This window comes from Stenotrophomonas sp. YJH_SMC_14-1 (assembly GCF_059372275.1).
Map to the genome: position 1 here is coordinate 55,638 of NZ_JCAFVK010000005.1, position 114,539 is coordinate 170,176.

Annotated in this window: 98 protein-coding genes and 1 pseudogene (1 of these 99 only partly in view); 39 read left to right on the forward strand and 60 right to left on the reverse strand. The window is 66.7% G+C overall.

The window, feature by feature from the left end:
- Positions 1–192 precede the first annotated feature (192 nt).
- Complete coding sequence (locus AC5P9P_RS13425) at positions 193–1,164, forward strand: MBL fold metallo-hydrolase (protein WP_049402420.1); 972 nt, start codon at positions 193–195, stop codon at positions 1,162–1,164.
- A gap of 72 nt (positions 1,165–1,236) precedes the next feature.
- Here AC5P9P_RS13425 and yihA read toward each other — a convergent pair whose 3' ends face one another.
- Positions 1,237–1,839 (reverse strand): ribosome biogenesis GTP-binding protein YihA/YsxC, encoded by a 603-nt coding sequence (yihA, locus tag AC5P9P_RS13430; protein WP_005411022.1) that lies wholly within the window; start codon positions 1,837–1,839, stop codon positions 1,237–1,239.
- Positions 1,840–1,995: 156 nt separating this feature from the next.
- On the opposite strand from yihA, the gene AC5P9P_RS13435 reads away from it, so the two are divergent.
- The 4 genes from AC5P9P_RS13435 (at position 1,996) to AC5P9P_RS13450 (ending at position 5,287) form a co-directional block, all read left to right on the forward strand.
- Positions 1,996–2,796 carry a c-type cytochrome gene (locus tag AC5P9P_RS13435; protein ID WP_033835228.1) on the forward strand — a complete coding sequence of 267 codons (801 nt, stop codon included), beginning with the start codon at positions 1,996–1,998 and terminating at the stop codon, positions 2,794–2,796.
- Between the two features lie 106 nt (positions 2,797–2,902).
- Positions 2,903–3,553 (forward strand): thiol:disulfide interchange protein DsbA/DsbL, encoded by a 651-nt coding sequence (locus AC5P9P_RS13440; RefSeq protein WP_005411024.1) that lies wholly within the window; start codon positions 2,903–2,905, stop codon positions 3,551–3,553.
- Between the two features lie 106 nt (positions 3,554–3,659).
- Entirely contained in the window at positions 3,660–4,496 is an 837-nt protein-coding gene (locus tag AC5P9P_RS13445) for a thiol:disulfide interchange protein DsbA/DsbL (RefSeq protein ID WP_005414471.1), read from the forward strand.
- Positions 4,497–4,549: 53 nt separating this feature from the next.
- A complete protein-coding gene (locus tag AC5P9P_RS13450; RefSeq protein WP_005411026.1) occupies positions 4,550–5,287 on the forward strand; it encodes an endonuclease/exonuclease/phosphatase family protein in 738 nt (245 codons plus the stop codon).
- Between the two features lie 111 nt (positions 5,288–5,398).
- On the opposite strand, the gene AC5P9P_RS13455 is transcribed toward AC5P9P_RS13450, so the two are convergent.
- Positions 5,399–6,268, reverse strand: coding sequence for an EamA family transporter (locus tag AC5P9P_RS13455; RefSeq protein ID WP_033835229.1), 870 nt, complete (start codon positions 6,266–6,268; stop codon positions 5,399–5,401).
- 72 nt (positions 6,269–6,340) lie between these two features.
- Between AC5P9P_RS13455 and AC5P9P_RS13460 the strand changes: the two genes are divergently transcribed.
- The 3 genes from AC5P9P_RS13460 to fhuE all read left to right on the forward strand — a co-directional run bounded on the left by AC5P9P_RS13460 (position 6,341) and on the right by fhuE (position 9,715).
- The gene (locus tag AC5P9P_RS13460) at positions 6,341–6,823 is read left to right on the forward strand and encodes an Lrp/AsnC family transcriptional regulator (RefSeq protein WP_033835230.1); all 483 of its coding nucleotides are present in this window, start codon (positions 6,341–6,343) and stop codon (positions 6,821–6,823) included.
- A gap of 9 nt (positions 6,824–6,832) precedes the next feature.
- Positions 6,833–7,384, forward strand: coding sequence for a M23 family metallopeptidase (locus AC5P9P_RS13465; RefSeq protein WP_033835231.1), 552 nt, complete (start codon positions 6,833–6,835; stop codon positions 7,382–7,384).
- A gap of 171 nt (positions 7,385–7,555) precedes the next feature.
- Positions 7,556–9,715 (forward strand): ferric-rhodotorulic acid/ferric-coprogen receptor FhuE, encoded by a 2,160-nt coding sequence (gene fhuE / locus AC5P9P_RS13470; RefSeq protein WP_033835232.1) that lies wholly within the window; start codon positions 7,556–7,558, stop codon positions 9,713–9,715.
- A gap of 108 nt (positions 9,716–9,823) precedes the next feature.
- Here fhuE and AC5P9P_RS13475 read toward each other — a convergent pair whose 3' ends face one another.
- Entirely contained in the window at positions 9,824–12,685 is a 2,862-nt protein-coding gene (locus AC5P9P_RS13475; RefSeq protein WP_111108677.1) for a TonB-dependent receptor plug domain-containing protein, read from the reverse strand.
- A 627-nt stretch (positions 12,686–13,312) separates the two neighbouring features.
- Here AC5P9P_RS13475 and AC5P9P_RS13480 point away from each other — a divergent pair.
- Positions 13,313–14,200, forward strand: coding sequence for a hypothetical protein (locus tag AC5P9P_RS13480; protein ID WP_141097836.1), 888 nt, complete (start codon positions 13,313–13,315; stop codon positions 14,198–14,200).
- Positions 14,201–14,256: 56 nt separating this feature from the next.
- Here AC5P9P_RS13480 and AC5P9P_RS13485 read toward each other — a convergent pair whose 3' ends face one another.
- Positions 14,257–14,664, reverse strand: a complete 408-nt coding sequence (locus tag AC5P9P_RS13485) for an ExbD/TolR family protein (protein WP_049402432.1) — start codon at positions 14,662–14,664, stop codon at positions 14,257–14,259.
- Positions 14,665–14,815: 151 nt separating this feature from the next.
- Here AC5P9P_RS13485 and AC5P9P_RS13490 point away from each other — a divergent pair, with 151 nt between their 5' ends.
- Both AC5P9P_RS13490 and AC5P9P_RS13495 read left to right on the forward strand, forming a co-directional pair.
- On the forward strand, positions 14,816–16,801 hold the full coding sequence (locus AC5P9P_RS13490) for a transglycosylase SLT domain-containing protein (protein WP_049432109.1): 1,986 nt from the start codon (positions 14,816–14,818) through the stop codon (positions 16,799–16,801).
- 204 nt (positions 16,802–17,005) lie between these two features.
- Positions 17,006–18,226 carry a multifunctional CCA addition/repair protein gene (locus AC5P9P_RS13495; protein ID WP_033835235.1) on the forward strand — a complete coding sequence of 407 codons (1,221 nt, stop codon included), beginning with the start codon at positions 17,006–17,008 and terminating at the stop codon, positions 18,224–18,226.
- Between the two features lie 79 nt (positions 18,227–18,305).
- Here the strand turns inward: AC5P9P_RS13495 and AC5P9P_RS13500 are convergent, their stop codons facing one another.
- The 9 genes and pseudogenes from AC5P9P_RS13500 to AC5P9P_RS13540 all read right to left on the reverse strand — a co-directional run bounded on the left by AC5P9P_RS13500 (position 18,306) and on the right by AC5P9P_RS13540 (position 30,120).
- Positions 18,306–18,740 carry an SseB family protein gene (locus AC5P9P_RS13500; RefSeq protein WP_005411035.1) on the reverse strand — a complete coding sequence of 145 codons (435 nt, stop codon included), beginning with the start codon at positions 18,738–18,740 and terminating at the stop codon, positions 18,306–18,308.
- A 49-nt stretch (positions 18,741–18,789) separates the two neighbouring features.
- On the reverse strand, positions 18,790–19,125 hold the full coding sequence (locus tag AC5P9P_RS13505) for a hypothetical protein (protein ID WP_033835236.1): 336 nt from the start codon (positions 19,123–19,125) through the stop codon (positions 18,790–18,792).
- Positions 19,122–20,165: a S41 family peptidase gene (locus AC5P9P_RS13510; protein ID WP_033835237.1), complete on the reverse strand. Its 1,044-nt coding sequence runs from the start codon at positions 20,163–20,165 to the stop codon at positions 19,122–19,124. Before AC5P9P_RS13510 ends, AC5P9P_RS13505 begins: the two co-directional genes overlap by 4 nt.
- A 979-nt stretch (positions 20,166–21,144) precedes the next feature.
- Positions 21,145–24,173 (reverse strand): annotated as a pseudogene (locus tag AC5P9P_RS13515) (autotransporter family protein).
- 299 nt (positions 24,174–24,472) lie between these two features.
- Complete coding sequence (locus tag AC5P9P_RS13520; RefSeq protein WP_049402424.1) at positions 24,473–25,540, reverse strand: acyltransferase family protein; 1,068 nt, start codon at positions 25,538–25,540, stop codon at positions 24,473–24,475.
- Entirely contained in the window at positions 25,540–26,688 is a 1,149-nt protein-coding gene (nagA, locus tag AC5P9P_RS13525) for an N-acetylglucosamine-6-phosphate deacetylase (RefSeq protein WP_495232860.1), read from the reverse strand. The genes AC5P9P_RS13520 and nagA overlap by 1 nt, the downstream gene beginning before the upstream one ends.
- The gene (locus AC5P9P_RS13530) at positions 26,688–27,716 is read right to left on the reverse strand and encodes an SIS domain-containing protein (protein WP_005411044.1); all 1,029 of its coding nucleotides are present in this window, start codon (positions 27,714–27,716) and stop codon (positions 26,688–26,690) included. The genes nagA and AC5P9P_RS13530 overlap by 1 nt, the downstream gene beginning before the upstream one ends.
- Positions 27,717–27,723: 7 nt before the next feature.
- Positions 27,724–28,791 carry a LacI family DNA-binding transcriptional regulator gene (locus AC5P9P_RS13535; RefSeq protein ID WP_005411045.1) on the reverse strand — a complete coding sequence of 356 codons (1,068 nt, stop codon included), beginning with the start codon at positions 28,789–28,791 and terminating at the stop codon, positions 27,724–27,726.
- A gap of 39 nt (positions 28,792–28,830) precedes the next feature.
- Positions 28,831–30,120, reverse strand: coding sequence for a sugar MFS transporter (locus AC5P9P_RS13540; RefSeq protein WP_005411046.1), 1,290 nt, complete (start codon positions 30,118–30,120; stop codon positions 28,831–28,833).
- Between the two features lie 377 nt (positions 30,121–30,497).
- On the opposite strand from AC5P9P_RS13540, the gene AC5P9P_RS13545 reads away from it, so the two are divergent.
- From AC5P9P_RS13545 to AC5P9P_RS13555, 3 genes are all read left to right on the forward strand, one after another.
- Entirely contained in the window at positions 30,498–31,517 is a 1,020-nt protein-coding gene (locus AC5P9P_RS13545; protein ID WP_495232861.1) for a glucokinase family protein, read from the forward strand.
- 143 nt (positions 31,518–31,660) lie between these two features.
- Positions 31,661–34,369: a TonB-dependent receptor gene (locus AC5P9P_RS13550; protein ID WP_049402427.1), complete on the forward strand. Its 2,709-nt coding sequence runs from the start codon at positions 31,661–31,663 to the stop codon at positions 34,367–34,369.
- 111 nt (positions 34,370–34,480) lie between these two features.
- Positions 34,481–36,838: a beta-N-acetylhexosaminidase gene (locus AC5P9P_RS13555; RefSeq protein WP_495232862.1), complete on the forward strand. Its 2,358-nt coding sequence runs from the start codon at positions 34,481–34,483 to the stop codon at positions 36,836–36,838.
- A gap of 105 nt (positions 36,839–36,943) precedes the next feature.
- Here the strand turns inward: AC5P9P_RS13555 and AC5P9P_RS13560 are convergent, their stop codons facing one another.
- Together AC5P9P_RS13560 and AC5P9P_RS13565 are read right to left on the reverse strand one after the other, a co-directional pair.
- Entirely contained in the window at positions 36,944–37,336 is a 393-nt protein-coding gene (locus AC5P9P_RS13560) for a VanZ family protein (protein WP_049402429.1), read from the reverse strand.
- Positions 37,333–38,517: a class I SAM-dependent methyltransferase gene (locus AC5P9P_RS13565; RefSeq protein ID WP_049402430.1), complete on the reverse strand. Its 1,185-nt coding sequence runs from the start codon at positions 38,515–38,517 to the stop codon at positions 37,333–37,335. Before AC5P9P_RS13565 ends, AC5P9P_RS13560 begins: the two co-directional genes overlap by 4 nt.
- A gap of 59 nt (positions 38,518–38,576) precedes the next feature.
- On the opposite strand from AC5P9P_RS13565, the gene AC5P9P_RS13570 reads away from it, so the two are divergent.
- Positions 38,577–39,314 (forward strand): pteridine reductase, encoded by a 738-nt coding sequence (locus tag AC5P9P_RS13570; protein ID WP_024957037.1) that lies wholly within the window; start codon positions 38,577–38,579, stop codon positions 39,312–39,314.
- 31 nt (positions 39,315–39,345) lie between these two features.
- Here the strand turns inward: AC5P9P_RS13570 and folK are convergent, their stop codons facing one another.
- Positions 39,346–39,831, reverse strand: a complete 486-nt coding sequence (folK, locus tag AC5P9P_RS13575) for a 2-amino-4-hydroxy-6-hydroxymethyldihydropteridine diphosphokinase (protein ID WP_012481279.1) — start codon at positions 39,829–39,831, stop codon at positions 39,346–39,348.
- Positions 39,832–39,922: 91 nt separating this feature from the next.
- On the opposite strand from folK, the gene AC5P9P_RS13580 reads away from it, so the two are divergent.
- A complete protein-coding gene (locus AC5P9P_RS13580) occupies positions 39,923–40,666 on the forward strand; it encodes a proteasome-type protease (protein WP_049450617.1) in 744 nt (247 codons plus the stop codon).
- A gap of 75 nt (positions 40,667–40,741) precedes the next feature.
- Here the strand turns inward: AC5P9P_RS13580 and AC5P9P_RS13585 are convergent, their stop codons facing one another.
- The 4 genes from AC5P9P_RS13585 to AC5P9P_RS13600 form a co-directional block, all read right to left on the reverse strand.
- The gene (locus AC5P9P_RS13585) at positions 40,742–42,253 is read right to left on the reverse strand and encodes an ATP-binding protein (RefSeq protein ID WP_329772930.1); all 1,512 of its coding nucleotides are present in this window, start codon (positions 42,251–42,253) and stop codon (positions 40,742–40,744) included.
- A 4-nt stretch (positions 42,254–42,257) separates the two neighbouring features.
- Entirely contained in the window at positions 42,258–42,698 is a 441-nt protein-coding gene (locus AC5P9P_RS13590) for a response regulator (protein WP_005411057.1), read from the reverse strand.
- A complete protein-coding gene (locus AC5P9P_RS13595; protein ID WP_033834544.1) occupies positions 42,695–44,512 on the reverse strand; it encodes a sensor histidine kinase in 1,818 nt (605 codons plus the stop codon). The genes AC5P9P_RS13590 and AC5P9P_RS13595 overlap by 4 nt, the downstream gene beginning before the upstream one ends.
- Before the next feature lie 234 nt (positions 44,513–44,746).
- Complete coding sequence (locus AC5P9P_RS13600) at positions 44,747–45,130, reverse strand: BON domain-containing protein (RefSeq protein WP_005411059.1); 384 nt, start codon at positions 45,128–45,130, stop codon at positions 44,747–44,749.
- A 170-nt stretch (positions 45,131–45,300) separates the two neighbouring features.
- Between AC5P9P_RS13600 and AC5P9P_RS13605 the strand changes: the two genes are divergently transcribed.
- On the forward strand, positions 45,301–46,344 hold the full coding sequence (locus tag AC5P9P_RS13605; protein ID WP_111108676.1) for an oxidoreductase: 1,044 nt from the start codon (positions 45,301–45,303) through the stop codon (positions 46,342–46,344).
- Positions 46,345–46,633: 289 nt separating this feature from the next.
- Here the strand turns inward: AC5P9P_RS13605 and gnd are convergent, their stop codons facing one another.
- The 7 genes from gnd to AC5P9P_RS13640 all read right to left on the reverse strand — a co-directional run bounded on the left by gnd (position 46,634) and on the right by AC5P9P_RS13640 (position 54,058).
- A complete protein-coding gene (gene gnd / locus AC5P9P_RS13610) occupies positions 46,634–47,539 on the reverse strand; it encodes a phosphogluconate dehydrogenase (NAD(+)-dependent, decarboxylating) (protein WP_033834559.1) in 906 nt (301 codons plus the stop codon).
- A gap of 10 nt (positions 47,540–47,549) precedes the next feature.
- Entirely contained in the window at positions 47,550–48,785 is a 1,236-nt protein-coding gene (locus tag AC5P9P_RS13615) for a hypothetical protein (RefSeq protein ID WP_049433208.1), read from the reverse strand.
- 17 nt (positions 48,786–48,802) lie between these two features.
- Entirely contained in the window at positions 48,803–49,393 is a 591-nt protein-coding gene (locus AC5P9P_RS13620) for a DUF2242 domain-containing protein (RefSeq protein WP_049403145.1), read from the reverse strand.
- Between the two features lie 245 nt (positions 49,394–49,638).
- Positions 49,639–51,816 carry a carboxy terminal-processing peptidase gene (locus AC5P9P_RS13625; RefSeq protein ID WP_033834547.1) on the reverse strand — a complete coding sequence of 726 codons (2,178 nt, stop codon included), beginning with the start codon at positions 51,814–51,816 and terminating at the stop codon, positions 49,639–49,641.
- Positions 51,817–52,053: 237 nt separating this feature from the next.
- Positions 52,054–53,064, reverse strand: a complete 1,011-nt coding sequence (lipA, locus tag AC5P9P_RS13630) for a lipoyl synthase (RefSeq protein WP_288469418.1) — start codon at positions 53,062–53,064, stop codon at positions 52,054–52,056.
- Positions 53,065–53,081: 17 nt separating this feature from the next.
- Positions 53,082–53,792 (reverse strand): lipoyl(octanoyl) transferase LipB, encoded by a 711-nt coding sequence (gene lipB / locus AC5P9P_RS13635; protein ID WP_005411066.1) that lies wholly within the window; start codon positions 53,790–53,792, stop codon positions 53,082–53,084.
- The gene (locus tag AC5P9P_RS13640; RefSeq protein WP_005411067.1) at positions 53,780–54,058 is read right to left on the reverse strand and encodes a YbeD family protein; all 279 of its coding nucleotides are present in this window, start codon (positions 54,056–54,058) and stop codon (positions 53,780–53,782) included. The genes lipB and AC5P9P_RS13640 overlap by 13 nt, the downstream gene beginning before the upstream one ends.
- A 351-nt stretch (positions 54,059–54,409) precedes the next feature.
- Between AC5P9P_RS13640 and AC5P9P_RS13645 the strand changes: the two genes are divergently transcribed.
- Positions 54,410–55,468: a lipid A deacylase LpxR family protein gene (locus AC5P9P_RS13645; protein WP_005411068.1), complete on the forward strand. Its 1,059-nt coding sequence runs from the start codon at positions 54,410–54,412 to the stop codon at positions 55,466–55,468.
- 180 nt (positions 55,469–55,648) lie between these two features.
- Here AC5P9P_RS13645 and AC5P9P_RS13650 read toward each other — a convergent pair whose 3' ends face one another.
- From AC5P9P_RS13650 to AC5P9P_RS13690, 9 genes are all read right to left on the reverse strand, one after another.
- The gene (locus tag AC5P9P_RS13650; protein WP_495232863.1) at positions 55,649–56,872 is read right to left on the reverse strand and encodes a D-alanyl-D-alanine carboxypeptidase family protein; all 1,224 of its coding nucleotides are present in this window, start codon (positions 56,870–56,872) and stop codon (positions 55,649–55,651) included.
- A 100-nt stretch (positions 56,873–56,972) separates the two neighbouring features.
- Positions 56,973–58,238, reverse strand: coding sequence for a septal ring lytic transglycosylase RlpA family protein (locus tag AC5P9P_RS13655; protein ID WP_495232864.1), 1,266 nt, complete (start codon positions 58,236–58,238; stop codon positions 56,973–56,975).
- Positions 58,235–59,380, reverse strand: coding sequence for a lytic murein transglycosylase B (mltB, locus tag AC5P9P_RS13660; RefSeq protein WP_495232865.1), 1,146 nt, complete (start codon positions 59,378–59,380; stop codon positions 58,235–58,237). The genes AC5P9P_RS13655 and mltB overlap by 4 nt, the downstream gene beginning before the upstream one ends.
- A gap of 991 nt (positions 59,381–60,371) precedes the next feature.
- A complete protein-coding gene (gene rodA, locus AC5P9P_RS13665; RefSeq protein ID WP_033834551.1) occupies positions 60,372–61,466 on the reverse strand; it encodes a rod shape-determining protein RodA in 1,095 nt (364 codons plus the stop codon).
- A gap of 136 nt (positions 61,467–61,602) precedes the next feature.
- Positions 61,603–62,715, reverse strand: coding sequence for a rod shape-determining protein RodA (gene rodA / locus AC5P9P_RS13670; RefSeq protein ID WP_005411073.1), 1,113 nt, complete (start codon positions 62,713–62,715; stop codon positions 61,603–61,605).
- Complete coding sequence (gene mrdA, locus AC5P9P_RS13675; RefSeq protein ID WP_005414510.1) at positions 62,712–64,787, reverse strand: penicillin-binding protein 2; 2,076 nt, start codon at positions 64,785–64,787, stop codon at positions 62,712–62,714. The genes rodA (AC5P9P_RS13670) and mrdA overlap by 4 nt, the downstream gene beginning before the upstream one ends.
- A gap of 3 nt (positions 64,788–64,790) precedes the next feature.
- Complete coding sequence (gene mreD, locus AC5P9P_RS13680) at positions 64,791–65,276, reverse strand: rod shape-determining protein MreD (RefSeq protein ID WP_005411075.1); 486 nt, start codon at positions 65,274–65,276, stop codon at positions 64,791–64,793.
- Positions 65,273–66,454: a rod shape-determining protein MreC gene (gene mreC / locus AC5P9P_RS13685; RefSeq protein ID WP_495227190.1), complete on the reverse strand. Its 1,182-nt coding sequence runs from the start codon at positions 66,452–66,454 to the stop codon at positions 65,273–65,275. The genes mreD and mreC overlap by 4 nt, the downstream gene beginning before the upstream one ends.
- A gap of 121 nt (positions 66,455–66,575) precedes the next feature.
- The gene (locus tag AC5P9P_RS13690) at positions 66,576–67,622 is read right to left on the reverse strand and encodes a rod shape-determining protein (protein WP_005411077.1); all 1,047 of its coding nucleotides are present in this window, start codon (positions 67,620–67,622) and stop codon (positions 66,576–66,578) included.
- A 283-nt stretch (positions 67,623–67,905) separates the two neighbouring features.
- Here AC5P9P_RS13690 and AC5P9P_RS13695 point away from each other — a divergent pair, with 283 nt between their 5' ends.
- Positions 67,906–68,844: a carbohydrate kinase family protein gene (locus AC5P9P_RS13695; RefSeq protein WP_005411078.1), complete on the forward strand. Its 939-nt coding sequence runs from the start codon at positions 67,906–67,908 to the stop codon at positions 68,842–68,844.
- A 230-nt stretch (positions 68,845–69,074) separates the two neighbouring features.
- Here AC5P9P_RS13695 and AC5P9P_RS13700 read toward each other — a convergent pair whose 3' ends face one another.
- The 4 genes from AC5P9P_RS13700 to ubiE all read right to left on the reverse strand — a co-directional run bounded on the left by AC5P9P_RS13700 (position 69,075) and on the right by ubiE (position 73,515).
- Complete coding sequence (locus AC5P9P_RS13700) at positions 69,075–69,710, reverse strand: HAD family hydrolase (RefSeq protein ID WP_099484352.1); 636 nt, start codon at positions 69,708–69,710, stop codon at positions 69,075–69,077.
- On the reverse strand, positions 69,698–70,429 hold the full coding sequence (locus AC5P9P_RS13705; RefSeq protein ID WP_005411080.1) for a hypothetical protein: 732 nt from the start codon (positions 70,427–70,429) through the stop codon (positions 69,698–69,700). Before AC5P9P_RS13705 ends, AC5P9P_RS13700 begins: the two co-directional genes overlap by 13 nt.
- Before the next feature lie 127 nt (positions 70,430–70,556).
- The gene (locus AC5P9P_RS13710) at positions 70,557–72,485 is read right to left on the reverse strand and encodes a M1 family metallopeptidase (RefSeq protein ID WP_184014102.1); all 1,929 of its coding nucleotides are present in this window, start codon (positions 72,483–72,485) and stop codon (positions 70,557–70,559) included.
- A gap of 268 nt (positions 72,486–72,753) precedes the next feature.
- A complete protein-coding gene (gene ubiE / locus AC5P9P_RS13715) occupies positions 72,754–73,515 on the reverse strand; it encodes a bifunctional demethylmenaquinone methyltransferase/2-methoxy-6-polyprenyl-1,4-benzoquinol methylase UbiE (RefSeq protein WP_005411082.1) in 762 nt (253 codons plus the stop codon).
- Between the two features lie 80 nt (positions 73,516–73,595).
- Here ubiE and AC5P9P_RS13720 point away from each other — a divergent pair, with 80 nt between their 5' ends.
- The 4 genes from AC5P9P_RS13720 (at position 73,596) to AC5P9P_RS13735 (ending at position 75,408) form a co-directional block, all read left to right on the forward strand.
- Complete coding sequence (locus tag AC5P9P_RS13720; protein WP_033834555.1) at positions 73,596–74,048, forward strand: nucleoside deaminase; 453 nt, start codon at positions 73,596–73,598, stop codon at positions 74,046–74,048.
- A gap of 198 nt (positions 74,049–74,246) precedes the next feature.
- Positions 74,247–74,507 carry a hypothetical protein gene (locus tag AC5P9P_RS13725; RefSeq protein ID WP_033834556.1) on the forward strand — a complete coding sequence of 87 codons (261 nt, stop codon included), beginning with the start codon at positions 74,247–74,249 and terminating at the stop codon, positions 74,505–74,507.
- 75 nt (positions 74,508–74,582) lie between these two features.
- Positions 74,583–74,918, forward strand: coding sequence for a hypothetical protein (locus tag AC5P9P_RS13730; protein WP_005411085.1), 336 nt, complete (start codon positions 74,583–74,585; stop codon positions 74,916–74,918).
- 67 nt (positions 74,919–74,985) lie between these two features.
- Entirely contained in the window at positions 74,986–75,408 is a 423-nt protein-coding gene (locus AC5P9P_RS13735; protein ID WP_005411086.1) for a low affinity iron permease family protein, read from the forward strand.
- Positions 75,409–75,491: 83 nt separating this feature from the next.
- On the opposite strand, the gene smeF is transcribed toward AC5P9P_RS13735, so the two are convergent.
- The 3 genes from smeF to smeD form a co-directional block, all read right to left on the reverse strand.
- Complete coding sequence (gene smeF / locus AC5P9P_RS13740; protein WP_138970161.1) at positions 75,492–76,892, reverse strand: multidrug efflux RND transporter outer membrane subunit SmeF; 1,401 nt, start codon at positions 76,890–76,892, stop codon at positions 75,492–75,494.
- Between the two features lie 92 nt (positions 76,893–76,984).
- Positions 76,985–80,107 carry a multidrug efflux RND transporter permease subunit SmeE gene (gene smeE, locus AC5P9P_RS13745; protein WP_005411088.1) on the reverse strand — a complete coding sequence of 1,041 codons (3,123 nt, stop codon included), beginning with the start codon at positions 80,105–80,107 and terminating at the stop codon, positions 76,985–76,987.
- 12 nt (positions 80,108–80,119) lie between these two features.
- Positions 80,120–81,304 (reverse strand): multidrug efflux RND transporter periplasmic adaptor subunit SmeD, encoded by a 1,185-nt coding sequence (smeD, locus tag AC5P9P_RS13750; protein ID WP_049455000.1) that lies wholly within the window; start codon positions 81,302–81,304, stop codon positions 80,120–80,122.
- Between the two features lie 226 nt (positions 81,305–81,530).
- Between smeD and smeT the strand changes: the two genes are divergently transcribed.
- Together smeT and AC5P9P_RS13760 are read left to right on the forward strand one after the other, a co-directional pair.
- Positions 81,531–82,190: an efflux transporter SmeDEF transcriptional repressor SmeT gene (smeT, locus tag AC5P9P_RS13755; protein WP_005411090.1), complete on the forward strand. Its 660-nt coding sequence runs from the start codon at positions 81,531–81,533 to the stop codon at positions 82,188–82,190.
- Positions 82,191–82,235: 45 nt separating this feature from the next.
- Positions 82,236–83,228, forward strand: a complete 993-nt coding sequence (locus AC5P9P_RS13760) for a Gfo/Idh/MocA family protein (RefSeq protein ID WP_033834532.1) — start codon at positions 82,236–82,238, stop codon at positions 83,226–83,228.
- Positions 83,229–83,324: 96 nt separating this feature from the next.
- Here AC5P9P_RS13760 and hslU read toward each other — a convergent pair whose 3' ends face one another.
- From hslU to AC5P9P_RS13800, 8 genes are all read right to left on the reverse strand, one after another.
- A complete protein-coding gene (hslU, locus tag AC5P9P_RS13765) occupies positions 83,325–84,698 on the reverse strand; it encodes an ATP-dependent protease ATPase subunit HslU (protein ID WP_049433499.1) in 1,374 nt (457 codons plus the stop codon).
- Between the two features lie 102 nt (positions 84,699–84,800).
- Entirely contained in the window at positions 84,801–85,352 is a 552-nt protein-coding gene (gene hslV, locus AC5P9P_RS13770) for an ATP-dependent protease subunit HslV (protein ID WP_005411093.1), read from the reverse strand.
- An 85-nt stretch (positions 85,353–85,437) separates the two neighbouring features.
- Positions 85,438–86,334 carry a tyrosine recombinase XerC gene (gene xerC, locus AC5P9P_RS13775; protein WP_005411094.1) on the reverse strand — a complete coding sequence of 299 codons (897 nt, stop codon included), beginning with the start codon at positions 86,332–86,334 and terminating at the stop codon, positions 85,438–85,440.
- A gap of 13 nt (positions 86,335–86,347) precedes the next feature.
- Positions 86,348–87,022, reverse strand: coding sequence for a DUF484 family protein (locus AC5P9P_RS13780; protein WP_495232866.1), 675 nt, complete (start codon positions 87,020–87,022; stop codon positions 86,348–86,350).
- The gene (dapF, locus tag AC5P9P_RS13785; RefSeq protein ID WP_111193863.1) at positions 87,019–87,870 is read right to left on the reverse strand and encodes a diaminopimelate epimerase; all 852 of its coding nucleotides are present in this window, start codon (positions 87,868–87,870) and stop codon (positions 87,019–87,021) included. The genes AC5P9P_RS13780 and dapF overlap by 4 nt, the downstream gene beginning before the upstream one ends.
- Positions 87,863–88,135, reverse strand: coding sequence for an LPS translocon maturation chaperone LptM (lptM, locus tag AC5P9P_RS13790; RefSeq protein ID WP_005411097.1), 273 nt, complete (start codon positions 88,133–88,135; stop codon positions 87,863–87,865). Before lptM ends, dapF begins: the two co-directional genes overlap by 8 nt.
- 82 nt (positions 88,136–88,217) lie before the next feature.
- On the reverse strand, positions 88,218–88,643 hold the full coding sequence (locus AC5P9P_RS13795) for a YbaN family protein (RefSeq protein WP_033834523.1): 426 nt from the start codon (positions 88,641–88,643) through the stop codon (positions 88,218–88,220).
- Positions 88,644–88,697: 54 nt separating this feature from the next.
- Positions 88,698–90,809 (reverse strand): S9 family peptidase, encoded by a 2,112-nt coding sequence (locus AC5P9P_RS13800; protein WP_076739049.1) that lies wholly within the window; start codon positions 90,807–90,809, stop codon positions 88,698–88,700.
- A gap of 220 nt (positions 90,810–91,029) precedes the next feature.
- Here AC5P9P_RS13800 and AC5P9P_RS13805 point away from each other — a divergent pair, with 220 nt between their 5' ends.
- Positions 91,030–92,223 carry a pyridoxal phosphate-dependent aminotransferase gene (locus AC5P9P_RS13805; RefSeq protein WP_495232867.1) on the forward strand — a complete coding sequence of 398 codons (1,194 nt, stop codon included), beginning with the start codon at positions 91,030–91,032 and terminating at the stop codon, positions 92,221–92,223.
- Between the two features lie 129 nt (positions 92,224–92,352).
- On the opposite strand, the gene AC5P9P_RS13810 is transcribed toward AC5P9P_RS13805, so the two are convergent.
- Together AC5P9P_RS13810 and AC5P9P_RS13815 are read right to left on the reverse strand one after the other, a co-directional pair.
- On the reverse strand, positions 92,353–94,449 hold the full coding sequence (locus tag AC5P9P_RS13810) for a prolyl oligopeptidase family serine peptidase (protein WP_049404079.1): 2,097 nt from the start codon (positions 94,447–94,449) through the stop codon (positions 92,353–92,355).
- A gap of 69 nt (positions 94,450–94,518) precedes the next feature.
- Positions 94,519–94,842, reverse strand: a complete 324-nt coding sequence (locus AC5P9P_RS13815; RefSeq protein ID WP_049404081.1) for a hypothetical protein — start codon at positions 94,840–94,842, stop codon at positions 94,519–94,521.
- Between the two features lie 128 nt (positions 94,843–94,970).
- On the opposite strand from AC5P9P_RS13815, the gene AC5P9P_RS13820 reads away from it, so the two are divergent.
- Positions 94,971–95,591, forward strand: a complete 621-nt coding sequence (locus AC5P9P_RS13820) for a lipocalin family protein (protein WP_049404082.1) — start codon at positions 94,971–94,973, stop codon at positions 95,589–95,591.
- A gap of 70 nt (positions 95,592–95,661) precedes the next feature.
- On the opposite strand, the gene AC5P9P_RS13825 is transcribed toward AC5P9P_RS13820, so the two are convergent.
- From AC5P9P_RS13825 to AC5P9P_RS13835, 3 genes are all read right to left on the reverse strand, one after another.
- Entirely contained in the window at positions 95,662–96,351 is a 690-nt protein-coding gene (locus AC5P9P_RS13825) for a methionine ABC transporter permease (RefSeq protein WP_005411104.1), read from the reverse strand.
- Complete coding sequence (locus tag AC5P9P_RS13830; protein ID WP_005411105.1) at positions 96,348–97,355, reverse strand: methionine ABC transporter ATP-binding protein; 1,008 nt, start codon at positions 97,353–97,355, stop codon at positions 96,348–96,350. The genes AC5P9P_RS13825 and AC5P9P_RS13830 overlap by 4 nt, the downstream gene beginning before the upstream one ends.
- Before the next feature lie 201 nt (positions 97,356–97,556).
- A complete protein-coding gene (locus AC5P9P_RS13835; protein ID WP_005411106.1) occupies positions 97,557–98,453 on the reverse strand; it encodes a DMT family transporter in 897 nt (298 codons plus the stop codon).
- 126 nt (positions 98,454–98,579) lie between these two features.
- Here AC5P9P_RS13835 and AC5P9P_RS13840 point away from each other — a divergent pair, with 126 nt between their 5' ends.
- The 3 genes from AC5P9P_RS13840 (at position 98,580) to AC5P9P_RS13850 (ending at position 100,530) form a co-directional block, all read left to right on the forward strand.
- Positions 98,580–99,062 carry a YajQ family cyclic di-GMP-binding protein gene (locus AC5P9P_RS13840; RefSeq protein WP_005411107.1) on the forward strand — a complete coding sequence of 161 codons (483 nt, stop codon included), beginning with the start codon at positions 98,580–98,582 and terminating at the stop codon, positions 99,060–99,062.
- Positions 99,063–99,163: 101 nt separating this feature from the next.
- Positions 99,164–99,730 carry a DUF1415 domain-containing protein gene (locus tag AC5P9P_RS13845; protein WP_495232868.1) on the forward strand — a complete coding sequence of 189 codons (567 nt, stop codon included), beginning with the start codon at positions 99,164–99,166 and terminating at the stop codon, positions 99,728–99,730.
- The gene (locus AC5P9P_RS13850) at positions 99,727–100,530 is read left to right on the forward strand and encodes an SDR family oxidoreductase (protein ID WP_012481308.1); all 804 of its coding nucleotides are present in this window, start codon (positions 99,727–99,729) and stop codon (positions 100,528–100,530) included. Before AC5P9P_RS13845 ends, AC5P9P_RS13850 begins: the two co-directional genes overlap by 4 nt.
- Positions 100,531–100,632: 102 nt before the next feature.
- On the opposite strand, the gene AC5P9P_RS13855 is transcribed toward AC5P9P_RS13850, so the two are convergent.
- The gene (locus AC5P9P_RS13855) at positions 100,633–102,663 is read right to left on the reverse strand and encodes a M3 family metallopeptidase (protein WP_049433167.1); all 2,031 of its coding nucleotides are present in this window, start codon (positions 102,661–102,663) and stop codon (positions 100,633–100,635) included.
- Between the two features lie 170 nt (positions 102,664–102,833).
- Between AC5P9P_RS13855 and AC5P9P_RS13860 the strand changes: the two genes are divergently transcribed.
- Positions 102,834–103,238: a hypothetical protein gene (locus tag AC5P9P_RS13860; protein ID WP_049433166.1), complete on the forward strand. Its 405-nt coding sequence runs from the start codon at positions 102,834–102,836 to the stop codon at positions 103,236–103,238.
- Positions 103,239–103,291: 53 nt separating this feature from the next.
- Here the strand turns inward: AC5P9P_RS13860 and AC5P9P_RS13865 are convergent, their stop codons facing one another.
- A complete protein-coding gene (locus tag AC5P9P_RS13865) occupies positions 103,292–104,404 on the reverse strand; it encodes a PLP-dependent cysteine synthase family protein (protein ID WP_005411112.1) in 1,113 nt (370 codons plus the stop codon).
- Between the two features lie 125 nt (positions 104,405–104,529).
- Between AC5P9P_RS13865 and gloA the strand changes: the two genes are divergently transcribed.
- A complete protein-coding gene (gene gloA / locus AC5P9P_RS13870; RefSeq protein WP_049404088.1) occupies positions 104,530–105,048 on the forward strand; it encodes a lactoylglutathione lyase in 519 nt (172 codons plus the stop codon).
- A gap of 94 nt (positions 105,049–105,142) precedes the next feature.
- Positions 105,143–105,571 (forward strand): VOC family protein, encoded by a 429-nt coding sequence (locus AC5P9P_RS13875; protein ID WP_049454983.1) that lies wholly within the window; start codon positions 105,143–105,145, stop codon positions 105,569–105,571.
- Between the two features lie 67 nt (positions 105,572–105,638).
- On the opposite strand, the gene AC5P9P_RS13880 is transcribed toward AC5P9P_RS13875, so the two are convergent.
- Entirely contained in the window at positions 105,639–106,070 is a 432-nt protein-coding gene (locus AC5P9P_RS13880; protein ID WP_005411115.1) for a CBS domain-containing protein, read from the reverse strand.
- Between the two features lie 446 nt (positions 106,071–106,516).
- Positions 106,517–108,355, reverse strand: coding sequence for a glutamine--fructose-6-phosphate transaminase (isomerizing) (glmS, locus tag AC5P9P_RS13885; protein WP_184014107.1), 1,839 nt, complete (start codon positions 108,353–108,355; stop codon positions 106,517–106,519).
- 203 nt (positions 108,356–108,558) lie between these two features.
- Here glmS and AC5P9P_RS13890 point away from each other — a divergent pair, with 203 nt between their 5' ends.
- The 6 genes from AC5P9P_RS13890 to AC5P9P_RS13915 form a co-directional block, all read left to right on the forward strand.
- Positions 108,559–109,836, forward strand: coding sequence for an efflux RND transporter periplasmic adaptor subunit (locus tag AC5P9P_RS13890; RefSeq protein WP_288469135.1), 1,278 nt, complete (start codon positions 108,559–108,561; stop codon positions 109,834–109,836).
- A gap of 35 nt (positions 109,837–109,871) precedes the next feature.
- Positions 109,872–110,597: an ABC transporter ATP-binding protein gene (locus AC5P9P_RS13895; RefSeq protein ID WP_005411118.1), complete on the forward strand. Its 726-nt coding sequence runs from the start codon at positions 109,872–109,874 to the stop codon at positions 110,595–110,597.
- A 10-nt stretch (positions 110,598–110,607) separates the two neighbouring features.
- Positions 110,608–111,909 carry an ABC transporter permease gene (locus AC5P9P_RS13900; RefSeq protein WP_049454975.1) on the forward strand — a complete coding sequence of 434 codons (1,302 nt, stop codon included), beginning with the start codon at positions 110,608–110,610 and terminating at the stop codon, positions 111,907–111,909.
- A 21-nt stretch (positions 111,910–111,930) separates the two neighbouring features.
- Entirely contained in the window at positions 111,931–113,145 is a 1,215-nt protein-coding gene (locus AC5P9P_RS13905; protein ID WP_495232869.1) for an ABC transporter permease, read from the forward strand.
- A gap of 16 nt (positions 113,146–113,161) precedes the next feature.
- Positions 113,162–113,539 (forward strand): PDZ domain-containing protein, encoded by a 378-nt coding sequence (locus AC5P9P_RS13910; protein WP_049433161.1) that lies wholly within the window; start codon positions 113,162–113,164, stop codon positions 113,537–113,539.
- A gap of 123 nt (positions 113,540–113,662) precedes the next feature.
- A protein-coding gene (locus tag AC5P9P_RS13915; RefSeq protein WP_033834983.1) for a sigma-54-dependent transcriptional regulator crosses the window boundary here: on the forward strand, positions 113,663–114,539 show its 5' portion. It continues 470 nt past the right edge of the window; only the first 877 of its 1,347 coding nucleotides appear in the window; its start codon is at positions 113,663–113,665; its stop codon lies off the right edge, out of view.

Below are 114,539 nucleotides of genomic sequence, written 5' to 3' on the forward strand. Positions count from 1 at the left end.
ATCCCACGGATAGCCCGCTGTCGCTGTTGCTGTTGCTTCGGCCGTTGCCCTGGCTCGTAGCGGGTGCAGGGCGCAGCCCTGCAGACAACACCCCTTCCCTGAGCATTCCGCGCAGTGGTTTGAGCGCCGTGCACACACCGGCCACGGCACTCTGGGCACAACGGAACCGCCCGTCATCCACCGAGAACCGCCATGACCCTGCGTCCCCTGCCGCTGCGCGGCGCCCTGCTGCTGGCCCTGTCGTCCCTGCCGCTGGTCGCGCTGGCCGAGGCCACTTCGCCCGCCCCCACCCAGCAGGTCCCTGGTGTCTATCACCAGCGCATCGGTGCGCTGCAGGTCACCGCCCTGTTCGACGGCGTGGTCGCGCTCGGCCGGCAGGAAGTGGTGGACGTGCCGCCGACGCTGGTCAGCCGCCTGCTGGAAGGCCGTTACGTGCCGGAAGACAAGAAGGGCCTGCAGACCGCGATCAATGCGTTCCTGATCCGCCAGGGCAACCACCTGACCCTGGTCGACACCGGCACCGCGCAGTGCTTCGGCCCCGGCCTGGGCCAGGTGCTGGGCAATCTGCGCGCCTCCGGCGTGGACCCGGCCGAGGTGGATGAGGTGCTGCTGACCCACGCCCATCCGGACCACCTGTGCGGCGTACTCGACGCGCAGGGCAAGCCGGCCTATCCCAATGCCACGGTGTGGCTGTCCAAGGCGGATGCCGATTACTGGCTCAACCCAGCCAGCGAGGCCACCGCGCCGAAGGGCGTGCGCTTCGCCTTCCCGCTGGCACGCAATGCGGTCGCGCCATACCAGGCCAGCGGCCACCTGCGCACCTTCAGCCCCGGCGACGCCCTGCCCGGCGGCGCGGTGGCGATGGACACCCATGGCCATACGCCCGGCCATGTCTCTTACCGGTTCGACAGCCAGGGCCAGTCACTGCTGGTATGGGGTGATGTGCTGCACTTCCATGCGGTGCAGTTCGCGCACCCGGAGGCGGCATTCGAGGCCGATTCGGACCGCACAGCGGCCATCGCCAGCCGTCGCGGGCTGCTGCAGCAGGCCACCGCCAACGGCTGGTGGGTAGCCGGTGCGCACCTGCCCTTCCCAGGCCTGGGCCATGTGCGTGGCGAGGGCAAGGCCTATGCGTGGGTGCCGGCGGAGTATTCGCCGTTGTGAGGGTGTGCCGACCAAGGTCGGCACCCACCGATCGGGTAGCGCCCGGCTGCCAGCCGGGCGACCGGAAATGCCTTACTCCAGCCCCAGCCAGCCGCCGATCACGCCGCGGGCTTCGTCCACGCCGGTACGGTCTTCGCCGGAGAACACCTGCACGCTGACGCTGTCGCCGTAGGCCGATTGCAGTTCCTTGCGCACCTTCTGCAGGGACTGCATCTGCTGGCTGCGGCTGAGCTTGTCGGCCTTGGTCAGCAGGGCGTGCGCCGGCAGGCCGCGCTGCACGGCGTAGGACAGCATCTGCCGGTCGTAGTCCTTCAGCGGATGGCGGATGTCCATCACCACCACCAGCCCCTTCAGGGCTTCGCGGGTGCGGAAATACTTGTCGATGAAGGCCTGCCAGTGCGCCTGCAGGTCCAGCGGCACCTTTGCATAGCCATAACCTGGCAGGTCGACCAGATGCGCTTCCGGGGTGACCTGGAAGAACACCAGCTGCTGGGTACGGCCAGGGGTCTTGGAGACACGGGCCAGGGCGTTCTGGCGGGTCAGCGCGTTGAGCGCACTGGACTTGCCGGCGTTGGAGCGGCCGGCGAAGGCCACTTCGGCCCCTTCGTCGGGCGGCAGCTGCCGCACGTTGTGGGCCGAAAGGTGGTAACGAGCGCGTTCGATGAGCAATGACATGTGCCTAGGATCGCATGTTGCGGCGCCGCGCGCCCGTGCCGGCGGCCTCTGCGGGCATTTTGCTGCACTGCTGCGTTGACCGTGCGCGGAAACGGCGTTGATAATCCGGGCGATGCCGGCGGCCACCGCCCGGCCCGGTCCATACGGAGCTTCAGCATGCGCCACGCTCGCGTTCTTGCCGTATCCGCCCTTGCCACTGCTGTAGTCGTTGCCGCTGCTGCGTTCGCGCAGACCACGTTGACCCCGCTGCCCGACAACGGGCCGATCAACACCGCCTCGCTGGAGGTGGATTTCAGCAAGACCCACTGGGGCGATGCCAAGGCCGGCCAGACCAAGGCCTCGGCCTGCGCGGCCTGCCATGGCGCCGACGGCAATTCCACGGTGGAGATGTACCCGTCCATCGCCGGCCAGAGCGAACGCTACGTCGCCCAGCAGATGGCCCTGATCGCCAATGGGCAGCGCAGTTCCGGCGCGGCGGTGGCGATGGTGCCGTTCGTGCAGAACCTCACCCCGCAGGACATGCGCGATATCGGCGCGTTCTTCGCCACGCAGAAGGCCACCGCCGGCATCGCCGATGACACGGCAGTCGCTGACGGCCCTTACAAGGGCATGAAGTTCTACGAGATCGGCCAGCAGCTGTACCGTGGCGGCGACGCCAAGCGCGGCCTGCCGGCCTGCATGGCGTGCCACGGCCCCAGCGGTGCCGGTAATCCGGGTCCGGCCTATCCGCACATCGGTGGTCAGCACGCCAGCTATGTCGCGCGCCGCCTGCAGGAATACCAGGCCGGCCAGACCAACGAGACCGACAAGGCCCACTTCCAGATCATGGCGACCGTCGCGCAGAAGCTGAGCGAGCAGGAGGTGCAGGCGCTGTCGAGCTACCTGCAGGGCCTGCACAACAAGGCCGACGATGTGGCCACTGCCCCCCCGTCGGCGCAACCGGCTGCCGCCCCCTGACCACCACTGGTCGGCCCGGGCCGCCACCACGGCCCGCGCCTGCGGTATGTTTCCTTCACGCCGGCGACCGCGCCGGCGTTGCTTTTTTCAACGGAGATGCGTGTCGATGAGGTTGATTTCCCGCCTGCTGTTGTCCGTGCTGGTGCTGCTGCCGCTGGCAGCCTGCGCCGCTACCCCCGCCAATGCCCCGCTGGTCGAGGGCAAAGACTACGAGCGCATCGCCCAGCCGGGCCCGTTCCAGCCGCTGGCCGGCAAGATCGAGGTGGTCGAGGTCTTCGGCTACACCTGCCCGCATTGCGCCCACTTCGAACCGCAGCTGGAAGCCTGGGCGGCCAAGCTGCCGGCCGACGTGCGCTTCACCCCGGTCCCGGCTGCCTTCGGTGGCGCCTGGGATGCCTGGGCACTGGCCTACTACGCCGCCGACGAGGTCGGCGTGGCCAAGCGCAGCCACGCTGCCGTGTTCAAGGCCCTGCACGAGCAGGGATCGCTGCCGATGCAGAACGTCTCGGCCGATGAGCTCGCCACCTTCTACAAGGCGTATGGCGTGACCCCGGACCGTTACCTCCAGGCCCTGCGCGGCGACGCCGTACAGAAGAAGGTCGATGCCGCGCGCGCGTTCGCCCAGCGCACCAGGATCCCGGGGACCCCGGCGCTGATCATCAACGGCCAGTACCTGGTGCGTGGTAACAGCTTCGACGACCAGCTGCGCATCGCCTCGGCGCTGATCGCCCAGGCCCGCGCTGCCCGCGGCCGCTGAACCAACACCCACCACCGACACGGCGCTGTCGCCGCCGCATGTCATCATTTCCCTCTGGCCGGCGCCTGGCGCCGGCCCCACCATTCCAGATGCTGGAGACGTTTCCATGAAGATCCGTTACGCCCTCGCCCTCGCAGCGCTGCTGCCGATCCTGGCTGCCTGCAAGGCTGATGACGGCAGCACCAACACCACCGCGGCCCCGGCCGAACCGGCTGCAGCCCCGGCAGCCACCACCGAACCGGCTGCTGCGCCGGCGGCGGGCAGCGAAGGCGCCGCGCCGGCTGCCGCTGAAGGCGAGAAAGCCCCGGCCGAAGCGGCTCCGGCCACCGCACCGGCCCCGACCACCGCCGCACTGACCGGCCCGGCCCCGGTGGAAGGTGCCGACTACCAGGTGATCCCGAACGGCCAGCCGTTCCAGCCGGCCACCGGCAAGATCGAAGTGACCGAGATCTTCGGCTACGTCTGCCCGGCCTGCGCCGCATTCCAGCCGCTGGTCGGCCCGTGGAAGGCCGGCCTGCCGAGCGACGTGAACTTCGTCTACGTGCCGGCCATGTTCGGCGGCACCTGGGATGACTACGCCCGTGCCTTCTACGCCGCGCAGACCCTGGGCGTGCAGGAGAAGACCCACGAAGCGTTGTACGCCGCCATCCACTCGCAGAAGACCCTGAAGGGCGAGCGCGGCCGTGATTCGGTGGAAGACATCGCCAAGTTCTACGGTGCCTACGGCGTGGATCCGAAGCAGTTCGCCGCCACCATGGGCAGCTTCGCGGTGAATGCCAAGACCAACTCGGCCAAGCAGTTCGCGCAGCGCAGCCAGATCAGCGGCACCCCGTCGATCATCGTCAACGGCAAGTACCTGGTGAAGGGCAAGAGCTTCCCGGACATGCTGCGCATCGCCGACCACCTGATCGCCCGCGAACGCGGTGCGGCCCAGGCTCACTGATCCAAGAGAAGCGTTTCCCGGCCGTGAATTCCCCCCGTACACGGACCCTGCGCTTGCTGACGGCCAACATCCAGGCCGGCTCAAGTACCCGCCGCTACAGCGACTATGTGACCCGCAGCTGGTCACATGCGCTGCCGGCGGGTCGCAAGCGCAGCAGCCTTGACGCGATCGCCACCTTGGCGCGCGACCATGACATCGTCGGCCTGCAGGAGGCCGACCCGGGCAGCCTGCGCTCGGGCTTCACCAACCAGACCCACTATTTGGCCCAGCGCGCCGGCTTCAATTACTGGAGCCACCAGCCGAACCGGCGCATGGGTGGGGTCGCCTCCAGCGCCAACGGCCTGTTGAGCAAGCTGGAACCGGTTGAAGTGCAGGATCACGCCCTGCCCGGCCGCATCGGTGGGCGCGGCGTGCTGCTGGCCAAGTTCGGCGACGGCGCCGATGGCCTGGCGGTGGCGGTGGCCCATCTGTCGCTGGGCGCGGGATCGCGGATGTCGCAGCTGGGCTTCATCGCCGAGCTGTTGTCCGACCACCCCAACGCAGTACTGATGGGCGACTTCAACTGCCTGGCCGAGCGCCCGGAAATGCAGGTGCTGTACCAGAAGACCCGGCTGCAGCCCCCGGGCTGCATCGTGCCGACCTTCCCCAGCTGGCGCCCGGACCGCGCCATCGACCACATCCTGGTCAGCAGCGGCCTGCAGACCCGCACCGTGGAAGCCGTACCGGCCGCGTTCTCCGATCACCTCGCCCTGGCGATGCAGATCGACGTCCCGGCCGACGCCCTGCGCTGACTCGCCGTTACGGTAGGTGCGGACCGTTGGTCCGCACGCTCTGCGCCGGGCGCCGCCCCGCGCCCTCTAAATCGGGGCATAAACGACTTAATCCCCTCCGTCCCCTTTTTTTCAGGCGGTGACGGGTACCTTCAACCGCCGCGCGGTCATCGTGCTGCCCACCGAGGCCAACACCGTGCAGCCGATCGCCAGCCACTGCAGCCCGTGCAGGTGCTCGTGCAGCAACAGCATCGCCCACAGCGCGGCCACCGCCGGCTCCATGCTGATCAGGATGCCGAAGGTCTCCTTCGGCAGGCGCTTGAGCGCCATCATTTCCAGCGACATCGGGATCGCGCTGGACACCAGTGCCACCAGCAGGCCGGCCGCCAGGATCTTCGGATCGAGCAGCGCGGCACCGGCATGCACCACGCCCACCGGTACCACCACCAGCGAGGCCGCCAGCAGCCCCAGCGAGACCGAGTGCCCGGCATGCAGATGACCGGCACGCTTGCCGAACACGATGTACAGGCCCCAGCAGGCCGCAGCGCCCATCGCGTACAGCACGCCGGCCGGGTCCAGCGCGGGGCCACCGCCGATCGGCAGGAGCAACAGCAGCCCCACCGCCGCGCAGCCTACCCAGAGGAAATCGATCGGGCGTCGTGATGACAGCATCGCCACCGTCAGCGGCCCGGTGAACTCGATGGCCACCGCGATGCCGAAGGGAATCGTGCGCAGGGCCATGTAGAACAGCAGGTTCATCAGCCCCAGAGTGAGCCCGTAGCGCAGGATGGTGATCGCATCCACGCGGCTGGTCTTCCAGCGCCATGGCCGCCAGAACAGCAGCAGCAACAGCGCTGAAAAGCCCACGCGCAGCGCGCTGGTGCCCTGCGCACCGATCAGCGGGAACAGGTGTTTTGCGTAGGAAGTGCCGATGGCCAGCGAGGTGACCGAGCCGAGCACCGCCAGCGCCGGCAACATCGGCGCAAGTCGTGAGGTCTGCATCCGCAAAGTCTATTGCGTCGGCGCCGAGCACTTGGCTCAATTGACAGCCTGTTCGTGCAACTTCTGCTCGCCATGGCCATCGCTCCCGTGCTCGACAGTTTCGACCGCGCCATCCTCGACCTCCTGCAGCGGGACAACACCCTGCCGCAGCGCGAAATCGCTGAGTCCGTGCACCTGTCCACCCCGGCCGTGCAACGGCGCATCAAGCGCCTGCAGGACAGTGGCGTGATCGCGGCCAACGTGGCGGTGGTCGCCGCAGCCAAGATCGGTCGGCCGCTGACCATCATCGTCGAGGTGCGCGTGGTCAGCGAGCAGTGCGACCGCGTGGCGCCGTTCAGGCGCCGCGTGCAGGACGACCCTGCGGTGCAGCAGTGCTACTCCATCACCGGCGATGGCGATTTCCTGCTGCTGCTTTCGGCGGCGTCGATGGAAGAGTACGAGGCCATCACCGAGCGGTTGTTCGGCGGCGATGACAACATCGAGCGCTTCCGCACCTCGGTGGCGCTGGGCACGTTGAAGCGGAGTTTCGAGGTCCCGCTGGCACCGGTTCTGTAGCGTCGAGCCATGAATACACCGTCCTCCCACGCCCACCGCCTTCGCCGCTGGTTGCTGCGTGGCCTGTGGCTGGCCATTGCGCTCGTCGCGGCGATGACGCTGTGGAACAGCCCATGGGCGGTCGCACCGAAGATGCTGTGGGCGCTCTCGCGGATGCCGCCGGCCACGCAACTACCGGTGCCGGTGGACGGCGTGCGGCCACGCCAGATCGCCGATACCTTCGGCGCGCCACGTGGCCGTGACCGCTCCCACGCCGGCATCGACATCTTCGCCAAACGCGGCACCCCAGTGCGCAGCGCCACGGCCGGTGTCGTCGCGGATGTCAGCGAACGCGGGCTCGGCGGGCGTCAGGTCTGGGTGATCGGGCCTGGGCGCGAACGCTACTACTACGCGCATCTGGAGGACTGGGCCGACGGCCTGGCACGCGGCCAGGTGGTGCAACCCGGCGATCTGCTCGGCCATGTCGGCGACAGCGGCAACGCCAAGGGCACGCCGCCGCACCTGCACTGGGGCGTCTACGGCACCGACGGCGCGCGCGACCCGCTGCCATTGCTGCGCTGACTGCCACTGCGCACCCGCAGACCGATCTGTTCATGATTTGTAAATAGGAATAGTTCGTATTACCATTTCTTTCGTTTCCGGTGGTGCCAGGACGGCCTGCCCGTCCGTTTCCCACCCGTAGCGCCTCGCCTCTGGATGCCGGCCGGGCGCGCGTGCTCGTCCAGGACCCCCATGACCCGTTCCGTCTTCCGTACGCCGCAGCCACAACGGCTGTCCGTTGCCGTGCTCGCCGTTCTCTGCGCCGTGGCCCCGGCCGCCTTCGCCGAAACCGCCGCCGATCCGACCAACCTCGACAAGGTGGTGGTGAAGGGTGAACGCGCCGAAGGCTATTCGGTGCGCCGCACCTCGGCCGGTACCCGCTTCGACCTGGCCCCGCGCGAGATCCCGCAGTCGATCAGCATCATCAGCCACCAGCGCATCGAAGATCAGAACCTGGACGACATCATCGACGTGCTGGCCAACACCACCGGCGTGACCAGCACCCAGTCCGACAGCGAACGCACCGAGTTCTACGCACGCGGTTTCTACATCGATGCCTACCAGTTCGATGGCCTGCCGACGCAGATGGTGCAGAACTGGAGCTACGGTGATTCCGGCCTGGACCTGGCGCTGTACGACCGCGTGGAAGTGGTGCGTGGTGCCACCGGCCTGCTCAGTGGTGCCGGCAATCCGTCCGCGTCGGTGAACCTGATCCGCAAGCATGCCGACAGCGCCGAACTGAACGGCAGCGTCTCGGTGAACGTCGGCAACTGGGGCCGCACCCGCACCACCGTGGACGTGGGCAGTGCGCTGAACGCCAGCGGCACCGTGCGCGGCCGCGTGATCGGCAGCTACCTGGACACCGACGGCCAGATGGATCGCTACAACCAGCGCAAGACGCTGGGCTATGCGGTCATCGACGCCGACCTGACCCCGGACACCCAGCTGAGCGTGGGCTACGACTACCAGCAGAAGCGCGCCAACGGCGCGACCTGGGGCGGCTTCCCGATGCTGTACTCCGATGGCTCGCGCACCGGCTATGACGAATCGTTCAACGCCAGCCCGAACTGGACCTACTGGGACACCACCAGCAAGCGCGCGTTCGCCACCCTGCAGCACGCCTTCAGCAATGGCTGGAAGTTCAAGGTCGGTGCCACGCACGATGAGACCAAGGCCGACGACAAGCTGTTCTACCCGGCATACAACGACTGGACCACGGGCGCGTCGAACTTCGACAGAACCAACGGCACGGGCATCTCGCCTTCCGCGGGTTTCTACAACACCGAGCGCAAAGTCACCGGTGTTGATGGCTACGTTGACGGTCCGTTCCAGCTGTTCGGCCGCGAGCACCAGTTCATGGCCGGACTGAGCTACAACAAGCGCGACTATGCCAACTACGGCGACTACCAGGTCGGTGGCGCCGGCAAGACCTGGGACCCGTTCACCAGCTACCTGCACTGGACCGGCAACATCAGCGAGCCGAACTGGAACCCGCTGGCACTGGCCAGCCAGGGCACCATCACCCAGAAGGCCGGTTACGCCGCCGTACGCCTGTCACTGGCCGATCCGTTGAAGCTGATCATCGGCGCCCGCTACACCGACTGGAAGAGCGAAGGCGAGAACGACGACCGCGAACACAAGGTGACCACCCCGTACGCCGGCCTGGTGTATGACATCAACGACACCTACTCCGCGTACGCCAGCTACACCGAGATCTTCCAGCCGCAGACCGCCCGCGACCGCAACGACCGTTATCTCGACCCGGTCGACGGCAAGAGCTACGAGGTCGGCGTCAAGGGGGCTTGGTTCGACAACCGCCTGAATGCCTCGCTGGCGGTGTTCCGCATCGAGCAGGACAACGTCGCCCAGGTCACCAGCGAGCCGATCATCGGCCGCCCGGGTGAGTTCGCCTCGATCGCCGCACGCGGCACCGTCAGCCGTGGCTTCGAGTTCGAGGTGAACGGTGAACTGGCACCGGGCTGGAATGCCACCTTCGGCGCCTCGCGCTACGTGGCCAAGGACATCAACGACGCCGACATCAACACCAACCTGCCGCAGACCGCCCTGAAGCTTTTCACCAGCTACACCCCGCAGTCGCTGCAGGAACTGACCGTCGGTGGCGGTGCCAACTGGCAGAACCGCATCTACTACGCGGTGCCTGCCTACGGCCGCATCGAGCAGAGTGGCTATGCACTGGTCAGCGCCTTCGTGCGCTACCGCATCTCGCCGGAGTTCAGCGTGCAGGCCAACCTCAACAACCTGCTGGACAAGAAGTACCTGTCGCAGATCAACGGCTACGGTGCGTATGGCGATGGCCGCAACGGCTCGCTGACGTTCACCTGGTCGTTCTGATCCAACCGGCGTTGTAGCGTCGAGCCATGCTCGACTCGATCATCCAGGACAGTCGAGCATGGCTCGACGCTGCAACGGCGCCGGGCTGAGCCCGGCGCCGCTCTCACATCAGAACCGCAGATCCGCGCGCAGGTACCAGTAGCGGCCACGCGGGATGTCGTAGGTCGAAGCGTCGTAGCCGTTCAACGAGCACGACAGGCAGATCGGCGGATCCTTGTCGAACACGTTGTTCAGGCCGGCGGTCAGCTGCAACCCCTTCATCCAGTCGATCTTGTAGCCCACCTGCATGTCGTGGAAGGTGGTGGCCGACAGCGTGTTGGTGCCCGCTGCCTGGTTGCTGCACACCGGGAAGGCCGCGGCATCGCCACAGTTCTCGGTCAGCTCGGAGATGTGCCGCACCGTCCAGTTGGCGCTCCAGCGGTCCATCGTCCAGCCGATGCTGGCATTGCTGGTCCACTCCGGAATCGAGCTGTCGGCCACTTCCACGCCCGGCTTCTGCGGCTGCTTCTGCCCGGCCGCGCCGGTGGCCTCGTAACGGCCGACGAAGGTGTTCTTCCACGCCAGCTTGAACTGGCCGATGGAGGTCCGCGGCAGGGTCCAGAACAGATCCACGTCCCAGCCGTCGGTCTTGATCGACCCCAGGTTGGTCAGGCGGTTGTTGAAGCTGCTGACCGCACCGGTGCTGGCACGGGTGATGCCATCGCAGTAGATCGGGTCCAGCGTATCCACGCACAGGTCCAGCTGGGTCTGTGCGTTGATCGCCTGGATCGCACCATCGATGGCATGGCGGTAGAAGGTCACCTCCACATCGAAGCGCTCCGACCACGACGCATTGTTGCCGAACCACGGGCTCCACACGAAGCCGGCGCTGAAGCTGCGCGAGCGTTCCGGCTCCAGCTCGCGGTTGCCGCCGGTGGTCACCGAGATCTGCGAGTTGGCCTGCTGGAAGCCGGCCGGCACGCCCAGCGCGGCACAGTTGGCGGCGCTGCCACGTGGCGGAGTGCCGCCCAGACCCACCGAGCACGGGTCGAACAGCTGCAGGTCGGCACGCGCCGCCGAGCCGTACAGTTCACCGATCGACGGTGCGCGGAAGCCCTCGGCGTAGGTGGTGCGCAGCACGAAGTCATCGGTCACCTGCCAGCGCAGGCCGTACTTGGGCGTGAACTCGCCACCGAAGGTGGAGTAGTCCGAATAGCGGCCGGCCAGGCTCAGGTCCAGCTTCTTGCCGAACGAGGAATCGGCGAAGATCGGCACGCTCAACTCCAGGTAGGCCTCGTTGACGTCGTAGGAACCGGAGGTCGGCTGCGACGGCACGCCGTTGTAGTGGCCGATCACCGTCAGCGGATCGGGCTGGTAGGAGCCCTTGTACTTGCGGTACTCGAAGCCGGTGGCGAAGGATACCGGACCGGCCGGCAGCGAGAACAGCTCGCTGGACAGGTTGGCGGTGAACAGGCTCAGTTCGTTCTGGCTGCGGTCGCGCACCACCGGCTGGATCCACTTCAGCATGTCCGGGGTGATCGAACCGACGCCGCCGAAGATGTTCAACGGCACGCAGCCCGGCGTGGCCGCACAGACGGACGGATCGCCCAGCGCCATGTTCACCTTGTAGATGTCATAGCTGCCGTAGTTGGTCTGTTCGGCCTTGTTCTTGCTGTACATGCCGTTGACGTCCCAGTACCAGCTGCGGTCGGCGGCATGGAAATCACCGACCAGGCCGGTGGCGAAGTAAGTGGTGTCCACTTTCTGCTTGAACACGCGCGCACCGCCTTCCACCGGGCGACGACCGATCAGGCTCATGTTGTCGCCGGAAACCAGATCGAAGCCGAACGGGTTGTACGGATTCAGGCGCGAGACCACGATGTTGTCGGCCAGCGGATTGCCGGTGGCGCCATCGGGGCCGAAGAACAGCGGCTCCGGGCCGGCCTGGTTGGTCGACTCACGACGGTTGCCCAGTGCCTTGACGTACCACTGCACGTTGTCGGTGATGTCGAAGCGGAACTGACCGAACAGGCCTTTGCGCTCCGACGGCGTCAGCACCATGTTGTATTCGGCGAAGTTGAAGCGGTCGGCGGTGGTGAAGCAGTGGTAGTCATCCGTGCGGCTGCAGCCGGCGCTGCCGTCGTAACGCGGATTGCTCACGCCGGTATTGGGCACGATGTTCTGCACCGCACCGGTGTTCGGGTCGGTGAACATGAAACGGCCCTGCGGAATGCCACCGCTGCCGAACGCCAGGCCGGTGCCGGGAATCGGGAAGCGCGACTGCTCGCGGTCCTTGGCAAATACCGGATCCTGCTTGGTCCAGCTGGCGCCCAGGAACAGGCTGAAGCGGTCGCCACTCTTGCCCCAGGCCAGGTCCACGCCCTTCTGCGTGCCGTCGCCCTTGCTGTACTCGCCGTAGTTCAGCGTCACCTGCGCACCATCGAAGTCACGGCGGGTGATGATGTTGACCACGCCGGCAATGGCATCGGAGCCGTACAGCGACGACGCGCCATCTTCCAGCACCTCGATGCGCTCGACGATGGCCAGCGGAATGGTATTGAGATCGGTAGCCGAGCCGACGCCGGAGGCGGACGACTCATTGACCCAGCGGATGCCATCGACCAGCACCAGCACGCGCTTGGCCCCCAGGTGGCGCAGATCGACCTGCGCCGAGCCGGCACCCACGCCACTGCCATCGGGCGGGAAACCGAAGTTGCCGGACGAGTTGAACTTGGCGTTGAGCGCCGAACCGGAACCGGTGAGCTGCTGCAGCACTTCGCCGATCGAGGTCAGGCCGGTGCGTTCGATGTCACCGCGCGTCAATGTCTGGATCGGCACCTGGCCTTCGACTTCAGCGCGCTTGATGCGGGTACCGGTGACTTCCACCGCATCGAGGTTGGTGGTGGATTGCGCAGCGGCACCCAACGGTGCCAGAGCCGTCACGCACAGCGCAACGGCAACCGCCAACGGGCGGTGATGCAGGTGAATCATTCGCTCTCTCTCCAAAGGAATGTCGGGACTTGGACTGCCGCGCTCCCCCCTGCATGGCGGCAGCGTCTCCTTTGTAAACAAGTGGTAAAAACCAAGGCGTGATGATCGACACTATTTCACGCGGAATTGACGCAAATGACGGTCATTTGCGTCACATCGCTACACATGAAGACCGGACGATACTGTTCGCCGCGCGTCGTTGATGCCGGGTACGACAGCGGTTTCCCGGCTTTTCCGCAATTGGGCAAGTGCTCTTGCCGATCCGTCCAACGACAATGCGCCTGCGCCATCGGCAGCATGATGATCGCCGTTGCCGTCGGTCGACGGTGTCGATCAGATCGCTTTCGAGCTGGAACTCATACCAAGATGGTGAGTAACCCGTATGGAGGAGCTCCTGCAATGACGGACTGCAGATCGCCGGGATCACCGTGCGAACGTGAGGCACTCAATGGCTGCTCTTTCGGCTCCTGCCATCTCGATGACAGAGCCACATGCATCGACTAACTTTAATCTACGAAGCAAATTCAGACAACATTTAGGAATAGTTTGAAAACTGCCCGTCAAACGAATTTCCGAGGCCAACCAAGGTGAGACTGAGAGCCCCAGTCATTCTCATGAGGCTCAATTGTGAAAACAATCACCGTCATGATCCATGTCGCGATTGTCACGGCATTGCTTCTGTTCCCTGCAAGCGAATCGAGAGCGGGGGGCCTGATTGAATGCAACAACTGTGCCTCTCCCAAAGATGCAGCCCTGATGTCAGGCTCCGGGTTGGCGGTTGTAATGGACTTCGAAAAAGCCCGACTGAGCGCCTTCGAAGTTGAATATGATCGCGAGATCAGAAAGTGGCGCGCCCTTTCGACACCGGTTCCCGCACAGATTCAAATGGCTTTCCTACGGATTCTGGATGCGACGTCAGCCTTTCGAGGGCCACCTGAAGGGGCCCACGCGATGGCAGGAGGCGGATCAGTGGTCGTGCTGCATCCAGACAATCCTGGAAACTCCAATGGAGTGAGGTTCCCCGAGTCTTACAAGTCCTCCAATACCTTTGACATCGTCGCCTCAGCCACACTGCGAACCCGACTTGGCCAGTATCTAGCCACAGAACTGGCAGGAGCCAATACGGGAAGCCCAACCTGGAACAGCATTGCGCTCTCGATTCAACAAGCGGCCCTGAACTGGGCAGGCCTCAAAGGTGGCGGATCCATAACAATAATGATCACATGGCGTGACGGATCGAAGACGCTTTATCGAGTAACACCGGACAACGTTGCCGAAGCGAAGTATCAGAAGGGCGAAAGTCGCGACAGCACAGGCAACAAGGTTCCTGACGAATCCATCGCCGACCCGATCTCCGCCCCTTCGTACGCCGGACAATACTATTTCGGCCAGCATGGCGACCTGGACAACTGGGTCAGATCCGCACAGATGTATGGAGTCCCCGTCCAGCGCGGAAGCAGCAGCCGCATCTCGTGCAGTTGGGATGGTCGCACAGTCTACTGCCAGCAATACTGACACCCACATCCGCCGCTCATGTCGCAATCCCCCCATGAGCGGCGGTTTAGATAGCCCTACCGCACGAAAGCGATGCGCTCCATGCCAGTGGCTTCGGCCGCAGCCAATATCCGCGCCATGCCTTCGTACTCGGCCGCCGGATCGGTGGCGATGCGCAGCTCCGGCAGGTTGCCGGCATGTTCGCCCACCTGTGCCTGCAGGCGCGCCTGCAGATCGCCGATGGCCATCGGCTGGCCATTCCAGCTGAGCTGGTTGCCAGCGTCCAGGCTCAGCTCGATCGGCGGTGGCGGTTCGGGGCGATCGATCGTGCGATCGGTGGCCTGTGGCAGCTGCACGGCAATCGGCCGGGCCACGATCGGCGCGGTCACGATGAAGATGATCAACAGCACCAGCATCACATCCACCAGTGGCGTGACATTGATGTCCGCCAGCGGGCCGCTTCTTCCTGCGCTACTGAACGCCATGTGCCGCTCCGTGCAGCCGGGCCGTTCGCCCAAGGCCGACAGTACGTCGCCTTCCGTCACCTGCGGCAGTGGCCTGTACGGGTTCATTCAGCTGTCGTTGCCAACGCCCGGCGTGCACACAATGCGAAACTGAATTCAGCCAGCCCCCGCTATGCTGGGCGCCATGACCCGACGCTCCTCGACCACCCTGTCCCTGCTGCCCTTGGCCACCACGCTGCTGATCGGCTGCGCCAATGCCCAGTCCCTCGACGCCCAGAACGCGCAGCTGAAGGCCGCGATCGCTGCCGCCGAACGCGGCCAGTTCGATCCCGGCCAGGCCGCCGCACTCAGCCGCCATCCGGCTTACGGCTGGCTGGAGTACGCCAACCTGCGCCGCAACATCGACACCGTCGATACCGCGCAGGCGCAGGCCTTCCTCAAGCGCTATGACGGCCAGGCCGTGGCCAACACGTTCCGCAGCGTGTGGTTGCCCTCGGTCGCACGCCGCCAGGACTGGCCCACCCTGCTCGCCAACTGGGCGCCCACCGACAACGCAGGCCTGCGCTGCGCGCAGCTGACCGCGCGCCAGGTGACCGGCAAGGTCGATCCGCAGTGGATCAGCGAGGCGCAGGACCTGTGGCGCAAGAACGGCAAGTCGCTGCCAGACGGCTGTGACGCCGTTTTCGCCGTGCTGCAGGCACAGGGCGGACTGAGTGACGCATTGCGCTGGGAACGCATCGATGCCGCCGCCGACGCCCAGCAGCCGGCCGTGATGCGCAGCGCCGCACGTGGCCTGCCTGCCACCGACCTGGCGCTGGCCAACAATTACGCCGCCTTCGTCGACAAGCCCAATGCCAGCGCGTTGAACTGGCCGCGCAACGAGCGCAGCCGGCGCATCGCCACCGACGGCCTGGCCAAGCTGGCCAAGGCCGACCCGGCCGCCACCGAACAGCAGTTGCCGCAGTACGCCCAGGCGCTCGGCCTGAGTGCCGAGCAGCAGGGCCAGGTGCTGTACCAGATCGCGCTGTGGACGGTGGCTTCCTACCTGCCCGATTCGGCACGCCGCCTCAACGCAGTGCCGGAATCGGCGTATGACGAACGCCTGCACGAATGGCGCGTGCGCGAGGCGATGTCGCGCGGTGACTGGCCGGCGGCACTGACCGCGATCCGCAAGATGGCCAGCAAGCAGCGCAGCGACCCGCGCTGGCGCTACTTCGAAGGCCGCATGCTGGAGAAGACCGGCCAGGCCCAGCAGGCGCAGCCGTTGTTCCGCGATGCGGCGCGCGCACCGACCTTCCACGGTTTCCTGGCTGCCGACAAGCTGCAGCAGGGCTATACCCTGTGCCCCTGGAAGCCGAACGACAGCGCGCAGGCACAGGCGGTGATCGCGCGCGACCCGGCCATCCAGCGCGCGATGGCGCTGTACCAGATCGACCGCACCGGCTGGGCTGTGGCCGAATGGAACAGCGCGCTGTCGCGCTTCGATGATACCCAGCGCCGCCTCGCGGTACGCGTCGCGCAGGACAACGGCTGGTTCGACCGCGCCGTGTTCGCGCTCGGCAAGCAGCCGCAGGAACAGCGCCTGTACGACCTGCGCTTCCCGCTGCACCACGACGCCACCATCCGCCGCGAATCGGCACGCAACGCGATCGATCCGGCCTGGGTGGCGGCGGAAATCCGCGCCGAGAGCACGTTCACCCCGCGTGCGCGCTCGCCTGCAAACGCCATGGGCCTGATGCAGGTGCTGCCGGCCACCGGTGCCGGTGTGGCCAAGTCGATCGGCCTGACCGGCTACGGCGGCGCCGACAGCCTCTACGACCCGGACACCAACATCGCCATCGGCACCGCCTACCTGCGCCAGCTGATGAACAAGTACGACGGCCTGCCGTACGTGACCATCGCCGCCTACAACGCCGGCCCGACCCCGACCGCGCGCTGGCAGAGCCAGCGCCCGGGCTTTGACCCGGACCTGTGGATCGAGACCATCAGCTACAAGGAAACCCGCGAGTACGTGGCGCGCGTGCTGGCCTTCAGCGTGATCTACGACTGGCGCCTCAATGGTGATGCGCTGCCGCTGAGCGACCGCCTGATGGGCCGCCTGGTGGACAAGCGCAAGAACTTCAGCTGCGCCGCCAACGCCGAGCAGGGCGGGGATTGATCGCACTGCGGTAGTGCCGGCCGCTGGCCGGCATTCCCCGGTATCCACGCCCAGGAGTGAAACGATGAGCCTGCTGGCCTGGATCAGGCTGGCCGCTGTATCGGTAGTGCCGTCCGCTGGCCGGCAGCTTCGGGGTGACTGCCGTTGCCGGCCAGCGGCCGGCACTACCGGTGCATCTGCGCCGGGCATGCGATGATTCCAGCCATGAAGATCTATCTTGTCGGCGGCGCCGTACGTGACCGCCTGCTGCAGCGCCCCGCCGGCGACCACGACTGGGTGGTTGTTGGCGCCACGCCCGCGCAGATGGAAGCGCAGGGCTACACCGCGGTCGGCCGCGATTTCCCGGTATTCCTGCATCCAAAGACCGGTGAGGAGTACGCACTGGCGCGCACCGAACGCAAATCCGGCCGCGGCTATCGCGGATTTGTGGTCGATGCCGACCCGGGAGTGACGCTGGAAGAAGACCTGCAGCGCCGCGACTTCACCATCAATGCGATTGCCTGCGACGAAGACAGCGGGGCGCTGGTCGATCCTTACGGCGGCGTGCGTGATATCGAGCAGCGCGTGCTGCGCCATGTCGGCCCTGCGTTCGTGGAAGATCCGTTGCGCGTGCTGCGCGCGGCGCGCTTCATGGCGCGCTTCGCCCCGCTGGGCTTCACCGTTGCGCCGGAAACGATGGATCTGATGCGCGAGATCGCCGCCAGTGGCGAACTGGACGCGCTGGTGCCGGAACGCGTCTGGCAGGAACTGCGCAAGGCGCTGGTCAGTGAGCGGCCCTCCGCCTTCCTGCGCACGCTGCACGATGCACATGCACTGGGCCCGATCCTGCCCGAGCTGGAAGCGCTGTATGGCGTGCCGCAGCGTGCCGAATTCCACCCGGAAGTCGATACCGGCATCCACCAGGAAATGGTCAGCGACATGGCGGCGAAGCTGGCCCCCGGCGATGACCTGGTCGGCTTTGCCGCGCTTACCCACGATCTCGGCAAGGGCCTGACCCCGCCGGCGGAGTGGCCGCGCCACATCATGCACGAACAGCGCGGTATCAAACCCCTGAAGGCACTGTGCGCGCGGTTGAAGATTCCTGCCGAACACCAGCAGCTGGCTGAAGCGGTGTGCCGCGAGCATTTGAACGTGCACCGCATCGATGAACTGCGCGATGCCACCGTGCTGGAACTGCTGGGCCGCTGTGATGCGCTGCGCCGGCCGGAGCGCGTGGCCCGCATCGCACTGTGCTGCGAGGCCGACAAACGCGGCCGGCTCGGCTTCGAGGACGCCGACTACCCGCAGGGCGAAACGCTCAAGCGCCTGCACCAGGCGGCACTGTCAGTACAGGCGCGGGACCTGGATACCACCCATCTGAAGGGCCCGGCCATCGGTGAAGCGTTGGCCAAGGCGCGCGTAAAAGCCATCGCCGCCGCCCGCTGATCCGCAACCGCCGTGGCGGCCGCGCACCGACTCCCATGGGTAGTGCCGGCCGCTGGCCGGCAACCCTATATCGCTGGCTTCAATGCGCCATCCCGCGGGTGATCGCCGCGGCGCGCTGCTTCAGCTGGGCCACGGCATCGGGAATCATCTCCATGCCCACGTCCAGGCCGGGGTTCAGCACCAGGCCGACGCCGTCGCCGATCCCGGCCAGCAGCGCGTGCACCGCGATCGGCATGGCATGCGCGAACTGCGGCAGCTGCTCGTGCCACAGGCCCGCGCGCTCGGGCGCGGTGAACACCGCGAACATCGGCTCGCCGCTCTCGCTGGTCAGCACCAGCGGCGAGATGCTCTCGTCCCAGGCACCGTCTTCGCCGATGGCCTTGTCCAGCAGCACGAACGCCGTCGAGGTCAGCAGGCCATCGAGGAACTGCGATGCGGTCAGCGTGCCGTCCTGGGCCTGCAGAAGGCGCACCTCGAGGTCGTTGAGGGGTTCGAACGGGGTGTCGTGGTCCATGGTCGGTTCCGGTACGTGGTTGCAGGGCAGACTTTAACAGGCCCGCTCCTCAACCGAGGAATCCGTGCCGCCACAGCCAGCCCAGCGCGGCCAGCCCGGCCACGCCGACCAGCATCAACGGCAGGCCGAAGCGGTGCCGCCACGGGATCGGCACCCCGCCCAGCTGCTGGTCCATGGTCTCGGTATCCAGCACCCAGCCGTGCCCGCACCGGGTGCAGGCCAGCTCGTAGCGGCGCTGGTAGGTGAAACCGAACAGCAGGTCGATGCACGCCATCCTGTAGCGCAGCCGGGGCGCGAACTCGGTTTCCGTCTGGCAGCGCAGGCAATGGTGGGCTTCGGTTGGGCCGACCACCACCACCCGCTCCTGCTGGCCGATCAGGATCATGGATCAGCGGCCTGGCAGGCGGGTTGGGCCAGCAGCCAGGCTTGGGCGGCGGCCAAAGTGGCGGCATCACCCTCGATACGCTGGTCGGGCTCGATCTTCAAGCCATCACCACGATCATTGCGGTCGCGCATCACGGTGGTGGTCAGCAGCAGGCGACTGCCATCGGCAAGCGTCTGCACGACATTGCCAGTGGAGACACCCGCAGTGGGCTGACCGAAACTCCGCGTCTGCGGACGACCTCGCCACGCCAGCACCGAGGCCTCGCCCGAACTGCCGGTGCGCGGCCCGAACAGCACCGCCACCGGCGCGCCGGGCTGCCGCAGCACATAGCCGGACTGGCCGAAGTCCAGCACCGACTTGCCTGCACGCTGCACGGCGGTCGCGGTCAACGTCCAGCGCTCAGGCCCCTGTGCGGTTTCGAACGACCCCACATCTTCGTTGTTCACTACCGAGGTGCGCAGCAGCGGTGCCATGCCCAGCAGCATCGGCCACATGTTGCCACCGCTGTTGTCACGCAGGTCGACGATCCAGCCACAGCGCGCGCCGTCGTCCTTGCTGCGGATGACCTGCTGCCACCGCGCGGCACGCTGGATGTCCTGGCGGAATTTTTCCTGCGGCGTCGCGCCCGGCGTGGAGGCATAGCCCTCGATGACCACCCAGCCGATGCGCATATCCACCGCATCGGCCGCCTTGGCCCGGTCCACGGCGGCGGCGCCGGCCTGCTGCGCGCGCGCAAGGGATTCGCTCTGGCGCTGGGTCGTCGTCCATCCGCCATGATTGCCCGTGCTGACCGCAATGGCTTCGCGCAGAACGGCCAGCCGTTGCGCGGGGTCGCCCTGCGCCGATTGCAGGCGTACGCGGGTGGCGGCCCAGTCCACCCGATCGCGATACAGCGCCTGGCGTTCAAGCAGATTGAGGATCTCGGCCTGGGCCACCGGCGAGGGCACCTCGACCGCGCCTGGCGTATCGGCCATGGCGCCGGTCGCCAGCAACACGAGCATCAGCGCGCCGATGCGACGCACTCCCTTGCGAACCTGCATGCGACGTTTCCTTGTCGTTGAGTCAGGCGCGCAGCATAACCGGGGCATGATCACTTTCGCCATGCGCGAACTGTCGTATCTGGCCCGGTCGCGGGTTGCAGCAAGACGGCTTGCACGCGATCAGTAGATTGCAACTTTGCCCATGTCATCGCCAAGCACAACGCGCCAAGGTGGCCCCGTCGGCGCCTCCTGCGCTGGTCGGGATTGGCGTCCTGAATGAAGCTACCTGAAGTCGGGCTTGCGACCATGTCGTGGTCTCGAATACTGCACCGTCCGTCGTTCTGCGGTGGGCGGTGCGTGGGGATCCTTCCGATCCGCCGGCTTCGTTTCCTTTGGGTAGCTTCACCGGCACGCCAACCCGCACCGCCCGCCACCTTGCATCCCTGCAGGTGGCCCAGCCTTGTGAGGTTGCTGCCATGACCACGCTCCACCCCACCTATCCACGCCTGCATGTACTGCTCGGTGCCGCATGCCCGGCCTGCAGCTCTCCAATGCCGTAGCCGAGGCGTTGGAAGATGCGCTCACAGAAGCCCATGAACACGCTCCGCCGCCGGCCTTCTTCGCCCGGTTGTACGGCATCGCGCAAAGCCACGCCGCCGATGGTCAGGTCTGGCGCGAACGGCAGCTCAGCGAGGGGCGCGGTCGGGAACTGGCCGAGGCGACGCGTTGCCTGGCGGCGTTGTCTGCGTGCGGCGGGGTACTGCTGGCTGCACAGTCGGCGCGCGAGACGGACGATGCGCAGGCGCAGTGCGTGCGCACCGCTGCTGTAGAGCCGAGCCGTTGCTCGGCTGCGCGGAGGTCATGGCATCGGTGGGATTCGTGCCGACCAAGGTCGGCACCTACCAGAGCAGGTCATGGCAGTGGAAAGCATCGTGCCGACCAAGGTCGGCACCCACCAGAGCGGATCATGGCGTCGATTGGCCCTGTGTCGACCAAGGTCGGCACCTACCAGAGCGGGTCATGACACCCGTACCGCGCGCTACCAGTACGCGCGCAGGCCGATGTTGCCTTCGATGATGCGGCGCTTCTCGTTGCGGTCGCCACCCAGTTCACGGGTGTAGTCGGCCACCGCGTACGCACTGATGGTGCGGTTGAAGCGCCCGACCACACCGACGCCGGCCTCCAGTGTACGCGAGCGCTGCGAATTGATGATCGTGTCGTTGTCGAAGCCGGCGCGGTCTTCGCCGGAACAGCCATGCCAGTAGTTGAGCTTGAAGTACGGCTGCCAGCCGTTGTCGGCCAGCTGATAGTCGCCGGCAAGGCGCAGGCCGACGCGGCCGGTCCAGGCGTTGTCGTTGTCGAAGCGTACGCTCGACACCTCATCGCGGCGGTCGTCCAGCGAGGTGCGTTGCCAGATCACCTGCACCTGCGGTTCCAGCCACCATGCGGACTGACCGAAGTGCAGCAGCGGTTTGCCCGCCTCCACCGACACGCTGGTGCCATCACCCTTGATCCCGAAGCCGAGCCCGCGCGAGGAACGTACGCGGCCGTCGTAGCGGCTCTGCATCGCCACGGCGTCGATGTAGCCGCCACTGCTGCCGGTGAAGGTCCAGTACAGGCCCACGTGCTTGTCGTCCAGGCGGTTCTGGCCTACCTGCACGTTCTCCCAGCCCAGTGCCAGGCCGGTGGTCTTGCCTTGCGCGCGGGTGCGGCCGACGAACACGCCGATCTGGTTGCGGTGGTTGTCAGAAGCAGCAGCCCACACGTCGAGGCCGGCCTGCAGGCCCATCACATCGCCATCGAAGCCGGGCTGCGAATCGCCCTTCCAGTGGATCTCGCTGCTCTGGCCCACCAGACGGCCCCAGGCGGTGCGGAACGCACCCTGGCTGTACAGCAGGCGCTGCTCGCCCTGCCGCTCGTGGAAGGTACCCAGGCTGGCCAGCGAGGTCTCGCGCAGCAGCGGCGGCACCACGGCATAGGCAGCAGTCTCCACGCGGTACAGCGGCACCACCGCGCCTTCGGCGGGGCGTGCGCCCGGCGTCGGCGGCGCACCGGTTCCGGGCAGCGCACCGCCGGCCACCGGCACGTCCGGTACCGCTGGATCACTGGGCGGCGCCACAGGCGCCGGTTCCGGTGGCGGCGGCGGTGGTGCGGTCTCGCCGGCTGTCAGGTCTGGATCGGGGGCGCCTTCGGGCGGCGGCGGCGGTGCCGGGGTGATCGGTGGCGGTGGTGCGACGGGTGGCGTCGGCGGCGGCGGCACGCCATTGATACCGCTTCCGTTTGGCGCTGGTGCCGGGCCGGCCACCAGGGTCGAGCGCAGGTACCAGTTCTCGCTGGTACCGGCACTGACACCCCCCTTGAACAGGAAGTACTCGTAGGCGCCGGCCGCCACCGGCGCGAACAGCGAAAACGCGCCCGGCGCGGTGCGGCCACCATTCAAGGCCTGCACCACCAGGATGCCATCGGCCAACGTGGCAGCGCCGCTGCCGCCGGCATTGAGCACGCCGATGCCGGTCGTGCCGGTGACGGCACCACCATCGATCACCGGGCGGTCGCTGGTTGAATTATCCGCCCCCAGAACGGTGCGCAGGTACAGACCACCACCGTCACCGCGGTAGTTGCCACGCACGGTGAACACGTCGCCGGCGCCAGTACCGGTCAGGTCGATGCGCCCGGCATTGACCATCTCCACCAGTGCACCACTGTTGAACGGACGGACGGCATGGCTGCCACTGCCCGCGTAGACGGTGCTGGTGTCATCCACCGTGAGCGTGCCGGTGCCGGTTCCGCTGTCGCCCAGCACCAGATCGCCATCAAAGGTCAGCTCGGTGCTGTTGGCCAGGCTGATCGCCTCCCAGTTCTGGAAGCGGCCCACGCCCGTGGTCTTGACGTTGTTGAAGTTGAGCTGGTCGATGCCACTGCCGCCGTCGAACAGCGGCACCGCACCGAGGTTGCCCTGGTTGAGGCTGCTGAGGTTGGCCACATCGTTGTCCGGCCCCATGTCGATCGCGCCGTAGACGATGCCACCGCCACTCCAGTTGAAGGTGTCGCTGCCGGTACTGAGCAGCACCTGCCCGCGCACGGTGCCGTCGGTGATGGTCACGCTGTCGTTGCCGCCACTGACACTGATGTTGCCGCCGATGTAGGCCGTGCCCGAGATGATGATGGTATCGGTGTCGAAGCCGGTCACCACGTTGCCGTCAACCGTACCGCCAGACTGGTCCCACAGGTTCTTGTCCAGCTTCATGTTGACGCGGCCGATGCGGCCAGCGGTCATCCAGGCCTGGTCGCCATCCTCGAACGCGCCGATGATGCGGCCACCGCTCATGCGGAAGGTATCGATGTTGTCGCCCTGCTGCAGCGCGCCGATGGTGCCGCCACTCATGATGAAATCATCGCGGCCACTGCCCTGCGCCACCACGCCGGTGACGGCGCCGCCGGTGACGGTCATCTGGTCATCGCCGCCGCCCTGGTCGACGCTGTCGATCGTGCCATCGCTGAGCAGCAGCACATCATTGCCATCGCCCTGCAGGACGCCGCCGGTGATGCTGCCGCTCTGCATCTCGAGGCGATCATTGCCCGCATCGAACTGTACGCCGGTGCGCCCGCTGATCGCTCCTCGATTGACCAGCACGCTGTCGCCCGCACCGACGAACTGCAGGGCGGTGTTGTTGCCGGTGCTGATGCTGCCGGTGTTGTCGACGCGGCTGCCACCCCAAGCTGCACGGTTACACCGCCGACCGAACTGATCGCGCCCTGGTTTGACAGCAGGTGACCACCGGCGCCGACCAGCGCGATGGCCGATCCACCACCACTCTGCTGCAGCTGTGCACCGGCGGCGACATTGACGGTGATGCCGGCCGCACCATTTGCGGTAACGGGAGTGGTCTGCGGATTCGGCGCGTTGGTATCACAGGTGACCGTCTGGCCGGCAGTCGGTGCCGGGCTGTTGCAGCCGGCCCAGGCAACGCTGGCGGTCGTCAGAAGCAGGGAGGGAACGGCGAGGGCCTGCAACACGGAAACAGCAAGGCGGCGCGGACGGAACGCACGCGGAACGGCACGGTACATGGGGCACTCCTGGGCGGGCAATCAGGAACTGCGTATGTGCGGCACGGCGCTTGCAGTCTGCCGTGTGGTGAACCATTTCGATAGGTGAACTTGCGTGCGGGAAATCACAGTTCAGATGTGAAATCGCCCAGCCCTCACGCCGATGTGATGTGGCTGAAATCGTTCATTTTTTCCGGCATCCGGAATCACGCGCAAAGCATCCATGCATGGCGTGGATCTACTGATCCTGCATTGCCAATCGATTCGCTCATGGCACCTGGTAAATCTACGTCATGCCTGGATGCCGTTGGCGGATGGGGTCAGATCTTCAGGTAGATCTTCCGCTTATCCAGCCACCACGCCACGCCCCACCACAGTGCGACGAACACCAGCGCCTGCAGCATCGACGCCAGCTCCAGCGCCTGCGGCATCGCGGTGGCCAGCTGCTGCCAGATCCACCCCCAGATCCCGGTGGCCATCAGCACCACCGACATCACCGATGCCCCCAGGTACGCGGTGATCGCATTGACCCCGAAGCGCCGGCCGAGTGCCGGCCAACCCTTCTGGTCGATCAGCACGTGGCCCAGCCACAGCGCCAGCGCGGCCAGGCCGCCGGTCCACAGCACGTAGCTGGGCGTCCACAGCTGCTTGTTCAACGGCAGAACCACGGCCAGCAGCAGGCCCAGCACAGCGGTCGCCACGCCCAGCCCTGCCAATGCCGCCGAACGCCCGTTGCGCAGCAGGCCACCGGCAAGCAGGCCGAGCACGGTACTGGCCAGCGCCCCCAGCGTGCTCAGCAATCCTTCCGGGTCATGGCCCAGTCCGGTATCGGCATGCCACTGGTAGATCCACGGTGCGAACAGCGCGGTATCCAGGCGGCTGGCCGGGTTGGTCCACGGCGCCAGGTCGCCGCTGCCCAGCAGCAACACGGTGTATCCCACCAGCAGCGCGATCAAAGCGCCCACCTGCACGCGTGGTCGCGCGTAGACCGCCAGTACGCCCACCAACCCCGCACACACCGCGATGCGTTGCAGCACGCCCCAGATGCGGAAGTGACGCGTATCCAGTGCCCACCAGATCAGCAGGTGCAGCAGCGCACCGGCCACCAGGATGCGCAGCGCGCGCTCCAGCACGCCGCGCGCCAACGCGGGTCGCGCCGCCGCATCCTGCGCGCGCGGTGCCACGCTGAAGGCCATTGACACGCCCACCAGGAACAGGAAGAACGGGAACACCAGGTCGGTGGGCGTGCAGCCATGCCATTCCGAGTGACGCAGCGGCGCGAACACCGCACTCCAGTCGCCCGGATTGTTGACCAGCAGCATCGCCGCCACGGTGATGCCGCGCAGGGCATCGATCGAGCCCAGCCGGCGTGGCGGCGAACTGTTCATCAGGCGGCCTCGTACTGCCCGGCAATCCAGGTGCCCCGCACCTGCAGGGCATCATCCAGCAGCACCAGGTCGGCCTGGTAACCCTCGGCGATATGGCCCAGGCGGTCGTCGACGTTGAGGAACTGCGCCGGGTAAGTCGAGGCCATGCGTGCGGCTTCGGCCAGCGGCTGACCGAGCAGCTGCACGGTGTTGCGCACCGCAGTGGCCATGTCCAGCGCCGAGCCGGCCAGCGAACCGGCAGCATTGCGCACCACGCCGTCGATGGCGGTGATGGTTTCGCCATACAGCACGTAACTGGGATCGTCGGCGCCAACCGGCGGCATCGCATCGGTCACCAGCAGCAGGCGACCGCGCGGCTTGGCCGCCAACGCTACGCGCAGGCTAGCCGGATGCACATGCACGCCATCGACAATGATGCCGATCCAGCTGTCACGGTCTTCCAGCGCAGCACCCACCGCACCGGGCTCACGCCCCTGCAGCGGCGACATCGCGTTGTACAGGTGGGTGAAGCCACGCACGCCGGCATCCAAGCCGGCACGGATCGCTTCATAGGTACCTGCGGTGTGCCCGGCAGCAACGATCACGCCACGCTCGACCAGCGCACGGATGGTCTCCAGCGGCACGCGCTCCGGCGCCAGCGTCAGCACGGTCACACCGTTGTCCAGCGATGCCGCCAGCGCGATTTCTTCTTCGTCCGGCACGCGGAACTTGCTGGCATCGTGCGTGCCCTTGCGCGCCGGTGCGATGTACGGGCCTTCCAGGTGGATGCCGATCACGCCTGGTACACCCTGCGTGATCGCCTCGCGCATCGCAGCGATCGCTTCGCGCATCACTGCCACGTCATCACTGATCAGTGTCGGCAGCATAGCCGTGGTGCCGAAACGGCGGTGCGCCTGCGCGATGGTGCGCAGTGCCGCCACGTCCGGCGTGTTGTTGAACAGCGCACCACCGCCACCATTGACCTGCACATCGATGAAGCCGGGCAGCAGCCAGCCGCCACCCAGGTCCACCTGCTCGGCGGCATGGCCGAGCTGCGGTGCGGCATCGGGCAACAGCGCGCTGATGCGACCGTTCTCGATCACCAGCGCCAGATCATCGCGGAAGTCGTCGCCCGCCAGGATCCGGGCATTGCGCAGGACGGTCGCCATTACACGGTCTCCGTCACCTTGTTCAGGTGCGGCGGCAGGTCCGGGTTGAAGCCACGACGCAGCGCCAGCGCATTGATCGCGCGGTAGAAGCTCTGCACGGTCAGCAGCGGTGCGCACAGCGGGTGCGGCGCAGCAGCCACCGGCAGGTTGCCGCCAGCACCGGCCATCCATACCTGTGCGCCACGCGCGGTGAATTCTTCGACGACGGCACGGGTGCCGGCGCCGGTTTCATCCGGCTGGGCAAAGGCCAGCACCGGGAAGCCGCGGTCGACCAGCGCCATCGGGCCATGCTTCACTTCAGCCGAGCTGTAGGCTTCGGCATGCAGGCTGCAGGTTTCCTTGAACTTCAGCGCCGCTTCCTGCGCCGCCCCCAGGCCCAGGCCACGGCCGAGCACGAACAGGTTGGTCGCCTCGACCAGGCCCTCGGTCACCGCGCTCCAGTCGCACTGCCACGCCTCACGCAGCGCGTCGGGCAGCAGGTCCAGCGCCGCACGCAGGCTGCTGTCCTGCTTCCAGTACGCGGCCAGCTGCAGCAGCGCGGCCAGCGACGCCAGGTAACTCTTGGTCGCCGCCACGCTCTTTTCGGCACCCGCGTGCAGCGGAATGACCGTGTCGGCCAGCTGCGCCAGCGGTGAATCCTCGACGTTGACCAGCGCGATCACGCGCGCACCGGCCGCCTTGGCGGCCTCGGCGTTGCGCAGCAGGTCCGGGCTCTTGCCCGACTGCGAGATGACGATGAACAGTGCGCCACGCAGCTGCAATGGTGCGGCGTAGACCGACCCCACCGATGGCGAGGCCGACGCGACCACCAGGCCCAGCTGGGTTTCCAGCAGATACTTGCCATAGGTGGCGGCGTGGTCGGAGCTGCCGCGTGCACAGGTGACCACGAACGGCGGCGGTGCGGCACGCAGGCTGGCGGCGAGGGTTTCCATGGTGGCGTGGTTGCGCGAGAACTGGCGCGCGACCACGTCGGCCGCTTCAGCGGCCTCGGCGAACATCAGGGTGGACGTGGGGTCTGACAGCGACATGGCAGGCTCAGGCAGGATCGGAAGGAAGGGGGCGTGCGCCGGCGGGGCGCATCGGCGCGGTCGAACCACGCACCACCAGCTGCGGCACGAAGCCCTGGTTGTGCAGCGGCGCCGGCGCGTCGTCGTAGGCATCGCTGCGCAGCTGCGCGATCAGCAGGCGCGCGGCGTGGCGGGCGATGTCTTCGGTGGCCTGCTTGGCCGTGGTCAGCGGCGGCCACGACTGGCGCGAGAACGGGCTGTCCTCGAAACCGGCGATGGACAGGTCGTACGGCACGTTCATGCCGGCCGACTTGGCGGCTGCCAGTACCCCGGCGGCGATTTCATCGTTGGAACCGAAGATGGCGGTGGGCGGCTCGCGCAGCGCCAGCAGGCGGCGCGCGCCGCGGAAACCATCGTCGAAGGTGTAGTCGCCCTGCACCACCAGATGCTTGTCCACGGTCATGCCGTAGTCCTTCAGCGCGGCTTCGTAACCGGCATAGCGTTCGCCAGAGGAGCGGTGCGAGCTGCCGCCCCAGAGGAAGCCGATGCGCTGGTGGCCCAGCTGGATCAGGTGCTCGGTGATCTCGTAGGCGGCCTCGCGGTCGTCCACGAACACACATGCGCCATCGGCCGGGTCTTCGGTGGCGGCGATGATGCGCACCAGCTTGATGCCGCGCGCGGTCAGCGCCTGGATCAGGTCGCGGCGCTCGGACATCGGTGCGGTCAGCACCAGCCCGGCCAGGCGCGAACGCTGCACCCAGTCGGCCAGTTCATCGGCCAGCAGCGGCGAGCTGGAATCGCAGGGATGGATCTGCAGCCCGAACCCGGTCTCGCGGCAGGCGGCGAGCACGCCGTTCTGCACGCCGATGATGTGGTATGGGTTCGGGTTGTCGTAGACCAGCCCGATCACGAAGGTGGTGCCGCTGCGCAGGTTGCGCGCGGACGGATCGGGTTCGTAGTCGAGCTCGGCGATGGCACGCAGCACTCGCGCGCGGGTGGCCTGCATCACCGAGGGCTCGTTGTTGATCACGCGCGAGACCGTCTTCAGCGAGACCTTGGCTTTCTCCGCAACGTCCTTGATGGTCGCTCTGCGCATGGGTTTTCCCTGGGGTTGGCTGCCGTCCATCATCGCCGATCAGGCCTTGTCCTGCGGCAGGCCGGCGCGATGCCCGATCACCGAATAGAACAGGATGTACAGGTAGCACGGCACCATCAGCAGCACGAACACCAGCTGGAAGTCGATGTGCTGCTTGAGCACGGCGAACAGCTGCGGAATGATCGCGCCACCGGCGATGCCCATCACCAGCAGGGCCGAGCCGGTTTCGGTGAAGCGGCCCAGGCCACGGATCGCCAGCGGGAAGATGGCCGGCCACATCATGGCGTTGGCAAAGCCCAGCAGGGCCACGAAGGCTACCGACACATAGCCGTGGGTGGCCCAGGCGCCAAGGCAGAACACCACGCCCAGCACCGCCGAAATGGTCAGGTAGCGCGACTGCGAGACAACCTTGGGGATCAGCAGCAGGCCGACCACGTAACCGACCAGCATTGCGCCCAGGGTAAGCGAGGTGAACATCTTGGTCTGGTCCAGCGGCAGGTCGAAGCCGTGGCCGTAGGTACCGATGGCATCGCCGGCCATCACCTCCACGCCCACGTAGACGAACAGGCACAGCACGCCCAGCCACAGATGCGGGAACTGGAAGATGCTGCGACGCTCGGCGGCACCGGCCGCAACCGGCGTGGCATTGGCTTCGGACGACTTGATTTCCGGCAGCGGCGAGAACAGCACGGCCACCGCCAGCAGCACCAGCAGGCCGGCCATGGCCAGGTACGGCACATGGATCTTGGCGGCGAATTCGTTGAGCAGCTGCGCCTTGGTCGCTTCATCGGCAGCGGCCACCGTGGCCGACAGATCACCGATGCCATGCAGCACCACGGTACCGATCAGCACCGGCGCGAGCATGCCGGCGATCTTGTTGCAGATGCCCATCAACGCGATGCGGCGTGCCGCCGTCTCGATGGGCCCAAGGATGGAGATGTAGGGGTTGATCGCGGTCTGCAGCAGGGCCAGGCCGCTGCCGATCACGAACAGGCCGCCGAGCGCGCCCGGATACCAGCGCTGGGTGGCGAATTCGCCGAACAGCGCGGCGCCCCCGGCCATCACCAGCAGGCTCAGGCTCAGGCCCTTCTTCATGCCGGTGCGGCGCAGGATCCACGATGACGGCAGGGCCAGGAAGAAGTAGGACAGGTAGAACACCATCAGCACCAGGAAGGCGCCGACCTCGCTGAGTTCGAAGGCGAGCTTGACGAAGGTGATCAGCGGGCCGTTGAGCCAGGTGAAGAAGCCGATCAGGAAGAACAGCACGCCGACGATGGCGATGGAGGTGGCCACGTTCGGGCGCACGCTTGCAGCGGAGACGGCGGACATCAGGAGGGCTCCTGCGGCGACGGCCGCAGAACGCGGCGTCGGAGAGTGGCTGGGAACAACGTTGTCACATTCTTTCGATGGACAACCGCGGTTTGTCAACTTCCCCGCGAGGCCGCGTGAGCCTCATGCTGCACTGCGCAACCCGATAGCAGCGGATCGTGCTGAATGCGCCGCAGCCCTTGAGTCCCGTGCAGCAACGGTTCCAACGTGAAACCCATGCTCACGCGATGTAAACGTTTACTGCACGCCGCATTCGTTGCGACGCAGCAACGAAAGTGTCACGAACTCGTTGACATCGTTGTCAGCGCGGTTACAGACTCCGCCCCAATCGCCGCCCTCGAACCTTGGGGACGGCCCCACCTGCAGCAGGAGCCCGCGTGACCGCCAGCCACCCCGCCCCGGCCCATGTCCTGTCCCGAATCGCGCCCTCGTTCCTGGCCGCCGACGTCGGTGGCACCCATGTGCGCGTGGCCCGGGTCCAGGCCAGCGGTGATGCCGCCCATCCGGTGCAGGTGCTGGAGTACCGCAAGTACCGCAACGCCGACCATGCAGGCCTCAGCGCGATCCTGTCCGACTTCCTCGGCGAAGGCCCGCGGCCCACGCACTGCGTGGTCGCCAGTGCCGGCTACGCCCGCGAGGACGGCACGGTGATCACCGCCAACCTGCCGTGGCCGCTGTCGGCGCGCCAGGTGGAAGCCGACGTCGGCCTGCAGCGGGTCTTCATCGTCAACGACTTCGAAGCCGTGGCCTATGCCGCCGCGCAGGTTGACGCCAGTGGCGTGCTGCACCTGTGCGGACCGGAAACCGCCGCCCGCGGCCCGACCCTGGTGGTCGGCCCCGGTACCGGCCTCGGCGCCGCACTGTGGATCCCCACCGCGCACGGCCCGGTGGTGCTCCCGACCGAAGCCGGCCAGCCGACCCTGGCCGCCAGCACCGAACTGGAAATGGCCATCGTCCGCCACATGCAGCGCGACCGCGCGCACGTGTCGATCGAACATGCGATCTCCGGCCCGGGCCTGATGAACCTGTACCGCGCGGTATGCACGCTGCAGGGCCAGGTGCCGACCCTGGCCAGCCCCGACGCGGTCACCGCTGCGGCCATGGCCGACAGCGATGCACATGCGCGCCAGGCGCTGGATGTGTTCTGCGGCCTGCTCGGCAGCACCATCGGCGACATGGCGCTGTTCTACGGCGCCCACGGTGGCGTCTACCTGGCCGGCGGCATCCTGCCGCAGATCCGCGAGTACCTGCACGCCAGCACCTTCGTCGAACGCTACCTGCAGAAGGGGCCGATGGGCGAAGCGCTGGCACGCATCCCGGTGAAGGTGGTCGAGCACGGCCAGCTGGGCGTGGTCGGCGCTGCCAGCTGGTACCTGCAGCAGCAGTCGGCCGCCTGACACCGCAACAGGCTTCAACGCAATCGCAGCACGCAGTACGTGGCACGCCAACGCACGGGACTTCGCCGCCGCCCCGCGCATGTCATCGCAACCGTAATCGAACACCGCCGCCGGCATCCAATCGAGTGATGAGGAGAGACATCATGAACACCCGCAAGACCCTGCTTTCGGCCGCCATCGTCAGCTGCATCGCCTTCAGTGCACATGCGCAGCAGGCCGCCCAGACCGCCACCGACCTGGATACCGTGCAGGTCACCGGCATCCGTGGGTCGATGGAAAAATCGCTGGACACCAAGCGCGAAGCCAATGCGCGCGTGGAAGTGGTCACCGCCGAAGACGTGGGCAAGCTGCCCGCGCACAACGTCGCCGACACCCTGCAGCGCCTGCCGGGCGTGAACATCAGCTCGTCCAGCGCCGACGAAGGCGGCTTCGACGAAGCCGACCGTGTCAGCCTGCGTGGTACCAGCCCGAGCCTGACCCAGACGCTGATCAACGGCCACACCGTCGGCACCGCCGACTGGTTCGTGCTCAGCCAGGGCAACAACGTCGGCCGCAGCGTCAGCTACTCGTTGCTGCCGTCGGAACTGGTGCGCTCGGTGGAAGTGAACAAGTCCTCGCAGGCCAAGCTGCAGGACGGCGGCACCACCGGTACCGTCAACATCCTCACCCGCAAGCCGCTGGAATTCTCCAAGCAGCTCACTGCGGAAGGCTCCATCGGCATGGTGCGTTCGGACCAGGCCAAGTCCAACGACCCGCAGCTGTCGGCACTGTTCAACTTCAAGAACGACGAAGGCAACTTCGGCGTGATGGTGCAGGCCTTCAGCCAGAAGCGCGAGCTGCGCCGCGAAGCGCAGGAAATCCCGGGCGGCTTCTTCCAGATCGATCCGAATGGCACCGTGGCCAAGTCCAACCCGGACCTGGCCGGCGTATACGCGCCGGGCCTGCTTGGCTCGACCCTGTTCGAACAGACCCGCGAGCGCAAGGGCGGCCTGGTGTCGCTGCAGTTCAAGCCGATGGACAACCTGACCCTGGGCCTGGAAGGCTTCAGCTCGGAACTGAAGGCGAACAACTACAACCGCAACTTCATGCTGTGGGGTGGCCGCATCCTCAACGACCGCACCGTTGAAGATGCCAATGGCAACAAGATCCTGATTCCGGGCCAGGCCCCGAATCCGGGTTACGTCATCAAGGATGGCGTGCTGTCCAACGCCACCTTCGCCGGCCAGGCCGACCGCGACTACGCGGTGTACGACATGATCTACCGCGAGTCGAAGGCCAAGACCAACTACATCACCTTCGATGCCGATTGGCAGATCAGCGACAACCTGGGCATGAAGTTCCAGGCTGGCAGCACCAAGGGCACCGGCGAAACGCCGCGCCAGTACATCGCCGAAGTCAACCTGGCCCGTGGTGGTGGCGCCACCTGGGCAACCCACGGCAACGGCTCGCCGATCGACTGGAACGTCGGTGGCAACATCGGCCCGAGCGGCGTGACCGACTTCGGCACCTGGGGCAACCAGCAGGTCACCGCGATCGACAAGGAAAAGTGGGCCACGCTCGATTTCAACCAGTACTTCGCCGACGCTGGCGTACTGAACTCGATTGATTTCGGCGCCCGCTTCGGCGACCACAAGCGCGAGGCCAAGTCGCCGGAAGGCGCAACCCCGGGCGCGATCTGGAATGCGCTGAAGAACGGCGCCACCGCCAACTTCCCCGGTGGCTTCGCCAACGGCATCGGTGGCAGCTTCCCGCGTGACCTGTGGTACTTCACCCCGGGCGCACTGAAGGAAGCAGTGACCAACAACTCCACCTGGCTGTCCGGCAATGACGGCCCGACCGGCCGTCACAACTACGGCGCCGAGTGGACGGTGTCCGAGAAGAACTTCGCTGCCTACGTACAGGGCAACTTCAGCGGCGACCGCTGGAGCGGCAATGTCGGCCTGCGCTACGTCAACATCAAGCAGGATATCGATACCTACGCCGCCGCCACCGGCTCGACCGTGCCGGACGTTAGCAGCCTGTTCGGCGCGTGGACCCGCGAAGCTTTCGAGAACAAGCACAACCGTGTGCTGCCGAGCGCCAACTTCAAGTACGACCTGCGTGACGACCTGGTGCTGCGCGTGGCCGCCTCGCAGACCCAGACCCTGCCGGACTTCTCGGCACTGGGTGCCTCGTCGTACGGTTCGGACCTGAACCGGACCGGCGGTGGCGGCAATCCGAAGTTGAAGCCGGTGGTGTCGACCAACTTCGACGCCAACCTGGAGTGGTACTTCATGCCGCGCGGCATGTTGTCGATCGGTGCCTACTCGATGCGCCTGAAGGACTACGTCGCCTTCAGCACCGAGAAGGAAATGCTGTTCAGCGAGCTGACCAACCGTCTCGAGGAATACAACATCTCCCGCCCGCGCAATGCCGACGGCAAGGTGCGCGGTATCGAAGTGGCCTATGAGCAGCCGATCGGCGAGTATTTCGGTGTCAATGCCAACTACACCTACGCCGATGGCAGCACCGACCACACCTGGGCCGATGGCAGCGACAACCTGCTGGGTACTTCGAAGAACACCTACAACGTCGGTGCCTACTTCGAAAACGATACCTTCGGTGCACGCGTCAGCTACACCCGCCGTTCGTCGTTCCTGATCGGCCTGTCCGGCGCCAACCCGTACTACCAGGATGACTTCGGCACCCTGTCGGCGTCGCTGAGCTACAAGGCCACCGACTGGCTGAGCATCAGCTTCGATGCGCTCAACCTCAACAACCCGACCTACAAGTACTACCAGACCGCGGCCATCCCGACCTCGTTCTACAGCAACGGTCGCCAGTACTACCTCAACTTCCGCTTCAAGTACTGATCCAGCGGCGGCAACATCGCCGAGTCGTGCACGCACGCCGGGCCTGGGTCATTCCGGGCCCGGCGTTTTTCATGTATAGCGTTCATCGCACCGATCCAAGGAGTCGTACCGATGGTCAAGCCTTCCCGCGCCCGGATGCGCAGCGCAGCGCTGCTGGGCAGCCTGCTCGCCCTGTTGCCGGCACTGCCGGCACTTGCCGCCGACCCCACGCCCGCCACTGAAGCACCCGGCCCCCTGCTGCGCGCCGGCAGCCTGATGCTGATTCCCGCCCCGGCCACCGTGCAGCGCGGCCAAGGCAGCGGCATCACCGTAAGCGCCGACACCGTGCTGCAGGCCGAAGGCGAAGCCGCGCAGCGCGTCGCCAGCCAGTTCGCCGATCTGCTGGCCCGCAGCGGTGGTCCGCGCCTTGCACCAGCCAGGGGCAAGGCGGCAGGCACGTCGGGCAGCATCCGCTTCCAGATCGTGCCCACCTTCCGCGACAGCGGCGAAAGCTACACGCTGGAGAGCACCGCGCAGGGCGTGCTGATCCAGGCCGGCAACGGAACCGGCCTGTTCTACGGCGCGACCACCCTCGCCCAGCTCGCCACCGGCGGCAGCAATGGCGTGCTGCCGGCGGTGCAGATCCAGGACGCGCCACGCTTCAGCTGGCGCGGTTTCATGCTCGATTCCGCACGTCACTTCCAGAGCCTGGACGAGATCAAGCGCGTGCTCGACGCGATGGCCGCGCACAAGCTCAACACCTTCCACTGGCACCTCACCGACGACCAGGGCTGGCGCATGGAGATCAAGCGCTACCCGAAGCTGACCGACGTGGGCAGCTGCCGCCTGCCGGCCGGCGACGGTGGCATCGATCCGGTCACTGGCAAGGAGCATCCGTATTGCGGCTTCTACACGCAGGACCAGATCCGCGACGTGATCGCCTATGCGGCGAAGCTGCATATCCAGGTGATCCCGGAAATCGATGTGCCGGGCCACGCGACTGCCGCGATTGCTGCGTATCCGGAGCTAGGCACCATCGATACGCCGTTGAAGCCGATCAGCGAATGGGGCGTGTTCCCCAACCTGTTCAACACTGAAGACAGCACCGTCACCTTCTTGGAAAACGTGCTGGAAGAAGTGATCGATCTGTTCCCGGCCAAGTACGTGCACGTCGGTGGCGACGAGGCGGTGAAGGACCAGTGGGAAGCGTCGAAGCAGGTGCAGCATCGCATGCGTGCGCTGGGCATCAAGGATGAAATGGCCATGCAGAGCCACATCATCAAGCGCCTGGAGACCTTCCTGGAGGAGCACGACCGGCGCCTGATCGGCTGGGATGAGATCCTCGAAGGCGGGCTGCCACCGCAGGCCACGGTGATGTCCTGGCAGGGCACCGAAGGCGGCCTGGCTGCGGCCAGCGCCGGCCATGACGTGATCATGTCGCCGGTCGGCTACCTCTATCTGGATTACCTGCAGACGGCCTCGCCGAACGAACCGCCCGGCCGCCCGACCCAGGTCAACCTCGGCAAGCTGTACAACTTCGAGCCGGTGCCGGCCGAGCTGGCCGCTGACAAGCGCGGGCACATCCTCGGCCTGCAGGCCAACATGTTCACCGAGCACACACGCAGCTACGCACGCCTGCAGCACAACCTGTTCCCACGCCTGGCCGCCGTGGCCGAGACCGGCTGGAGCACGCCGGAACATCGCGATTTCCGCGATTTCCTCGCGCGCCTGCCGTCCCAGTTGCAGCGCTACCGTGCCTGGGGCCTGGCCTATGCGCAGACCCCGTTCGAAGTGGGCGTGGACTACACCGACAATCGCGCGGACAACACGGTGACGGTGTCGCTGGCCAATCCGCTGGGCTATGAAGTGCGCTACAGCACCGATGGGCAACCGCTGAGCGCGCAGTCACCGCTGTACCAGCAGCCGCTGACCGGAAAACTGCCAACCACCGTGCAGGCTGCCGCGTTCTACCAGGGCCAGATGCTGGCGGCGAAACCGACCATTGCCACCTTCACCGCACAGTCGCTGCTCAGCCGCCGCAGCGATGAGCTGCTCAGCTGCGTGGGCAAGAAGGGCCTGGTGCTGCGCCTGGAAGACGATGGCCCACGCGAAGGCAACCGTGCGGTGTTCAACGTGGACATCTTCCAGCCGTGCTGGCGCTGGCCGCAGGCACAGCTGGACGGCATCGGCAGCCTGGAGGTCCGCGCGGGGCGTATTCCGTACTACTTCCAGCTTGCCCACGATGAACCCAAGCGTCGCTTCGAGAAGGCCAAGCGGCCACACGGTGAGATGCTCGTGCGTCGTGGCGACTGCAGCGGCAAGGTGCTGGCGGAAGTGCCGTTGCCGGCCAAGCCGGATGCCGATGGCTTCGTGACCCTGCGTGCGGCGCTGCCGAAGGGGACGCAGGGCAGCGGTGACCTGTGCATCAACTTCACCGGCGACACGCGCCCGGCGATGTGGGTGCTGGATGAGGTGACCCTGGGGAAATGACGGCAGGCCTGTCCAGGTGGGTGCCGGCCTTGGTCGGCACCTCGGGCAGAGCATCCACGCATGGCGTGGATCTACGGGTAGGTGCCAACCTGGGTTGGCACGCCTTTACCCGCGCCAGCGCAGCAGCAGGTCGCGCAGCGGGGTCAGTGCGGTGGCCATGCCGGCGAGCACACCGACCGTGTTGGCGATGGCATCCATCGGGTCGGCCATGCGGTTGCTGGTCAGCGCACCCTGGGCAAATTCGATGCCGATGCCCATCAACACCAGTCCCACGCCAACCCACAGCAGCGGGCGGCCCCGACGGAACAGCTGCACCGCGCTGCCGGCCAGGATGAAGTAGGCGAGGAAGTGCTCGCCCTTGTCGCTGTTTTCCGGCAACGGAATCGGCGGCGGTGGAATCAGGCAGACCACGATCACCAGCAGTACTGCCGCCGCCCACAGCCCGGCCCACAACCGCGGCCGCCGCAGCGGCTTGATCGCCGGCAACACCTCGCTCACAGGCGCCAGCTCAGATCACCCAGCTCGAAGGCCGGTTCGAAGTCGACGCCACGCTGCAGGCCGATGGCCTGGAAGCGCTCGCCCATCTCGGTCGGCAGGGTCAGCTTCTTCACCTGGTCGCGCAGCTGGATGCGGCCGACCTCATCGGTGCGTTCCTCGGCCAGCAGCAGCACCTGGTCCAGGCCATTACCGAGCAGGAAGCTGGCCTGGCTGCAGTAGCCGGCCAGCTCGAATCCGCCGTGCATGCCGGCCTCGGCCATCGCGGTGAAATCCACCGACGCGGTGATGTCCTGCAACCCCGGCCAGCGGTGCACGTCGTTGTGCACGTGGTGGCGGTAGAACGCACGCACGGTGCCATCGTCGCGGTCGTGCTGGTAGAACTCGCTGCGACTGTAGCCGTAGTCGACGAACAGCATCGCACCACGCTGCATGCCACCGGCCACCGCCTGCAGCCAGTACGGCAGCTGCGGCAGCACTTCAGAACGGTAGCCTTCGGCGAAAGGCTTTTCCAGGTAGCGCTCGATATGGCGCACCGCACCGTTGAGCAGGATGTCGGCCGGCTGCGCGCCACGGATGAAGTTGCCCTCGGCGTCCAGCTCGACGGTTTCCTCGTAGACCTCGCCGTCCCGGATCAGGAAGCGCGGGGTCGGCAGCGCGTCGATCACCTCGTTGGCGAACACCACCCCTTCCCAGTCCTCCTCGAACGGGCGGTCGACCCAATCCACCCGCGCGGCCAGCTCCGCCGGCAGGTTCTGCTGCAGGCGCTGCTGCTGGCGCTCGCGCAGGTCGGCGCTGGGTTCCAGGATGGCGTAGCGCGACGGCAGCGCGTCCAGCTCGGCCAGGCGCAGCAGCACCGCCTCGGCGAAGGCGCCGGTGCCGCCGCCCAGTTCCAGCATGCGCGCCTGCGCACCCAGCTGGGCAAACACCGGCGCCAGCGCATTGGCCACGCTGCCGGCGAACAGGCTGCCGAGCTCGGGGGCGGTGGTGAAGTCGCCACTGCCACCGAACTTGCTGGCGCCGGCGCTGTAATAGCCCCAGCCGGGGGCATACAGGCAGACCTCCATGAAGCGCGAGAACGGCATCGCCCCGCCCTGCGCAAGGATCTCGGCGCGCAGGGCGGCCGCCAGCTGGTCGCTATGGGCCAGGGCATCGGCTTCGGGCAGGGGGAAGGTGGGCTGCATGGCGTCTTCGAATGCGGTGACAATGGTGCACAGGATAGCCGAGCCTTGGAGGACCCTCGATGAGCGATACCCACCCCGTGGTCCTGATCACCGGCAGCGCGCGCCGGATCGGTGCGGCCATCGCCCGCCAGTTCCACGCCTGTGGCTGGTCGGTGGTGCTGCACGCCAATACCTCCAGCGCCGAGCTGCAGCAGGCCGCGTTCGATTTCGACAACGTGCGCCCGGGCAGCGTGCTGGCCCTGCAGGCCGACCTGCGTGACGCCGACGCCCTGGCCGACCTGGTGGAACAGGCGGTCACCCACTTCGGCCGACTGGACGCGCTGGTCAACAACGCCTCCAACTTCTTCCCCACCCCGCTCGGCCAGGTCACCGCCGAGGCGATGGACGAGCTGTACGCGGTCAATGCACGCGCGCCGCTGCTGCTGTCACAGGCGGCGGCGCCCTACCTGCGCCGCCAGCAGGGTTGCATCGTCAACCTGACCGATCTGCATGGCACCGACCCGATGCGCGACCACATCGCCTACACCATGGCCAAGGCCGCGCTGGAGATGGCCACCCGCTCGCTGGCACTGGAGCTGGCGCCGAAGGTGCGGGTCAATGCGGTCGCGCCGGGTGCGATCCTGTGGCCGGAACAGGGCAAGGACGATTTCGCCCGCGAGGCGTTGCTGGCGCGCACGCCGCTGGCGCGGATCGGCACGGTCGAGGAGATCGCCGAAGCGGTCTACTGGCTGGTGGCCGAAGCCAGCTTCGTCACCGGCCACACCCTGCGCGTGGATGGCGGGCGCACGGTCAGTTGAGGTAGTGCCGGCCGCTGGCCGGCAACCGCCGTCATTCCAGGTCCACCACCTCGAACGCTTCGCCAAACTGCGCGTGCGCCCGCCACAGCGTGGCCAGGTCCTGCCCGCTGACCGGGTCGATGAAGCCCGGCGCGATGTCCGCCAGCGGCTTCAGCACGAAGGCATGCTTCAGTTCCGGGCGCGGAATGCGCAGGTGGCCGGGGCCTTCCACCACCAGGTCGCCGTAGAACACCACGTCGATGTCCAGGGTCCGGTCGGAGAAGCGCGGCCCACTGCGATCGCGGCCATGCGCGTCTTCCAGCGCATGCAGCCAGTCGTCCAGTTCCTGCAGCGGCAGATCGGTCTCGATCGCCACCGCATTGTTGAGGAAGGCCGGGCCATCGAAGCCGACCGCGGCAGTACGGTAGGCGGGTGACACCTGCAGTGCGCCAAAGCGCTCGCGCAGGGCCGTCACCGCGGCGTGGAGGTAGCGGCGGGGCTGGACGTTGCTGCCCAGGCTCAGGAGCACGGTGGTCATGCGGTTCAGGTGACGGCACTTGGGGGGCGTGGACATGCCGTCGTCACGGCGGCCTGCCTACAATCCGGGACGCACATGATAGGGCACCGACATGACCTATTGCGTTGGAATCGAGGTGGACGAAGGCCTGGTCTTCGCTGCCGACACACGGACCAATGCCTCGCTGGACGATGTGCGCGTGCACCGCAAGCTGCACGTGTTCGAGTACCCCGGCCAGGCAGCCTACGTGCTGATGGCGGCTGGCAACCTGGCCACCACCCAGCTGCTGGTGTCGCGCCTGGGGCGCGACGCCGGTGAACGGCGCACGCCCAACCTGCGCGACATGACCCATCTGTTCGAAGCTGCCGAGTACGTCGGCCAGCTGCTGGTGGACAGTCAGGTGCACAGCAGCCACAGCGAGCACGGCCATGACGGGGTCAACACCCAGGCCACGCTGATCTTCGGTGGCCAGATCGCTGGCGAGCGACCCGGGCTGTACATGATCTACCCGCTCGGCAACGCCATCGCCGCTTCGCCGGAGACGCCCTATCTTCAGATCGGTGAGTCCAAGTACGGCAAGCCCATCCTGGACCGCATCCTCAGCCCGGCCACACGCCTGGAGGACGCGGCGCGCACGGCAATCGTGTCGCTGGATTCGACCATTCGCTCCAATCTGTCGGTAGGCCTGCCGATCGACCTGGCGCTGCTGCGTGATGGTGACCTGCGCATCGGGCAGCAGCTGCGGCTCGGCGCGGATTCAACGTTGTATGCGGACATCCACCAGAACTGGTCACGGCGCCTGGAACAGGCGGTGGACGCCCTGCCACGCTTCCCCTGGGAAACTGCCGAACGGTAGTGCCGGCCGCTGGCCGGCAACCGCATTGATCCCGCCACACAGGGATGCCGGCCAGAGGCCGGCACTACCGGGGCATCAGCCCAGCACTTCGGCCACGGCGCGGAAGACCTGCTGCATCTGCAGCGGCTTGTGCAGCACATGCACCTCCACGCCGTCCGGGAAGGCATCGGCCGCGACCGGCACTGCCGGGTCTTCCAGTACCAGTGCCGGGCCGCGATAGCCCAACGTCGCCATCTCGCCCAGCAGCTGGCTGGCCGGCAGCAGCTTGGAGCCGGCATCGGCAATCACCAGCGCGGGCATCGCCTCCTGCTGCATCCAGCGCAGCGCTGCCGGCCCATCGGAGGCCAACTGCAGCTGGTAGCCCTGGCTGGACAGCGCATTGCCCAGCAGCGATAGACGCGTGGCTTCGCCATCGACCACCAGGATCGATTGGCCGCTGCCCAAGGCCACCAGCTGTTCGATCGGCTCGCTGCCATCGATGGCGTCGTGCATCGGCAGGCGCAGTTCGAAGCAGGTGCCCTGCCCCGGCTGGCTGCTGACGTGAATGCTGCCGCCGGCACCTTCAACGATGCGCTTGCAGGAAATCAGCCCCAAGCCAGTGCCGTCGGCCTTGGTGGTGAAGAACGGATTGAACAGGTGCGACAGCGTGTCCGCATCCATGCCGATGCCTTCGTCGGCGACCCGTATGTGCATCCAGTCCACGCCATCGCGATGGCCAGCATGGCTGGCAGTCAGGCTCAGGCGGCCACCGTTGGGCATCGCCTGTATCGCGTTGAGCGCCAGGTTCAGCATCACCTGCTGCAGTTCGGTGTAGTTGGCGTCGACCACCAGGCCTTCGTCCTGCACCTGCAATTCCAGGCGCACCGCATCAGGCACGTTGCTGCGCAACAGTAGTGCCACCGCATCGAACAGGCCATCGATCTCGATGCGCTCGCTCGGCTTGCGCGAACCGCGCACGAACGACAGCATCGATTCGGCCATCTCATGGCCACGGCGGCCGCACTCGGCGATGACATCGGCCAGGTGGTGCAGCTGCGGATCGTCGGTACGCGCCTTCAGCAGGTCCGGCATGATCAGCAACGGCTGCAGGATGTTGCGCAGGTCGTGGCTGAGCCCGGCTGCGAGCAGCGACAGGCTTTCCAGGCGCTGTGCGCGCATCAGCTCGGTTTCCACCCGTGCGCGCTCGATCGCGCTGCGTGCATCGCGGATCGCACGTGCCACCGCCGACGGCAGGCGCGCCGGCTGGTGCTTGATGATGTAGTCATTGGCGCCCTTCTGCAGCGCCGCCACCGCATTCTCCTCACCCATGGTGCCGGAGACGAAGATGAAGGGTACTTCCGGCGAGGTCTCGCGCACGATGCGCAGCGCGTCATCACCGGAAAACCCCGGCATGCTCAGGTCGGACAGCACGATGTCCGGCTGGAACGCGGCCAGTGCCTGGCGCAGTTCGGCCTCGCTCTCGACACGCTCGAAGCGGGCCTCCAGGCCCGCATCGAGCATCTGTTCGGACATCAGCTCGGCATCTTCCGGTGAGTCCTCCACCAGCAGGATGCGCAGCGCCCCCAGGGCGGGACCGGTCAAGGGCATGGGCTCACTCGAGTTCCGGTGCCTGGTTGATCAACGCCCAGAACTTGCCCAGCGTCTGTACGGCGCCAAAGAACTGGTCCACGTCCACTGGCTTGACCACATAAGCATTCACGCCCATGTCCCAGCTCCGGGCCAGATCGCTTTCCTCGCGCGAGGACGACAGGATCACCACCGGCAGGCGCTTGAGCTCTTCGTGTTCGCGGATCTGCCGCAGTACTTCCAGGCCATCCATGCGCGGCATCTTGATATCCAGCAGCAGCACCGCCGGCAGGCCTTCCTCGCGGTTGGCGAAGGCACCACGGCGCAGCAGGTAGTCCATCACTTCCACGCCATCCTCGACGTGCACGATGGGGTTGGCCAGACGCGCCTCTTCCAGGGCGTCGATCGCCATTTCGGCGTCGGCCGGGCTGTCTTCGGCGAGAAGAATGGTGCGCAAAGTGGTCATGCAGAAGGCCCTTGTTTGTCCGCATCGATCGCGGGAGGCAGGTAGAAGTGGAAGGTGGCGCCGACGTCCGGTTCAGCCTCGGCCCAGATACGGCCGCCATGACGGGTGAGCACGCGGCGCACGCTGGCCAGGCCGATGCCGGTACCCGGGTAGTCGCTGGCCTTGTGCAGGCGCTGGAACACGCCGAACAGTTTGCCGGCATAAGCCATGTCAAAGCCTGCACCATTGTCGCTGACCGTGAACTGATGACCGCCGTCAGGCTGCGGCTGGTAGTCCACGCGGATCTTCGCCGGTTCGCGGTTGCCCGAGTACTTCACCGCGTTGCCGAGCAGGTTCAGCCAGACCTGGCGGATCATGTTCTCATCGCCGACCACGATCGGCAGCGGCGCGATGCTCCACTCCACCTGGTGCACATGGCCACTGTTCTCCGCCTCGGCCTGCAGGTTGGAATCGAGCATGGCGCGGGTATCGGCCACCAGCGACTGCATGTCCACCGCCTGCTGGCGCATCGCCGCACGGCCCAGGCGCGAGTAGACCAGCAGGTCATCGATCAGCGCCGCCATGCGCCGGGCCGAACTGGAGATCACGTCCAGGTAATGACGGCTCTTGTCATCGGCAGCGTCGCCCAGGTGGCGCGACAGCTTGTCGGAGAATCCGGCGACGTGGCGCAGCGGTGCGCGCAGGTCATGCGAGACCGAGTAGCTGAAGGCCTCCAGCTCGCGGTTGACCTCGGACACCTGCGCGACCTTGCCTTCCAGCTGGCGGTTGAGCTCTTCAACGCGCAGCTGGACTGCGCGTTGCATGGTGACATCGCTGACCGTCAGCAGCACCACTTCATCATCGGTATCGGGCAGCGGCATGCGCCGTGCGTTCAACAGCATGTAGCGCGCCATGCCGTCGGCGGTGCGCTGTTCGTGCTCGAAATCCCACAGCTCGCGGCCGCGCAGCAGCACGTCGGACAGGCGTTGGCGCACGACGGCGTCCTTCCAGGCACCGTCGCCGACGCTTTCCAGCAGCAGGCCATCGGCGCGTTCGTCCTGCAGCCCGTACAGCTCGGCAAAGGCGGGGTTATGCAACTGCACGCGCAGGTCGCGGTCGAGCAGCACGATGGGTTCGCGCACGGTCTGCAACACCGATGCCGCGCGTGCCGCCGAGCGCAGCGATTGGCGTTCGGCGTGCAGGCGCCGCCCGATCTGCCGCTGCAGGAGCCAAAGCACCAGGCCGAGCAGTCCCAGCTGGATCACCAGCGAACTCCAAGACACCAGCTCGGTCTGCTTGCGCTGGCGCGCCGCCTGCTCGGCCCGCAGTGTCAACAGTTGCTGTTCGCTGGCCTGGAGTTCTTCCACCAGGCCACGGATCGGATAGCGCGTGCTCAGGTCCTTCACCAGCTCGCGTTGATCGCTGTTGGGTTCAGATCTGGCCAGCTCGCGGGCAAGCGCCATCCGCCCTTCCAGCATCGATTCGATACGGCCGATGCGGATCAGCTGGTCGGGGTTGTCGCGGGTCATCCGCCCCAGTTCGGCCAAGCGACCGGGAATGTCGTTGGCTGCGGCCATGCGCTCGCGCAGCCCGGGTGCGTCCACGCCCTTGGACAGCGTCAATGCGGCCGATTCGACGTCGCGCACATCAGCCTGCAGCTGCTGCAGGGCCACGCCCACCGCCTGGGTATGGTTGACCCAGGCCATTGCCTGCTCGTTGTCCTGCTGCAGTTTGCGCAGGGTCAACCACGGCACCACGATGATCGCTGCGGCCGCCAGCCCCAGGGCCGGCAACCGCCAGCGGTCCCAGATGTCGTCACTGAAAACCAGCGCCATAGTTCCTCTTCAGCACGGCCGCAGGGCGTCGGCCGGACCCTGTCCGGCTGCGGCGGAACCGGCAATATAGCGCAGGCGGTCACAACGCAGGGGTTTCCCCCCTGGTTGGCTGAACAGGTTCGCAGTCCTCAGACCTGTAGAGCCGGGCCAAGCTCGGCTGCCTTGGAGTTCCAGCCGAACATGGCCGCGGCCCTACAGCTCAACGGGCGCCCCGCGAGGGGGCGCCCGTCAGCTTCAGCGCTTGGCGGCAGCGCTGACCTTCAATGCGGCTGCATCAACGCGGGTCACGCCCTTGATGCCCTTGGCGGTGGTGACGGCCTTGTCCTTCTCGGCCTGGCTCGCTACGGCACCGCTCAGGCTGACCACGCCGTTCACGGTTTCCACCTTGATTTCGGTACCCGGAACGTTGCTGCTGGCGAGCAGGTCGGCCTTCACCTTGGTGGTGATCCAGGTATCGGTCACCGGCTCGTTGGAATCGTGGCGATCAGCATGGGTCGCCGGGTGCGCGCTGGTCGGCGGGCTCTTCGCGGCCGGATCCTTGGCGAATGCGGCCGAGGAGGACAGCGCCAGGCCCAGCGTCAGGGCGGAGGCAATCAGCGTGCGGGTCGTATTGCTCATCGTGTCGTACTCCTTCGGAATGTGCTGCCAGTCTGGACAAACCGGCGTAGAGCAGGCGTGGCGTTGCGGTCATGCCGCTGTGAATCGGGCTACCTGCAACGACAACCGTTCAGCTTTGGCCCGTGAGCCCGCGTCGTTTACCCTGCCCTTCCCACTGCCGGAGCTCTGTCATGCGCCCCGACCTGCAACTGGCCCTGATCGGCTACGGCCTCGCCGGCCGTGTCTTCCACGCACCGCTGATCCAGCACACACCCGGCCTGGTGCTGCACAGCATCGTCAGTTCGCAGCGAGACACGTTGCTGCGCGCGTTCAGCGACGTGCACGTGCGTGCCACGCCGCAGGAGGTGTTCGACGACCCGGCCGTGGATGCCGTAGTGATCGCCACGCCCAATGAACAGCACGCGCCGCTGGCGATCGCAGCGCTGGCCGCCGGCAAGCACGTGCTGGTCGACAAGCCGTTCGCGCTGGATGTCGCTGAAGCCGAAGCCGTTCTGGCTGCGGCACGCGATGCCGGACGCATCGCCACCGTCTTCCAGAACCGGCGCTTCGATGCCGACTTCCTCACGCTGCAGGCGCTGCTTGCGGACGGGGCACTGGGCGACATCGCCGAGTGCCATGTGCACTTCGATCGCTATCGCCCGCAGGTGCGTGACCGCTGGCGCGAGCAGGACGGTCCCGGCAGTGGCCTGTGGTACGACCTGGGCCCGCACCTGCTGGACCAGATGCTGGTGCTGTTCGGCTGGCCCGAAGCGATCGATGCTGATCTGGCCGTGCAGCGCGATGGCGGCAGCGCCATCGATTACTTCCACGCCGTGCTGCACTACCCGCGGCATCGCGCGATCGTGCATTCCGGTTCCCTGGTGGCAGCTCCCACGCCGCATCTCAGCGTGCATGGCAGCAAGGCCAGTTGGATCAAGCACGGCCTGGATGTGCAGGAAGCGCAGCTGCGCCGCGGTGTGGCGCCCGGTGCGCCCGGCTGGGGCATCGACCCGCGGCATGGCGAGCTGGTGCGCTGTGATGCCGAGGACAACGTGCAGCGCGGCACCGTCGACAATCTGCCCGGTGACTACCGTCGGTTGTATGCGCAGTTCGCCGCGGCCATGCATGGCGACGGCGAAGCCACGGTCGATCCGGTGCAGGCGCTGCAGCTGATGCGGCTGCTGCAGGCAGGCATGGACAGTGCGCGCGAAGGGCGGCGGATCGCGTTGGGGTGATCGGCAGGGCTGCGCCCTGCACCCGTGGTAGTGCCGGCCGCTGGCCGGCAACCTCAACAGCAACGACAAAAACCGGCAATCCGTGAGATGGCAGGATGGGTCCGGTTGCGGGAGCCGGACCCACCCCGCCTTCGACAGAGTCCCGCGCCCGACGGTAGGTGTCGACCTTGGTCGACACATCGACGTGGAAGCCATCGGAGACGGCTTTTGCAGAGTCGAGCCATGCTCGACTGCCTGCATGGGGTCAGAGCCCTTTCCTGCGGAAAGGGATCCGACCCCGGCTTCGTGCTTACGATTTCTTGATCGCGTGGCCGCCGAATTCGTTGCGCATCGCCGACAGCAGGCGGTCGGTGAACGAATTGGATTCGCGCGAGCGCAGGCGTTCCAGCAGCGACAGGGTGATCACCGGTGCCGGCACATCGAGCGAGATCGCTTCGGCCACGGTCCAGCGGCCTTCACCGGAGTCCTCCACGTACGGCGCGATGCCATCCAGCGACGGATTGCGCTTGAGGGCTTCGGTGCTCAGGTCCAGCAGCCACGAGCGCACCACGCTGCCGTGGCGCCAGACTTCGGCCACCTGGGCCAGGTCCAGTTCCATTTCCTGCTTGCGCTCCATCAGCGCGAAGCCCTCCGCGTAGGCCTGCATCATTCCGTACTCGATGCCGTTGTGGACCATCTTGGTGAAGTGGCCAGCGCCGGACGGGCCGACACGACCCCAGCCACGGTCTTCGGCCGGTGCCAGCGTGCGCAGCAGCGGTGCGATCTGCTCCACCACCGCCGCTTCACCACCGACCATCAGGCTGTAGCCTTCCTGCAGGCCCCATACGCCACCGCTGGTGCCGCAGTCGACGTAGCCCAGGTCGTCTTCGGCCAGCGCCTTGGCGCGACGGATCGAGTCCTGGTAGTTGGAGTTGCCGCCGTCGATGACGATGTCACCCTCGGCCAGGTGCGGAGTCAGCTGACCCAGGGTCTGGTCGACGGTTTCGCCGGCCGGCACCATCAGCCACACCACGCGCGGCACCGGCAGCGCGGCCACCGCGGCGGCCAGCGAATCGACCACCTCCAGGCCGGCCTCGGCGGCGCGCTGGCGGGCACCTTCGCCCGGGTCGTAGCCGACGACGCGGTGGCCGCCGCGATGCAGGCGCTGGGCCATGTTGGCGCCCATGCGGCCGAGGCCGATCATTGCAATATCCATTGTTTCACCTTCAGTTGGGGTCTAGGGTCAGGCTGCCTGGCCTGCCGGTAGCCGCGCAGTGGCGCAGCTGCGCCTCGCGCCAACGCCGGTAGAGCGTGGTATGCAGATTGTGCACCGCCAGGTCGATCGAAAAGGGGGTTCGCGGGTTGCGGTCAAGCAGGCGGGCGATGTGGTAGCCGATGGGACGTATACCGCGCGGATGCACATAGATCACGAACTGCTGGTAGAACGGATCGTCCAGCAGGCGGTCCATGCGTGCCAGCGTGGCGTGGTAGCGCGGTTCCAGCCGTGCACGAAGGTCCGGGTCGCGCTCGAACAACAGGCGTTCGAAGTAGCGCCGGCCGATACGCGGGATGTCCTGCGCCAGCGCCCACAGCTCGGCATTGCGCTGGTCGTACCAGGCAAGGCCGCCGTGCGCGGCCAACGCCTGCGCGGCCTCCTCGCCCACCGACACCACCACGAAGTTTTCGGCCTGGTTGCTCAGGTCGTCCAGCATACCCTTGTCGTACACATGTTCGATGAAACCAGGCACACCGACGAAGGCCTGGCGGCCCATCGCCGAGGTGCGCACCGCCTTGCCATCGGCGAAGTAGTCACCGGCGTGTGCGCCAAGCAGGATGCTGTCGGTATCGTGCAGCGCGAGGAACGTACCGATCGACAGTTCTTCTGCGGAGAATGCAGCGTCGAAGGCCGCATCGCCATACAGCTCGCGCTGTGTGGCCAGTTGTGCGACCTGGCGACCGACTCCACATTCGGCGCGTACATTGCCGCTGTAGAACGCCTGCAGCGCCTGGCTGTTGCCCGTAATGGGCACGAAACCACGGCCGAAGCTTCGCGTGCGCTGCCAGCCTTGCGCGTGTGCGCCGTACAGGCCGAAGCCGATCCAACCGAGCTGCAGGCCAGAGAAGCGGAATCCTGCATTGCCCTGCAGTGCAGCAGCGGCACGTTGCGTGGCTGCATCCAGCTGGAAGGCGTAGGCGCAAACCGTAGCCGGATCGTCCAGCACCTTCTGCAGCAACGCCTTGCGCGCTGCAGCGGGCATGTCCGCCGGCCATTGCACGCGCAGATCGCCTGCCGCCTGAGCCTCCGGCAGCGACGCGCGCGTGCACACAGGGCCACCATGCACCTGCGGTGCACTGATCGCGCGTGTTTCGAAGTGCCACCCCAGGCGCTGCAGCAGGCCTTGTGTACAGTCCAGCGGCGTGGCTGCCGTGCCCAGCGCGGGCAGCAGCAGGGCCACGCCCATCCATCTGCCGCGCACGTTCAATCCTGGTCCGTGCTCGCCGGTGCGGGCTCCGGGGTTGTGACCACAGGCGGAACGGGCTTGCCTGCCTCCGCCGGAAGGTACTGTTGCAGGCGCTGGAAGAAGCGACGATAGAACTCAGCATCGGCAACCGTGCTGCTGGCCACTTTCACCAGCGAGTCGTCATTGCTGCCGAACGGCAGCGATACGGATCCGAGCGCACCGACGCCAACACTGGCCGAGGTCGGACTCTTCTTCAACGCATAGCGATCCTGCACGGCACTGACGAATACCAGTGTCTGGCTCCCGCGCGGTGCGCAGGAAATACGCAGCACCAGCTGCTCGTGATCGTCCTCGCGCGGCTGGAAGTTCTTGTTGCCTTCCACCTGCGCCGCGTCGGAACGGGCGATGGCATAGCCCTGGCTGAGCAGGGTGCGCCGTGCGGCCTCGCAGGCGTCACCGGGACGGCCATCGACGGTGCGCGAGAAGGTGTCGCCGGAATCAAAGGATTCGCGAAGCAACGTGCTGTCAGCAGCGCGGCCACCACAGGCCGACAGGATCAGGGCGCTGGCGAGCGCCACGGCAACACTGGAAAGACGGGAGGCCCGCATGGGTACTCCTGCGAGGACGGTATCGCCAAGGGTAGTCCTGCGGCCGTGTGCGGCAGGTCGAAAGCACGCCCGCCAGCCCCCGCCGTTGCTGCCGGTTCATGCACGGAAAAGGGGACGGAGGGGATTAAGTCGTTTGTGGCACTTCGCCCCGCCACGCATGGCACGGCGCTACCGTGAACGAGGTCCCCCAAACGAAAAAAGGGCCGGCAATGCCGGCCCCTCGGGTATCACATGCCGTCGCCGGCTCAGTCCGCCCAGCGGCCGGCACCGGTGGACTGCGGCAGCACCTGCGCCGACAGCGGGCGGTCGTTGGCCAGCAGGTTCACCGCGTCGGCCAGGATCGAGGCTGACTCGCGCAGCAGCGGGTCCGGGCGCTTTTCGGCAGCCTTCTCGCGCGCGGCATCCTTGACGATGTCGCGCTCGTTGCCGGTCAGGCCGTCATCGCTGCTGTCATCGGCCAGCGGGTCCAGGGCCAGGCCCAGCTCCTTGCGCTGCACCTGGCGCTCCTTGCGCTGGGTATCCTGGCGCTCGCGCTCAGCGCGACGGGTCGCCTCGTTGAGCGAGATGTATTTCTTCGCCGCTTCGGTGCGGAACTGCTGCACGTCCTCGTTCCACCACTGGAACTCCTTGTCGGTGGCGATGCGCGCGTCGTGACGGGTTTCCAGCTTCGGCAGCAACGGCGCGAAGTTGCCGTACTGGGTGTGCGGCACGGCGGCGATGCGGGTCCACGGCAGTGCGTTGTCGTAGGTGCTTTCGCCGAACTCGGTGGCATCGACGCTGGCCGGGAACGCCAGGTCCGGCACCACGCCCTTGTGCTGGGTGCTGCTGCCGCTGATGCGGAAGAACTGGGCAATGGTCAGCTTGACCTGGCCGAAGCGCTGGGTCTCGCCGCTCGGCCAGCGGTCAAGGTCGACGATGTTCTGTACGGTGCCCTTGCCGAAGCTGGTTTCACCGATCACCAGGCCACGACCGTAGTCCTGGATGGCACCGGCGAAGATCTCCGAGGCCGAGGCCGAACCACGGTTGATCAGCACCGCCAGCGGGCCGTCCCAGGCCACGCCCTGGTTGCGGTCGCTGTTGACGGTGACGCGGCCACCGGATTCGCGCACCTGCACCACCGGGCCCTGCTCGATGAACAGGCCAGTCAGTTCGATCGCTTCATCCAGCGAACCACCGCCGTTGTTGCGCAGGTCCAGCACCACGCCGTCCAGCTTGTCGTTCTTGAAGCCGGCCAGCAGCTTGGCCACGTCGCGGGTGGCCGAAGCATAGTCGGCGGCGTTGCGGCGACGGCCTTCGAAGTCCTGGTAGAAGGTCGGCAGCTTGATCACGCCGATCTTCCGTGCCGGCTCGCCGTTGGCGGCCGGAATGGTCATGGTCTCGCCCTTGGCGGCCTGTTCGGCCAGGCGCACCTTCTGCCGGGTCAGCACCAGGGTGTGGTGCTTGCCATCGGCACCTTCGGCAGCCGGAATGAACTCCAGCTTGACCTGGGTGTCCTTGGCGCCGCGGATCTTGGCCACGACATCGTCGATGCGCCAGCCAATCACGTCCTCGACCTGGCCGGACTTGCCCTGGCCAACGCCGACGATGCGGTCACCCGGCTTCAGCGTGCCGTCCACCGCAGCCGGGCCACCGGCGATGATCTCGCGGATGACCACCACATCGTCCTGGCGCTGCAGCTGCGCACCGATGCCTTCCAGCGACAGCGACATCGCCTGGTTGAAGTTCTCGGCGGTGCGCGGGGTGAAGTAATCCGTGTGCGGATCAACGGCACTGGTGTACGAATTCATGAAGAACTGGAAGACGTCTTCGCCCTTCAGTTCATTGACCGACTTCTCCAGCGTCGCGTAGCGCTTGTCCAGCGTCTTGCGGATGTCATCCGGCTTCTTGCCGGCCAGCTTCAGGCGCAGCCAATCGTTCTTCACCGACTTGCGCCACAGCTCATCGAGCTCGGCACTGCTGGCCGCCCACGGCACCTTCTTGCGGTCGTACTCGAAGCGCTCGTCGGTGGTGAAGTCCGGCTCCTGCTTGAGCAGCTTGCGCGCGTACGCCACGCGCTCGCCGACGCGCTGCTTGTAGACAGCGAACACCTGGAACGCCGGCTCCAGCTCGCCGCCCCGGATGGCCGAGGCGATGTTGGCCTCGAACGGTGCGAAGCGCGCCACGTCGGCCTGGGTGAAGTACTGCTTGCCGCCGTCAAGCGTTTCCAGATAGCGCTTGAACACGTCCTTGGAGGTGGCCTCGTCCAGCGCGCGCGGGCGATAGGCGTAGCGGCTGTCGGACAGCAGGCCGTACACCAGCTTGGAGGTGGTCACCTGGTCGGCGGTGGCCGCCGCGGGCAATGCGGGCGAGTCGGCCTTGGCCGCCAACGCCAGTGGCGCGACCAGCGCCAGGGCCATCAGGAATGCGGGGGCTTTGAATTTCATTGACGTGCTCGAAGGCGCCTTGCCAAGGGGGAGACTGCGGGGTGTTAAGACACCACGACAGTGCCGAAAGTTGCCGGGTTTGTCACCCGGCCGCGCTCGGTGGAAAACCAGCCTAGCCGGGCCGGTGTAGCAAATTGTGAATGCAGGCGAAGGCGGGGCCGAGCATGGGCTCGGCTTTACAACAGGCAAAGGCGTGCGAACCAACGTTCGCACCCACCAGGGCGGTTCGCACCCACCTCAGGAGACGCCGGCGCCCTTGGCCTGCACGTCGGCGTGATACGACGAGCGCACCATCGGGCCGGAAGCAACATGGCTGAAGCCCAGCTCGTAGCCGTAGTCCTCCAGCGCCTTGTAGTCTTCCGGGGTCCAGTACTTCAGCACCGGGTGGTGGTGTGCGGTCGGCTGCAGGTACTGGCCGATGGTGATCATGTCCACGTCGTGTGCGCGCAGGTCGCGCAGGGTGGCCTTGATCTGTTCGAAGTCCTCGCCCAGGCCCAGCATGATGCCGCTCTTGGTCGGCACGTCCGGATGCTGCGCCTTGAAGTTCTTCAGCAGGTTCAGCGACCACTGGTAGTCCGCACCCGGGCGCACGTTGCGGTACAGGTCCGGCACGGTCTCGATGTTGTGGTTGAACACATCCGGCGGGTTCTGCGCCAGGATCTCCAGCGCGCGCTCCATGCGGCCCTTGCCACGGAAGTCCGGGGTCAGCACTTCGATGCGGGTGCCCGGCGACTTCTCGCGAATGGCGGTGATGCAGTCGACGAAGTGCTGGGCACCACCGTCGCGCAGGTCATCGCGGTCGACGCTGGTCACCACCACGTACTTCAGGCCCATGTCGGCCACGGTCTGGCCGAGGCTGGCCGCTTCGTTGGCATCCGGCGGCTTCGGGCGGCCGTGGGCCACGTCGCAGAACGAGCAGCGGCGGGTGCAGACCTCGCCCAGGATCATGAAGGTGGCGGTGCCGTGGCCGAAGCACTCGTGGATGTTCGGGCAGCTGGCTTCCTCGCACACGGTCACCAGGCGGTTTTCGCGCAGCTTGGCCTTCAGGTTCTGCACGGCATTGCCCGAAGGAATGCGCACGCGGATCCAGGACGGTTTGCGCAGCACCGGCGCATCGGCGAACTGCACCGGCGAGCGGTTGATCTTGTCACCGCCCAGCTGCTTGACCCCGGCCTGCAACGGCGCGGCGGACGGGGAGTCGCCCTGCACGATCTGCAGGGGAATGGAACGGGCGGTGGTTTCAGTCATGGCAGTTCCGGGGGCGGTCAGGCGGCCGCAGAAAGATCGGGCAGTTCGGGGGTGTGCTGCAGCAGCAGGCCGAACTGGCGGGCCAGGTGGTCCAGCAGCACCGGCTTGACGGCCTCCATCCCGGAGGGACCGCCCAAGTCTACCACCGAGGTCACCTGCAACCCCTGATAGCCACAGGGATTGATGCGGTGGAAGGGCTCCAGGTCCATGGCCACATTGAAGGCCAGGCCGTGGAAGGTGCAGCCGCGACGCACGCGGATGCCGAGCGCAGCGATCTTGGCGCCGCCAACATAGACGCCCGGGGCACCTTCGCGACGTTCGGCACCGATGTTCCACTCGCCCAGCGTATCGATGATGGCCTGCTCGATGCGGCACACGTAATCGCGCACACCGATGCCCAGGCGCGGCAGGCGCAGCAGCGGGTAGACCACGATCTGGCCGGGGCCGTGATAGGTCACCTGGCCGCCACGGTCCACATGCAGCACCGGGATATCGCCCGGCGCCAGCACATGCTCATCCTTGCCGGCCTGGCCCAGGGTGAACACCGGGTCGTGTTCGACCACCCACAATTCGTCGGCATCGGTGTCGCTGCGCTGGTCGGTGAAGCGCTGCATGGCGCGCCACACCGGCTCGTACGCCTGGCGGCCAAGGTCACGCACCAGCGCCGGACGCGGCGCGCGGTCCTCGGGGGCGGCTTCAGCCGGGCAGCTGTCGGCTACAGCGTCCACTTCACTTCCGGGTGGTCGCGCAGCGCCTGGTGCGCCAGGTCGTACTGTTCGCGGCTCTCAGCCTTGAACACGATGCGGACGGACACGTACTTGCCGTTGGAGGAATGCTTCCAGCTGATGCGTTCATTGACGACATCGATGCCGGCAGCCAGCAGCAGGCGGGGGAGCTCATGTTCCAGGCCGCGGTTGGCCGGGCCCATGGCGCTGAGCTCGAACTGGCCGGGGAACTGGAAGCCGTGGTCGGGGTTGTCGGACTTGATTTCCATGGACCCATTATCGGGCCGCAGGGCAACAAACCCAAGAGTATTCATCAACGTCAAAGACGGCACCGGCGGCCTGCTGCGTTGCAGGGCACCCAGAGGCGCGGGGCGAAAGCCCAACGGCAGCTGACTGCAATCTGCTGTCACGCACTGGCCCAGGCATCGTATGGCGGCCAGTGGTCACCTTCACACCAGACCCGCGGCGCTTGCGCGGGTAACAAATTATGTCCGCTGGACAATGTTGTTTTCGGAACAGACAAGTGATTCGAACGTGCTCGTTCCGCCGCGCGGGCGCGAGTACCGTAGCGTTGCATATAACGACTGAAAACCGTCCCCTTCCCCATGAGCATTCCATCCATGCGTAGTGTCGCAGCCCTGGGGCTGGCCGGCCTGCTGGCCTCTGCCCTCCCCCTTGCCGCCCAGGCGGCCGAACAATGTGGCCCGGACGCGATGCGCGACCACCCGCCGCAGATCAACTTCCGCGTTGACAACGACCTGTTTGGTGGCCGCCACCAGGACCAGGGCTACACCAACGGTGCGCTGTTGACCCTGGTCTCGCCCAATCTGGTCGACTACACCGACGACCCCTGCCTGCCGCGCATGGCGCGCTGGGTGAACCAGTACCTGGAAGGGCTGCATCCGGGCAGGTTCGAACAGCAGAACATGATCTTCAGCATCGGCCAGGGCATCTTCACCCCGACCGATTTCAGCCGCAGGGACCTGATCGAGGACGACCGTCCTTATGCCGGCGTACTGATCGCAAACTTCGGTTTCAATGCGCGCAGCGGCGACCGCCTGCAGACCACCCAGCTGACTCTGGGCGTGGTCGGCCCGTGGGCACAGGGCAAGCAGGTGCAGAATGCCGTGCACGAAGTGCTGGGCGACGAGAAATTCAAGGGCTGGGACAACCAGCTGCACAACGAGCCGCTGTTCATGCTCACCCATGAGCGCATGCGCCGCTGGCCCGGCGATGCCAGCGTCAATGCCGACGGCTGGGGTTGGGACGCGATCAGCCACTACGGCGGGTCGATCGGCAACCTGGAAACCAAGGCCAACCTCGGCGGTGAGGTGCGCTTCGGCTGGAAGCTGCCGGACGACTTCGGCAGCACGCCGTTGCGCCCGGCCGGCGAGAACACTGCGCCGACCCGCGGCGGCCGTCCCAATGGCTGGTCCTGGCACCTGTTCGCGACCTCGGACGCGGCCTGGGTGATCCGCGACATCACGCTGGATGGCAACACGTTCCGCAACAGTCACAGCGTGGACAAGCGCCATGTGGTGGCCTACGGCGGCTACGGCGTGGCCGTGATGTACGGACGCTGGAAGTTCGCCGCGGCGCGCTACCACAGCACGCGCGAGTTCAACGGCCAGCGCGAAGCACCGGTGTTCGGCAGCTTCACCATCAGCCGCTCGCTGTAAGCGAGGGGCTGAGGGTAGTGCCGGCCGCTGGCCGGCTGCCGGCATATCCGGATGGCTTCATGGGGAGCCGGCCAGCGGCCGGCACTACCCACATCCGGATGGGTTCATGAGGAGCCGGCATCCCGGAACGGAAAAGGCCGGCATTCGCCGGCCTTTTCCTTCACCACGCCAGGGCGTGGATCATTCCGATTCCCACCACATCCAGAAGCTGTCCCACAGGCGCTTGAAGAAGCCGGCCTGCTCGACGGCGGCCACGGCCACCAGCGGTGCCTCGGCGATGACCTTGCCATCCAGGGTGACCTTCACGGTACCGATCTGCTGGCCGGCGGTGAACGGTGCTTCCAGGGTCTTGGGCACGTCGATGCTCGGCTTCAGGTCGTTGTAGCGGCCGCGCGGCACGCTGACCAGCATCGGCTGGGCCACGCCCAGCTGCACCTTGTCGGTGGTGCCCTTCCAGACCTTGTGCTCGGCCACGGCCTTGCCCGGCTCGTAGAGGCGGTGGGTCTCGAAGAAGCGGAAGCCCCAGTTCAGCAGGGCCAGGCTGTCATCGGCACGCTGCTTCTCCGACGCACCGCCCAGCACCACCGCGATCAGGCGCTGGTCGCCACGCTGGGCCGAGCTCATCAGGCAGTAGCCCGCCTCGGAGGTGTGGCCGGTCTTGATGCCGTCCACGCTGCCATCGCGCCACAGCAGCAGGTTGCGGTTCGGCTGCTTGATGTTGCCGACCTGGAATTCCTTGATCTTGTTGTACGCGTAGGTTTCCGGGTAATCGCGGACCATCGCGCGGCCCAGCAGCGCCAGGTCGTAGGCGGTGCTGTGGTGGCCCTGCGCGGTCAGACCATGGGCGTTGACGAAGTGCGAGTCCTTCATGCCGATCTTGGCGGCGTAGCTGTTCATCAGCGAGGCAAAGGCCTCTTCGCTGCCGGCCACATGTTCGGCCAGGGCGATCGCGGCATCATTGCCGGACTGGATTGCCATGCCCTTTTCCATGTCTTCCAGGCGCGCGGTCTGGTTGACCGGGAAGCCGCTGTAGCTCCCATCGGTGCCAGCGCCGCCCTCGCGCCAGGCGCGCTCGCTCATCATCACCTGGTCATCCGCACGGACCTTGCCGTTCTTGACCTCGGCGGCGATCACGTAGGACGTCATCACCTTGGTGATGCTGGCCGGGGCCAGCTGCTCGTGGATGTTTTCACCAGCCAGCACCTGGCCGGTGGCGTAATCCATCAGCACCCAGGCCTTGGACACGCTTGGCGCCGGGGCCGGCGGAGTGGCGACGGTGGCCGGGGCGGCGGCGGCGGCGGCGGCGGGCGCCGGCGTGGCCGGAGTCGGCAGCGGCGTCTGGGCGGAAGCCAGGCCCACCACCAGGGTGGCGGCCAGGGCGGTGGCGGCGGAACGGAAATTCATTGGACAGCAGGCTCCAGGGGACGGCCGGGAATGGAGGGTGGAACGTAACGGCCATTGTAAGGCCGGGGGAGCATGGGCCGGCAGCACCGGCCCGGGCGGATCAGTCCTTGACGATCTGCGGCGAACCCAGGCCCAGACCGGCGATGCGACCGACAAGTTCCGCCGCACTGGCATGGTCGCTTGCCGGAACACGCAGGCGGAACAGGGTGCGGCCACCGGCGGCGATGTCGCTGATGGTCGCGCCGACGATGCCGGCGGCACTGAGCTGGCCCATCGCGCGGTTGGCGTTGTCGCGGTTGGAGAAGCTGGCGACCTGCACCATCACCGCGCCGACCATCTGCTGCGACAGGCTCGGCGCCGCCGCGGCGGCACGCACCGGTGCCGGTGCCACCGCGCGCGGGGCCGTGCTGGCGACAACGGCCGGAGCCGGCGCGGAGTTGCGCACCACCGGCGCGCTTGGCGGCAGGCTGCTGACCGCCACATCCGGCGCGGTGCTGGCCACGCCCTGGGTGGTGGCCGGCTGGCCGCGCGCCGGGGCGCCATCGGTCGGCAAGCGGTTGACCAGGCGATCGATATCACTGTCGGTGGAAGCACGTGGCGGCGCCGGGCGCGCACTGGCCACCGCGGTGGCGGCAGCCGCTTCAGCCGCGCGACGCTCGCGACGCGACGGCTTCTGCGCCATCAGGTTGCTCTCGCCCGGTTGCAGCGCGCGCACCTCGACATTGCCGGTACCGCGTTGGGTGATGCCCAGGCGCACGGCGGCGGCATAACTGAGATCGACCACGCGGCCGTCATGGAACGGGCCACGATCGTTGACACGCACGATCACCGACTCGCCGTTGTCCAGGTTGGTCACGCGGGCGAAGCTGGGCAGCGGCAGCGTCTTGTGCGCGGCAGTGAACTGGTACATGTCGTAGACCTCGCGGTTGGAGGTCAGGCGGCCATGGAACTTGGCCCCGTAGTACGACGCGGTGCCGCGCTCGACGTAGTCATGGGTGTCGTCGAGCACCTTGTACGACTTGCCCAGCACCACGTACGGCGACTTGTTGCCGATGGCCGAACGTTCCTCGGCGGTCACTTCCGGCTCGGGGATGCATGCCACATTGGGAATGTAGTCGGGCGTGCTGTCACGCACGCCTGGTTTGTACAGGCCACCAGCGGTGTAATTGCCGCGGGTGCTGAGGTCTTCCTTGGCCGCTGCATACGGCGAACCTTCCGGGCAGTGCGCCGGTCGCGAACCACGGCCCTGCACCAGCGTGCCGCTGGACTTGCCACCATGGCCGGCCGTGGCCGGCTTCTTCGGCGCGCTGCTGCAGGCCGCCAGTGCGAGGACGATCAAGCTCGGGACCAGCCATCTGATGTTCATGCCGGGGGCAGCTCCTGTCCGGCGATGGCCTGGGACAGCTGGAACACGGCCATCGCGTACATCTTCGAGAGGTTGTAGCGGGTGATCGCGTAGTAGTTCTGGAAGCCCAGCCAGTACTGCTTGCCGGTGCTGCCTTCCAGGGTGATCGGGGTGGCGGTGGCGCCCGGCTGCACCGGCGTGCTCGGCTGGTAGCCGCGCTGTGCGAGGTCGGCCAGCGACCAGGTGGGCATCCATTCGGTCGGGTTGAACTCCTCGCGGCCCGGGGCCAGCGTGGCCGGTACCGCAACCTGGCCACCACGCACCCAGCCCCCCTTCTTCAGGAAGTAGTTGGCGATGGAGGAGAACACGTCGTCGTAGCTGTTGAACAGGTCGCGACGACCATCACCGTTGCCGTCCACCGCGTAATCGAGGTAACTGGACGGCATGAACTGGCCCATGCCCATCGCACCGGCATAACTGCCCTTGAGCGTGGTGATGTCCAGTTTCTCTTCGCGGCCCAGCTCGAACAGCTTGGCCAGCTCATCGCGGAAGAACAGCTCGCGGCGCACTTCGCGTTCGAGCTTGGCCGGGTCGCCGCTGCGTGGGTAGTAGAATGCCAGCGTGTACAGCGCATCGAGCACGCGATGGCTGCCGGCATTCTTTCCGTAACTGGTTTCCACGCCGATGATCGCCACGATCACTTCGGCCGGCACGCCGGTGCGCTGCTGCACGCGATCCAGTTCGGCACGGTGTTCGGCCAGGAACGCGCGGCCGCCATCAATGCGTGCCTTGCTGATGAACATCGGCCGGTATTCGTTCCACGGCTTGACCCGCTCGGCCGGGCGCGACATCGCGGCGATGATCGGCTGGCGCACCTGCGCCTGGTCGAGCACGCTGCTGATCTGCTCCGGCTTCAGGCCATAGCGCTTGGCGGTATCGGCAATGAAGCGGGCCCGCGCGACCTCGAATGGCACCGGGGTGAGATCGACCGGCGGCGCGGTAGCCGCAGTTGCTTCGGGTGCAGCCTCGGCCGGCCCATGGGCCCTGGTGGCGGGCTGGCGCGGCGTACTGCTGGCCTGGGGTGAAGACGGTGGGGACTTCGGCTGGGTCGCGCAGGCGACCAGGCCGAGGGTGAGCATGCAGGCCAGAGTGCGTCGAATCATCGTCGCAGGTTAGCAGGTCATGGATGAATTAAAACCCCTAACACCATGAATCACAACGATTTGCCCGTGTTCAGCGGGAAATGTGAAGGCGTCGTGATCGTGCTTCCCCATTCAGATAGAGGTGGCCGGTTGCGTCCCCATCCCCGCAGACGCAACCGGCGACCGGATCCGGTCGATACCTGCGCGGCTGCCGCTCCCCAGTGGCAGTGCCCCGCGCTCCTTGTATCCGTTGGATCAGTACTGCTTCCCGCCCGACGCCCCCTCGCGCTGCAACGATAGACGGCGCGCCGTGCCGAACGGGCCGCCATTGTGCAGGCCGATTACGACAAGTCCATTGATCAAGATCAACGCGGCGTAAAAGTGTGAACCAGCTAACATTTTTTGCGGACTTTGGTCAGCGAGTGTGCTGTCCTGCATCGTTGTGAGAACGCTTCCACAGGGAGCGTTGCGCAGAGTCAGGAAGTTTCCAGCCAACGGCGCAGCCCCTCGTGGGTGGTCGCGAAAAGCAGTTAACGGGTGAGGCCAGGTAGATGGGCTGCGCAGGGGCCGCTGCAAGTACGTCCATGTAAGCTCGGTCGCCGCATCCATGCGGCTCACGCCCCTGCGCAGCCCATCTACCCGGCCACGGACAGGTTCCGTGCGCGTCTACCCACGGAGAAGAAAGAGAAGATCAAAAGCAAAAGCGGCTTGGCGGGTCGCTTCATTGCCTTGTGTGGAGCCGAGCCATGCTCGGCTCACAAGCAAGCGCAGCGCCGCGACCCGCTTTTGCTTTTCTCTTTTTTCTCCGTGGGTGGCAGACCGCCAAAATCTGTCAGAGGGCGGTCGGGTTGGGTACGTGGGGGTGTCAGCCGCATGGATGCGGCTGTCAAGCCTCCAGGGACGGATTCACGGCGTCCCCCGCGTACCCAACCCGACCGGCCCACCCGCGGCTTCTGCTTTCCGCGACCACCCAGACACCACCCACGAGGGGCTGCGCCGTTGGCTGGAAACCCTATCCCCCGTGCACGGGCCGGTGCCCGCGCACCGCCATCACCAGCCCGATACCCGCCAGCAGCGACACCGCCGAGGTGCCGCCATAGCTGATCAACGGCATCGGAATGCCCACCACCGGCAGCAGGCCGGAGATCATCCCGCCGTTCACCAGTACGTACACGAAGAACGCCAAGCCCAGGCTGCCGGCCAGCAACCGTGCGTGCGTGTCGCGGGCGTGCACCGCGATCCACAGGCAGCGGCCGACCACGAACAGGTACAGCGCAAACACGGTGGCCACGCCGATCCAGCCGAATTCTTCGGCCAGCACCGAGAACGCGAAGTCGGTGGTGTACTCAGGCAGGAAGTCCAGCGTGGCCTGGGTGCCCTGCCCCCAGCCGCGCCCGTCCCAGCCGCCGGAGCCGATCGCGATGCGCGACTGCAGGATGTTCCAACCGGTGCCAAGCGGATCCGCCGACGGATCAAGGAAGGTCAGCACGCGATCCTTCTGGTACTGCCGCAGCAGGCCGAACCAGGCCAGCGGCGCGGCAACGGCAAGGCCCGTCGCGCCAGTTGCCACCCAGCCCCAGTGCAATCCGGCCAACAGCAGCGCGAACACGCCGCTGGCGGTAACCAGCGTGGCGGTGCCCAAGTTGGGCTGCATCAGGATCAGCACGGCGGGTACACCGATCAGCACGGTGGTGGTCAGTACGGTGCGCGGCGACGGTGGCAGCGGTTGCCGATGCAGGTACCAGGCCATCATCAGCGGCAGGCTGAGCTTGAGCAGTTCGGACGGCTGCAGGTAGAACACGCCGAGATTGAGCCAGCGCTGCCCGTACTTGCCTGTACCGATCACATACACCGCCATCAGCGGCAGCATCGACAGCGCATAGATTGCCGGCGTCCACGCGCGCAGCCGCAGCAGCGAAACGCGGGACAGCAGCCACATCGACGCCAGGCCACCGGCAAAACGCGCCGCCTGCCCAGCCACCGGACCGGACACGCTGTGCAGCACCGCCAGGCCCGCGCCCATCAGGATCAGCAACGCGATCAGCAACGGCAGATCGATCGTGCGCGCCACCTCACGGCAGCCGCCAAGCAGTCGTTTCCATTCCACGCGGGCACGGTAGCAATACGTGCTTGCGTGAAGCTGTCAGGGTGCGCGTGCGCTTGTAGAGTCAAGCCGTGCTCGACTCTACAGAACAGCGGATGCAATCGAGCAGATGGAAGCGCAACGAAGCGCGCGACCGGTGCTAGCCGTAGCCGCCGTGCACCGGGTTGTGACTGCGCACGGCCATCACCAGGCCGAAGCCGGCCAGCAGTGACACCGCCGAGGTACCGCCGTAGCTGATCAGCGGCATCGGCACGCCCACCACCGGCAGCAGGCCGGAAATCATCCCGCCGTTCACCAGTACATAGACGAAGAACGCCAGGCCGGTAGCGCCGGCCAACAGGCGCGAATAGGAATCGCGCGACTGGCTGGCGATCCACAGGCAACGCCCGATCACCACCAGGTACAGGGTCAGCACCAGGGCCACACCCATCCAGCCGAACTCCTCGCTCAGCACCGAGAACGCGAAGTCGGTGGTCTGTTCGGGAATGAAGTTCAGGTGCGACTGCGAGCCCTCGCCCCAGCCCTTGCCATCGAAGCCACCGGACCCGATCGCGATCTTCGACTGGATGATGTTCCAGCCGGCCCCCAGTGCATCCATCTCCGGGTCCAGGAACATCATGATGCGGTCCTTCTGGTACGGCCGCAGCAGCCAGAACCAGGCCACCGGCGCGACCGCAGCCACGCCGCCCACGCCCAGCCCGACCCACCACCACGGCAGGCCTGCCAGCAGCAGTACGAACACGCCGCTGGCGGCGATCAGCACGCCGGTACCGAAGTCGGGCTGCAACATCACCAGGCCGGTCGGCACGCCGATGATGATCAAGGCCACGAGCACGGTGTTGAAGCGCGGCGGCAGCGGCATCTTGTGCAGGTACCAGGCCACCATCATCGGCAGGCTGACCTTCAGCAGCTCGGCCGGCTGCAGGTAGAAGAACTTCAGGTCCAGCCACTGCCGGCCGTACTTGCCGGTGCCGAGCACGAACACCGCCAGCAGCGGAATCATGGAGATCGCATAGATCATCGGCGTGGCCGAGCGGATGCGCAGGATCGGCACCCGCGAGATGCCCCACAGTGCAGCCATGCCCACCGCGAAACGCGCGCCCTGGGCCATCACCAGGCCGTCGCCACCGGCACTCTTCAAGGTGGCCAGGCCGATCACCATCAGCGCGCCCAGGGCGAGGCACAACACCCAGTCCAGCGTGCTGAAGAAGCGGCGCAGCATGTCGCCGGCCCAGCGCAGGAACACTTTCATCGTGCGGGCTCCGCAACCGTCGGGCGTGGCGTGGCCGGCACTGCGGCAGCGGCCGGCGTGCCCGGCTGCGGCGCAGGGGCCGGTTCGGGGGTGGGGGCACCCACCTGCACCGGGTGTTCGCCCAGCTGCGCGGCCGCCAGATCACCGGCCTGGCGTGCGCCGGCGTCTTCGTTGTCGAACGCGGTGGCACCGATGGCGGTGGTACCACGCTCGCTGTCCAGCGGCTGCATGCCCTCGGGCATCTTGCCCAGCAGGTAGGCATCGAACACCTTGCGGGCGATCGGCGCAGCAGCCGAACCACCATAGCCACCGCCTTCCACCGCCACCGCGATCGCGATCACCGGGTTTTCGACCGGCGCGAAGCCGACGAACAGCGCGCGGTGGCGCAGGTGCATCGGCAGGCTCTTCGGGTTCACCGCTGCGGTGCCCTTGCGGCTGATGACCTGCGCGGTACCGGTCTTGCCGGCCATCACGTACGGCGCACCGACCGCCACGCGCCAGCCGCTGCCGCCCGGCCGCATGGTCGCCATCATGCCCTCGCGCACCGCCTGCACGTTGTTGGGGTTGGGGCTGACCGGCTTGCTCTCGCCGGGCGGCGTCGCGGTCCAGTCGCTGTCGAAGCCGTCGCGCTGCTGGATCACCAGGTGCGGGGTGCGCAGCTGCCCGTCGGCCAGCGCGCTGACGCCGCGCGCCAACTGCAGCGGGGTGACCTTCCAGTCGCCCTGGCCGATGCTGATGTTGACCGTATCGCCGGGGTACCAGGCTTCCTTGCGGGTCTTCCGCTTGTAGGCCGGCGACGGCAGGATGCCGCCGATTTCGCCGGTGAGGTCGATACCGGTCGGCTGGCCGAAGCCGTAGTACTCCATGTAATGGTCGAAGCGCTCGATGCCCAGGTCCAGCGCCAGCTTGTAGTAGTAGGTGTTGACCGACTCGGCGATGGACTTGCGCAGATCGGTCCAGCCATGGCCGCCACGATGCGCATCACCCCAGCCACGGCTGGTGCCGGGCAGGTAGAACATGCCGGTGGACAGCACCTTGTCTTCCGGGCGGCGCACGCCCGAGTCCAGGCCGGCCAGGCCGATCAGCGGCTTCAGCGTGGAACCGGGGGCAACGCCACCGAGCACCAGGCGGTTGAACTGTGGCCGCGACGGGTTCTCGTTCAGCGCCTTGAAGTCGGCATGGGAAATGCCGTTGACGAACAGGTTGGGGTCGTAGGACGGCAGGCTGACCATCGCCAGCACCTCGCCGGTACGCGGGTCCATCGCCACTGCCGAGCCTTCCTGGTCACCGAAGGCGGCCACCATGGCACGCTGCAGGTCCGCGTCGATCGACAGCCGCAGGTCGGCGCCGGACTGCGCGGCCACCCGGCCGATGGTGCGGATGGCACGGCCCTGCACGTTGGTTTCGACCTGCTCGTAGCCGACCTTGCCGCGCAGCTGCTGCTCGTAATAGCGCTCCAGGCCGGACTTGCCGATGTGGGTCAGCGCGGCATTGCCTTCGCCGAGGATCTCCAGGTCCTTGTCGTCGACACGGCCGACGTAGCCGATGATGTGCGCGAACAGGTCGCCGTACGGGTAGCGCCGGGTCAGGTAGGGCTCAAGCTCGACGCCGGGGAAGCGCCAACGGTCGACGGCGAAACGCGCCATCTCCTCGTCGCTCATGCGCAGCTTCAGCGTGACCGGCAGGAACTTGCGGCGCGCCTTGCGCGACTTGTTGAACGCTTCCAGCTCTTCCGGGCTGATGCTGATGATCTTCGCCAGCCCTTCGAGGGTGGCGTCCATGTCCTTGACCTTGTCCGGGGTCACGTCCAGGCGGAACGCTGGCACGTTCTCGGCCAGCAGGCGACCGTTGCGGTCATAGATCATGCCGCGCCCGGGCACCACCGGCCGCGGCTTGATGCGGTTGGCTTCCGAGCGCGTGGCGTAGACGTCGTGATCCAGCACCTGCAGCTTGAAGTACCAGCCGCCCAGGCCCAGCAGGCAGACCAGCACGCCCAGGAAACCCAGCGCCGCACGGCGGCGGAACTGTTCGGCTTCGGCGTGCGGGTTCTTGACCTGGCGGCGCGGGATCATGGCTCAGCGCCCGCGCTTGCCGAAGCGCACTGCGTCCAGCAGCACGAACACCAGCGGCCACAGGCCCATGCCCAACAGCGGGGCCCACCAGTACGACCACGGCAGGGTCGGCTCGCCCACCAGGATGTGGACCAGCGCGCTGACGATGCGGTCGTTGAACAACAGGCCACCGATGGCCAGCATCTGCTGCGACATCGGGAAGAAGCGGATGCGGGCGCGGAAACGCTGCAGGATGAAGGCCAGCATCACCAGCCGCAGCGCCTGTTCGCCGAGCACGCCGCCGTACAGCAGGTCGGCGACCACGCCGCTGGCGAAAGCGATGCCCAGGCCGACGCGCTCGGGCGTCTCGATCACCCAGTACGCCAGTACCAGCGCCAGCCAGTACGGGCGCAGCGGCTGCAGCAGCGCCGGCAACGGCAGCAGGCCCAGCAGCAGGGCTACGACCAGGCTGGCCGGCAATACCCACGGGTTGTCGCGCAGGCGGCTCATCGCTGGGCCTCCGGCGTGGTCGGTTGCCGGCCAGCGGCCGGCACTACCGGGGCAGCAGGATCAAGCGAGGATGCGGGAGCAACAGTCCTCGCTTGCGACGAGGGCTGTTGCCGGCCAGCGGCCGGCACTACCGGAGCGGCAGGATCAAGCGAGGATGCGGGAGCAACAGTCCTCGCTTGCGACGAGGGCTGTTGCCGGCCAGCGGCCGGCACTACCGGGGAGCTGACCGGAGCTGGCGTCGTTGTCGCTGGCGCGGCTCCCGCAGGCACGGTGGCGCCGGTGGCCGGGCCACCCGGAGTGGTTTCTTCCAGCTGCAGGCGCAGTTCCGGCGGAATGCGGATCGCCGCACCGGGGCGCAGCAGCAGCACATCACGGCCACGATCCAGCTGGGCGGCTGGCTTCAGTTCGCCGACCAGGAAGGCATGGGTGTCGTCCGGGCGCAGGCCGGTGATGGTGCCGACCGGGAAGCCGGCCGGGAAGCGGCCACCGAGGCCGGAGGTGACGATCTCATCGCCCACTTCCACACCCGCGCTGAGCGGGATGTCGCGCAGCTCCAGCGTGTCGCCGCGACCGTAGACGATCAGGCGTACGCCGTTGCGGGCCACGGTGACCGGCACCGCGTGGTCGGGGTCGGTCAGCAGCAGCACGGTGGAGGTACCGCCGGTGACGCTGATCACCTGCCCCATCAGGCCACCGGCATCGATCACCGCCTGCCCGACGTGCACGCCTTCGCGGCTGCCGGCGTCGAGCACCAGGCGCTGCTTCACCGGGTCCAGGTCGATATCCAGGATCGGCGCCAGCTGCACGTCCAGGCCACTGCGCTCGGCCACGTTCAGCAGTTCGCGCAGCTGGGCGTTGTCCAGCGCCGCGGTCTGCAGACGGGTCAGGCGCGCGTTGGCCAGCAGCAGCTGGTTGCGCAGTTCACGGTTCTCGGTGACCAGCTGGGTGTGGCTGGCTGCGGAATCCTTGACCTGGTTGCCGAGCTTGCCGGGCAGACCCGCCAGTGCCCACACAGGCTGCACCAGGCTGTTGGCCTGCTCGCGCAGGCGCGCCAGCCAACCCGCCTGATCGTCAAGGACGATCAGTGTGATGGCCAATGCAAGATAGGCCAGCAACCGCAGGGGGCTGGCGGCATCACCGGATCGGGAGGCAACGGGAGGACCGGCGTAGGGCGGCACGGCAACGATTCAACTGGCAGAAGGCGGAAGGGAAACACGCGGACGCCCCGCCGGTGCCGGCCCGCCATCGCGGCGGGCCGCACCCCGGAAGGGCGCGGCGGGCAGGAACGGCCGGGACGGCTTATTCCGGCGCAAAGAACTCGTTGCCGTGCATGTCCACCAGTTCCAGCGCACGACCGCCACCGCGGGCCACGCAGGTCAGCGGATCGTCGGCCACCTGCACGTGCAGGCCGGTTTCTTCGGAGATCAGGCGGTCCAGGTCACGCAGCAGGGCGCCGCCGCCGGTCAGCACGATGCCGCGCTCGGCAACGTCGGCACACAGTTCCGGCGGGGTCTGCTCCAGCGCCAGCTTGACCGCGCTGACGATGCCCGACAGCGGTTCGTGCAGGGCTTCAAGCACCTCGTTGGAGCTGATCTTGATCATCTTCGGCACGCCCTCGGCGAGGTTGCGGCCGGAGATCTCCAGCTCCTGCACCTCGGCCTGCGGGTAGGCACAACCCAGCTCGACCTTGATGCGCTCGGCGGTGGCTTCACCGATCAGCATGCCGTGGTTGCGGCGCACGTAGTTGGTGATGGATTCGTCGAAGCGGTCGCCGCCGATGCGGACCGAGGCCGAATAGACGATGCCGTTGAGCGAGATCACCGCCACTTCGGTGGTACCGCCGCCGATGTCGATGACCATCGAGCCACGGGCTTCGGTGACCGGCATGCCGGCGCCGATCGCGGCAGCCATCGGCTCTTCGATCAGGTACACGTCACGGGCACCGGCTTCCTCGGCCGATTCCTTGATCGCGCGGCGCTCGACCTGGGTCGAACCGGCCGGCACGCAGACCAGCACGCGCGGGCTCGGGCGCAGCACGCGCGACTTGTGCACCTTCTTGATGAAGTGCTTGAGCATCGCCTCGGTGTAGGTGAAGTCGGCGATGACGCCGTCCTTCATCGGGCGGATGGTGGTGATGTGGCCCGGGGTACGGCCGAGCATCTGCTTGGCCTCGGCGCCAACGGCTGCCACCGAGCGGGTGCCACCGATGGCACGGTCCTGGCGCACGGCCACGACCGACGGCTCGTTCAGCACGATCCCCTGCCCGCGCACGTAGATGAGGGTGTTGGCCGTGCCCAGGTCGATGGACAGGTCGTTGGAGAACATGCCACGGAGTTTCTTGAACATCTGAGGAAGGAGTCCTGAGGGGTGTCGTGCCCGCCGCGGGATGGCGAAAAAATGGGCAGAAATCGAGGCCGACAAGCCTAGCAACCCGCCTGCCGCCGAGCAAGGAAAAAACTAGCTGAACCCGCGTCTTCACAGGCTTTCGGCCTGATCGGGCATCACCCGGTTCTGGCCCTGAGCGGCACCAGCGGGTAACCTTTGCGCCGTCGGGCGCCCAAGGGCGCCGTTTGCTTGCCCGCTGAACCGGGCCGGCCCACCCCAAAATTCACCGCATAGGCTTACATCGATGTCCGCTCTGATCTGTGGTTCTCTTGCCTTCGACACCATCATGGTGTTCCCGGACCAGTTCAAGAATCACATCCTGCCGGACAAGGTGCACATCCTTAACGTGTCATTCCTCGTGCCGCGCATGCGCCGCGAGTTCGGCGGCTGCGCCGGCAACATCGCCTACAACCTGCACCTGCTGGGCGGCCAGCCGATCCCGATGGGCACCGTGGGTTCGGACTTCGGCCCGTACCGCGAATACTTCGAAGGCCTGGGCATCGACCTGTCGCGCGTGCGCGTGATCGACGAGCTGTTCACCCCGCAGGCATTCATCACCACCGACCACGACAACAACCAGATCACCGCCTTCCACCCGGGCGCGATGATGCGCTCCTACGAGAACCATGTGCGCGGCGTGCCGGGCGTGACCCTGGGCCTGGTCGGCCCGGACGGCCGCGAAGGCATGATCCAGAACGCACAGGAATTCCACGAGGACGGCATTCCGTTCATCTTCGACCCGGGCCAGGCCATGCCGCTGTTCAACGGCCCCGAGCTGCGCGCCTTCATCGATCAGGCCGACTACGTGGTGGTCAACGACTACGAGTCGAACCTGCTGCAGGAGCGCACCGGCTGGGACGAGAAGGAGATCGTCAGCCGGGTCAAGGCCTACATCACCACCCGTGGCCCGAAGGGTGCGGTCATCCACACCCCGGAAAAGAGCTACGACATCCCGCCGGCGCACGAGCGCCGCGTGGTCGATCCGACCGGCTGTGGCGACGCCTTCCGCGCCGGCCTGATCTACGGCATCCAGAAGGGCTACGACTGGCTGACCATCGGCCGCATGGGCAACCTGATGGGCGCGCTGAAGGTCGAGCACCCGGGCACGCAGAACCAGCGCTTCACCTTCGATGAGTTCAACGAGCAGTTCAAGCAGCAGTTCGGTTACGCGCTGGGCGCGTAAGCCGAACTGCCCGCGCATTCCACCTTGTCCCCGCGCCTTCGGCGCGCCCTCTTGAACAACAAGGGGGCTTTCCACCCGATGCGCTGCTGGGAATGCTGTTGGTAGGTGTCGACCTTGGTCGACACTGCCGGCCAGCGGCCGGCACTACCCCTTCTGCCAGGCCGCCAGCCTGGCCACGGGTGTTCTGGTAGGTGTCGACCTTGGTCGACACTACCGGCCAGCGGCCGGCACTACCCCTTTTGCTGCCAGGCCGCCAGCAAGGCGCGGCAATCGGCGAAATGCCAGTCGGCCCGGCCCGGCCATGGGTTCTCCGGCAGGTTGACCAGCACGGTGTGGGCGCCCGCGGCGCGACCGCACTCCAGGTCGTAGGCGTGGTCACCGACCATCACCGCGTGCGCGGCCCCGATGCCCCAGCGACGAAGATGCTGCTGCAGGCCATCCGGCGAGGGCTTGGGCACCGCTTCATCGCGGCCGATGATGTCGGCGTCGTCGAACAACGCCCCGACCCCGATCGCCTCCAGCGTCAGCTTCGCCAGCGCATGGTCGTTGCGGGTCAGGATGCCCAGTCGGCAACCCGCCGCCGCCAGCGCGCGCAGCAGCTTCACCGCCCCCGGCGCTGGCAGCGCGTCCTCGGCCAGGGCGCGCTCGTGATCCAGCAGCCACGCGCGCTTGGCCTGCGCCGGTGCGTCGGGCAATGCCGCGATATGGTCGAGGATGTCTTCCTCCGCGGCGATCTCCAGCGCGCGGCGGATCGCGGCGAAGTCATGCACGGCCACCGTCAGTGTGCCGTCCATGTCGAACACCCAGTGCCGGATCGCGGACAACGCGTGCACTGCGCTGCCCGTCGCAACCCTCACTGCCACCATTGCGGCATGCGGCTGGCGTCGACACCGCCGGTTTCGAACACGGCCGTGCGCGTGCCACCGGCCTTGACCGGGAACTCGATGCTGATCGACTTGCCCTTGCGCGCCAGCTTCCACAGTGCCTTCTGATCGGTGATGAACAGGGCGATGGCTTCATCGGTCTTCGGGCGCCAGGCCGCCATTGGTACCGGCTTGCCGTCATCCACGGTCACTTTCACCGTGCATTGCGGGCAACGGAAATCACCGGCCTGCAGCACCAGGTAGGCATGCCGCTTCCACTCCGGATGATCGCGGAACACCAGCTGCACCGGTTTGGCGCCGCTGCCATCCACGTCCACCCGTTCCTTGCTGTAGATCTGCGCCGAGACCTGGTTGCCCTTGCTGCCCACCGGAATCTGGTTGTACTGCCATAGCCCCTGCATGCGGCGCAGGTCGCGCGCGGCGTCGCCCTTGGCCTTGACCTCGTCGAAGCCTGCGGCGATGCGCTCGGCGGCGGCGGTGTCCTTGTACTGGTCCAGCAGCGAGGCACCATGCAGGCGCGCGCGTTCCCAGTCCTGCGCGGCCACGGCCATGTCGTACTGCTTGGCCACGTCTTCGGCCTTGGCCTCCTTCTGCGCCTGCGCGGCGGCCGCAGCGGCTTCCTGCGCCTTGCGTTCCTCTTCCGGGTTGCTGCAGGCGGCCAGGGCCAGGGTGCAGGCGGTGAGCAGGATCAGTCGTTTCATGGCGGAGGTCCTATGCGAGTGCATCCCGATTCTATCGGCAGCGAAAAGCGGATACACCAACGGCGGGTTTCCCCGCCGTTGGTGGTGAAGCAGTGACCGGTTGCCAGCCAGCGGCCGGCACTACCGCTTACTTGGCTTCAGCCTTGGCCAGCATGTCCTGGACCGAGGCGGTGGTGATCGGGTGGTAGCCCGGCTTGGCCTTTTCGAAGGCCTGCTTGGCCAGTTCCAGACCCTTCGGGGTCTTCACCAGTTCGGCGTAGATCGGCAGGATCAGCTTGCGACGGCCGACGCGCTCGATGAATGCAGCCGCCCCTTCATTGGCCTGCTCGTAGCCGCTGCGGATCGCCAGCGGGTACCAGCGCATGGCGATCTCGCCATTGGGGGTGCCGGTGAAGTGGAAGGCCTTGTCCAGCGTGGCCAGCTTGTCCAGCGGCTGGGTCGCACCGAGGCCGTCGATGAAGCGCACCCATTCCTGGGTGCTCCAGTCGGCGATGACCTGGCTGCTGGGCACGGTGCCGGCGCTGGCGAAGGCGATGCGCGCGGTATCGACGCTGCTGAAGTTCCGCGACTGCGCCTTGGCCGCGAACGCCGGGATGCCCGGCTCGTCCAGCCACGCCTTCAGTTCGGCCTCGGTCACGGCCGACGGATTCTTCGGCAGCAGGTTCTTCTTCATGTACGCGACGAACTGGTCGGTGTTCGCGCTCTGGAAGGCGTGGTCATCGAACCAGCCCCGCAGGAACGGATCGAAGGTCTCGCGGCCGAAGCGCTGCTCCAGGAACTCCAGGAACCATGCACCCTTGACGTAGGCGACCTGGCTGAGCGCTTCGTCGGGATCACGCTCGTTCAGCGGCGGCAGCGCCAGTGCCTGGTCGGCCGGGCTCATGTCCTTCACTTCGGCCAGCAGGTCGGTCTGGTCGATCTGCTTCTCCATCTCGGCCATCTCCTTGCCGTACAGGGCTTCGGTGATGCGGCCCTGGACGTAGGTGGTGAAGCCTTCGTTGAGCCAGATGTCCTTCCAGCTGGCGTTGGTCACCAGGTTGCCCGACCAGCTGTGCGCCAGCTCGTGGGCCACCAGCGAGACCAGCGACTTGTCGCCGACGATCACGGTCGGGGTAGCGAAGGTCAGGCGCGGGTTCTCCATGCCGCCGAACGGGAACGACGGCGGCAGCACCAGCATGTCGTAGCGGCCCCAGCGGTATTCGCCGTACAGCTTCTCGGCGGCACCGATCATCTTCTCGGTGTCTTCGAATTCCTTGGCGGCCTTGTTGACCATGGTCGGCTCGGCCCAGACGCCGGAGCGGCCGGAGATCGGCTCGAACACCAGGTCACCGGCGGCGATGGCCAGCAGGTAGGACGGAATCGGCTGCGGCATCTTGAAGGTGTAGTCACCGTCACGCGCGGCCTTCGGATCGTTGTCGGCACTCATCAGCACCATCACGTCCGGGCGCGAGACCACGTGCGCGCTGTAGGTGAAACGCACGCTCGGGGTGTCCTGCAGCGGCACCCACGAACGGGCGTGGATGGCCTGCGACTGGCTGAACATGAAGGGCAGCTTCTTGCCCTCGGTCATCGACGGTGCCAGCCACTGCAGGCCCGATGCGGTCGGTGCGGTGTGGTAGGTCACTTCCACCTTGGCCGGCTGTTCCGGGGCCTCGATGGTCAGCTTGCTGCCGAACACCTTGTCAGCGGCGGCCAGCTCGAACTTCAGCGGGCTGCGCGCGCCATCGGCGGCGACGGCCTCGACCTTGGACACGGTCAGCTCGCGGGTGTCGAGCACCAGCTGGCTGGCGTCCTTCTGCTTCCATTCCAGGGTGTAGGTGGCGGTGCCGCCGATCTGCTTCTGGTCGAAGTCCAGCTTCAGATCCAGCGCGATGTCCTTGATGACGACCTTGTCCGGCTCGGCGTACGAGCTTTCGTCGTGGCTGCGGTTCTCGGCGTTCACGGGGGCGGCAGGGGCCTTTGCGGCAGTCGGGGCGGCGGCGGGCGCGGCCGCCTCCTGGGAGCAGCCGGCGGCCAGGGCCACGGCCAGCGGAAGGAGCATCAGCGGATTACGCATGAATCGGGACCGTTACGGGGATCAAACCCCAATGGTACCTCCCTCCGGCCCGGCAGGCGTTGCGCGGTGCGGGGTAATGGCAGGCAAGCCGATCCTGCGCCTCGGGCGCATGCCAACCAAGGTTGGCCTACAGGCAGGTACCAACCTTGGTTGGCACGGATCCATCAACGCATGCGGCAGGCCCGCGCCGACCCAGGTCGGCACCCACCAGAGCGGATCACCGCAGCGGGCGAGTACCAACCACGGTTGGCACACACCAGAGCGGGGCTTACAGCTTGTAGCCGGAGTGGATCGAAACGATGCCGCCGGTCAGGTTCTTGTAGTGGCAGCGCTCGAACCCGGCCTGCCCCATCATCGCCTTCAGTTCATCCTGCGGCGGGTGCTTGCGGATGCTCTCGGCCAGGTACTGGTAGCTGTCCGAGTCATTGGCGAACAGCTTGCCCAGCTTCGGCAGGATCTTGAACGAGTGGAAGTCGTAGATCGGCTTGAACCAGTCCGCGGTGACTTCGGAGAACTCCAGCACGCGGGCCTGGCCGCCCACCTTCAGCACGCGGTACATCTCGCGCAGGCCAGCGTCCTTGTCGGTCACGTTGCGCAGGCCGAAGGCGATGGTGACCAGGTCGAAGCTGTTGTCCGGGAACGGCAGGGCCTCGGCGTTGCACTGCACGTAGTCCAGGCCGAGCACCAGGCCGCGGTTGGTCAGGCGGTCACGGCCGACCGACAGCATGCCGGCGTTGATGTCGCCCAGCACCACCGAGCCCTCGGCGCCGACGCGCTCCTTCAGCAGGGCGGCGATGTCACCGGTGCCGCCCGCCAGATCGAGCACGCGGTCGCCCGGCTTCACCTGCGCGGTGGCCACGTAGTAGCGCTTCCACGCCCGGTGCACGCCCAGGCTCATCAGGTCGTTCATCAGGTCGTAGTTGCGCGCGACCGAGGTGAACACCTGGCCGACCAGCTTCTGCTTGTCCTTGGCGGCGACGTCGCGGAACCCGAAATGGGTGGTACCGGCTTTGTAGGGGGATTCGCTCATGGCCCCGATTATCGCATCGCCGGGGCCCAGCGGCACCCCCTGCCCGTATCATGGCGGGCCACGACTTACCGGAGCCCCGCATGATCACCACGCCCGACTACCAGGCCCTGCTGCAGACCGCCATCGCCGAAGCCCGCCAGGGCCTGGCCGAGGGCGGCGTGCCGATCGGCGCGGCCCTGTACCACAACGACGGCCGCCTGCTTGGCTGCGGCCACAACCGCCGCGTGCAGGAAGGCGACCCGTCGGTGCACGGCGAGACCGATGCGTTCCGCAAGGCCGGCCGCCAGCGCCGTTACCAGGACACGATCATGGTCACCACCCTGGCACCGTGCTGGTACTGCTCTGGCCTGGTGCGCCAGTTCAACATCGGCACCGTGGTGGTGGGCGAATCGCGCACCTTCCAGGGCGGCATCGACTGGTTGCGGGAAAATGGCGTCAACGTGGTCGACCTGGACAGCCAGGAATGCGTGGACCTGCTGGGCGGCTTCATTGCGCAGTACCCGGAGATCTGGAATGAAGACATCGGTGAATGATCACCACGCAATGTCCTGTTGAACCCGTTTAATGAACGCTTCAGTGCCGGCACGCCCCAGTGCCGGCAGCGTTTGCGGCCATTGCCGTGAACCAGTGCACAGTCAGCTGCGCAACGTGCACACGCTGCGATAACACCCCGCCCGGCTGCCGCGCCTAGGGTGGGGTTACCGGGACTTCTTTCCCCGGCGGAGCCAGCCATGTGCGCGCACGCCGTACGACCTGCACCAGACTCGATCCTCGACCCGATCCGCGAACGCCTGCAGCGGCAATATGCACTGCACCGGCGCGGCGCGTTGTTCTGGACCGCCTACCAGCGCATGCAACTGGAGCTGGTCCGTCGCCATCCGCTCGACCACGAGCGCCTGTGCAACGCGATGGCCACCCTGGCCGAAGATCTCGGTGCCGTCGAGCACGCGCAGTTGATCGGACATGACAACGCCAGCTCCACATCGCGCTGACGCGGCATGCACCGCCACATACGCCACACTCCGATGAACCCCCACTCCCTTTCCACTCAACCGAACTGGATTGTCATGCACGCTGAAGTCCCCACCATTCCTCCGGTCATCAACGTTGACGCCGAGCTGGATCACTGGCGCCGCCAACATGCCGAAGGCGCACTGCCGCACAACTCGTTCGGCTCGTACGTGCCGTGGATCAAGTTTGCCTGCGATTCGCTGATCACCCAGCCGCGCGCCAGCGAGGCCGAACGTGACGAGATGTTCCAGACCCAGTACGCCCTGCAGATCATGCCGCGACTGAGTGAAGCCCAGGCCCGCGAATTCGTCGACCGTTGCTGGCAGCACGTCTACCAGAGCAGTCCGGTGCGCAGCCTGCAGGCACCGCGGCTGCAGCGCATGCGCGCCTGACCGCCGCTGCACGGCGCCTGCACGGGCCACTGCCGATCATCCTCGTCACCTGGGTGGGACGACGACGATGAAAGTACGAAACCTGTTCAATACGATCGCCAAGAAGGCCGCGGCCGCCACCGGCTCGCCGTGGACCTTCCTGGCTGCAGTAGCGATCGTGGTGATCTGGGGCATCAGTGGCCCGGTGTTCGGTTTCAACGACACCTGGCAGCTGGTGATCAACACCGGCACCACCATCATCACCTTCCTGATGGTGTTCCTGATCCAGCACACGCAGAACGCGGACACCGCCGCGATGCAGATCAAGCTGGACGAGCTGATCCGGGCGACGGCCGAAGCCAACAACGAACTGTTGGATCTGGAAGAACTGGACGAAGCGCGCCTGGAAGAGATCCGCGCCGAGTACGAGCAGATGGCGCGCGAAGCCGGCGATGCGCTCGCGCGGGTGCGCGCCTGCCATGCAGCGCGGCGCGACGATGAAGCGGTGTAGCAGGTCCTGAAATGACAATGCCGGCCAGCGGCCGGCACTACCATCGATCATCAGGGTAGAGCCGGCCGCTGGCCGGCTGTCCTTCAGCTGCGCTCGTGCCAGCCACCGCCCAGCACCTTGTACAGGGTGATGCGGTTGGCCTGCTGCGCCAGCTGCGCCTGCAGCTGGGTCTGTTGTGCGTTGTAGGCCGTACGACGTGCATCCAGCAGGGTCACGAAGCTGTCCAGGCCCGCGTCGTAGCGCGCCTGCGACAGGCGGTTGGCCTGTTCGGCCGCTTCCACCAGGCGCTGCTGTGAACTCACCTGCTCGTCCAGGCTGACATTCAACGCCAGCGCATCGGCGGTTTCGCGGAAGCCCACCTGGATCGACTTCTCGTACTGCGCCAGAGCGATATCACGATCCGCGTTGGCGATGGCCAGGTTGGCGCGCAGCTTGCCGCCCTGGAAGATCGGCAGCGTGATCTTCGGCAGGAAGCTCCACACGCGCGTACCGCTGTCGAACAGGTTGGACAGTTCGCTCGAACCACTGCCGATGCTGCCGGTCAGCGAGATGCTCGGGAAGAACGCCGCGCGTGCCGCACCGATGTTGGCGTTGGCCGCCAACAGCTGGTGTTCGGCGGCCATGATGTCCGGGCGCTGCAGCAGCACGTCGCTGGGCAGGCCGGCCGGCGGCGGTGCCAGTGCAAGCAGCTGCGGCTCGATGCTGTCCGGCAGCAGCGCCGGATCCAGCTGGCCACCGGCCAGCAGCGCCAGCGCGTTGCGGTCCTGGGCCAGCTGGCCACGCAGGCGTGCGGCGTCCGTACGCGCGGTCTCGACCAGGGTACGGGTCTGGGTCAGCTCCAGCGCCGAACTGCCACCACGTTCGTGGCGGGCCTCGGCCAGGCGCAGCGAATCCTCGTAGGTCTTCAGCGTGGCATCGGCGATCTTCAGCCGCTGCGCGTCGGCACCGTAGGTCAGCCATGCGGTGGCCGTCTCGGCCACCAGGCTCAACTGCGCGTTGCGGCGGTTGGCGGCGACGGCGAAGTACTGCTGCAGCGCGGCTTCACTGAGATTGCGCACGCGGCCGAACAGATCCAGCTCGAACTCGGCCACGCCGACACCGGCGGTGAACTGTTCGTTGACACCGGCGTCGGTGCCCTGGCGCTGCATCTGGCCGGTAACGGCCACGCCGGGCACGCGATCAGCGCGCTGCACACGGTACTGGCCGCGCGCGCGCTCAACGTTGAGCACGGCCACGCGCAGATCGCGGTTGTTCTGCAGCGACTGGTCGATCACCTGCTGCAGGCGCGCATCGGTGAAGAAGTCGCGCCAGCCGACGGCGGCGACATCGGCCACCTCGCCCTGCGCGGCCTCGGCCGGCCACTGCGCCGGGATCGCCGGGGCGACAGCGGTGTTCTTCGGCACCAGGGTGGAGCAGCCGGCGAGCGCGAGCACAGCGGCAATGGAAAGGAACAGGGATGCACTTTTCATGGGAATGACTTCCATCGGTACTGCCGGATGGCAGGAGGTCATGCCGGCCAGCGGCCGGCACTACCGTTTCGACAACGCCAGCCTGAGGCCGGCATGACCGTTTCAGGTCACGTCGTGGATTTGCGCTTGAACACGCGCTGCACCACCACGAAGAACAGCGGCACGAAGAACACGCCGAGCACGGTGCCGACGATCATGCCGCCGAGCACGCCGGTGCCGATCGCCTGCTTGGCGCCGGAACCGGCACCGGTGGAGATCGCCAGCGGTACCACGCCCATGCCGAAGGCCAGCGAGGTCATCACGATCGGGCGCAGGCGGTCGCGCACGGCATGCATGATCGATTCGATCAGGCCTGCGCCCTTCTCCAGGTTCTCCTTGGCGAACTCCACGATCAGGATCGCGTTCTTGCTGGTCAGGCCCACCGTGGTCAGCATCGCCACCTGGAAGTAGATATCGCGTTCCAGGCCCTTGAAGGTATTGGCCAGCACCGCGCCGAGGATGCCCAGCGGGGCCGCCAGCAGCACTGCGGTCGGCACGCTCCAGCTTTCGTACATCGCGGCCAGACACAGGAATACGATCATCAGCGAGAGCGTGTACAGCAGTGGCGTCTGCGAGCCAGCCTGGCGCTCCTGGTACGACATCGCCGTCCATTCGATGCCGAAGCCCGCCGGCAGCTGCTTGGCCAGCTGTTCGATCTCGGCCATGGCATCACCGGAGGCGACACCCGGGGCCGGTTCGCCCTGGATTTCCATGGCCGACACACCGTTGTAGCGTTCCAGGCGCGGCGAACCGTAATCCCAGTGCTTGGTAGCGAAGGCACTGAACGGCACCATTTCACCCTTGTCGTTCTTCACGGACCAGAGATCGAAGTCCTCCGGCACCATGCGGAACGGCTGGTCGGCCTGCACGAACACACGCTTGACGCGGCCACGATCGACGAAGTCGTCGATGTATGAGCTGCCCCACGCGGCGGCCAGCGTGCCGTTGATCTGGTCGATCGACAGCCCCAGCGAGGTCGCCTTGGCCGCGTCGATGTCGATACGGAACTGCGGCGTGTCCTCCTGGCCGTTCGGGCGCACGTTGGCCAGCTTCTTGCTACCGGCGGCGAGGCCGAGCAGCTGGTTGCGCGCGGCCACCAGTGCCTCGTGGCCCTGCCCGCTGTTGTCCTTCAGGAAGAAGGTATAGCCCGAGGCGGTGCCCAGTTCCGGGATGGCCGGCGGCGGGAAGGCGAAGATGAAGGCATCCTTGATCTGGCCCAGGGCCGCCATCGCGCGTCCGGTGATCGGCATCACGCCATTGTTGGCGTCACGCTCGCTCCAGTCCTTCAGCTTGACGAATGCCATGCCGGCGTTCTGGCCCATGCCGGCGAAGCTGAAGCCCTGCACCGAGAACACCGAGTCCACCGCATCCTTCTCGTTCTGCAGGAAGTGGTTTTCCAGTGCCGCGATCGATTCCAGCGTACGTTCCTGGGTGGCACCCACCGGGGCCTGCACCAGCGCCATCAACACGCCCTGGTCTTCGTTGGGCAGGAATGAGCTGGGCAGGCGCACGAACAACACGCCCATCAGCACGAACAGCGCCGCCACGATGCCCATGAAACGCCACGGGCGATGGATGATGCCGCGCACGCCACGCTGGTAGCTTTCGCTGGTGCGGTCGAATCCACGGTTGAAGCCATTGAAGAAGCGACCGGCCAGGCCGCGGTGGGCGACGTGGTGCTCACCCTTCTTCAGCGGCTTGAGCATGGTCGCGCACAGCGCCGGGGTCAGCACGATCGCGACCAGCACCGACAATGCCATCGCCGAGACGATCGTGGCCGAGAACTGGCGGTAGATCACGCCGGTGGAGCCACTCATGAAGGCCATCGGCACGAACACCGCCGACAACACCAGGCCGATGCCCACCAGCGCGCCGGTGATCTGGCCCATCGACTTGCGGGTCGCCTCGAGCGGCGACAGTCCTTCCTCGGACATGATGCGCTCGACGTTCTCCACCACCACGATGGCATCGTCCACCAGCAGGCCGATCGCAAGCACCATCGCGAACATGGTCAGCATGTTCACCGAGAAGCCGAGCATGGCCAGCACGCCGAAGGTACCCAGCAGCACCACCGGCACGGCGATGGTCGGGATCAGGGTGGCGCGGAAGTTCTGCAGGAACAGGTACATCACCACGAACACCAGCACGATCGCTTCGATCAGGGTCTGCACCACGCCCTTGATCGACACGCGCACGAACGGGGTGGTGTCGTACGGGACCTCGGCCTTCAGCCCGGCCGGGAAGAAGCTCTTCATGTCTTCCAGCGCGGCATTCACACCAGCGGCGGTATCGAGCGCGTTGGCGCCGGTGGCCAGGGTCACCGCCAGGCCGCTGGCCGGCTGGCCGTTGTAGCGGGTGACGAAGTCGTAGGACTCGGCACCCAGCTCGACGCGGGCGACATCCCCCAGGCGCAGCTCGGCACCGTCCTGCGCACCGCGCACGATGATGTTGCGGAACTGTTCCGGGGTCTGCAGGCGCGACTGCGCGTTGATGGTGGCGTTGAGCTGCTGGCCCTTGATCGACGGTGCACCGCCAAGCTGGCCGATGGCCACCTGCGCGTTCTGTGCCTTGATCGCTGCGGTCACTTCCGCAACCGACAGGCCATAGGTATGCAGCTTGTTCGGATCCAGCCAGATGCGCATGGCGTACTTGCCACCGAACACCTGGATGTTGCCCACGCCTGGCACGCGGCTCAGGCGATCGACAACATTGGAACCGACGTAGTCGGCGATGTCGTTGGCGTCCATGCTGCCGTTCTCGGACACGAACGCGATGACGTTCAGGAAGCCCGAGCTGGACTTGGCCACGTTGATGCCCTGCCGCTGCACTTCCTGCGGCAGCAGCGGCATGGCCAGCTGCAGCTTGTTCTGCACCTGCACCTGGGCGATGTCCGGGTTGGTGCCGCTCTCGAAGGTCAGAGTGATGGTGGCCTGGCCGTTGGACGAGCTGTTGGAGGAGAAGTAGATCAGGCCATCAAGGCCCTTCATGTTCTGCTCGATGATCTGCGTCACCGAGTCCTCGACCACCTTGGCCGATGCACCCGGGTAGGTGGCGCTGATTTCCACCGCCGGCGGTGCGACGTTGGGGTACATCGAGACCGGCAGCTTGAACAGGGCCAGGCCGCCGGCGAGCATGATGATGATGGCGATCACCCACGCGAAGATGGGTCGATCGATGAAAAAGCGTGCCATGGGGTTCTCCGCTTACTTCGCGTCGCCGGCCGGGGCGGCAGGCTGGGCGGCCGCTGCCGGCTTGGCCGGAGCAGCGCCCTTCTCGGTGGCCTTGACCGGCATGCCGGGGCCGATCTTCTGCAGGCCTTCGACAATGACCTTGTCGCCGGCCTTCAGGCCGTCCTCGACCAGCCACTTGTCGCCGACCGTGCGGCTGACCTTGACCGGGCGCACTTCGACCTTGTTGTCCTTGCCGACCACCATCGCCGTGGTGTCGCCCTTCGGATCGCGGGCGATGCCCTGCATCGGCACCAGCACTGCATCACTGCGCACGCCGCCGCCGATCACCGCACGCACGTACATGCCCGGCATCAGCAGGCCGTCCGGGTTGTCCACCTTCACGCGCAGGCCGAAGCTGCCGGTGGTCGGATCGACGCTGACTTCGGAGAACTCCAGCGTACCCTTGTGCTCGAAGGTGCTGCCGTCTTCCATCAGGATGCTGACCGGCAGGGTCTGGTTGTCCTGCAGGCGGCCGGCGGCCAGTTCGCGGCGCAGCTGCAGCAGCTCGGCCGAAGACTGGGTCAGGTCGACATAGATCGGGTCCAGCTGCTGCACGGTAGCCAGTGCATTGGCCTGGCCGGCGCTGACCAGCGCACCCTGGGTGACGCTGGACTTGCCGATGCGGCCGCTGATCGGCGCGGTGATGCGGGCGTAGCCCAGGGTGACGTTGGCCGCATCCAGCGATGCCTTCGCGGCGCCGACATCCGCCTCGGCCTGCTTCTGCGCGGCCACGGCATTTTCCAGGTCCTGCTGGCTGACCGCATCGACCTTGGCCAGCTCGGTGATGCGCTTGGCGCTCAGCCGGGCGGCGTTGGCGGTGGCCTCGGCGCGGGCCAGCTGGGCGCGGGCACTGTTGGCCTGGGCGCGGTAGCTGGCGTCCTCGATCTGGTACAGCGGCTCGCCGGCCTTGACCATGCCACCTTCGGTGAACAGGCGCTTGGCAACGATGCCATTGACCTGCGGGCGCACTTCGGCGACCAGGTAGGCGTTGGTACGGCCCGGCAGTTCGCGGGTCAGGCCCACGGTCTCGGACTTCAGCGTGACCACGGTGACGTCACCCGGGCCCTGCTCGGGGGCCTGGGGTTGGCCGCCGCAGGCAGCCACGGCTGCGGCGATGGCCAGCGACAGTGCAAAGGGTCGGATTCGGCTCAGCAACATGACGGAAAGGCTCTTGAAGGAAAGGATCTCAGCCGGCGCTGATCCGGCGGACCCTTCGACCGGTAAAGGTGAAGACCGTGAGAACAGCGCCCACCCGGGTGGAGCGGGAGCCGGACCGGCCTGCCACGCACACGACGGGAATGATGGGAGCGAAATATACATACATGCTTGTTTGTTTGTAAACCGGTGCAATTCAGCCACGTTTCACCCGCACTCGTACCTACCCATGGCCCGCAAGACCAAAGAGGACACCCAGGCAACCCGGGAAGGCATCCTTGACGCCGCCGAAGCCTGCTTCCATGAACACGGCGTGGCCCGTACCACGCTGGAGATGATCGGCGCCCGCGCCGGCTATACCCGTGGCGCGGTCTACTGGCACTTCAAGAACAAGAGCGAGGTGCTGGCCGCGATCGTCGAACGGGTGCACCTGCCCTTCATGCAGGAACTGGAGCGCACCTCGACCGACCAGCGCGACACCCCCGTGCACGACCTGCGCGCGGTGATGATCCACTCCTTCATCGAGCTGTCCGAAGACGAGCGCCTGCGCAAGACCATGGAGATCATGCTGCGCAGCGATGCCTCGGCCGACACCAGGGTGCTGACCGAAATGCAGCAGGCCGGATTCCGCGATGCGCTGGACCGGATGGAGCGTGCCCTGCGCCGCGCCCGCGATCTGGGCCAGCTGCGCGAAGGCGCCGACCCCAAGATCGCCGCGCGCATGCTGCATGCAACCGTGCTGGGCGTGCTGCACGGGGCGATGGTCGAACCGGACCTGATGGACCTCAAGCGCGACGGCATGCTCGCACTGGACATGACCCTGGCCGCCTACGTGAAGGACGGCGTGTTCGTGCCGGGCACTGTGCCCGAGCCGCTGCCCGAAGCGTGAGTGGCGCTGCTGCCGCCACCGCCGCGCCCATCTGAGGACAGCCCCGTGATCCTGGACAACGTGGTGTGGGGCTTCATCGGCTGTGGCAGCGTCACCGAGAAGAAGAGCGGCCCCGCCCTGGCCAGCACACCCGGCTCACGGGTGGCAGCGGTCATGCGCCGCAATGCGGGATTGGCCGAGGATTATGCGCGGCGCCACGCGATTCCGCGCTGGTACGCGGACGCCGACGCACTCATCGCCGATCCGGAAGTGAACGCGGTGTACGTCGCAACGCCGCCCTCGACGCACATGCAATACGCGCTGCAGGCGATCGCCGCGGGCAAGCCGGTCTACATCGAAAAGCCGATGGCCATGGACCACGACGAGTGCCAGCGCATCATCGCGGCCAGCGCCCGCAGCGGCGTGCCCGTTTTCGTGGCCTACTACCGCCGTGCCCTGCCCCGCTTCGCACAGGTGAAGCAGCTGCTGGACAACGGCGCGATCGGAACGCCGCGCAGCGTGCGCGCCACCCTGCATCGGCCGCATTCGGCGAATGCCGCATCGCCCGACTTCTGGCGGACCAATCCGTCGATCGCCGGCGGCGGGCTGTTCGTCGATCTGGGCTCGCATACCCTGGACCTGCTCGACCATCTGCTGGGGCCGCTGAGCGACGTGCGTGGCCTGGCCAGTTCGCTGACCGGCGCCTACGCCGCCGAGGACAGTGTCTCGATGTGCTTCCGTACCGGCAGCGGGGCGCACGGCATCGCGCAATGGAGCTTCTGCGCGTTCCGCCGCCAGGATGAGGTCGAGATCACCGGCGACCGCGGGCAGCTGCGCTTTGCCACCTTCGAAGACGTTCCAGTGGTTCTGGAGACCGAAGCGGGCATGCAGGCATTCGACGTCCCGAACCCGCCATCGGTCCAGCAGCCATTGATCGCCTCCCTCGTGGACGAGCTGCGCGGCAACGGCCGTTCGCCCTCGACCGGCATCAGCGCCGCCCGCACCAGTGCGGTGATCGACCAGGTGCTGCGGGACTACCGCACCCGGCAGTCGCGCTGACCGCACAAGAAAATGGCCGCCCTGCGGCGGCCCTTTCTGTTGCAGCGGGCGGGGTCAGAGCCCTCGCTGGGGCGAGGGATCCGACTCCAACGGGCATTACAGGATGTAGCGGCTCAGGTCCGGGTCCTGCACCAGCTCACCCAGGTGCTTGTCGACGTAGGCGCTGTCGATCGCCAGGCTTTCGCCATCGCGGTCCGGTGCCTCGTAGCTGAGCGAATCCAGCAGGCGCTCCAGCACCGTATGCAGGCGACGGGCACCGATGTTCTCCTGGCGCTCGTTCACCTGGAAGGCGATTTCGGCCAGGCGCTCGATGGCATCGGCGGTGAAACTGACCTTGACGCCCTCGGTGGCCAGCAACGCTTCGTACTGCTTGGTCAGCGCGGCCTTCGGCTCGGTCAGGATGCGCACGAAGTCATTCTTGCTCAGCGCACCCAGTTCCACGCGGATCGGGAAACGGCCCTGCAGCTCCGGAATCAGGTCGCTGGGCTTGGCCAGGTGGAACGCGCCCGACGCGATGAACAGGATGTGGTCCGTCTTGATCGTGCCGTACTTGGTGGACACATTGGAACCTTCCACCAGCGGCAGCAGGTCGCGCTGCACGCCTTCGCGGGACACGTCGCCACCGCCCACGTTGTCACCACGCTTGGCGACCTTGTCGATCTCATCGATGAAGACGATGCCGTGCTGCTCGCACGCCTCGATTGCGGCGGTACGGATGTCATCCTCGTTGACCAGCTTGCCCGCTTCTTCCTCGATCAGCAGCGGGCGCGCGGCCTTGATGGTCAGCGTGCGCTTGTGCGCCTTCGCGCCGCCGCCGAGGTTGGCGAACATCGACTTCAGCTGCTGGCCCATTTCCTCCATGCCCGGCGGGGTCATGATGTCCATGCTGACATTGGCGGCCAGGTCGAGCTCGATCTCACGCTCGTCCAGCTCACCGTTGCGCAGCATCTTGCGGAACTTGATGCGGGTCTCGTTGTCCTGCGCCGACGGTTCGTTGCGGGCGACTTCCGGATCGAAGCCGATGCCACCGCTGCGGCGCGGCAGCAGCGCATCGAGGATGCGGTCTTCGGCGCGTTCCTCGGCCTGGGTACGCACGCGCACCTTGGCCTGTTCGCGGTACAGCTTCACTGCGGTATCGGCCAAGTCGCGGATGATCTGCTCGACGTCCTTGCCGACGTATCCGACTTCGGTGAAGCGGGTGGCTTCGACCTTCACGAACGGCGCGTTGGCCAGCGTGGCCAGGCGACGCGCGATCTCGGTCTTGCCGACGCCGGTCGGGCCGATCATCAGGATGTTCTTCGGCATCACTTCATTGCGCAGCTCAGGCACCAGCTGCATGCGGCGCCAGCGGTTGCGCAGGGCGATGGCCACGGCGCGCTTGGCGTCGTGCTGGCCCACGATATGCCGGTCCAGTTCCTGCACGATCTCGCGCGGGGTCATGGTGGCGGAGGAAACTTCGATCTTCGACATGGATGTGCTCACGAATTCGTTGTCGGTCGTGCCCGCCGCTGGCCGGCAACCAGGCACGCGTGTGGGGATCATGAGGTTGCCGGCCAGCAGCCGGCGCGACCCTCAGAGTTCCTCGACCACCACGTTGCGGTTGGTGTAGATGCAGATATCGCCGGCAATGCCGATCGCTTCGCTGGCGATGGTGCGCGCATCCAGTTCGGTGTGTGCCATCAACGCGCGTGCAGCCGACAGCGCATAGGAACCACCCGAGCCGATGGCGATGATGCCGTCCTCCGGTTCGATCACATCGCCGGTGCCGCTGATGATCAGCGAGGTTTCCTTGTCGGCCACGGCCAACAGGGCTTCAAGCTTTCCGAGGCGGCGCTCGGTGCGCCAATCCTTGGCCAGTTCGACCGCAGCACGCTGCAACTGGCCGTGCTTTTCCAGCTTGGCCTCGAACAGCTCGAACAGGGTGAAGGCATCGGCGGCGGCACCGGCAAAGCCGGCCAGCACCTGGCCATCACGACCGAGGCGGCGCACCTTGCGCGCATTGCCCTTCATCACGGTGTGGCCCAGCGTGACCTGGCCGTCGCCGGCAATGGCCACGTGCTCGCCGCGACGGACGCAGACGATGGTGGTGGCGTGGAAAACGTTGGGGTTCTGACTGGGGTCCATGATGCCTCCGGGGTGACAGAACCAGAGGTGGGGACTGCCCTGCGCCCTTCAAGCCACCCGCGACCGGCTGCCGCACGGGCAACGTTCAGCTTTCTCCGCTGCCCTCGCTGCTGCTTCGACGCTTCGCGCGCGGATGCGCCGCGTCGTAGACCTTGGCCAGGTGCTGGAAATCCAGGTGGGTGTAGATCTGGGTAGTGGCGATGTCGGCATGGCCCAGCAGCTCCTGCACGCCGCGCAGATCACCGGATGATTCCAGGATATGGCTGGCGAAACTGTGCCGCAGCATGTGCGGGTGCACGTGCTTGAACAGGCCCTGGCGCTGCGCCAGCTGGCGGATGCGGATCTGCACCGCGCGTTGGCTGATCGGTCCGTTGCGGCCGGGAAATACCGGTGAGGCCGGACCACCGCCACTTTCGGCGCGCCACGCCTGCAGCGCTTCGCGCGCCGGCCGGCCGAACGGCACGCGGCGCTGCCGATTGCCCTTGCCCAGCACGTTGACCAGCCCGCTGTCGAAATCCAGATCGCGCCAGGTCAGCGCGCAGACTTCGCTCAGGCGCAGGCCGGAAGAATAAAAAAGTTCCAGCAGCGCGCGGTCACGGCGGCCGAGTTCACCTTCCGGCTCCAGCTCGACCAGCTGCACGGCCTCATCGGCGTCGAGGACCTGTGGCAACCGGCGCGGCGCGCGCGGCGCCTTCAGCGTTGCTGCAGGACTGACCTCGATGCGGCCGTGCTTGAGCAGCCAGGCATAGAAGCTGCGGCAGGCGGACAAGCGGCGCTGCAGGCTCTTGGCCGACAGGCCACGGCGGTGCTCATCGGCGACGAACTGGCGCAGCGCGTCGGCATCGAGTGCCTCCACCGCAACACCGCGCGGCTCGGCCCAGACCGACAGCGCGTCCAGGTCACGGCGGTAGGCATCGAGCGTATGCGCCGACATCCGCCGCTCTACCTGCAGATGCTGCAGGAAGGCCTGTACCGCGCTCATCGTCGTGTCCTGCTCAGCCCGGGAAGCGCTTCAGGCCGGCGACCAGGGCGTCGCCCATCATGCGCAGGAACAGCGTGCCCATGCCCGGATAGAAACGGTTCGGATCGTGGCTGCCCACCGCAATCAGGCCCACGCCCGGCAACGGCAGCAGCGCGGTGGTCTGCACTTCCTCGCTGCGCACGCCATACAGCACGGCATTCTTTTCCGGCTGCAGGCGGCCGCAGATCGGCTCGCCGTCCTTCAGGCAGTCGCGGAACGGGCCGAGCTGCGGATCATCGGCGGCGATCACCTGCAACCAGTCGGCCTGTTCCAGCCCGGCCACCGGCGCGTGCACCACCAATCGCACCAGGTCGCCGGCGAAATCTTCCTGCAGCGAGGCCGCCATCGCACGCAGGGTGTCGGCGGCGTTGTCCTGCTTCATCAACGCCAGGGTCAGCTGGTGCGTGCGCACCGCCAGGCGTTCGTTGACCTGGGCAGTCGCGCCCAGGTCGGCCAACCGTCGTGCGAGCTCGCGGTTCTTCTCGCGCAGCACTTCCAGCTGGTAGCTGGCCAGCGACGCGGTCGGGCCGTCGTCACGCGGCACCACCAGGGTCAGGGCCAGGTCCGGGAACTGCTTGAGGAAGCCGGGATGTCGCCGCAACCAGGCAGCGACTTCGTGGGCCCCGAGCTTGTCGACGGTTTCGGTCATGCCATCCACTCCCCTTCGAAGACGAATGCAGTCGGGCCGGCCATCACCACAGGCTGGCCATCGCCCGGCCATTGGATGCGCAGGTCACCGCCGGGCAGGCTGATGCGTGCATCACGCTGCAGGCGGCCGCGCTGCATCAGGGTCACCGCAGCGGCGCAGGCGCCACTGCCGCAGGCCAGGGTTTCGCCGACGCCGCGTTCATTCACACGCAGGCGTGCATGCGCCGGGCCCATCACCTGGGCGAAGCCCACGTTCACCGAGCGCGGGAACGAGGCATGCTGCTGCAGCAGCGCACCGACGCGCTCGACCGGTGCAGCATCGATCAGGCCCACTTCGATCACCGCATGCGGGTTGCCCATCGACACCGCAGCGAAACGCACGCTTTCGCCCTGCAGCGGCAGCAGGTATTCCTCGCGCGCGTGGGCGAAACCCACCAGCGGCACGTTGGCCGGCTCGAACGCCGGCACGCCCATGGTCACCGCGAACTGGCCATCGCCCAGCACTTCCACCTCATGGCTGGCCAGCGGGCTGTCGATGACGAAGCGGTCGCCCTGCGCACTGCCTTCGCGCACCAGCCAGGCGGCGATGCAGCGCGCGCCATTGCCGCACTGTTCGGAATTGGAGCCGTCGGCATTCCAGATGCGGTACGACGCCACCGAGCCTTCCGCACGCGGCGCTTCGATGGTCAGGATCTGATCGCAGCCGACGCCGGTGTGGCGGTCGGCCAGCTGCGCGGCCAGTTCAGGCGTGGGCGGCGCGGTGCCGTCACGCAGGTCGATCACTACGAAATCATTGCCCGCGCCATGCATCTTGCTGAAGCGCAGGGCCTTGGAACCGGCCTCACTCATTCCCGCCGCCCACCTTCTTCGCAGGCGCAGGCGCCGGTTGCGTGGTCGGTGCAGCCGGCTCCACGGTCGTGGCCGGAGTGCCGCTGCCTTCGGTCTGCGCCGGGGTCGCTTCGGTAGCGGGCTCGGCAACAGGTTCGACGGTTTCTTCCACCGGCACCGGCTTCTGCGGCAGTACCAGCGGGCCCTTGTTGCCGCAGGCGGCGAGGAACAGCAGCGAAGCCGCTGCCAGCGGAATCAGGATGGCGTTTCGATGGGGGATCTTCATGCCCCGAGTATAGCCATTGGCGGCTGAGCGGTTGGTGCAGGGGATCGGGTTGCCGGCCAGCGGCCGGCACTACCGCAGGTGCTCAATCCGCGGGGGGCGGCAGTGGCCGGGTCCACAGCCAGATCGCCACCACGGTCATGCTGCCGATCGAGAACCACTTCACCCAGGCAATCGGCACGCACCAGAGCATGATGCCGGCGCATACCGCCATGGTGATCGTGGCCATCCACTTGCCGTAGCGGCTGACCGCCCCGTGTGCCTGCCAGTTGGCGATGGCCGGGCCGAAGCGTGGATGCTGCAGCAGCCAGTTGTGCAGGCGCTCGGAGCCACGCGAGGCGGCCCAGGCCGAAATCAGGATGAATACGGTGGTCGGCAGGCCCGGCACGAAGATGCCGACGATGCCGGTGCCGAGGCTGACATAGGCCAGCAGCCACCACGCCCAGCGGAAACGCACCACGCGCGGTGGCGTGGTGGCACCGCGAGGGACGGAAGGATCTGGCGCGCTCATGGCCGCAAGGATACCGGTTCAGGGTGCCAGGCAGTGCCCGGCACCCTGTCGCGATCACGGCTGGGCGATGCCCAGCTGCTGCAGCACGAATGCGTACGACTCGGACAGCTCGCGGTAACGCTGGAAGCGCCCCGACTTGCCGCCGTGGCCGGCTTCCATGTTGGTGCGGAACAGGATCGGGTAGTGGCCGGTGTTGTCGTCACGCAGCTTGGCCACCCACTTGGCCGGTTCCCAGTACTGCACCTGCGAATCCCACAGGCCGGTGCCCACGAACAGCGCCGGATAGGCCTGCTTGCTGACGTTGTCGTAGGGCGAGTAGGACAGCATGTAGTCGTAGAACTGCTTCTGCTCCGGGTTGCCCCACTCGTCGTACTCGTTGGTGGTCAACGGAATGGTCGGGTCGAGCATGGTAGTCACCACGTCGACGAACGGCACCTGGGCCACCATCACGCGGTAGTCCTGCGGCGCCTGGTTGGCCACCGCGCCCATCAGCAGGCCACCGGCACTGCCTCCGGATGCCGCCACGCGGTCCTTCGCCGCCCAGCCCTGCGCCACCAGGCCACGGGTGACGTCGATGAAGTCGTTGAAGGTGTTCTGCTTGTGCAGCAGCTTGCCGTTCTCGTACCAGTCGCGGCCCATTTCCTGGCCACCGCGGATGTGGGCGATGGCATACACCACGCCACGGTCGAGCAGGCTCACCGCGGTCTGGTTGAAGTACGGGTCCATCGACATGCCGTAGCTGCCATAGGCGTACTGGAACAACGCGCCCTTGCCATCCTTCTGGTAGCCCTTGCGGTAGACCAGCGACACCGGCACCTTCACGCCATCGCGCGCGGTGATCCAGACGCGGTCGGTTTCGTACTTCGACGCGTCATAGCCGATCACCGGCTGCACCTTCAGCTGGCGGCGCTCACCGGTGGCGGTGTTCAGTTCGAACACGGTGGTGGGGGTGGTCATCGAGGTGTAGACGTAGCGCAACCAGGGCGTATCGGCCTCGGTGTTGTCGCCCAGGCCCATCGAGTACGCCGGCTCGTCGGCCTTCACGTAGTCGCTGCGACCATCCTTGAACAGCAGGCGGATGCGTTCCAGGCCCTCGGAGCGTTCGGCGATGGCGGTGTAGCCATCGAACAGTTCGAAGCCTTCGATGAACACCGCATCGTCGTGCGCGATCCAGTCCTTCCACTGCGCACGCGAGGTCGCATCGGTCGGTGCGGTGACCAGCTTGAAATTCTTCGCACCGTCGTTGGTGCGGATCACCCAGCGGCCATCGTAGTGGTCGGCGTCGTACTCGACATCGCGCTGGCGCGGCGCCAGCACAGTGAAGTGGGTCGGGTCGCTGGCCGGCGCGTAACGCTCTTCCGAGGACACGGTGCTGTGCACGCCGATGGTGATGAAGCGATCGTCGCGGGTGCGGCCGATGCCCATGTAGAAGCTGTCGTCCTTCTCTTCGTAGACGATGGTGTCGGCGCTGGCCGCGGTGCCCAGCACGTGCTTCTTCACGCGCACGGTCAGCAACGTTTCCGGATCGTTCTCGACGTACAGCACGGTGCGGTTGTCGTCGGCCCAGACCAGGTCGCCCGAGCTGCCGGTGATCACATCGGGCAGCACCTTGCCGGTGGCCAGGTCCTTGAAGCGGATGGTGTACTGGCGGCGGCCGACATCATCATCGGCCCAGGCCAGCAGCTGGTTGTCCTGGCTGACTTCCATCGAGCCGACGCTGAAATAGCCCTTGCCGGCAGCCATCGCGTTGACGTCCAGCAGGATTTCCTCGGCGGCCTCCATGCTGCCCTTGCGGCGTGCGTGGATCGGGTAGTCCTGGCCGGTCTCGAATCGGCTGTAGTACCAGTAGCCACGCTCGCGCGCCGGCACGCTGGAATCGTCCTGCTTGATGCGGCCGACGATCTCCTTGTAAAGGGTGTCTTCCAGCGGCTTCAGCGGCGCCAGCAGCTGGTCGGCATAGGCATTCTCGGCCTGCAGGTAGGCCAGCATGTCCTTGTTCCCGCGCTTGTCGTCGCGCAGCCAGTAATAGTCATCGTTGCGGGTCGCGCCGAACGGCGCCTTGACCACATGCGGATGCTTGGCGGCATCCGGCGGAACGGGCGGAGTGGCGGCGGTGGCAGTGGTGGTCATCAGGCTGGCAAGCAACAGGCAGAGGGTGGATTTCATGAGATAGGGCTCCTTGAGGGGCAATGCAATGGCGTCCTTGCGCCCGAGTCTGGGTTGCGGAAGGACGGTGGGCAACCCTGCGGAACGTCATGGTGGCCATGCCTGCCGGTAGTGCCGGCCGCTGGCCGGCACCCTCACGGCCTGCGGGTGGGTCGGTTGCCGGCCAGCGGCCGGCACTGCCAGAGCGCGTGACCCCGGTGCGCGGCGTACCATGGGCTGCATGAGTACCCTGCCCCATACGCCGGGCTACAGCCGGCGCAGCCATGAAATCGCTCCGTTCCACGTGATGTCCCTGCTGGCCCGCGCGCAGGCGCTGGAACAGGCCGGCCACGACGTGATCCACCTGGAAATCGGCGAACCGGACTTCACCACCGCCGAACCGATCGTGCGTGCCGGCCAGGCCGCATTGGCCGCCGGCCATACCCGCTACACCGCCGCACGTGGCCTGCCCGCCCTGCGCCAGGCGATCAGCGGCTTCTATCGCAGCCACTACGGGCTGGACATCGACCCCGAACGCATCCTGGTCACCCCCGGCGGCTCCGGTGCGCTGCTGCTGGCCAGCAGCCTGCTGGTCGATCCCGGCCGCCACTGGCTGCTGGCCGACCCTGGTTATCCGTGCAACCGCCACTTCCTGCGCCTCGTTGAAGGCGGCGCACAGCTGGTGCCGGTCGGCCCGGACACTGCCTACCAGCTCACACCGTCGCTGGTGGAACAGCATTGGAATGCCGACAGCGTCGGCGCGCTGGTTGCCTCACCGGCCAACCCGACCGGCACCGTGCTCTCCGCCGACGAACTGGCCGCCCTGTCGAAGACCCTGCACGCGCGCGGTGGTCACCTGGTGGTGGACGAGATCTACCACGGCCTCACCTATGGCCTGGACGCACCCAGCGTGCTGCAGGTGGATGACAGCGCATTCGTGCTGAACAGCTTTTCCAAATACTTCGGCATGACCGGTTGGCGGCTGGGCTGGCTGGTGGCACCGCCAGCAGCCGTGCCGGACCTGGAGAAACTCGTGCAGAACCTGTACATCAGCGCATCGAGCATCGCCCAGCATGCCGCACTGGCGTGTTTCAGCGACGAAGCGATGTCGATCTTCGAACAGCGTCGCGACGCGTTCCGCCAGCGCCGCGACTTCCTGCTGCCCGCGCTGCGCGAGCTGGGCTTCCGCATCGAAGTCGAGCCGCAGGGTGCGTTCTACCTGTACGCCGATGTCAGCGCATTCACCGATGACGCACAGGCGTTCTGCGCCCATTTCCTGGAAACCGAGCACGTGGCATTCACGCCCGGGCTGGATTTCGGCTTCCATCGCGCCAACCAGCACGTGCGCCTGGCCTATACCCAGGAAGTGCCGCGGTTGCAGGAGGCGGTGGCACGGATCGCGCGTGGGTTGCAGCGTTGGCAGGGATCACGTTGACGGTAGTGCCGGCCGCTGGCCGGCAACCCGGGAATGCGTGAATGATGCGGTTGCCGGCCAGCGGCCGGCACTACCGGATAAAGAAAAACGCCGCCCCGGGGGGCGGCGTTTTCCGTTCTGCCTATCTGCTTACTTACCGCCCAACCGCTCCCACAGGAAGCTGTAGGCCAGCGCCGACATGTGTGCGGCCTGCGCGTTGTTGGCTGCACCGCCGTGGCCACCTTCGATGTTCTCGTAGTAGGTCACGTCCTTGCCGGCGTCGATCATCTTCGCCGCCATCTTGCGGGCGTGGCCCGGGTGCACGCGGTCATCTCGGGTGGAGGTGGTGAACAGCACCGGCGGGTACTTCTTCTTCGCGTCGAACAGGTGGTACGGCGAGAAGGTCTTGATGAACGCCCAGTCGCTGGTATCCGGGTTGCCGTATTCGGCCATCCACGAGGCGCCGGCCAGCAGATGGCTGTAGCGCTTCATGTCCAGCAGCGGCACCTGCACCACCACCGCACCGAACAGTTCCGGGTACTGGGTCAGCATGTTGCCGGTCAGCAGGCCACCGTTGCTGCCGCCCTGCACGCCCAGGTGACTGGCGCTGGTGATCTTGCGCTTGACCAGATCGCGTGCCACCGCGGCCATGTCTTCATAGGCCTTGTGGCGGTTCTGCTTCAGCGCCGCCTGGTGCCAGCGCGGGCCGTATTCGCCGCCGCCACGGATGTTGGCAACCACGTACACGCCGCCCTTTTCCAGCCAGGCGCGGCCCATGCCACCGGAGTAGCCCGGGGTCAGCGAGATCTCGAAACCACCGTAACCGTACAGCAGGGTCGGGTTGGAACCGTCCAGCTTCATCGCCTTGTCGTGCACCACGAAGTACGGCACGCGGGTGCCGTCCTTGCTGGTGGCGAAGTGCTGCTCGATCACCTTGCCCTTGGCATCGAAGAAGGCCGGCATGGTCTTCAGCGTTTCCGGGGCCTGCCCGATCTCGGCCAGCGCCAGGGTGGTCGGGGTCAGGTAGTCGGTGGCGGTCAGCCACACCGCGTCGCTGTCGTTGCTGTCGACAGCAGCCACGCCCAGCGTGCCGAAGGCCGGCGCGCCGACGAAGCGACTGGTCTGCCAGCCATTGGCGCCCGGGGTCAGCACCGACAGGCGGTTCTTGACGTCGTCCAGCACGTTCAGCACCAGGTGGCTCTTGGTCCAGGTGGCGCTGGCCAGCGAGGTGGTCGCGGTCGGGGTGAACAGCACGTCGAACTCACGCTTGCCGGCCAGGAAGTCATCCAGCCTGGTCGCCAGCAGCGAACCGGACGCATAGGTCTTGCCACCCACGGTCCACGGATCACGCAGCTCCAGGGTCAGCCACTGCTTGTGCAGGCCCTTCTCAGCCGAGTTCGGCGCATCGATCTTGGTCAGCGTGCCATCGTCGCCACGCAGGTAGATCTCGTTGTTGTAGAACGCCAGCGTACGGCTGACCAGGTTGCGCTCGAAGCCCGGGGTGTCATCGTGCATCGCCGCGATGTACATGTCTTCCGGCTTGCCTTCATACACCACGCTGGCGGAGGCCATCGGCGTACCACGCTTCCACAGCTTGGCCACGCGCGGGTAGCCGGAGGTGGTCATCGAGCCGGCACCGAAGTCGGTGTAGACGAATACGGTGTCGCGATCGATCCAGTTCAGGCCGCCCTTCGACTCCGGACGGAAGAAGCCGTCCTTGATCCAGGTCTTGTTGGCCAGGTCGAACTCGCGGGTCACGTCGGCGTCGGCACCACCGCGCGACAGCGCGATCAGGCAGCGGCTGTAATCCGGGCGCAGGCAGTCGGCGCCGTGCCAGACCCAGTTCTCGCCCTCGGCCTTGTTCAGGGCATCGAGGTCAAGCACGGTCTCCCACTGCGGCGAGGCCTTGCGGTACTCGGCCAGCGTGGTGCGGCGCCACAGGCCACGCTCGTGCTGCTGGTCCTTCCAGAAGTTGTAATAGTAGTCACCGATCTTCTGCACGGCGGGAATCTTGGCATCGGAGTCGAGCACCTCGCGGATGCTGGTCTCCATCTGCTTGAAGGCCAGGGTCTGCGCCAGGCGCGCCTCGGACTTGGCGTTCTGTTCCTTGACCCAGGACAGCGGCTTGTCGCCGGTGACGTCCTCCAGCCAGGCGTAGCGATCGGTGTCTTCAGCAGCCACGGCGGTCCCCACCGAGGCAGCGGTCATCATGCCAGCCAGCAGGCAGGCGGAAGCGAGTCGAGACATTGCAGCTCCAGGCAGTCATAAGCCGTGGAACGCTAGCATGGATCGCTGCAGCCGCCCCCGTGTCGAAGGTCAGGCCGTGGCCGTAGCGCGGCGACGGCGGGGCGTCCCGGCGGTGCGACGATGTGCCTGTCCACCGGTGCGACGGGCCAGCCGCAGCCACGACAGGCGCGGCACAGGGAAGCGCAGCAGCGCCCACCAGGCCACCAGCGGCATGCCCACCAGCCACATCGGCAGCCAGCCCAGCCAGGCGTTGCTGCCGCGCGCGGCTGGCCAGACCAGTACCAGCGCCAGGCCGGCCAGGGCCACCTGCCGCACGCTGCGCAGCAGGCGCGGATCGGCGCGTTCAATGATGACGCGTTCAGTTGCAGGGCGGCGGACGGAACGTGCGTTCATGGGGCTTCTCCGGTGGACAATGCAACACAGCTTGGGCAAGGCCCTTCTCACAGGTTGCGACACCATTGACGGATCGCGCACGCTCAGTCGACCATGCTCAGGCAAAGCCCTTCTGAGCCCGCTCCCGCATGACTTCGATCCGCCCGCTCTGCGCCATGCTGTTGGCCCTGTCCCTGGCGGGCCCCGCCGTGGCCGCCAGTGAGCCGCCATCGCCCCGCGCCAGCACCCCGCGCGCGACCGACCCGGATGCGCCGACCGACCCGGATGCGCCGATCGACCTGAAGCGCTTCATGGGCACCTGGTACGTGATCGGCCGCGTGCCGAACTTCATCGAACGTGGCCATGTGGCCAGCGTCAACGACTACGAACTGCGCGACGAGCACAAGGTCGGCATCACCTACCGCTACCGTGATGGCTTCGGCGAACCGCTGCAGGAAGTGCGTGCCCGCGCCAGCGTCGACCCGGACAGCGGCAACCACGGCTGGCGCACCTGGTTCTACCGCGTCGTGCCTACCCATTCGCGGGTGCTGGAAGTGGCACCGGATTACTCGTGGGCACTGATCGGTTACCCGGGCCGCGAGATGGCCTGGATCTTCTCGCGTACGCCGGACATGGACAAAGCCCTGTACAAGGAGCTGGCCGAGCGCCTGCGTGACGAGTACGGGGTGAACACCGACAAGCTCAAGCGCGTGCCGCAGCACCCGGAGCAGGTCGGGAAGCTGGGTTACGAAGTACCGAACGTGCGTTGACCGCACGTGGGATTGCCGGCCAGCGGCCGGCACTACCCGAACAAGATGCCGGGCGCCGCCCGGCATTCTGTTATCTGCGGCTGTAATGCGCGACCAGGCGGTCGCCGAGCATCTGCAGCAGCTGCACCAGGATCAGCAGCAGGACCACGGTGACCAGCGCCACGTCGGTGTGCGAGCGCTGGTAGCCGTCGCGGAAGGCCAGGTCGCCAAGGCCACCGGAGCCGATCGCACCGCCCATCGCGGTGAAGCCGATCAGCGCGACGGTGGTGACCGTTGCGCCAGCGATCAGGCCCGGGCGCGCTTCCGGCAGCAGCACGCGGGTGACCAGCTGCCAGGTGGTGGCTCCCATCGCCTGGGTCGCTTCGATCACGCCACGGTCCACTTCGCGCAGTGCGGTCTCGACCAGGCGCGCGTAGAACGGCGCGGCACCGATGACCAGCGGCACGATCGCACCGCGTACACCCAGCGACGTCCCCATCAGGAACAGGGTGACCGGGATCAGCACGATCATCAGGATGATGAAGGGCACTGAACGCAGCAGGTTCACCACCAGCGCCAGCACGCCGTACGCAAATGGCCGGCGCTTCATCTGCGGTGCACCGAACAGGTACAGCAGCACGCCCAGGGGCAGGCCGATGGCCAGGGTCAGCGGCAGCGAACCGAGCAGCATCAGCAGGGTGTCGATGGTGGCCTGGCCGATGTCGGCCCACTTGCCCGCGTCCAGGTGGCGGAAGAATCCGCCGGCAGTAGCGATGATCATCGACGCAGCTCCTCAACATGCACGCCGGCGGCCACGAATGCGGCCTGCGCGGCGGACTGGTCGCCGCCCACCAGGGCGACCACCAGCTGGCCATACGGGGTGTCCTTGATCCGGTCGATGCGACCGGACAGGATGTTGTAGTCGACCCCGGTCTCGCGCGCGACGCGGCCGAGCAGGGGTTCGTAGGTGTCGCCACCGAGGAAGGTCAGGCGCACGATACGGCCACCGACGGCATCGAAATCGCGGTGCAGCGTGCCCTCGTCCACATGCTCCGATTCGCTGACGAAACGGCGCGTGGTCGGGTGCTGCGGGTGCAGGAACACCCGGGTGACCGGACCGGTTTCGACCATCTGGCCGGCATCGAGCACCGCAACGCGGTCGCAGACACGGCGGATCACGTCCATCTCATGGGTGATCAGCACGATGGTCAGGCCCAGCTCGCGATTGATCTTCGACAGCAGCGACAGCACCGAAGCGGTGGTCTGCGGATCGAGCGCACTGGTGGCCTCGTCGCACAGCAGGATCTGCGGACGGGTCGCCAGCGCGCGGGCGATGCCGACGCGCTGTTTCTGGCCACCGGACAGCTGCGCCGGATACTTCTGCGCATGCGCTTCGAGGCCCACGGTCTGCAGCAGCTCGGCCACGCGCGCGTCGATCTCCGTCTTCGGCGTGCCGGCCAGTTCCAGCGGGAAGGCGACATTGCCGGCCACCGTGCGCGAGGACAGCAGGTTGAAGTGCTGGAAGATCATGCCGATGCGCCGGCGCAGCGCGCGCAGGCCGTCCGCGTCCAGCGCGGTGACATCCTCACCGCCGATCAGCAGCCGGCCACCACTGGGCTCTTCCAGGCGGTTGATCATGCGGATCAGTGTCGACTTGCCGGCGCCGGAATGACCGATGATGCCGAACACCTCACCGGCCTCGATGGTCAGGTCCAACGGTTGCAGCGCGCTGACTTCGCGGCCGGCAACGGCATAGGATTTGTGCAGGCGCTGGAACTCGATCACGGGCGTGGCTCACCGGCTGGGTGACGGAAGGGGGCGTGCAGCCTACCAGCGCAGGCGGTCGCGCGCCCGCGCCATGGCCCAGAATGTTATTCCTTTTGGTTCTAAGAAACTGTCCCCGGTAGTGCCGGCCGCTGGCCGGCACCTGCAGCGGTCCCTCCGGCGCAAGGGGTTGCCGGCCAGCGGCCGGCACTACCCCCGGGCTCAGGGATGATCCAGCGGCTTCGGCGGTTCCTGCCGGTTTACCCGCTCGCGATGCAGCAGGTACAGCCCCGAGGCGACGATGATCGCCGCGCCCACCCAGGTATAGCCGTCCGGCAGCTGGCCCCAGAAGGCCAGATCCCAGCCGATCACCCAGACCAGGCCGCTGTACTCCAGCGGCGCGATCATCGAGGCCTCGCCCAGCTGGAAGGCCTTGGTCAGGGCAATCTGGCCCAGCGCCCCGGCCAGGCCCATGCCGGCAATCAAAGGCGCGTGTGCCAGCTGCAGCGGTACCCAGCCGGGAATGGCGAGCAGGCCGGCGCCGATGGCCATGATCACCAGGAACCAGACCACCATCGACTGCGAGGTATCGGTGCGGGTCAGCAGGCTGACCGTGATCGCCGCCACGGCATAGGCCGTTGCCGCCGCCAGCACCATCAGGCCGGGCACCGAAATGAAGCCATCCACGCCCGGCCGCAGCACCACCAGCACGCCCACCAGGCCAATGCCGATGGCGACCCAGCGCCGCGGCCCGACCCGCTCGCCCAGCAACGGCACCGACAGCGCGGCGATCAGCAGCGGGGCAACGAAGTAGATGGTGTAGGCGGTGGACAGCGGCAGGTCGCGCAGGGCGAACACGAAGCAGCCGATCATCGCCATGCCCAACGCGCCGCGCAGCAGGTGCAGGCCCCAGCGCCGCGGCACCAGCGAACGTGGGCCGGCACTGACCAGCACCCACACCAGCACGAACGGCAACGAGGCCGCACCACGCAGGAAAGTCACTTCCAGGGTGGGATAGCTGGCCGACAGCTGCTTCATGCCAGCGTCCATCAGCGAGAAACAGGCGACCGCAGCGACCATCCAGGCCACCGCACGCGAAGGGGAGCGTTGCACGTTCATGGCCCATTATCGCCGACCGCACCAGATTGTAGGGCGGCCGCAGAGCATGGGCTGGGCTCCACAGAAAGCGGGCACGCGGGCCGGCACGATAGAATGATCGCCACTGAAACCTGCGGAGCACCGCCCATGCCTTCCTTCGACGTCGTGTCCGAAGTCGACACCCACGAGCTGACCAACGCCATCGACCAGGCCAACCGCGAACTGGCCACCCGCTTCGACTTCAAGGGCGTGGACGCAAAGTTCGAGCGCGACGGCGATGTCATCAATCAGTTCGCGCCGACCGAATTCCAGCTCAAGCAGATGAACGACATCCTGCGTGCTCGCCTGGCCGCGCGCGGCATCGACGTGCTCAGCCTGGAGTTCGGCGACATCGAGACCAACCTGGCCCAGGCCCGGCAGAAGATCACCGTCAAGCAGGGCATCGAGCAGAAGATCGCCAAGAAGATCGCGGCGGCCCTGAAGGACGCCAAGCTGAAGGTGGAAAGCCAGATCAACGGCGACAAGCTGCGCGTGCAGGGCAAGAAGCGCGATGACCTGCAGGACGCCATCGCCGTGCTCAAGGCCGGCAAGTTCGAGCTGCCGCTGCAGTTCAACAATTTCCGCGACTGAGCCACCTGCCGGGAATCCCCCGGCGCTGCCAGCCGCAGGTACGACGGCGCGTTGCCAGCGACGCGCCTACAATGTCGGCCCCGCCAGCCGACGTGCCCGCCATGACCGATTCCGACCTGCCCATCGATGACCCGATCGCCGCGACCCGCCTGTGGCTGGAGCGCATCGTCATCGGCCTGAACCTGTGCCCGTTCGCCAAGGCGGTATACGTGAAGGACCAGGTCCGCATCGTGCTCAGTGATGCGACCACGACAGAAGCGCTGGTTGAACAGCTGGCCGAGGAGCTGGTGCTGCTGCGCGACACGCCGGCCGAGCAGATCGACACGACGCTGATCGTGCACCCGCAGGTGCTGACCGATTTCCTAGACTACAACGACTTCCTCGACAACGCCGATGCGGCGATCGAGGCACTGGACCTGCAGGGGATCCTGCAGGTGGCCAGCTTCCATCCGGATTACCAGTTCGAGGGCGTGGCCGCCGACGACACCAGCAACTACACCAACCGCGCGCCCTTCCCCACCCTGCACCTGCTGCGCGAAGACAGCGTGGCGCGTGCGGTGGATGTGTATCCGGACCCGGACGTGATCGTCGAGCGCAACATCCAGACCCTGGACCGCATCGGCGTGGACGGCTGGCATCGTCGCCTGCGCGGCGAAGACCTGACGTGAGCACGGTGCCGCCGATTGCCGCATGGCCGGCCGCGCCACTGTCGGGCAAGGTGGTGCTGGTCACCGGCGGCGCCAACGGCATCGGTCGCGGTATTGCCCAGGCCGTGCTCGGTGCCGGCGGACGCGTGCTGATCGGCGACCTCGACAGGGAGGCCGGCCAGGCCTGCCTGGACGAATGGCAGCGCGGTGAGGATGCCGCGTTCCAGCGTTTGGACATCACCGACGAAGCCAGCGTGCGCGACTTCATCGCCGAGGCGCTGCAGCGTTTCGGACACATCGACGGGCTGGTCAACAATGCCGGCATCGCCGGGCCGCACGGCACGCGGCTGCAGGACATGGACTGGCACGAATGGCAACGCCGGCTGTCGTCGCTGCATGGCGCCTTCCTGTGCAGCAAGCACGCGCTGCCGGCGCTGACGGACAGTGCTGCGGGCGCGATCATCAACATCGCCTCCACCCGCGCCTGGCAATCCGAAGCGCACAGCGAGGCCTATGCGGCGGCCAAGGGTGGCCTGGTGGCCTTCACCCATGCGCTGGCGATCAGCGCCGGCCCGGCGGTGCGGGTGAACAGCATCAGCCCCGGCTGGGTCGGTACCACTGCGTGGCAGGCACCCTCACGGCGCCATGAACCAGAGTACTCGGCCATCGACCACGCACAGCATCCGGTCGGCCGGGTCGGCCGCCCTGAAGATATCGGTGCACTGGCGGTGTACCTGCTGTCGTCGCTGTCCGGTTTCAGCACCGGCCAGGACTTCATCGTCGACGGCGGCATGACCCGGAAGATGATCTACGCCGAATGACCGGTCTTCGGTGGTGCCGGCCGCTGGCCGGCATTCCGGTGGATCCACGCCATGCGTGGATGGCGGTGAAGTGCCAACCAGGGTTGGCACCTACCAAACACCTTACGCCATGCCCGAGTGGCGCAGCAGCGCGTCGATCTGCGGCGCGCGCCCACGGAAGGCCTTGAAGTTCTCCGCCGCCGGGCGGCTGCCACCGCGCGACAGGATCTCATCGCGGAAGCGTGCACCGGTCTCGGCCAGTGCCTGCGGCGCTTCCTCGAACGCCGCATAGGCGTCGGCACTGAGCACTTCGGCCCACTTGTAGCTGTAGTAGCCGGCGGCGTAACCCCCCGCGAAGATGTGGCTGAACTGGTGCGGGAAGCGGTTCCAGGCCGGCGGATGGTTTACCGCCACCTCCGCACGCACGCGATCGAGCAGCGCCAGCACGCTGTCCTGCGCCGGTTCGAACTGGCTGTGCAACAGCATGTCGAACAGGCCGAACTCAAGCTGGCGCACCGTGGCCATGCCGCTGTGGAAGTTGCGCGCGGCCAGCATGCGCTCGTACAGCCCGCGCGGCAGCGGTTCGCCCGTGTCCACGTGCGCGGTCATGGCCTGCAGGTGCTCCCACTCCCAGCAGAAGTTCTCCATGAACTGGCTGGGCAGTTCCACTGCATCCCATTCCACGCCATTGATGCCGGCCACGCCCAGTTCGCCGATGCGGGTCAGCAGCTGGTGCAGGCCATGGCCCATCTCATGGAACAGCGTGGTCACTTCGTTGTGGCTGAAGGTGGCCGGCTTGCCATTGGCACCGCGGCCGAAGTTGCACACCAGGTAGACCAGCGGCGTCTGCACGCTGCCGTCCGGGCGCACGCGACGGTTGCGGCAATCGTCCATCCACGCGCCACCGCGCTTGCCCTCGCGGGCGTACAGGTCCAGGTAGAACTGGCCAACCAGCGCACCCTGCGCATCGACCAACCGGAAGAAGCGCACATCCTCGTGCCACACCGGTGCGCTGTCCTCCTGCACGCGCAGGCCGTACAGCTGCTCGATCACCGAGAACAGGCCGCCCAGCACCTTCGGTTCAGTGAAGTACTGCTTCACTTCCTGTTCGGAATAGCTGTAACGGGCCTGCTTCAGGCGGTCGGCGGCGAACGCCAGGTCCCAGGCCTGCAGGCTGTCGATGCCCAGCTGCTCGCGTGCGAACTGCTCAAGGTCGGCCCGGTCCCTGGCCGCGAACGGCTTGGCGCGCGCGGCCAGGTCACGCAGGAAACCCAGCACTTCGGCCGGGTCCTGCGCCATCTTGGTCGCTACCGAATAATCGCCATACGAATCGAAGCCGAGCAGCGCGGCCAGTTCAGCGCGCAGGGCGAGGATCCGATCGATGTTGCCGCTGTTGTCCAGGGACTCATCGCCGAATTCGGACGCACGCTGTGCGCTGGCGCGGTACAGGATCTCGCGCAGGTCGCGGTCCTCACCCCAGGTCTGCACCGGCAGGTAGCACGGCATCTGCAGGGTCAGTTTCCAGCCGGCCTTGCCGTCCTTCTGTGCTGCCGCATGCGCGGCGGCCTTCACGTCTTCCGGCAGGCCCTTCAGCCGCGCTTCGTCCTCGATGATCAGCGACCAGGCATCGGTAGCGTCGAGCACGTTCTGCGAGAACTTCGCCGACAGCGCCGACAGTTCTTCCTTGATCGCCGCGAAGCGCTGCTGCGCCTCCGGCGCCAGCTCGGCACCACCGAGGCGGAAATCGCGCAGGGTGTTGTCCAGCACCTTGCGCTGGGCCGCGTCGAAGCGCGCCGCCTCGGCACTGGCGGCCAGCGTCTGGTACTGCCGGTACAACGCCAGGTTCTGGCCCAGCGCGCTGGCGAAGCGGGTCACCCGCGGCAGGTTGCTGTTGTAGGCCTCACGCAGTTCCGGGGTGTTGACCACGCCCTGCAGGTGGCCGACCAGACCCCAGGCGCGCCACAGGCGCTCGGTGGCGTCATCCAGCGGGGCAACGAAGGTCTGCCAGGTGACCGGCTGCACCTGCTCGGCGGCGCTGACGGCGGCTTCGGCCTCGGCCAGCAGCACGTCCAGCGCCGGCGCCACGTGCTCGGGGCGGATGGCCTCAAAGCGCGGCAGGCCGGAAAAATCGAGCAGGGGGTTGGCAACGGTCACGGCAGATCTCCAGGGTACGGGCCCGGCAGGCGGGCAGCATGCAGGATATGGCGCTGGCAGGCGGGGCTGACAAGGGGGCACGGCCCGGCATTCACGTCGGCCTTACGGTCGCGCACCGAAGCTCTGGCTGCGGGGGAGTCCGCAGCGGTACGCACCGAACGAGGCCCTACATGGAAGGTCTGGCTGCAGTTGCATCCGCCTCACCGGCCCGGTCACTGGCATTGTCCGCCAGCCCGGCCGAACTGACCTGGATCGCCGCATTGTGCGATACCGGCGATGACGCCCCGCGCCATCTGCAGCAGTTGCAGGCAGTGCTGCAGCAGGGCGGCACGTTCAACGACGCCCAGGAGTGGTACCCGTTCGAGGTGATCGAACGCGGCGCCAGCCAACTGCGGCTGGGCCATGAGCGCGAGTTCGTGATCTGCGTGCTGCTGTGGCTGCAGGCGCTGGCCCAGGGCCGAGCGAGCATCCTGGACCCGAGCCTGCATCTGGATGATCGCGCGATGGACATCGAGGCCTTGCCCGATGCACTGCGCGACGCGGTGCTGGACGCGTTCACTGCAGCGGGATATTGAGCCGCCCCGGCGACCGGGTAGAGTCGACGCACAGCCGGCCGTACGTTGCCGCGTTACAACGCTTCCAGGCTGCACCACGGCAATTCGGGCAGTCCCTGCCCGGCCACCGCCGCCGCCAGTTGCGCATCGGCGCCGTCGACGTCGATGCCCTGGCGCGCATACCACGACGGGTCGTAGTAGCTCTGTGCGTAGCGCTCGCCGCTGTCGCACAGGATGCTGACGATGCTGCCCTGATGGCCCGCCTCGCGCATCCACTGCGCCGCCTGCAGCACACCGATGAAGTTGGTGCCGGTGGAGCCACCGACACGGCGGCCCAGCTGGCGGCTGACATGGCGCATCGCGGCCAGGCTCAGCGCATCGGGCACCTTCACCATCGCATCGACACTGGTCGGGATGAAGCTCGCCTCTACCCGCGGCCGGCCGATGCCTTCCACGCGCGAGCCACCGCTGCAGGTCAGGCCGCGCCAGTCCTGCTCACCGGCCACGGCGGCTTTGTAGCCATCGAAGAACACCGACACTTCCGGGTCCGCACAGAGGATGCGGGTGTCATGCCGGCGATAGCTGACATAGCGCCCCAGCGTCGCTGCGGTACCGCCGGTACCGGGGCTGCACACGATCCATTCCGGAACCGGGCTGGGCTCCTCGGCCATCTGCTTGAAGATGGACTCGGCGATGTTGTTGTTGGCACGCCAGTCGGTGGCGCGCTCGGCATAGGTGAACTGGTCCATGAAGTGGCCGCCGGTTTCACGGGCCAGCTTTTCCGAATCACAGTTGAGGTCGCAGGCACGTTCGACCAGGTGGCAACGGCCGCCGTGGAACTCGATCGCGGCGATCTTTTCAGGCGAGGTGGAGGCCGGGATCACCGCAATGAACGGCAGGCCGAGCAGCCGCGCGAAATAGGCTTCGGACACGGCGGTCGAGCCGCTGGAGGCCTCGATCACCGGACGCCCTTCACGCAACCAGCCATTGGCCAGCGCATACAGGAACAGCGAGCGCGCCAGCCGGTGCTTCAGGCTGCCGGTGGGATGGCTCGACTCATCCTTCAGGTACAGGTCGATGCCCTCGAACCCTGGCAGCGCCAGCGGGATCAGGTGGGTATCGGCGGAACGGTTGAAATCAGCTTCGATCTTGCGGATGGCGGCAGCCACCCATTCACGCTGCGACATGGCGGGCAATCGTTGTCAGGACGGAACGGTGCGATCCGGCCATTGTACGTCGCAGTGCCGTCAGGTGCTGGCCGGTAGAATGGCGCCATCCGGCCGGCAACGGCCCTGTCTGAAGGACCTCCCCCATGACCATTCCCGCCCTGCGCGATGTTCCCGGCGTCGCCGCCCAGGCCCCGGCCGAAACCACCGGCTTCGTGTTCAACCACACCATGCTGCGCGTGAAGGACATTGCCGCTTCGCTGGACTTCTACACCCGCGTGCTCGGCTACCAGCTGATCGACAAGCGCGACTTCCCCGAGGCCCAGTTCAGCCTGTACTTCCTGGCCTACGTGCCCGCTGGCGCCACGGTGCCGGAAGATGACAAGGCCCGCCGCCTGTGGATGGCCGGGCTGCCGGGCGTGCTGGAACTGACCCACAACCACGGCACCGAAACCCAGGACGGCGCGGTCTACCACGACGGCAACAGTGACCCGCGCGGCTTCGGCCACATCTGCGTGTCGGTGCCGGACATCGAGGCCGCCTGCCAGCGCTTCGAGGATCTGGGCGTGACCTTCCAGAAGCGCCTGACCGACGGCCGCATGAAGAACCTGGCTTTCATCAAGGACCCGGACGGCTACTGGGTCGAGATCATCGCCAACGTCTGACCCGAAAAGGGGACGGAGGGGATTAAGTCGTTTCTGGCATTATTGGGCTGGAAGCGACTTAATCCCCTCCGTCCCCTTTTTCTGCGAGGTTCGTATGGAAACGATGGAACTGCACCGCGGCCGCCTGATCGACCACATCCAGCTGGTAGTGCGCGACCTGGCGGCCAGCCGCCGCTTCTACCAGGCGGTGTTCGATACTATCGGCATCCCGATCGCCGGTGAAGGCGATGACTACTTCTGGGCCGATGAGCTGTTCATTTCCAGCGCCAGCAGCACGGCCGCCACCGGCCAGCTGACCGGCCGCCACCATCTGGCCTTCCAGGCCCGCGACAGCGCCACCGTCGATGCCTTCCATACCGCCGCGATCGCCGCCGGCGGCACCGACAACGGCGCGCCCGGTGAACGCCCTTACCACCCGGGCTACTACGGTGCGTTCGTGCTCGACCCGGATGGCAACAACATCGAAGTGGTCTACCACGGCCCAGCCAACTACAGCGCCGACTCGGTGAAGGTCACTTTCTGATTTCACCGATGCCGTGAACGAAGAAGCCGGGCAATGCCCGGCTTCTCTGCTTCCAGCGCTGCAGCCCTCAGTGGGCGGCCATGTAGATGTCCTGCAGCACGGCCTTTTCCAGCTCCAGCTCGCCCAGCAGGTTCTTCACGATGTCGCCCAGGCTGAGGATGCCGACCAGACGAGTGCCTTCGGTGACCATCAGATGACGGCGCCGCGAGTACGTCATCAGCGACATGGCCTGCTTCAGGGTGGCCTCCGGGGCGATGCCCTCCAGGCCGGTGGACGGCAGGCTGGAAATCACCCGGCGGCCGGCCTGCGGGCCGTCGTCAGCCAGGGTACGCACGATGTCCTTCTCGGAAATGATGCCGACCGGGGCATCGTCCTTCATCACCACCAGCGCAGCGATCCTGTTTGCGCTCATCTTGTGGGCGGCGGCACCGATGGTGTCTTCGGCATCGATGGTGATGACAGCTTCTTTCTTGGATTGCAGGAGTTCGCGGACGTTCATTCTTGTTTCCTGGTGCAGGTCACTGAAGTCAAAAAGTGTGCTCTTCCGATACGCCCCCTCCCCGGGAACAGACCTTTCAGCGCACGTCTGGCGCACCCGGCTGCCGCTTGGAATGATCGGCAGACGACGTGCTGCAACGCGAACGAGGTGGGTTCAACCGCTCAACCCGGACCTCGGTCAAATCGATTCTACGACTGCGACCATCGGTCACTACCGGCATCGATAGGACAGTTCGTCGTAGGAACCAACCGACGATCCAGAGAATGGCACCGCGGCTGAAACCGCCGCTGAATACACGCGATGCCACGCGTTAAAGATTGATTGCCTGCTGCCGACGGTGGACAGAACACCCTGTCGCTGTCCCACTTGCCGCTGCCACCGGCACAAACGAAAGGGGGCCCACACGGCCCCCCTTCGCTTGCAACCTCCAACCGAGCTGACGGGTGTTACTCCACCGTCACGCTCTTGGCCAGGTTGCGCGGCTTGTCCACGTCGGTGCCGCGCGCCAGCGCGGTGTGGTAGGCCAGCAACTGCACCGGAATGGTGTGCACGATCGGGCTGAGCACGCCGGCATGACGCGGCGTACGGATCACGTGCACGCCTTCGGACTCGTTGAAGTTGCTGTCCTGGTCGGCGAACACGAACAGTTCACCGCCACGCGCGCGCACTTCCTGCATGTTCGACTTCACCTTTTCCAGCAGGCTGTCGTTCGGCGCGATCACCACCACCGGCATGGCCTCGTCCACCAGCGCCAGCGGGCCATGCTTCAGCTCGCCTGCCGGGTAGGCCTCGGCGTGGATGTAGGAGATTTCCTTGAGCTTGAGCGCGCCTTCCAGCGCGATCGGGTAATGCAGGCCACGACCCAGGAACAGCGCGCTGCTCTTGCGTGCGAAACGCTCGGCCCACGCAGCGATCTGCGGCTCCATGTTCAATGCGTGCTGCACGCTGCCCGGCAGGAAGCGCAGCTGCTCAAGGTAGTCCGCTTCCTGCGCCGCGTCGATGCGGCCGTGCAGCTTGCCCAGCACCACGGTCAGCTGGAACAGTGCCGCCAGCTGGGTGGTGAAGGCCTTGGTCGAGGCCACGCCGATCTCGGCACCGGCACGGGTGTAGCACACCAGTTCGCTGGCGCGCGGGATCGCGCTTTCCGGCACGTTGCAGATCGACAGCGTGTGCTTGTGGCCCAGCGACTTGGCGTACTTCAGTGCTTCCATCGTGTCCAGCGTTTCGCCGGACTGGGAAATGGTCACGATCAGGTGCTTCGGATTCGCGTAGGCAGCGCGGTAACGGTACTCGCTGGCGATCTCCACGCTGCACGGCAGGCCGGCGATGGCCTCGACCCAGTAGCGTGCAGTCAGGCCGGCGTAGTAGCTGGTACCGCAGGCGATGATCTGCACGCCTTCGATGCCCGACAACACGGCTTCGGCGTTCTTGCCGAACAGCTCGGCCGGGAAACCACCGGCATCGATCGCCGCCTCGATGGTGTCGCCCAGCGCGCGCGGCTGCTCGTGGATTTCCTTCTGCATGAAGTGGCGGTACGGGCCCAGCTCCAGCGATGCCAGCGAGACATCCGACAGATGCACCTCACGCTCGACCGCCTGGTCATGCTCATCGAAGATGCGCACGCCATCGCGGCGGATTTCGGCGGTATCGCCTTCCTCCAGGAAAATCACTTTGCGGGTGGCCGAGATCACCGCCGAGACATCCGAAGCGACGAAGTTTTCGCCTTCGCCCAGGCCGATCAGCAGAGGGCAGCCCATGCGCGCGCAGACGAAGCGCTCCGGCTCGGCGCGGCTGACCACGGCCAGCGCGTAGGCGCCGGTCAGTTCCTTCACCGTGTGCTGCAGCGCCACCAGCAGGTCGTCGCCATCCTTCAGGTGGTGGTGGATCAGGTGTGCGATGACTTCCGTATCGGTCTGCGACTCGAAGGTGTAGCCCAGCGCGCGCAACTTCTCGCGCTGCTCTTCATGGTTCTCGATGATGCCGTTGTGCACCAGCGCCACGCCCTGGCTGATGTGCGGATGCGCATTGGCCTCGGTGACACCACCGTGGGTGGCCCAGCGGGTATGGCCGATGCCCAGCACCGCGTTGAAGCCCTCGGCCTCGGCCGCCGTGGCCATTTCCGACACTCGGCCGGTACGACGCACGCGACGCACCTCCGACCGTTCGGCATGGTCGATCACCGCGATACCCGAGGAATCGTAACCACGGTACTCAAGGCGCTTCAGACCCTCGATCAGCACCGGCACTACGTCGCGATCAGCGATCGCACCCACGATTCCACACATGTCACGCGTTTCCTTGAAGACGATCGTCGCATTCTAGCCTGCGTGCCCGGCTTCTCCCTCCTGTCCGCTTAATGAAAGTGTCCGGAAAGGTGTCCGCGGACACCCGGACACTTCACATCACACCCCAACTAATTGACCTGTAAGGAATTAAAGTTGGCACGCTACGTGCTTGATACTGGCTACCACCGTCAGGCACGCACCCGATGATCCGCGACACTTCCGCCCAGGACCAGATCGTTTCCTCCACTCCGGCCAGCGCTCCGCGCGCCAACTGGCTCCGTTACCGTTGGCCGGCGCTGGGCACGATCGCCCTGCTCGTCGGCATCGGCTGGGCCGTGCACGCCTGGTCCAACGCCAGCCGTTCCTTCGACAGCAGCCGCGTGCGCATCGCCGAAGTGAAGCGGGGCGACCTGGTCCGTGACATCGCCGCCGACGGCCGCGTGATCGCCGCCAACAGCCCGGTCCTGTATGCCATCTCTGCGGGCACCGTGGACCTGAAGGTGGTCGCCGGTGACGTGGTGAAGAAGGGGCAGGAGCTGGCGGTCATCGACAGCCCCGAACTGCGCAGCAAGCTGGCCCAGGAACAGGCCACCCTGGCCGGCCTGGAGGCCGAGGCCAGCCGTGCCGCGCTGGACGCCACCCTGGCCCGCGCCAAGTCGCGCAAGGAAACCGACCAGGCCACCATCGAACGGCAGGCCGCCGACCGCGACCTGCAGCGCTACCAGCGCGGCTACGACGGCGGGGCGGTGCCGCAGATCGACCTGGCCAAGGCCAAGGACTCGCTGAAGAAAGCCGACATCACCCTGGCCAACGCCACCACCGATGCCCGCCTGCAGAGCCAGGGCGCGGACCTGGATGCCCGCAACAAGCGCCTGCTGGCCGATCGCCAGAAGGCGGTGGTGGCCGAAGTACAGCGCCAGGTCGATGCGCTGACGCTGCGTGCCCCGTTCGATGGCCAGGTCGGCCAGGTGCAGGCGGTGCAGTCCACCAACCTGGCCGCCAATGCCCCGGTGCTGGGCGTGGTCGACCTGTCCAAGTTCGAAGTCGAGATCAAGGTGCCGGAGAGCTTCGCCCGCGACCTGGCGATCGGCATGCCCGCACAGCTGACCGGCGGCAACGGCCAGCCCTTCCCGGGCGAGATCAGCGCGGTGTCGCCGGAAGTGGTCAACGGTGAGGTCAACGCGCGCGTGCGCTTTGCCAGCGCGCAGCCCGAAGGCCTGCGCCAGAGCCAACGGATGTCGGTGCGCGTGCTGCTCGATACCCGCAAGAACGTGCTGAAGGTCGAGCGTGGCCCGTTCGTCGAACAGGGCAACGGCATGGCCTACGTGATGGATGGCCGCACCGCCGTGCGCCGTCCGGTGGAACTGGGCGTCAGCAGCCTGGGCGAAGTGGAAATCAAGTCGGGTGTGCAGCCGGGCGACCGCATCGTGGTCTCCGGCAGCGACCTGTTCAAGGACGCCGAACGCGTCTCCGTCAACTGATACCTGATACCTGAATCCTGGAGAGAGGACACCCCATGTACATGCTCGAAATGCGTTCGGTCGCCAAGGTCTTCCGCACCGAACAGGTGGAAACCCACGCACTGCGCTCGCTGGAACTGCAGGTCAAGGAAGGTGAGTTCGTCGCGGTCACCGGCCCGTCCGGCTCCGGCAAGACCACCTTTCTCAACATCGCCGGCCTGCTGGAAACCTTCACCAGCGGTACCTACATGCTGGACGGCCAGGACGTGAGCACGCTGGGCGACGACGCCCGCAGCCGCCTGCGCAACCAGAAGATCGGCTTCATCTTCCAGGGCTTCAACCTGATCCCCGACCTGAACCTGTTCGACAACGTCGACGTTCCGCTGCGCTATCGCAGGATGAGCGCCAACGAGCGCCGCGAACGCATCGAGAAGGCACTGACCCAGGTCGGCCTGGGCTCGCGCATGAAGCACTATCCGAATGAACTGTCGGGTGGCCAGCAGCAGCGCGCGGCCATCGCGCGTGCGCTGGCCGGCAGCCCGCGCCTGCTGCTGGCCGACGAACCGACCGGCAATCTGGATACGCAGATGGCCCGGGGCGTGATGGAGCTGCTGGAGGAGATCAACGCCGCCGGCACCACCATCGTGATGGTCACCCACGACCCGGAACTGGCCGCGCGTGCGCAGCGCAACGTGCACATCGTCGATGGCCAGGTGACCGACCTGGTGCGCGAGCCGGTGCTGGCCACGCCGTTGCGCCACATCGTCGCCGTCAACGAGTGAGGGCCCGACCATGTTCGCCTACTACGCCCGATTGGCGGCGCGCAGTTTCCGCCGCAACAAGGTCCTGACCGCGCTGATGGTGATCGCCATAGCGCTCGGCATCGGCGCCTCGATGACCACGTTGACCGTATTCCACGTGCTGTCCGGCGACCCGATTCCGGGCAAGAGTGACCGGCTGTTCTATGTGCAGGTCGATCCGCGCCCGCGCGGCGGCTATACCCCGGGTGAGGAGCCTGAGGAACAGATGACACGGCGCGACGCCGAGACCCTGCTGCGCGAGAAGCGCGGCATCCGCCAGGCGATGATGAGTGCGGGCGGAGGCACGGTGGAACCGGAGCTCAGCACGCTCAAGCCATTCTCGGTGGATACGCGCTGGACGTCGGCCGATTTCTTCCCGATGTTCGACGTACCGATGCAGTACGGGCGTGCCTGGAGCAGCAGCGATGATGACAATCGCAGCCGCGTGGTGGTGCTGTCGAAAGCGATCAACGACAAGCTGTTCCAGGGTGCTGACAGCACCGGTCGCGAGATCCGCCTGAGTGGCCATTCACTGCGGGTGATCGGCGTGATGAAGAAGTGGAATCCCGAACCCCACTTCTTCGATCTGACCACCGGCAACTACGGCAAGGATGAAGACCTGCTGGTGCCGTTCTCCACTGCGATGGACCTGGAGTTCGGCAGCAACGGCAACATGAACTGCTTCGGCGAGAATCCGGATGGCAGCAGCAACTCGATCAGCGCGCCCTGCAGCTGGATCCAGTACTGGGTGGAGCTGGACCCGGCCAAGGTCGAGGACTACCGCAACTACCTGGTCAACTACTCGGACCAGCAGCGCGCGGCGGGCCGTTTCGAGCGCCCCACCAACGTGCGTCTGCGCCCGGTGATGGAGTGGTTGACGTTCAAGAACGCCGTGCCCAGCGACGTGCGCCTGCAGATGTGGCTGGCACTGGGCTTTCTCGGCGTCTGCCTGGTCAACACCGTGGGCCTGCTGCTGGCGAAGTTCCTGCGCCGCAGTGGCGAGATCGGTGTGCGCCGCGCCCTCGGTGCCAGCCGTGGGCAGATCTTCCTGCAATGCCTGGTTGAAGCCGGTGCGATCGGCGTTGCCGGCGGCGTGCTCGGCATCGGCCTGGCCCTGCTCGGCCTGTATGCGGTACGCCAGCAACCCGTGGACTACGCGAACCTGGCCCACCTGGACGGCAGCATGCTGCTGCTGGCCATTGGCCTGACCCTGTTCGCCAGCCTCGCCGCTGGTTTCCTGCCCGCCTGGCGCGCGATGCAGGTTACCCCGGCCATCCAGCTCAAGTCGCAGTAAGCACGAGTACGAGGACCTCCCATGGACATCCGCCCCATCCTCAGCACCCTGCGCCGGCACAAGACGGCCGCCGCCCTGATCGTGCTGGAAGTCGCCCTGACCTGCGCCATCGTCTGCAATGCCCTGTTCCTGGTCACCCAGCGCGTTGAACGGATCAGCCAGAGCAGCGGCCTGGCCGAGAACGAACTGGTGTTCGTCCGGGTCAGCGGCATCGGCAAGCAGACCAACGGTCAGTCCCGCACCCTGGAAGACCTGTCTGCCCTGCGTGCGGTGCCCGGCGTGACTGCCGCAGCCAAGGTCAACCAGTTGCCGTTCCGCCCGAACTCCTCCAACACCAGCGTTTCGCTTAAACAGGAACAGGAGCGTCCGACCGCTTTCGTCACCATGTACATGTTCGGCGAGGGTGGACTGCCCACGCTCGGACTGCAGCTGACCGCCGGCCGTGACTTCCAGTCAAGCGAGTACAGCAACTTCGAGGACGCACAGAAGAACGCTTCGTCCAATACGGCGTCCTCGGTGATCATCAGCCGCACCCTCGCCGACAAGCTGTACCCGGGCGAGAATGCACTGGGCAAGACGTTCTACATGGGCAAGCAGCCGCTGCACGTAGTCGGCATCGTCGCCGCACTGGCAACGCCCACCGACTACAACAACAACACCACGCTGTCGATCGTGCTGCCGGTGCGGACTGACTTCACCCAGGGACCGTATGTCCTGCGTACCTCTCCAGATCGGCGCGAGGAAGTGCTAAAGGGTGCGATCGCCGCGCTTGAACGTAACGATCCCAACCGGCTGGTGCGTGAAAAGCTGACCTATGAGGCGCAGCGCAATGACTACTTCAAGAACGACAAGGCCATGGTCGGCCTGCTGATCACCGTGTGCATCTCGCTGCTGGTGGTCACGGCACTGGGCATCATCGGCCTGGCCAGCTTCTGGGTGCAGCAGCGCAGCAAGCAGATCGGCATCCGCCGCGCACTCGGTGCCACCCGCGGCCAGATCCTGCGCTACTTCCAGACCGAGAACTTCCTGCTGGCCTCGCTGGGCATCGTGCTGGGCATGCTGGCAGCCTACGCGATCAACCTGGCACTGATGAACCTCTACGAGCTGCCACGCATGCCCCTGTACTACCTGCCGCTGGGCGCGCTTCTGCTGTGGGTGCTGGGCCAGATCGCGGTGTTCGGGCCGGCCCGGCGCGCGGCAGCGGTCCCGCCCGCAGTCGCCACGCGGGGCGCGTGAGGTGCGTGCCTGCCGGATGCTGTTGATGGCACTGCTGCCCCTGCCGGCGCTGGCCGGTGGTGGCAGCGCACAGACGCTGGAATGGCGCCGCGATGGAGCGCGGCTGTCGCTGCGCTCGACCGAAGGCCAGGTGCATGTGGAGGCCGCCAGCCCGGAAGTGCGCTTCGGCGTGCGCAGTGGCGATCGCATCCTCCGCGTGGACGACACGGCGGTGCGCCGGGTTGAACATCTGGCCGAGGCACTGCGCCATTCCCACGCGGCCAGCGCCTATCTGTTGCTGCGCCGCGACAAGCGCGAACTGACGGTAGCGGTCAACGCCGCTGCGTGGCGACAGGCATTGGAGGTCCCGCCACCACCCGCGCCACCACCTCCGCCAGCCCCACCCGGGCGCTGAGCATCATCCGCTCCTGCACGGCCACAGGTTTGGCTATGCTTGATGGGTGGCGCCGGGCTCTCCCGGTGCGTGGACACGAACGGCTCCATCGGCGCCGCCCATCCCTTTCTGCAGAACCGCTTGATGCCTGCGATCCTGATCATCGACGACAACGCCAGCGTGGGTACTGCGCTGGACGTGCTGTTCTCCCTGCACGACATCGACACCCTGCAGGCGCACACGCCCGCCGATGGGCTGGCCCTGCTCGAGTCGCAGCCGGTCGATCTGGTGATCCAGGACATGAACTTCAGCGAGGACACCACCTCCGGTGAGGAGGGCGAAGCGTTGTTCGCGCAGATCCGTGCGCGCCATCCGGACCTGCCGGTGATCCTGCTGACCGCCTGGACCCACCTGAGCAGTGCAGTGGATCTGGTCAAGGCCGGTGCGGCCGACTACCTGGCCAAGCCCTGGGACGACCGCAAGCTGATGACCACGGTCAACAACCTGCTGGAACTGTCCGAGGCACGCCGCGAACTGGACCGGCGCCGCAGCCGTGAACTGCACCAGCGCAACGCGCTGGAAGAGAAGTACGACCTGTGCGGCGCGGTCTTCGCCGACCCCGCCAGCGAGCGCGTCATCGCCCTCGCCTGCCAGGTCGCACGCTCGGAACTGCCGGTACTGATCACCGGCGCGAACGGTGCCGGCAAGGAGAAGATCGCGCAGATCATCCAGGCCAATTCGCTGGTGGCCAAGGGCCCGTTCGTGGCGGTCAACTGTGGCGCGTTGCCCTCGGAACTGATCGAAGCCGAACTGTTCGGTGCCGAGGCCGGTGCGTATACCGGCGCCAACAAGGCGCGCGAAGGCAAGTTCGAGGCCGCCGATGGTGGCACCCTGTTCCTGGATGAGATCGGCAACCTGTCGCTCGGCGGGCAGATGAAGCTGCTGCGCGTGCTGGAAACCGGCCGCTTCGAGCGCCTGGGTTCCAACCGCGAGCGCCAGGTCAAGGTCCGCGTGGTCAGCG

Excerpts from the sequence above, each read along its gene's own strand:
- AC5P9P_RS13490 (WP_049432109.1), top strand. The coding sequence starts at position 14,816 with ATGCTGGGCGCCATGACCCGACGCTCCTCGACCACCCTGTCCCTGCTG.
- AC5P9P_RS13695 (WP_005411078.1), top strand. The coding sequence starts at position 67,906 with ATGTCCGCTCTGATCTGTGGTTCTCTTGCCTTCGACACCATCATGGTG.
- AC5P9P_RS13435 (WP_033835228.1), top strand. The coding sequence starts at position 1,996 with ATGCGCCACGCTCGCGTTCTTGCCGTATCCGCCCTTGCCACTGCTGTA.
- AC5P9P_RS13800 (WP_076739049.1), bottom strand. The coding sequence starts at position 90,809 with ATGAAATCCACCCTCTGCCTGTTGCTTGCCAGCCTGATGACCACCACT.
- AC5P9P_RS13860 (WP_049433166.1), top strand. The coding sequence starts at position 102,834 with ATGGAAGGTCTGGCTGCAGTTGCATCCGCCTCACCGGCCCGGTCACTG.
- AC5P9P_RS13725 (WP_033834556.1), top strand. The coding sequence starts at position 74,247 with ATGTGCGCGCACGCCGTACGACCTGCACCAGACTCGATCCTCGACCCG.
- AC5P9P_RS13820 (WP_049404082.1), top strand. The coding sequence starts at position 94,971 with ATGACTTCGATCCGCCCGCTCTGCGCCATGCTGTTGGCCCTGTCCCTG.
- AC5P9P_RS13780 (WP_495232866.1), bottom strand. The coding sequence starts at position 87,022 with ATGACCGAAACCGTCGACAAGCTCGGGGCCCACGAAGTCGCTGCCTGG.
- fhuE (WP_033835232.1), top strand. The coding sequence starts at position 7,556 with ATGACCCGTTCCGTCTTCCGTACGCCGCAGCCACAACGGCTGTCCGTT.
- AC5P9P_RS13445 (WP_005414471.1), top strand. The coding sequence starts at position 3,660 with ATGAAGATCCGTTACGCCCTCGCCCTCGCAGCGCTGCTGCCGATCCTG.
- lipA (WP_288469418.1), bottom strand. The coding sequence starts at position 53,064 with ATGACTGAAACCACCGCCCGTTCCATTCCCCTGCAGATCGTGCAGGGC.
- AC5P9P_RS13615 (WP_049433208.1), bottom strand. The coding sequence starts at position 48,785 with ATGGGCGTGGCCCTGCTGCTGCCCGCGCTGGGCACGGCAGCCACGCCG.
- AC5P9P_RS13700 (WP_099484352.1), bottom strand. The coding sequence starts at position 69,710 with ATGGTGGCAGTGAGGGTTGCGACGGGCAGCGCAGTGCACGCGTTGTCC.
- AC5P9P_RS13720 (WP_033834555.1), top strand. The coding sequence starts at position 73,596 with ATGATCACCACGCCCGACTACCAGGCCCTGCTGCAGACCGCCATCGCC.
- AC5P9P_RS13530 (WP_005411044.1), bottom strand. The coding sequence starts at position 27,716 with ATGTCGCTGTCAGACCCCACGTCCACCCTGATGTTCGCCGAGGCCGCT.
- AC5P9P_RS13495 (WP_033835235.1), top strand. The coding sequence starts at position 17,006 with ATGAAGATCTATCTTGTCGGCGGCGCCGTACGTGACCGCCTGCTGCAG.
- AC5P9P_RS13520 (WP_049402424.1), bottom strand. The coding sequence starts at position 25,540 with ATGAACAGTTCGCCGCCACGCCGGCTGGGCTCGATCGATGCCCTGCGC.
- AC5P9P_RS13895 (WP_005411118.1), top strand. The coding sequence starts at position 109,872 with ATGTACATGCTCGAAATGCGTTCGGTCGCCAAGGTCTTCCGCACCGAA.
- AC5P9P_RS13655 (WP_495232864.1), bottom strand. The coding sequence starts at position 58,238 with ATGAACATCAGATGGCTGGTCCCGAGCTTGATCGTCCTCGCACTGGCG.
- AC5P9P_RS13805 (WP_495232867.1), top strand. The coding sequence starts at position 91,030 with ATGAGTACCCTGCCCCATACGCCGGGCTACAGCCGGCGCAGCCATGAA.
- yihA (WP_005411022.1), bottom strand. The coding sequence starts at position 1,839 with ATGTCATTGCTCATCGAACGCGCTCGTTACCACCTTTCGGCCCACAAC.
- AC5P9P_RS13590 (WP_005411057.1), bottom strand. The coding sequence starts at position 42,698 with ATGACCACTTTGCGCACCATTCTTCTCGCCGAAGACAGCCCGGCCGAC.
- mrdA (WP_005414510.1), bottom strand. The coding sequence starts at position 64,787 with ATGATCCCGCGCCGCCAGGTCAAGAACCCGCACGCCGAAGCCGAACAG.
- AC5P9P_RS13835 (WP_005411106.1), bottom strand. The coding sequence starts at position 98,453 with ATGAACGTGCAACGCTCCCCTTCGCGTGCGGTGGCCTGGATGGTCGCT.
- smeD (WP_049455000.1), bottom strand. The coding sequence starts at position 81,304 with ATGTTGCTGAGCCGAATCCGACCCTTTGCACTGTCGCTGGCCATCGCC.
- hslU (WP_049433499.1), bottom strand. The coding sequence starts at position 84,698 with ATGTCGAAGATCGAAGTTTCCTCCGCCACCATGACCCCGCGCGAGATC.
- AC5P9P_RS13580 (WP_049450617.1), top strand. The coding sequence starts at position 39,923 with ATGACCTATTGCGTTGGAATCGAGGTGGACGAAGGCCTGGTCTTCGCT.
- AC5P9P_RS13460 (WP_033835230.1), top strand. The coding sequence starts at position 6,341 with ATGGCCATCGCTCCCGTGCTCGACAGTTTCGACCGCGCCATCCTCGAC.
- AC5P9P_RS13565 (WP_049402430.1), bottom strand. The coding sequence starts at position 38,517 with ATGCAGCCCACCTTCCCCCTGCCCGAAGCCGATGCCCTGGCCCATAGC.
- AC5P9P_RS13455 (WP_033835229.1), bottom strand. The coding sequence starts at position 6,268 with ATGCAGACCTCACGACTTGCGCCGATGTTGCCGGCGCTGGCGGTGCTC.
- AC5P9P_RS13735 (WP_005411086.1), top strand. The coding sequence starts at position 74,986 with ATGAAAGTACGAAACCTGTTCAATACGATCGCCAAGAAGGCCGCGGCC.
- AC5P9P_RS13910 (WP_049433161.1), top strand. The coding sequence starts at position 113,162 with ATGCTGTTGATGGCACTGCTGCCCCTGCCGGCGCTGGCCGGTGGTGGC.
- AC5P9P_RS13690 (WP_005411077.1), bottom strand. The coding sequence starts at position 67,622 with ATGTTCAAGAAACTCCGTGGCATGTTCTCCAACGACCTGTCCATCGAC.
- folK (WP_012481279.1), bottom strand. The coding sequence starts at position 39,831 with ATGACCACCGTGCTCCTGAGCCTGGGCAGCAACGTCCAGCCCCGCCGC.
- AC5P9P_RS13645 (WP_005411068.1), top strand. The coding sequence starts at position 54,410 with ATGCGTAGTGTCGCAGCCCTGGGGCTGGCCGGCCTGCTGGCCTCTGCC.
- AC5P9P_RS13815 (WP_049404081.1), bottom strand. The coding sequence starts at position 94,842 with ATGAACGCACGTTCCGTCCGCCGCCCTGCAACTGAACGCGTCATCATT.
- AC5P9P_RS13640 (WP_005411067.1), bottom strand. The coding sequence starts at position 54,058 with ATGGAAATCAAGTCCGACAACCCCGACCACGGCTTCCAGTTCCCCGGC.
- AC5P9P_RS13535 (WP_005411045.1), bottom strand. The coding sequence starts at position 28,791 with ATGCGCAGAGCGACCATCAAGGACGTTGCGGAGAAAGCCAAGGTCTCG.
- AC5P9P_RS13605 (WP_111108676.1), top strand. The coding sequence starts at position 45,301 with ATGCGCCCCGACCTGCAACTGGCCCTGATCGGCTACGGCCTCGCCGGC.
- AC5P9P_RS13570 (WP_024957037.1), top strand. The coding sequence starts at position 38,577 with ATGAGCGATACCCACCCCGTGGTCCTGATCACCGGCAGCGCGCGCCGG.
- AC5P9P_RS13555 (WP_495232862.1), top strand. The coding sequence starts at position 34,481 with ATGGTCAAGCCTTCCCGCGCCCGGATGCGCAGCGCAGCGCTGCTGGGC.
- AC5P9P_RS13625 (WP_033834547.1), bottom strand. The coding sequence starts at position 51,816 with ATGAAATTCAAAGCCCCCGCATTCCTGATGGCCCTGGCGCTGGTCGCG.
- AC5P9P_RS13875 (WP_049454983.1), top strand. The coding sequence starts at position 105,143 with ATGGAAACGATGGAACTGCACCGCGGCCGCCTGATCGACCACATCCAG.
- AC5P9P_RS13585 (WP_329772930.1), bottom strand. The coding sequence starts at position 42,253 with ATGCCCTTGACCGGTCCCGCCCTGGGGGCGCTGCGCATCCTGCTGGTG.
- AC5P9P_RS13620 (WP_049403145.1), bottom strand. The coding sequence starts at position 49,393 with ATGCGGGCCTCCCGTCTTTCCAGTGTTGCCGTGGCGCTCGCCAGCGCC.
- AC5P9P_RS13600 (WP_005411059.1), bottom strand. The coding sequence starts at position 45,130 with ATGAGCAATACGACCCGCACGCTGATTGCCTCCGCCCTGACGCTGGGC.
- gnd (WP_033834559.1), bottom strand. The coding sequence starts at position 47,539 with ATGGATATTGCAATGATCGGCCTCGGCCGCATGGGCGCCAACATGGCC.
- AC5P9P_RS13890 (WP_288469135.1), top strand. The coding sequence starts at position 108,559 with ATGATCCGCGACACTTCCGCCCAGGACCAGATCGTTTCCTCCACTCCG.
- smeF (WP_138970161.1), bottom strand. The coding sequence starts at position 76,892 with ATGGAAGTCATTCCCATGAAAAGTGCATCCCTGTTCCTTTCCATTGCC.
- AC5P9P_RS13810 (WP_049404079.1), bottom strand. The coding sequence starts at position 94,449 with ATGTCTCGACTCGCTTCCGCCTGCCTGCTGGCTGGCATGATGACCGCT.
- AC5P9P_RS13500 (WP_005411035.1), bottom strand. The coding sequence starts at position 18,740 with ATGGACCACGACACCCCGTTCGAACCCCTCAACGACCTCGAGGTGCGC.
- AC5P9P_RS13540 (WP_005411046.1), bottom strand. The coding sequence starts at position 30,120 with ATGTCCGCCGTCTCCGCTGCAAGCGTGCGCCCGAACGTGGCCACCTCC.
- AC5P9P_RS13900 (WP_049454975.1), top strand. The coding sequence starts at position 110,608 with ATGTTCGCCTACTACGCCCGATTGGCGGCGCGCAGTTTCCGCCGCAAC.
- ubiE (WP_005411082.1), bottom strand. The coding sequence starts at position 73,515 with ATGAGCGAATCCCCCTACAAAGCCGGTACCACCCATTTCGGGTTCCGC.
- AC5P9P_RS13505 (WP_033835236.1), bottom strand. The coding sequence starts at position 19,125 with ATGATCCTGATCGGCCAGCAGGAGCGGGTGGTGGTGGTCGGCCCAACC.
- hslV (WP_005411093.1), bottom strand. The coding sequence starts at position 85,352 with ATGGACCCCAGTCAGAACCCCAACGTTTTCCACGCCACCACCATCGTC.
- glmS (WP_184014107.1), bottom strand. The coding sequence starts at position 108,355 with ATGTGTGGAATCGTGGGTGCGATCGCTGATCGCGACGTAGTGCCGGTG.
- dapF (WP_111193863.1), bottom strand. The coding sequence starts at position 87,870 with ATGAGTGAGGCCGGTTCCAAGGCCCTGCGCTTCAGCAAGATGCATGGC.
- mreD (WP_005411075.1), bottom strand. The coding sequence starts at position 65,276 with ATGAGCCGCCTGCGCGACAACCCGTGGGTATTGCCGGCCAGCCTGGTC.
- AC5P9P_RS13550 (WP_049402427.1), top strand. The coding sequence starts at position 31,661 with ATGAACACCCGCAAGACCCTGCTTTCGGCCGCCATCGTCAGCTGCATC.
- AC5P9P_RS13865 (WP_005411112.1), bottom strand. The coding sequence starts at position 104,404 with ATGTCGCAGCGTGAATGGGTGGCTGCCGCCATCCGCAAGATCGAAGCT.
- AC5P9P_RS13475 (WP_111108677.1), bottom strand. The coding sequence starts at position 12,685 with ATGATTCACCTGCATCACCGCCCGTTGGCGGTTGCCGTTGCGCTGTGC.
- xerC (WP_005411094.1), bottom strand. The coding sequence starts at position 86,334 with ATGAGCGCGGTACAGGCCTTCCTGCAGCATCTGCAGGTAGAGCGGCGG.
- AC5P9P_RS13465 (WP_033835231.1), top strand. The coding sequence starts at position 6,833 with ATGAATACACCGTCCTCCCACGCCCACCGCCTTCGCCGCTGGTTGCTG.
- mltB (WP_495232865.1), bottom strand. The coding sequence starts at position 59,380 with ATGATTCGACGCACTCTGGCCTGCATGCTCACCCTCGGCCTGGTCGCC.
- AC5P9P_RS13510 (WP_033835237.1), bottom strand. The coding sequence starts at position 20,165 with ATGCAGGTTCGCAAGGGAGTGCGTCGCATCGGCGCGCTGATGCTCGTG.
- AC5P9P_RS13730 (WP_005411085.1), top strand. The coding sequence starts at position 74,583 with ATGCACGCTGAAGTCCCCACCATTCCTCCGGTCATCAACGTTGACGCC.
- AC5P9P_RS13650 (WP_495232863.1), bottom strand. The coding sequence starts at position 56,872 with ATGAATTTCCGTTCCGCCGCCACCGCCCTGGCCGCCACCCTGGTGGTG.
- AC5P9P_RS13485 (WP_049402432.1), bottom strand. The coding sequence starts at position 14,664 with ATGGCGTTCAGTAGCGCAGGAAGAAGCGGCCCGCTGGCGGACATCAAT.
- AC5P9P_RS13425 (WP_049402420.1), top strand. The coding sequence starts at position 193 with ATGACCCTGCGTCCCCTGCCGCTGCGCGGCGCCCTGCTGCTGGCCCTG.
- AC5P9P_RS13595 (WP_033834544.1), bottom strand. The coding sequence starts at position 44,512 with ATGGCGCTGGTTTTCAGTGACGACATCTGGGACCGCTGGCGGTTGCCG.
- smeT (WP_005411090.1), top strand. The coding sequence starts at position 81,531 with ATGGCCCGCAAGACCAAAGAGGACACCCAGGCAACCCGGGAAGGCATC.
- AC5P9P_RS13840 (WP_005411107.1), top strand. The coding sequence starts at position 98,580 with ATGCCTTCCTTCGACGTCGTGTCCGAAGTCGACACCCACGAGCTGACC.
- AC5P9P_RS13440 (WP_005411024.1), top strand. The coding sequence starts at position 2,903 with ATGAGGTTGATTTCCCGCCTGCTGTTGTCCGTGCTGGTGCTGCTGCCG.
- AC5P9P_RS13905 (WP_495232869.1), top strand. The coding sequence starts at position 111,931 with ATGGACATCCGCCCCATCCTCAGCACCCTGCGCCGGCACAAGACGGCC.
- rodA (WP_005411073.1), bottom strand. The coding sequence starts at position 62,715 with ATGAAAGTGTTCCTGCGCTGGGCCGGCGACATGCTGCGCCGCTTCTTC.
- AC5P9P_RS13845 (WP_495232868.1), top strand. The coding sequence starts at position 99,164 with ATGACCGATTCCGACCTGCCCATCGATGACCCGATCGCCGCGACCCGC.
- AC5P9P_RS13880 (WP_005411115.1), bottom strand. The coding sequence starts at position 106,070 with ATGAACGTCCGCGAACTCCTGCAATCCAAGAAAGAAGCTGTCATCACC.
- smeE (WP_005411088.1), bottom strand. The coding sequence starts at position 80,107 with ATGGCACGCTTTTTCATCGATCGACCCATCTTCGCGTGGGTGATCGCC.
- AC5P9P_RS13795 (WP_033834523.1), bottom strand. The coding sequence starts at position 88,643 with ATGAGCGCGCCAGATCCTTCCGTCCCTCGCGGTGCCACCACGCCACCG.
- AC5P9P_RS13705 (WP_005411080.1), bottom strand. The coding sequence starts at position 70,429 with ATGAAACGACTGATCCTGCTCACCGCCTGCACCCTGGCCCTGGCCGCC.
- lptM (WP_005411097.1), bottom strand. The coding sequence starts at position 88,135 with ATGAAGATCCCCCATCGAAACGCCATCCTGATTCCGCTGGCAGCGGCT.
- gloA (WP_049404088.1), top strand. The coding sequence starts at position 104,530 with ATGACCATTCCCGCCCTGCGCGATGTTCCCGGCGTCGCCGCCCAGGCC.
- AC5P9P_RS13825 (WP_005411104.1), bottom strand. The coding sequence starts at position 96,351 with ATGATCATCGCTACTGCCGGCGGATTCTTCCGCCACCTGGACGCGGGC.
- AC5P9P_RS13710 (WP_184014102.1), bottom strand. The coding sequence starts at position 72,485 with ATGCGTAATCCGCTGATGCTCCTTCCGCTGGCCGTGGCCCTGGCCGCC.
- nagA (WP_495232860.1), bottom strand. The coding sequence starts at position 26,688 with ATGGCGACCGTCCTGCGCAATGCCCGGATCCTGGCGGGCGACGACTTC.